Origin of the sequence: Vitreimonas flagellata, from assembly GCF_004634425.1 — a bacterium.
Taxonomy (GTDB): Bacteria; Pseudomonadota; Alphaproteobacteria; order Caulobacterales; family Aquidulcibacteraceae; genus Vitreimonas; species Vitreimonas flagellata.
This window is the reverse complement of sequence record NZ_SBJL01000003.1, coordinates 1-108,297: the sequence shown is the minus strand read 5'-3', so window position 1 is coordinate 108,297 and position 108,297 is coordinate 1. Positions and strand designations below refer to the sequence as shown.

At 63.0% G+C, this 108,297-nt stretch carries 118 protein-coding genes, 1 tRNA gene, 1 other RNA gene and 1 pseudogene (1 of these 121 only partly in view); 66 read left to right on the top strand and 55 right to left on the bottom strand.

The window, feature by feature from the left end:
* Nucleotides 1-344: the beginning of a glycosyltransferase family 9 protein gene (locus EPJ54_RS13330; protein ID WP_135212236.1), read on the bottom strand. It extends 670 nt beyond the left edge of the window; only the first 344 of its 1,014 coding nucleotides appear in the window; the start codon lies at nt 342-344; its stop codon lies off the left edge, out of view.
* 40 nt (nt 345-384) lie between these two features.
* The gene (locus tag EPJ54_RS13325) at nt 385-1,560 is read right to left on the bottom strand and encodes a glycosyltransferase family 4 protein (RefSeq protein WP_239590927.1); all 1,176 of its coding nucleotides are present in this window, start codon (nt 1,558-1,560) and stop codon (nt 385-387) included.
* Nucleotides 1,561-1,689: 129 nt separating this feature from the next.
* On the opposite strand from EPJ54_RS13325, the gene EPJ54_RS13320 reads away from it, so the two are divergent.
* The 3 genes from EPJ54_RS13320 to EPJ54_RS13310 all read left to right on the top strand — a co-directional run bounded on the left by EPJ54_RS13320 (nt 1,690) and on the right by EPJ54_RS13310 (nt 3,707).
* Nucleotides 1,690-2,451, top strand: a complete 762-nt coding sequence (locus tag EPJ54_RS13320) for an alpha/beta hydrolase (RefSeq protein ID WP_135212234.1) — start codon at nt 1,690-1,692, stop codon at nt 2,449-2,451.
* Between the two features lie 95 nt (nt 2,452-2,546).
* A complete protein-coding gene (locus EPJ54_RS13315) occupies nt 2,547-3,233 on the top strand; it encodes a tetratricopeptide repeat protein (RefSeq protein ID WP_135212233.1) in 687 nt (228 codons plus the stop codon).
* Nucleotides 3,234-3,326: 93 nt separating this feature from the next.
* Nucleotides 3,327-3,707 (top strand): DUF2541 family protein, encoded by a 381-nt coding sequence (locus EPJ54_RS13310; protein WP_135212232.1) that lies wholly within the window; start codon nt 3,327-3,329, stop codon nt 3,705-3,707.
* A gap of 3 nt (nt 3,708-3,710) precedes the next feature.
* Here the strand turns inward: EPJ54_RS13310 and EPJ54_RS13305 are convergent, their stop codons facing one another.
* From EPJ54_RS13305 to EPJ54_RS13275, 7 genes are all read right to left on the bottom strand, one after another.
* The gene (locus tag EPJ54_RS13305) at nt 3,711-4,211 is read right to left on the bottom strand and encodes a DUF3828 domain-containing protein (RefSeq protein ID WP_135212231.1); all 501 of its coding nucleotides are present in this window, start codon (nt 4,209-4,211) and stop codon (nt 3,711-3,713) included.
* Between the two features lie 47 nt (nt 4,212-4,258).
* On the bottom strand, nt 4,259-4,771 hold the full coding sequence (locus EPJ54_RS13300; protein WP_135212230.1) for a rhodanese-like domain-containing protein: 513 nt from the start codon (nt 4,769-4,771) through the stop codon (nt 4,259-4,261).
* Nucleotides 4,772-4,829: 58 nt separating this feature from the next.
* Nucleotides 4,830-5,093, bottom strand: coding sequence for a hypothetical protein (locus tag EPJ54_RS13295; protein ID WP_135212229.1), 264 nt, complete (start codon nt 5,091-5,093; stop codon nt 4,830-4,832).
* 107 nt (nt 5,094-5,200) lie between these two features.
* Nucleotides 5,201-5,917 (bottom strand): monofunctional biosynthetic peptidoglycan transglycosylase, encoded by a 717-nt coding sequence (gene mtgA, locus EPJ54_RS13290; protein WP_420823042.1) that lies wholly within the window; start codon nt 5,915-5,917, stop codon nt 5,201-5,203.
* Nucleotides 5,918-6,108: 191 nt separating this feature from the next.
* Complete coding sequence (gene queG, locus EPJ54_RS13285; RefSeq protein ID WP_135212228.1) at nt 6,109-7,227, bottom strand: tRNA epoxyqueuosine(34) reductase QueG; 1,119 nt, start codon at nt 7,225-7,227, stop codon at nt 6,109-6,111.
* A 44-nt stretch (nt 7,228-7,271) separates the two neighbouring features.
* Entirely contained in the window at nt 7,272-11,804 is a 4,533-nt protein-coding gene (gene gltB / locus EPJ54_RS13280) for a glutamate synthase large subunit (RefSeq protein ID WP_135212227.1), read from the bottom strand.
* Nucleotides 11,805-11,808: 4 nt separating this feature from the next.
* Nucleotides 11,809-13,242, bottom strand: a complete 1,434-nt coding sequence (locus EPJ54_RS13275; RefSeq protein ID WP_135212226.1) for an NAD(P)-dependent oxidoreductase — start codon at nt 13,240-13,242, stop codon at nt 11,809-11,811.
* Between the two features lie 168 nt (nt 13,243-13,410).
* Between EPJ54_RS13275 and EPJ54_RS13270 the strand changes: the two genes are divergently transcribed.
* Both EPJ54_RS13270 and EPJ54_RS13265 read left to right on the top strand, forming a co-directional pair.
* Entirely contained in the window at nt 13,411-14,223 is an 813-nt protein-coding gene (locus EPJ54_RS13270; protein ID WP_135212225.1) for an undecaprenyl-diphosphate phosphatase, read from the top strand.
* A 21-nt stretch (nt 14,224-14,244) separates the two neighbouring features.
* Entirely contained in the window at nt 14,245-14,700 is a 456-nt protein-coding gene (locus tag EPJ54_RS13265) for a DUF488 domain-containing protein (RefSeq protein WP_135212224.1), read from the top strand.
* Here the strand turns inward: EPJ54_RS13265 and EPJ54_RS13260 are convergent.
* Both EPJ54_RS13260 and EPJ54_RS13255 read right to left on the bottom strand, forming a co-directional pair.
* Nucleotides 14,663-15,340: a hypothetical protein gene (locus tag EPJ54_RS13260; protein ID WP_135212223.1), complete on the bottom strand. Its 678-nt coding sequence runs from the start codon at nt 15,338-15,340 to the stop codon at nt 14,663-14,665. The genes EPJ54_RS13265 and EPJ54_RS13260 overlap by 38 nt on opposite strands.
* On the bottom strand, nt 15,337-16,311 hold the full coding sequence (locus EPJ54_RS13255) for a complex I NDUFA9 subunit family protein (RefSeq protein ID WP_135212222.1): 975 nt from the start codon (nt 16,309-16,311) through the stop codon (nt 15,337-15,339). Before EPJ54_RS13255 ends, EPJ54_RS13260 begins: the two co-directional genes overlap by 4 nt.
* Before the next feature lie 213 nt (nt 16,312-16,524).
* Between EPJ54_RS13255 and EPJ54_RS20085 the strand changes: the two genes are divergently transcribed.
* Nucleotides 16,525-17,103: a hypothetical protein gene (locus tag EPJ54_RS20085; RefSeq protein ID WP_239590925.1), complete on the top strand. Its 579-nt coding sequence runs from the start codon at nt 16,525-16,527 to the stop codon at nt 17,101-17,103.
* 39 nt (nt 17,104-17,142) lie between these two features.
* Nucleotides 17,143-17,424: a hypothetical protein gene (locus tag EPJ54_RS13245; protein ID WP_135212221.1), complete on the top strand. Its 282-nt coding sequence runs from the start codon at nt 17,143-17,145 to the stop codon at nt 17,422-17,424.
* Nucleotides 17,425-17,427: 3 nt separating this feature from the next.
* On the opposite strand, the gene EPJ54_RS13240 is transcribed toward EPJ54_RS13245, so the two are convergent.
* From EPJ54_RS13240 to EPJ54_RS13220, 5 genes are all read right to left on the bottom strand, one after another.
* Nucleotides 17,428-18,174 carry a YebC/PmpR family DNA-binding transcriptional regulator gene (locus EPJ54_RS13240; RefSeq protein WP_135212220.1) on the bottom strand — a complete coding sequence of 249 codons (747 nt, stop codon included), beginning with the start codon at nt 18,172-18,174 and terminating at the stop codon, nt 17,428-17,430.
* 39 nt (nt 18,175-18,213) lie between these two features.
* Complete coding sequence (locus EPJ54_RS13235; protein ID WP_135212219.1) at nt 18,214-18,822, bottom strand: 5-formyltetrahydrofolate cyclo-ligase; 609 nt, start codon at nt 18,820-18,822, stop codon at nt 18,214-18,216.
* Between the two features lie 57 nt (nt 18,823-18,879).
* Nucleotides 18,880-19,039, bottom strand: a non-coding RNA gene (ssrS, locus tag EPJ54_RS13230) — 6S RNA.
* Between the two features lie 49 nt (nt 19,040-19,088).
* On the bottom strand, nt 19,089-19,700 hold the full coding sequence (locus EPJ54_RS20080; protein ID WP_239590924.1) for a DUF805 domain-containing protein: 612 nt from the start codon (nt 19,698-19,700) through the stop codon (nt 19,089-19,091).
* 70 nt (nt 19,701-19,770) lie between these two features.
* On the bottom strand, nt 19,771-20,097 hold the full coding sequence (locus EPJ54_RS13220; protein WP_135212218.1) for a cell division protein ZapA: 327 nt from the start codon (nt 20,095-20,097) through the stop codon (nt 19,771-19,773).
* Between the two features lie 311 nt (nt 20,098-20,408).
* On the opposite strand from EPJ54_RS13220, the gene gap reads away from it, so the two are divergent.
* The 11 genes from gap (at nt 20,409) to EPJ54_RS13165 (ending at nt 27,379) form a co-directional block, all read left to right on the top strand.
* The gene (gene gap / locus EPJ54_RS13215) at nt 20,409-21,416 is read left to right on the top strand and encodes a type I glyceraldehyde-3-phosphate dehydrogenase (RefSeq protein ID WP_135212217.1); all 1,008 of its coding nucleotides are present in this window, start codon (nt 20,409-20,411) and stop codon (nt 21,414-21,416) included.
* Nucleotides 21,416-21,700, top strand: coding sequence for a hypothetical protein (locus EPJ54_RS13210; RefSeq protein WP_135212216.1), 285 nt, complete (start codon nt 21,416-21,418; stop codon nt 21,698-21,700). The genes gap and EPJ54_RS13210 overlap by 1 nt, the downstream gene beginning before the upstream one ends.
* Nucleotides 21,697-21,978 carry a hypothetical protein gene (locus EPJ54_RS13205; RefSeq protein WP_135212215.1) on the top strand — a complete coding sequence of 94 codons (282 nt, stop codon included), beginning with the start codon at nt 21,697-21,699 and terminating at the stop codon, nt 21,976-21,978. Before EPJ54_RS13210 ends, EPJ54_RS13205 begins: the two co-directional genes overlap by 4 nt.
* A 66-nt stretch (nt 21,979-22,044) precedes the next feature.
* The gene (locus EPJ54_RS13200) at nt 22,045-22,320 is read left to right on the top strand and encodes a hypothetical protein (protein ID WP_135212214.1); all 276 of its coding nucleotides are present in this window, start codon (nt 22,045-22,047) and stop codon (nt 22,318-22,320) included.
* A 15-nt stretch (nt 22,321-22,335) separates the two neighbouring features.
* Nucleotides 22,336-22,842, top strand: a complete 507-nt coding sequence (locus tag EPJ54_RS13195; protein WP_239590923.1) for a DUF1993 domain-containing protein — start codon at nt 22,336-22,338, stop codon at nt 22,840-22,842.
* 5 nt (nt 22,843-22,847) lie between these two features.
* Complete coding sequence (locus tag EPJ54_RS13190) at nt 22,848-23,117, top strand: hypothetical protein (RefSeq protein WP_135212213.1); 270 nt, start codon at nt 22,848-22,850, stop codon at nt 23,115-23,117.
* The gene (locus tag EPJ54_RS13185; RefSeq protein ID WP_135212212.1) at nt 23,114-24,298 is read left to right on the top strand and encodes a phosphoglycerate kinase; all 1,185 of its coding nucleotides are present in this window, start codon (nt 23,114-23,116) and stop codon (nt 24,296-24,298) included. Before EPJ54_RS13190 ends, EPJ54_RS13185 begins: the two co-directional genes overlap by 4 nt.
* A 138-nt stretch (nt 24,299-24,436) precedes the next feature.
* Complete coding sequence (locus tag EPJ54_RS13180) at nt 24,437-25,456, top strand: class I fructose-bisphosphate aldolase (protein WP_135212211.1); 1,020 nt, start codon at nt 24,437-24,439, stop codon at nt 25,454-25,456.
* 86 nt (nt 25,457-25,542) lie between these two features.
* On the top strand, nt 25,543-26,211 hold the full coding sequence (locus EPJ54_RS13175; protein ID WP_239590969.1) for a DUF805 domain-containing protein: 669 nt from the start codon (nt 25,543-25,545) through the stop codon (nt 26,209-26,211).
* A gap of 34 nt (nt 26,212-26,245) precedes the next feature.
* A complete protein-coding gene (thiE, locus tag EPJ54_RS13170; RefSeq protein WP_135212209.1) occupies nt 26,246-26,881 on the top strand; it encodes a thiamine phosphate synthase in 636 nt (211 codons plus the stop codon).
* Between the two features lie 30 nt (nt 26,882-26,911).
* Nucleotides 26,912-27,379, top strand: coding sequence for a DUF1003 domain-containing protein (locus EPJ54_RS13165; RefSeq protein WP_135212208.1), 468 nt, complete (start codon nt 26,912-26,914; stop codon nt 27,377-27,379).
* Here EPJ54_RS13165 and EPJ54_RS13160 read toward each other — a convergent pair.
* Entirely contained in the window at nt 27,376-28,173 is a 798-nt protein-coding gene (locus EPJ54_RS13160) for a toll/interleukin-1 receptor domain-containing protein (RefSeq protein WP_135212207.1), read from the bottom strand. The two genes, EPJ54_RS13165 and EPJ54_RS13160, sit on opposite strands and share 4 nt — an antisense overlap.
* Nucleotides 28,174-28,331: 158 nt before the next feature.
* Here EPJ54_RS13160 and EPJ54_RS13155 point away from each other — a divergent pair, with 158 nt between their 5' ends.
* Together EPJ54_RS13155 and EPJ54_RS13150 are read left to right on the top strand one after the other, a co-directional pair.
* Nucleotides 28,332-28,934, top strand: a complete 603-nt coding sequence (locus EPJ54_RS13155; RefSeq protein ID WP_135212206.1) for an ATP-dependent Clp protease proteolytic subunit — start codon at nt 28,332-28,334, stop codon at nt 28,932-28,934.
* Between the two features lie 172 nt (nt 28,935-29,106).
* On the top strand, nt 29,107-29,982 hold the full coding sequence (locus tag EPJ54_RS13150; RefSeq protein WP_135212205.1) for a carbonic anhydrase: 876 nt from the start codon (nt 29,107-29,109) through the stop codon (nt 29,980-29,982).
* Here the strand turns inward: EPJ54_RS13150 and EPJ54_RS13145 are convergent.
* A complete protein-coding gene (locus EPJ54_RS13145; RefSeq protein ID WP_135212204.1) occupies nt 29,979-31,418 on the bottom strand; it encodes a hypothetical protein in 1,440 nt (479 codons plus the stop codon). The genes EPJ54_RS13150 and EPJ54_RS13145 overlap by 4 nt on opposite strands.
* Before the next feature lie 249 nt (nt 31,419-31,667).
* Between EPJ54_RS13145 and EPJ54_RS13140 the strand changes: the two genes are divergently transcribed.
* Nucleotides 31,668-32,636: a cell wall hydrolase gene (locus tag EPJ54_RS13140; protein ID WP_167755722.1), complete on the top strand. Its 969-nt coding sequence runs from the start codon at nt 31,668-31,670 to the stop codon at nt 32,634-32,636.
* On the opposite strand, the gene EPJ54_RS13135 is transcribed toward EPJ54_RS13140, so the two are convergent.
* The 4 genes and pseudogenes from EPJ54_RS13135 to petA form a co-directional block, all read right to left on the bottom strand.
* The gene (locus EPJ54_RS13135) at nt 32,637-33,131 is read right to left on the bottom strand and encodes a cupin domain-containing protein (protein WP_135212202.1); all 495 of its coding nucleotides are present in this window, start codon (nt 33,129-33,131) and stop codon (nt 32,637-32,639) included.
* An 89-nt stretch (nt 33,132-33,220) separates the two neighbouring features.
* Complete coding sequence (locus EPJ54_RS13130) at nt 33,221-34,063, bottom strand: cytochrome c1 (protein WP_135212201.1); 843 nt, start codon at nt 34,061-34,063, stop codon at nt 33,221-33,223.
* 467 nt (nt 34,064-34,530) lie between these two features.
* A pseudogene (locus tag EPJ54_RS13125) lies at nt 34,531-35,679 on the bottom strand (cytochrome b); the annotation flags it as partial.
* Nucleotides 35,680-35,693: 14 nt separating this feature from the next.
* On the bottom strand, nt 35,694-36,251 hold the full coding sequence (gene petA, locus EPJ54_RS13120) for a ubiquinol-cytochrome c reductase iron-sulfur subunit (protein WP_135212200.1): 558 nt from the start codon (nt 36,249-36,251) through the stop codon (nt 35,694-35,696).
* 133 nt (nt 36,252-36,384) lie between these two features.
* Between petA and EPJ54_RS13115 the strand changes: the two genes are divergently transcribed.
* Both EPJ54_RS13115 and hemF read left to right on the top strand, forming a co-directional pair.
* Nucleotides 36,385-36,846: a tRNA (cytidine(34)-2'-O)-methyltransferase gene (locus tag EPJ54_RS13115; RefSeq protein WP_135212199.1), complete on the top strand. Its 462-nt coding sequence runs from the start codon at nt 36,385-36,387 to the stop codon at nt 36,844-36,846.
* A 2-nt stretch (nt 36,847-36,848) separates the two neighbouring features.
* On the top strand, nt 36,849-37,715 hold the full coding sequence (hemF, locus tag EPJ54_RS13110; RefSeq protein WP_135212198.1) for an oxygen-dependent coproporphyrinogen oxidase: 867 nt from the start codon (nt 36,849-36,851) through the stop codon (nt 37,713-37,715).
* Between the two features lie 3 nt (nt 37,716-37,718).
* Here the strand turns inward: hemF and EPJ54_RS13105 are convergent, their stop codons facing one another.
* Genes EPJ54_RS13105 through EPJ54_RS13095 form a run of 3 tightly spaced genes read right to left on the bottom strand, consistent with a single transcriptional unit; the run spans nt 37,719 to nt 40,160 of the window.
* Nucleotides 37,719-38,957, bottom strand: coding sequence for a CCA tRNA nucleotidyltransferase (locus tag EPJ54_RS13105; RefSeq protein ID WP_135212197.1), 1,239 nt, complete (start codon nt 38,955-38,957; stop codon nt 37,719-37,721).
* Nucleotides 38,954-39,568: an NUDIX hydrolase gene (locus EPJ54_RS13100; RefSeq protein WP_239590922.1), complete on the bottom strand. Its 615-nt coding sequence runs from the start codon at nt 39,566-39,568 to the stop codon at nt 38,954-38,956. The genes EPJ54_RS13105 and EPJ54_RS13100 overlap by 4 nt, the downstream gene beginning before the upstream one ends.
* 19 nt (nt 39,569-39,587) lie before the next feature.
* Nucleotides 39,588-40,160 carry a DUF1285 domain-containing protein gene (locus EPJ54_RS13095; protein WP_135212195.1) on the bottom strand — a complete coding sequence of 191 codons (573 nt, stop codon included), beginning with the start codon at nt 40,158-40,160 and terminating at the stop codon, nt 39,588-39,590.
* A 33-nt stretch (nt 40,161-40,193) separates the two neighbouring features.
* On the opposite strand from EPJ54_RS13095, the gene EPJ54_RS13090 reads away from it, so the two are divergent.
* The 4 genes from EPJ54_RS13090 to EPJ54_RS13075 are packed head-to-tail and all read left to right on the top strand — an operon-like array spanning nt 40,194 to nt 46,709.
* Nucleotides 40,194-41,189: an AAA family ATPase gene (locus EPJ54_RS13090; RefSeq protein WP_135212194.1), complete on the top strand. Its 996-nt coding sequence runs from the start codon at nt 40,194-40,196 to the stop codon at nt 41,187-41,189.
* On the top strand, nt 41,186-42,025 hold the full coding sequence (locus EPJ54_RS13085; protein ID WP_135212193.1) for a DUF58 domain-containing protein: 840 nt from the start codon (nt 41,186-41,188) through the stop codon (nt 42,023-42,025). The genes EPJ54_RS13090 and EPJ54_RS13085 overlap by 4 nt, the downstream gene beginning before the upstream one ends.
* On the top strand, nt 42,022-44,667 hold the full coding sequence (locus tag EPJ54_RS13080) for a DUF4159 domain-containing protein (protein ID WP_135212192.1): 2,646 nt from the start codon (nt 42,022-42,024) through the stop codon (nt 44,665-44,667). Before EPJ54_RS13085 ends, EPJ54_RS13080 begins: the two co-directional genes overlap by 4 nt.
* Complete coding sequence (locus EPJ54_RS13075) at nt 44,664-46,709, top strand: hypothetical protein (protein ID WP_135212191.1); 2,046 nt, start codon at nt 44,664-44,666, stop codon at nt 46,707-46,709. Before EPJ54_RS13080 ends, EPJ54_RS13075 begins: the two co-directional genes overlap by 4 nt.
* Here EPJ54_RS13075 and EPJ54_RS13070 read toward each other — a convergent pair.
* Nucleotides 46,706-47,110 (bottom strand): bacteriohemerythrin, encoded by a 405-nt coding sequence (locus EPJ54_RS13070; protein WP_167755721.1) that lies wholly within the window; start codon nt 47,108-47,110, stop codon nt 46,706-46,708. The genes EPJ54_RS13075 and EPJ54_RS13070 overlap by 4 nt on opposite strands.
* Nucleotides 47,111-47,332: 222 nt before the next feature.
* Between EPJ54_RS13070 and EPJ54_RS13065 the strand changes: the two genes are divergently transcribed.
* The 5 genes from EPJ54_RS13065 to EPJ54_RS13045 all read left to right on the top strand — a co-directional run bounded on the left by EPJ54_RS13065 (nt 47,333) and on the right by EPJ54_RS13045 (nt 51,384).
* A complete protein-coding gene (locus EPJ54_RS13065; protein ID WP_135212189.1) occupies nt 47,333-49,348 on the top strand; it encodes a methyl-accepting chemotaxis protein in 2,016 nt (671 codons plus the stop codon).
* A 128-nt stretch (nt 49,349-49,476) separates the two neighbouring features.
* Nucleotides 49,477-49,983, top strand: a complete 507-nt coding sequence (locus tag EPJ54_RS13060) for a curlin-associated protein (RefSeq protein WP_135212188.1) — start codon at nt 49,477-49,479, stop codon at nt 49,981-49,983.
* A gap of 93 nt (nt 49,984-50,076) precedes the next feature.
* On the top strand, nt 50,077-50,475 hold the full coding sequence (csgH, locus tag EPJ54_RS13055; protein ID WP_135212187.1) for a curli-like amyloid fiber formation chaperone CsgH: 399 nt from the start codon (nt 50,077-50,079) through the stop codon (nt 50,473-50,475).
* A gap of 26 nt (nt 50,476-50,501) precedes the next feature.
* Nucleotides 50,502-50,873 (top strand): curlin repeat-containing protein, encoded by a 372-nt coding sequence (locus EPJ54_RS13050; RefSeq protein ID WP_135212186.1) that lies wholly within the window; start codon nt 50,502-50,504, stop codon nt 50,871-50,873.
* A gap of 94 nt (nt 50,874-50,967) precedes the next feature.
* Nucleotides 50,968-51,384, top strand: a complete 417-nt coding sequence (locus EPJ54_RS13045) for a CBS domain-containing protein (protein ID WP_135212185.1) — start codon at nt 50,968-50,970, stop codon at nt 51,382-51,384.
* On the opposite strand, the gene EPJ54_RS13040 is transcribed toward EPJ54_RS13045, so the two are convergent.
* Nucleotides 51,381-51,875 (bottom strand): GNAT family N-acetyltransferase, encoded by a 495-nt coding sequence (locus EPJ54_RS13040; protein WP_167755720.1) that lies wholly within the window; start codon nt 51,873-51,875, stop codon nt 51,381-51,383. The two genes, EPJ54_RS13045 and EPJ54_RS13040, sit on opposite strands and share 4 nt — an antisense overlap.
* Before the next feature lie 122 nt (nt 51,876-51,997).
* Between EPJ54_RS13040 and EPJ54_RS13035 the strand changes: the two genes are divergently transcribed.
* The 5 genes from EPJ54_RS13035 (at nt 51,998) to EPJ54_RS13015 (ending at nt 55,948) form a co-directional block, all read left to right on the top strand.
* Complete coding sequence (locus tag EPJ54_RS13035) at nt 51,998-53,266, top strand: MFS transporter (protein ID WP_239590920.1); 1,269 nt, start codon at nt 51,998-52,000, stop codon at nt 53,264-53,266.
* 64 nt (nt 53,267-53,330) lie between these two features.
* Nucleotides 53,331-54,008, top strand: coding sequence for a nitroreductase (locus tag EPJ54_RS13030; protein ID WP_135212183.1), 678 nt, complete (start codon nt 53,331-53,333; stop codon nt 54,006-54,008).
* 372 nt (nt 54,009-54,380) lie between these two features.
* A complete protein-coding gene (locus EPJ54_RS20075; RefSeq protein WP_239590919.1) occupies nt 54,381-54,587 on the top strand; it encodes a hypothetical protein in 207 nt (68 codons plus the stop codon).
* Nucleotides 54,588-54,638: 51 nt separating this feature from the next.
* A complete protein-coding gene (locus EPJ54_RS13020; protein WP_135212182.1) occupies nt 54,639-55,556 on the top strand; it encodes an SDR family NAD(P)-dependent oxidoreductase in 918 nt (305 codons plus the stop codon).
* 59 nt (nt 55,557-55,615) lie between these two features.
* Nucleotides 55,616-55,948: an META domain-containing protein gene (locus EPJ54_RS13015; RefSeq protein WP_239590918.1), complete on the top strand. Its 333-nt coding sequence runs from the start codon at nt 55,616-55,618 to the stop codon at nt 55,946-55,948.
* 25 nt (nt 55,949-55,973) lie between these two features.
* Here EPJ54_RS13015 and EPJ54_RS13010 read toward each other — a convergent pair whose 3' ends face one another.
* Nucleotides 55,974-56,468: a hypothetical protein gene (locus EPJ54_RS13010; protein ID WP_135212180.1), complete on the bottom strand. Its 495-nt coding sequence runs from the start codon at nt 56,466-56,468 to the stop codon at nt 55,974-55,976.
* Between the two features lie 119 nt (nt 56,469-56,587).
* Here EPJ54_RS13010 and EPJ54_RS13005 point away from each other — a divergent pair, with 119 nt between their 5' ends.
* The 4 genes from EPJ54_RS13005 to EPJ54_RS12990 all read left to right on the top strand — a co-directional run bounded on the left by EPJ54_RS13005 (nt 56,588) and on the right by EPJ54_RS12990 (nt 58,858).
* The gene (locus tag EPJ54_RS13005; protein ID WP_135212179.1) at nt 56,588-57,298 is read left to right on the top strand and encodes a pirin family protein; all 711 of its coding nucleotides are present in this window, start codon (nt 56,588-56,590) and stop codon (nt 57,296-57,298) included.
* 169 nt (nt 57,299-57,467) lie between these two features.
* Nucleotides 57,468-58,001, top strand: coding sequence for a response regulator (locus EPJ54_RS13000; RefSeq protein WP_135212178.1), 534 nt, complete (start codon nt 57,468-57,470; stop codon nt 57,999-58,001).
* An 83-nt stretch (nt 58,002-58,084) separates the two neighbouring features.
* On the top strand, nt 58,085-58,273 hold the full coding sequence (locus EPJ54_RS12995; protein ID WP_135212177.1) for an NF038104 family lipoprotein: 189 nt from the start codon (nt 58,085-58,087) through the stop codon (nt 58,271-58,273).
* Nucleotides 58,274-58,354: 81 nt separating this feature from the next.
* Nucleotides 58,355-58,858, top strand: a complete 504-nt coding sequence (locus tag EPJ54_RS12990; RefSeq protein ID WP_135212176.1) for a DUF3313 family protein — start codon at nt 58,355-58,357, stop codon at nt 58,856-58,858.
* A 9-nt stretch (nt 58,859-58,867) separates the two neighbouring features.
* Here the strand turns inward: EPJ54_RS12990 and queE are convergent, their stop codons facing one another.
* Entirely contained in the window at nt 58,868-59,497 is a 630-nt protein-coding gene (queE, locus tag EPJ54_RS12985; protein WP_135212175.1) for a 7-carboxy-7-deazaguanine synthase, read from the bottom strand.
* Complete coding sequence (queC, locus tag EPJ54_RS12980; protein WP_135212174.1) at nt 59,494-60,195, bottom strand: 7-cyano-7-deazaguanine synthase QueC; 702 nt, start codon at nt 60,193-60,195, stop codon at nt 59,494-59,496. The genes queE and queC overlap by 4 nt, the downstream gene beginning before the upstream one ends.
* A 384-nt stretch (nt 60,196-60,579) precedes the next feature.
* On the opposite strand from queC, the gene EPJ54_RS12975 reads away from it, so the two are divergent.
* Both EPJ54_RS12975 and EPJ54_RS12970 read left to right on the top strand, forming a co-directional pair.
* Complete coding sequence (locus EPJ54_RS12975) at nt 60,580-63,138, top strand: TonB-dependent receptor (RefSeq protein WP_167755719.1); 2,559 nt, start codon at nt 60,580-60,582, stop codon at nt 63,136-63,138.
* A 98-nt stretch (nt 63,139-63,236) separates the two neighbouring features.
* Nucleotides 63,237-63,635, top strand: coding sequence for a response regulator (locus EPJ54_RS12970; RefSeq protein WP_135212172.1), 399 nt, complete (start codon nt 63,237-63,239; stop codon nt 63,633-63,635).
* Between the two features lie 40 nt (nt 63,636-63,675).
* Here the strand turns inward: EPJ54_RS12970 and mmsB are convergent, their stop codons facing one another.
* The 4 genes from mmsB to EPJ54_RS12950 all read right to left on the bottom strand — a co-directional run bounded on the left by mmsB (nt 63,676) and on the right by EPJ54_RS12950 (nt 67,553).
* Nucleotides 63,676-64,560 (bottom strand): 3-hydroxyisobutyrate dehydrogenase, encoded by an 885-nt coding sequence (gene mmsB / locus EPJ54_RS12965; RefSeq protein ID WP_135212171.1) that lies wholly within the window; start codon nt 64,558-64,560, stop codon nt 63,676-63,678.
* Nucleotides 64,561-64,694: 134 nt separating this feature from the next.
* A complete protein-coding gene (locus EPJ54_RS12960) occupies nt 64,695-65,768 on the bottom strand; it encodes an enoyl-CoA hydratase/isomerase family protein (RefSeq protein WP_135212683.1) in 1,074 nt (357 codons plus the stop codon).
* Between the two features lie 4 nt (nt 65,769-65,772).
* Nucleotides 65,773-66,057 carry a hypothetical protein gene (locus tag EPJ54_RS12955; RefSeq protein WP_135212170.1) on the bottom strand — a complete coding sequence of 95 codons (285 nt, stop codon included), beginning with the start codon at nt 66,055-66,057 and terminating at the stop codon, nt 65,773-65,775.
* Complete coding sequence (locus EPJ54_RS12950) at nt 66,057-67,553, bottom strand: CoA-acylating methylmalonate-semialdehyde dehydrogenase (protein WP_135212169.1); 1,497 nt, start codon at nt 67,551-67,553, stop codon at nt 66,057-66,059. Before EPJ54_RS12950 ends, EPJ54_RS12955 begins: the two co-directional genes overlap by 1 nt.
* A gap of 95 nt (nt 67,554-67,648) precedes the next feature.
* Between EPJ54_RS12950 and EPJ54_RS12945 the strand changes: the two genes are divergently transcribed.
* On the top strand, nt 67,649-68,545 hold the full coding sequence (locus EPJ54_RS12945) for a LysR family transcriptional regulator (RefSeq protein ID WP_135212168.1): 897 nt from the start codon (nt 67,649-67,651) through the stop codon (nt 68,543-68,545).
* Between the two features lie 2 nt (nt 68,546-68,547).
* Here the strand turns inward: EPJ54_RS12945 and EPJ54_RS12940 are convergent, their stop codons facing one another.
* Genes EPJ54_RS12940 through EPJ54_RS12925 form a run of 4 tightly spaced genes read right to left on the bottom strand, consistent with a single transcriptional unit; the run spans nt 68,548 to nt 70,038 of the window.
* Entirely contained in the window at nt 68,548-68,712 is a 165-nt protein-coding gene (locus EPJ54_RS12940; RefSeq protein ID WP_135212167.1) for a DUF1328 domain-containing protein, read from the bottom strand.
* 56 nt (nt 68,713-68,768) lie between these two features.
* On the bottom strand, nt 68,769-69,401 hold the full coding sequence (locus tag EPJ54_RS12935; RefSeq protein ID WP_135212166.1) for a superoxide dismutase: 633 nt from the start codon (nt 69,399-69,401) through the stop codon (nt 68,769-68,771).
* A gap of 15 nt (nt 69,402-69,416) precedes the next feature.
* Complete coding sequence (locus EPJ54_RS12930; RefSeq protein WP_135212165.1) at nt 69,417-69,863, bottom strand: hypothetical protein; 447 nt, start codon at nt 69,861-69,863, stop codon at nt 69,417-69,419.
* 1 nt (nt 69,864) lies between these two features.
* Nucleotides 69,865-70,038 carry a DUF1328 domain-containing protein gene (locus tag EPJ54_RS12925; RefSeq protein ID WP_135212164.1) on the bottom strand — a complete coding sequence of 58 codons (174 nt, stop codon included), beginning with the start codon at nt 70,036-70,038 and terminating at the stop codon, nt 69,865-69,867.
* Nucleotides 70,039-70,192: 154 nt separating this feature from the next.
* Here EPJ54_RS12925 and EPJ54_RS12920 point away from each other — a divergent pair, with 154 nt between their 5' ends.
* The gene (locus EPJ54_RS12920) at nt 70,193-70,525 is read left to right on the top strand and encodes a glycine zipper domain-containing protein (RefSeq protein ID WP_135212163.1); all 333 of its coding nucleotides are present in this window, start codon (nt 70,193-70,195) and stop codon (nt 70,523-70,525) included.
* A gap of 69 nt (nt 70,526-70,594) precedes the next feature.
* On the opposite strand, the gene EPJ54_RS12915 is transcribed toward EPJ54_RS12920, so the two are convergent.
* From EPJ54_RS12915 to EPJ54_RS12905, 3 genes are all read right to left on the bottom strand, one after another.
* Nucleotides 70,595-72,229, bottom strand: coding sequence for a sensor histidine kinase (locus tag EPJ54_RS12915; protein WP_167755718.1), 1,635 nt, complete (start codon nt 72,227-72,229; stop codon nt 70,595-70,597).
* Nucleotides 72,230-72,297: 68 nt separating this feature from the next.
* Nucleotides 72,298-72,846, bottom strand: a complete 549-nt coding sequence (locus EPJ54_RS12910; protein ID WP_135212161.1) for a sigma-70 family RNA polymerase sigma factor — start codon at nt 72,844-72,846, stop codon at nt 72,298-72,300.
* Nucleotides 72,843-73,067: a NepR family anti-sigma factor gene (locus EPJ54_RS12905; RefSeq protein ID WP_167755717.1), complete on the bottom strand. Its 225-nt coding sequence runs from the start codon at nt 73,065-73,067 to the stop codon at nt 72,843-72,845. Before EPJ54_RS12905 ends, EPJ54_RS12910 begins: the two co-directional genes overlap by 4 nt.
* Nucleotides 73,068-73,274: 207 nt before the next feature.
* Here EPJ54_RS12905 and EPJ54_RS12900 point away from each other — a divergent pair, with 207 nt between their 5' ends.
* From EPJ54_RS12900 to EPJ54_RS12890, 3 genes are all read left to right on the top strand, one after another.
* Nucleotides 73,275-74,069: a response regulator gene (locus tag EPJ54_RS12900; RefSeq protein WP_135212159.1), complete on the top strand. Its 795-nt coding sequence runs from the start codon at nt 73,275-73,277 to the stop codon at nt 74,067-74,069.
* Nucleotides 74,070-74,127: 58 nt separating this feature from the next.
* A complete protein-coding gene (locus EPJ54_RS12895) occupies nt 74,128-74,295 on the top strand; it encodes an entericidin A/B family lipoprotein (RefSeq protein ID WP_135212158.1) in 168 nt (55 codons plus the stop codon).
* A 108-nt stretch (nt 74,296-74,403) separates the two neighbouring features.
* Nucleotides 74,404-74,895: a copper chaperone PCu(A)C gene (locus EPJ54_RS12890; RefSeq protein ID WP_167755716.1), complete on the top strand. Its 492-nt coding sequence runs from the start codon at nt 74,404-74,406 to the stop codon at nt 74,893-74,895.
* Here the strand turns inward: EPJ54_RS12890 and EPJ54_RS12885 are convergent.
* Entirely contained in the window at nt 74,892-75,395 is a 504-nt protein-coding gene (locus EPJ54_RS12885) for an Lrp/AsnC family transcriptional regulator (RefSeq protein WP_135212156.1), read from the bottom strand. The two genes, EPJ54_RS12890 and EPJ54_RS12885, sit on opposite strands and share 4 nt — an antisense overlap.
* Before the next feature lie 74 nt (nt 75,396-75,469).
* Here EPJ54_RS12885 and EPJ54_RS12880 point away from each other — a divergent pair, with 74 nt between their 5' ends.
* The 3 genes from EPJ54_RS12880 to EPJ54_RS12870 are packed head-to-tail and all read left to right on the top strand — an operon-like array spanning nt 75,470 to nt 79,944.
* Nucleotides 75,470-77,548: an alpha-ketoacid dehydrogenase subunit alpha/beta gene (locus EPJ54_RS12880; protein WP_135212155.1), complete on the top strand. Its 2,079-nt coding sequence runs from the start codon at nt 75,470-75,472 to the stop codon at nt 77,546-77,548.
* Complete coding sequence (locus EPJ54_RS12875; RefSeq protein WP_135212154.1) at nt 77,548-78,780, top strand: dihydrolipoamide acetyltransferase family protein; 1,233 nt, start codon at nt 77,548-77,550, stop codon at nt 78,778-78,780. Before EPJ54_RS12880 ends, EPJ54_RS12875 begins: the two co-directional genes overlap by 1 nt.
* Nucleotides 78,781-78,783: 3 nt before the next feature.
* Entirely contained in the window at nt 78,784-79,944 is a 1,161-nt protein-coding gene (locus tag EPJ54_RS12870; protein WP_135212153.1) for an amino acid aminotransferase, read from the top strand.
* Here EPJ54_RS12870 and EPJ54_RS12865 read toward each other — a convergent pair.
* The 3 genes from EPJ54_RS12865 to paaG form a co-directional block, all read right to left on the bottom strand.
* Entirely contained in the window at nt 79,941-80,564 is a 624-nt protein-coding gene (locus EPJ54_RS12865) for an alpha/beta fold hydrolase (RefSeq protein ID WP_135212152.1), read from the bottom strand. The two genes, EPJ54_RS12870 and EPJ54_RS12865, sit on opposite strands and share 4 nt — an antisense overlap.
* Nucleotides 80,565-80,692: 128 nt before the next feature.
* Entirely contained in the window at nt 80,693-82,711 is a 2,019-nt protein-coding gene (gene paaZ / locus EPJ54_RS12860) for a phenylacetic acid degradation bifunctional protein PaaZ (RefSeq protein ID WP_135212151.1), read from the bottom strand.
* A gap of 2 nt (nt 82,712-82,713) precedes the next feature.
* Nucleotides 82,714-83,502 (bottom strand): 2-(1,2-epoxy-1,2-dihydrophenyl)acetyl-CoA isomerase PaaG, encoded by a 789-nt coding sequence (gene paaG / locus EPJ54_RS12855; protein WP_135212150.1) that lies wholly within the window; start codon nt 83,500-83,502, stop codon nt 82,714-82,716.
* Between the two features lie 118 nt (nt 83,503-83,620).
* On the opposite strand from paaG, the gene paaA reads away from it, so the two are divergent.
* The 5 genes from paaA to paaE all read left to right on the top strand — a co-directional run bounded on the left by paaA (nt 83,621) and on the right by paaE (nt 87,372).
* Nucleotides 83,621-84,616 (top strand): 1,2-phenylacetyl-CoA epoxidase subunit PaaA, encoded by a 996-nt coding sequence (paaA, locus tag EPJ54_RS12850; protein ID WP_135212149.1) that lies wholly within the window; start codon nt 83,621-83,623, stop codon nt 84,614-84,616.
* Nucleotides 84,617-84,620: 4 nt separating this feature from the next.
* Nucleotides 84,621-84,914, top strand: coding sequence for a 1,2-phenylacetyl-CoA epoxidase subunit PaaB (gene paaB, locus EPJ54_RS12845; RefSeq protein ID WP_135212148.1), 294 nt, complete (start codon nt 84,621-84,623; stop codon nt 84,912-84,914).
* Nucleotides 84,914-85,675, top strand: coding sequence for a 1,2-phenylacetyl-CoA epoxidase subunit PaaC (paaC, locus tag EPJ54_RS12840; protein ID WP_135212147.1), 762 nt, complete (start codon nt 84,914-84,916; stop codon nt 85,673-85,675). The genes paaB and paaC overlap by 1 nt, the downstream gene beginning before the upstream one ends.
* Entirely contained in the window at nt 85,669-86,157 is a 489-nt protein-coding gene (gene paaD, locus EPJ54_RS12835; protein WP_135212146.1) for a 1,2-phenylacetyl-CoA epoxidase subunit PaaD, read from the top strand. Before paaC ends, paaD begins: the two co-directional genes overlap by 7 nt.
* Before the next feature lie 138 nt (nt 86,158-86,295).
* Nucleotides 86,296-87,372 (top strand): 1,2-phenylacetyl-CoA epoxidase subunit PaaE, encoded by a 1,077-nt coding sequence (gene paaE, locus EPJ54_RS12830; protein WP_135212145.1) that lies wholly within the window; start codon nt 86,296-86,298, stop codon nt 87,370-87,372.
* Between the two features lie 5 nt (nt 87,373-87,377).
* On the opposite strand, the gene EPJ54_RS12825 is transcribed toward paaE, so the two are convergent.
* The 3 genes from EPJ54_RS12825 to EPJ54_RS12815 all read right to left on the bottom strand — a co-directional run bounded on the left by EPJ54_RS12825 (nt 87,378) and on the right by EPJ54_RS12815 (nt 89,024).
* Nucleotides 87,378-87,707 carry a hypothetical protein gene (locus EPJ54_RS12825; protein WP_135212144.1) on the bottom strand — a complete coding sequence of 110 codons (330 nt, stop codon included), beginning with the start codon at nt 87,705-87,707 and terminating at the stop codon, nt 87,378-87,380.
* A 67-nt stretch (nt 87,708-87,774) separates the two neighbouring features.
* The gene (locus EPJ54_RS12820) at nt 87,775-88,374 is read right to left on the bottom strand and encodes a TetR/AcrR family transcriptional regulator (RefSeq protein WP_135212143.1); all 600 of its coding nucleotides are present in this window, start codon (nt 88,372-88,374) and stop codon (nt 87,775-87,777) included.
* Complete coding sequence (locus tag EPJ54_RS12815) at nt 88,374-89,024, bottom strand: 2-hydroxychromene-2-carboxylate isomerase (RefSeq protein WP_135212142.1); 651 nt, start codon at nt 89,022-89,024, stop codon at nt 88,374-88,376. Before EPJ54_RS12815 ends, EPJ54_RS12820 begins: the two co-directional genes overlap by 1 nt.
* A 409-nt stretch (nt 89,025-89,433) precedes the next feature.
* Here EPJ54_RS12815 and ilvD point away from each other — a divergent pair, with 409 nt between their 5' ends.
* The 8 genes from ilvD (at nt 89,434) to EPJ54_RS12775 (ending at nt 99,359) form a co-directional block, all read left to right on the top strand.
* Nucleotides 89,434-91,143, top strand: a complete 1,710-nt coding sequence (ilvD, locus tag EPJ54_RS12810) for a dihydroxy-acid dehydratase (RefSeq protein ID WP_135212141.1) — start codon at nt 89,434-89,436, stop codon at nt 91,141-91,143.
* On the top strand, nt 91,144-92,151 hold the full coding sequence (gene ilvC / locus EPJ54_RS12805) for a ketol-acid reductoisomerase (protein ID WP_135212140.1): 1,008 nt from the start codon (nt 91,144-91,146) through the stop codon (nt 92,149-92,151).
* Nucleotides 92,152-92,227: 76 nt separating this feature from the next.
* Complete coding sequence (locus EPJ54_RS12800; protein WP_135212682.1) at nt 92,228-93,970, top strand: acetolactate synthase 3 large subunit; 1,743 nt, start codon at nt 92,228-92,230, stop codon at nt 93,968-93,970.
* Complete coding sequence (gene ilvN, locus EPJ54_RS12795) at nt 93,970-94,524, top strand: acetolactate synthase small subunit (protein ID WP_135212139.1); 555 nt, start codon at nt 93,970-93,972, stop codon at nt 94,522-94,524. The genes EPJ54_RS12800 and ilvN overlap by 1 nt, the downstream gene beginning before the upstream one ends.
* Nucleotides 94,525-94,562: 38 nt before the next feature.
* A complete protein-coding gene (gene leuC / locus EPJ54_RS12790; protein ID WP_135212138.1) occupies nt 94,563-95,999 on the top strand; it encodes a 3-isopropylmalate dehydratase large subunit in 1,437 nt (478 codons plus the stop codon).
* The gene (gene leuD, locus EPJ54_RS12785; protein WP_135212137.1) at nt 95,992-96,573 is read left to right on the top strand and encodes a 3-isopropylmalate dehydratase small subunit; all 582 of its coding nucleotides are present in this window, start codon (nt 95,992-95,994) and stop codon (nt 96,571-96,573) included. The genes leuC and leuD overlap by 8 nt, the downstream gene beginning before the upstream one ends.
* Complete coding sequence (leuB, locus tag EPJ54_RS12780) at nt 96,570-97,613, top strand: 3-isopropylmalate dehydrogenase (RefSeq protein ID WP_135212136.1); 1,044 nt, start codon at nt 96,570-96,572, stop codon at nt 97,611-97,613. Before leuD ends, leuB begins: the two co-directional genes overlap by 4 nt.
* A gap of 54 nt (nt 97,614-97,667) precedes the next feature.
* Entirely contained in the window at nt 97,668-99,359 is a 1,692-nt protein-coding gene (locus EPJ54_RS12775) for a c-type cytochrome (protein ID WP_135212135.1), read from the top strand.
* On the opposite strand, the gene EPJ54_RS12770 is transcribed toward EPJ54_RS12775, so the two are convergent.
* Genes EPJ54_RS12770 through EPJ54_RS12750 form a run of 5 tightly spaced genes read right to left on the bottom strand, consistent with a single transcriptional unit; the run spans nt 99,346 to nt 104,443 of the window.
* Nucleotides 99,346-100,341, bottom strand: a complete 996-nt coding sequence (locus tag EPJ54_RS12770; RefSeq protein ID WP_135212134.1) for a nitroreductase family protein — start codon at nt 100,339-100,341, stop codon at nt 99,346-99,348. The genes EPJ54_RS12775 and EPJ54_RS12770 overlap by 14 nt on opposite strands.
* Nucleotides 100,338-101,447 carry a GNAT family N-acetyltransferase gene (locus tag EPJ54_RS12765; protein ID WP_135212133.1) on the bottom strand — a complete coding sequence of 370 codons (1,110 nt, stop codon included), beginning with the start codon at nt 101,445-101,447 and terminating at the stop codon, nt 100,338-100,340. The genes EPJ54_RS12770 and EPJ54_RS12765 overlap by 4 nt, the downstream gene beginning before the upstream one ends.
* Nucleotides 101,440-102,690, bottom strand: a complete 1,251-nt coding sequence (locus EPJ54_RS12760; RefSeq protein WP_167755715.1) for a hypothetical protein — start codon at nt 102,688-102,690, stop codon at nt 101,440-101,442. Before EPJ54_RS12760 ends, EPJ54_RS12765 begins: the two co-directional genes overlap by 8 nt.
* On the bottom strand, nt 102,624-103,499 hold the full coding sequence (locus EPJ54_RS12755) for a ThiF family adenylyltransferase (RefSeq protein WP_135212131.1): 876 nt from the start codon (nt 103,497-103,499) through the stop codon (nt 102,624-102,626). The genes EPJ54_RS12760 and EPJ54_RS12755 overlap by 67 nt, the downstream gene beginning before the upstream one ends.
* Nucleotides 103,496-104,443 carry a hypothetical protein gene (locus tag EPJ54_RS12750; RefSeq protein WP_135212130.1) on the bottom strand — a complete coding sequence of 316 codons (948 nt, stop codon included), beginning with the start codon at nt 104,441-104,443 and terminating at the stop codon, nt 103,496-103,498. Before EPJ54_RS12750 ends, EPJ54_RS12755 begins: the two co-directional genes overlap by 4 nt.
* Nucleotides 104,444-104,633: 190 nt before the next feature.
* Between EPJ54_RS12750 and EPJ54_RS12745 the strand changes: the two genes are divergently transcribed.
* Both EPJ54_RS12745 and EPJ54_RS12740 read left to right on the top strand, forming a co-directional pair.
* Nucleotides 104,634-104,710, top strand: a tRNA-Met gene (locus EPJ54_RS12745).
* 628 nt (nt 104,711-105,338) lie between these two features.
* Complete coding sequence (locus EPJ54_RS12740) at nt 105,339-106,208, top strand: DMT family transporter (RefSeq protein WP_135212129.1); 870 nt, start codon at nt 105,339-105,341, stop codon at nt 106,206-106,208.
* A 16-nt stretch (nt 106,209-106,224) separates the two neighbouring features.
* Here the strand turns inward: EPJ54_RS12740 and EPJ54_RS12735 are convergent, their stop codons facing one another.
* Entirely contained in the window at nt 106,225-107,520 is a 1,296-nt protein-coding gene (locus tag EPJ54_RS12735; RefSeq protein ID WP_135212128.1) for a type II toxin-antitoxin system HipA family toxin, read from the bottom strand.
* A complete protein-coding gene (locus EPJ54_RS12730; RefSeq protein WP_135212127.1) occupies nt 107,513-107,821 on the bottom strand; it encodes a helix-turn-helix domain-containing protein in 309 nt (102 codons plus the stop codon). Before EPJ54_RS12730 ends, EPJ54_RS12735 begins: the two co-directional genes overlap by 8 nt.
* Nucleotides 107,822-108,297 lie beyond the last annotated feature (476 nt).

Sequence of the window (108,297 nt, the reverse complement as noted above, 5' to 3'; positions counted from 1 at the left end):
CACGGACGCAAACCTTGGAAATAATTGTTGGTGCGGCTCGATCCTTCGAGATCGTAGATCATGTCGTACTTGGCCGCACGGATGCGCGCGATGAGCTTGGTGATCGCTTGTGGCTCAGTCGGCTTGCCGTCGGCCTCGACCGCGTCGAAATACGGCGACTTCTCCGCCAGCTCTTTGGTGGCTTCGGTCGTGAGCAAGGTGAAACGCGCGCCGACGTGGCGCTCACGAATGAGCTTCACCGCAGCGAGCGCTTGCAGAAACGAGGCGACGCCGCCGAGCTGAATCACCAGCACGCGGTTCACGCTGTTCGTTTCGCCTTCGGAAGCTGACTTGCGCCAGATCATTCCCTGTCTCTCCTCGACGCGCCCAATCTGCGCCGCTCTCTTATGTTTTCCGCTCTTTCGCTTCGCGCAAGAGCCGTTCGTAAACCGCTAATGTGGCCGTTTGCAGGGCTTCTTTCGAATAGAGCGCCTGCGCGCGGTCACGTCCCTTCTGTCCCATTTTGACGCGAGTCTCAGGCGCCAGATCGATGAAACGCTCCATCGCTGTTGCAAGCGCCGTGACATTCCCAGCCGGGACAAGAAACCCTGTTTCACCCTCCACCACGGTTTCAGTGAAACCGCCGAGATTGGACGCAATAACCGGCACGCCCATCGCTTGCGCTTCCACAGCGCCTCGACCAAACGCTTCCGGCTCTATTGAAGGGAACACGGCGACGTCGGATGCGGCGAACGCCAGAGGCATCTGCCTCACATGGCCTACGACCGCCACAACATCCTGCAGTTTATTGGCTTCAATGTTCGTAACGATTGCTTCGTGGTAACCGCGCCGCCCTTGCGCATCGCCAGCAATAATCAGCTTCAGCGCGCCGGGGCGTTTGGCTTCAATGTGCTTGATCGCTTCGATCAAAACCAAATGCCCTTTCCAACGTGTAAGGCGCGCTGGAATGATAAAAACAATGCGTTTATCGTTCTCGGCAAGACCCCATTGCGACCGCAATGTGGCTATGTCGTCCGGCTTAATCCGCACGGGATCGAAGTGTTCGAGATCGACGCCGCGCGGAATGGCGATCACGCGCGCGGGATCGATGTTGTACTGTTTGATCACGTGCTGGCGCGTGTATTCCGAGTTGGCGATCACAAGATCGCCGCGCGCCATCACCGAATTGTAGAGGCGCTTCAGCGACGAGCGCGCGTTGTAGATGCCGTGGAACGTCGTCAGGAACGGCGTCCTGGTCATGCGCGCCGCGGCGAGCGCGCTCCACGCTGGCGCCCGCGATCGCGCATGCACGATCTGCACGCCGCGCTCGCGCACGACCTTGGCCATGGCGAATGCGTTCGAAATCGCGGTGATCGGATTTTTTGTGGCGGCGGGGAGTTGGATCAACTCGCCGCCGGCCGCCCTGAGGTCCGGCTCAAGGCGGCCGCCGGCGCTAGCGACCAAAGCGAGCCCCCCGGCGCGGCTGATCGCCTCCGCCATTTCAAGCGTGGTCCGCTCGACCCCGCCAGCACTAAGCTCAGGGGTAACTTGCAGAACTGTCAGGATGTGACCTTCTTGCAATGCTTTGCCGCTCGCCGAATTTCGCCTGTGTCGGCTAAGCCGATGTTTGGTAACGGATTTGATTAATTAGGCGCTTGGATTCGTTAACGAGGCGCTTTCGACGTCGCCAAATCGATCTGGAGTAGAGCGATGCCATTCGGCCAAATCGAGGCCATTGCACACGAAGGCCTGCGCTTGGCGTTCGAACGCCAGGCCGGAGCGCAGCCGACCTTCGTGTGGTGCGGCGGGTTCAAGTCCGACATGACCGGCACAAAGGCGCAGGCCTTGGCCGAATGGGCGAAGCTGCGCGACCAAGGTTTTGTGCGCTTTGATTATTCTGGGCATGGCCAATCCGATGGCGCGTTCACGGACGGCACAATCGGGGCGTGGGCCGGCGATGCGCTGGGGATCATCGATCAGGTCACAGAAGGCCCACTCGTGCTGGTCGGCTCGTCCATGGGCGGCTGGATCAGCCTGTTAGCAAGTCGCGCCCGGCCGCAGCGAATCGCTGGCCTGTTGCTGATCGCGCCAGCGGCGGATTTCACCGAGCGACTCATGTGGGCGTCGTTTCCGCCCGAGGTGCGCCGCGAGATCGAGGAGACGGGTCGCTGGGAGCGGCCGTCGGCTTACGACCCTGAGCCCTACATGATCACGCGCCAGCTGATCGAGGACGGGCGCAAGCATTTGCTCATGGACGGCCCCATCCCCTTCGCCGGCCCTGTCCGCATTCTTCAGGGCGGGCGCGATCCGGACGTGCCGGCCGCGCACGCCGAAGCGCTCTCAAAGCTCATCCAAAGCCCGGACCTGCGCTTCGATCTCATCCCCGACGGCGACCATCGCCTGTCGCGCCCTGAGGACATCGACCGCCTTATCGGCGTCGCAAATGAACTGGCGGATAGGCTCGCGTCCTAAGCGAAGTCTGAGGCAAGTGCTTGGCTTCCGCCCAAGCTTCGGGCATCGCTGAGGCCAGCAGGCTCGGGGACCGCCCGCGGGGAGTATCTGAATTGATGACGAGCATCGCAGCCCTTCTGTTGCCGTTCGCGCTGATGCAAGCCGCGGACACCGCGCCCGCATCAGCTGGCGCAAGCCACGTGCAGCAACGCTTCGCCGCCTGCGTGCAGCAAATCGATGCGGACGCTGAGCGCGCATACGAGGAAGCGATGGCGTGGGCGTCAGAAGCACAATCGGTCTACGCCTTTCGCTGCGCGGCGATGGCTCTGATCGGCCAGAACCGCAACGATGAAGGCGCGCGCCGTTTGGACTCGCTCGCGATGGCGCTCAACCCAATCGACACGGGCCTGCGCGCTGAACTTTTCAGCCAAGCCGGCAATGCGTGGTTGCTCGCGCGCGAGCCGGGCCGCGCCCGCTCCTCCTTCACGCGCGGCATCGCGATTATGGAAACCGACCCAACGCAATTGCCTGACCTGCTCATCGACCGCTCGCGCGCTTATGCGATGGAAGCAGAGTGGCGCTCAGCCGAGGAAGACCTCTCCCGCGCACTCGACATCCGCGCCAACGACCCGTTGGCGCTGCGCCTGCGCGCGGCCGCCCGCTTGCAGCAGCGCGCATGGGATTTGGCCGAGGCTGACGCTCAGGCCGCCGTCACGGCCGAGCCGAGCAACGTGGATAATTATCTGATCCTTGGCCACGTCCGCGAAAGCCGCCGCACCGGCGAACCGGTGATGATGCAATAGGCCCATTTTGGGTTTTCGCTAAAGATCGCGACGGATTACAGGCGCGCGCCCGTTTAGTCTCCTGCGAGGCCGAGTGTCTTGGGAGGCACGAACGTGAATTTGAAAGCTTATATCTTGGGCGCCGTGATGGCGCTGGCCGCCACGGCGGGCCCCGCCTTCGCGTGGGATTTGGTTGGTACGCGCGATGTGCGCGACCGCACCGAACGCGACACCATCGTCGTCGAGGGCCCACGTCAATTCGAGCGCATCCGGCTCTGCGTCTATCGCCAACCGGTGCACCTCATCGACCTTGACGTGCGCTTCGCCAATGGCGGCCACCAAGACGTGAGCGTGCGCCAGCGCATCAATCCGGGCGAATGCACCCGCGCCATCGACTTGAATGGCGACGACCGCAACATCACATCGGTCTCGATGGTGTACGAGGAAACCAGCTTCCGCCGCCGCCACGCAACGGTGCGGTTGTTCGCGGAGTAAGCGCTAGCCCCGGATAATCGTGCGCAAGTCCCATTCGGCGGTGCGCACATTGTCCACCTTCCAGCGATCGTCCTGCCACACGAGGTCGTAGAGCACTTCCTCGTGCTGGCCGGCGTTGGTGAAGCTCGCGCGCACACTCGCGTGGCTGCCTTCGACGATGCCTTCGGTCGCGGTGCGCACATCGCTCAGCTGATAATCCTGCGCGTCGATGATCGGATCGAAATCGAGGATCGGCTCGCCTTGCGCCTGCGAGCGCTGGAACATGGCTTGCAGATCAGCGTTCATCTGCGTCGACCAGGGCGCGGCTTCCATTAGCGGCGGTATCTGTCCGTCGGGTGCGAGATACGGGTCGTAGAAGCGCACCACCACGCTCGCCGGATCGGTGACGGCGCGCGCAACACCTGTATCCGTCGCAGGCGGAGTCTCCACTTTCGCCGGCTCACGTTCGCAGGCTGCAAGTGCGGCAACAGCGGCAAAACCCAACACCAGATTACGTCTGCGCATCTCATCCTCCACGTTCGCGCGAACATGGCGCAATGCGCCCAGCGAAGCTAGCTCGCCACCCAACGCACGGCGGGATCGTTGAAATCCACGACGTCCGAGAGCTCATAAACGTTGCGATAGCCGTAGCCGTAGAGATTGATGAAGGTCTGGATGTTGAGCGCGAGTTCGACGCGCTTGAGGATCACCGGCTCAGCGTTGTTCGAGAAATTGTTGTTGCAATAAATCAGGATGCGCACGTTCGGATCGCGCAACACGCTTGCGAGGCTCGCATCGGTGAAATCGGTGAATGGCAAATTCACAGCGCCATCGATGTGGCCGCGCGCGTATGCGTTGGCGGAACGCGCATCGAGAATGATCGTGTTCGGTTCGCGCGCCATGCGCTCGAATTCGGCGTGCGAGACGAGCCGCTGTTCGCGCACTTGCTCGACGTCGCGCGTCAAACCGCGGAAGCCGCGATAATCGATCTGGGCGTTATTGGTTGGTTGAAGCTTTTCTTGCGCGACGGCCGTCGCCGTCAACGCGATGGCGCCAAACGCTAGTGCGGTCATGAGACGACGCATCGCACACCTCCCGAAGATCGAGAGTTCGCGCCGCGTTTGCGGAGGATTTACGGCTGGATCACGACGCTCCGCCGACGGCGCGCAAAATATAAGGCCCGCCCAGGGCGAAGAAGCCGCCGAGCAGCAAGCCGACTGGCATGCCCATCAAAGCGCCGACATAGGCGTTGCCGAGCCGCTCGCCCCAATCGAGACCGCGGCCGCCCAGGCGCAGCACGAAGCCAAGCCCCGCGCCGATCAGGCCGCCAACGCCGCCATAATCCCAGCCCAGTACGCACAAAGCGACCATGCCCGCGAACGCCACGGTGCTCAGTATCAGCCGCATCCCATCCAAGCAGGTTACTCCGTCCCGCCGCCCCTGCGCGGCTTGTTCCACGCTCCGCCGGCCCCGGCAAGCGGGCGGTGCACCGTGGATAGCTCAATTCTCGACGATCACTGGCCTTCTGGACGATCCATGAGCAGCACGCAGGATGCGGTGCGCTCATTGCGGACAACGCGGGCGCGCTGCACCAGCGTCGCCGCGCGGCGGCGTACGTAAGGGCCCGGATTGTCAGCGCTCCAGCGATTGGGGCTGGGCAGTACGGCGGCGAGACGCGCGGCTTGCAGCGGCGTGAGGTCTGCGGCGGAGACGCCGAAACGCGCCCGCGCCGCGGCCTCGATGCCGAAATTGCCGTCACCCCATTCGGCGGCGTTGAGATACGCTTCCATGATCCGACGCTTCGGCCACATGAATTCGATCAAAGCCGTGAAATACGTTTCGAAGCCTTTGCGCACCCAGGAGCGATCCGGCCAGAGGAAGAGGTTCTTCGCTGTTTGCTGAGAGATGGTGGAGGCGCCGCGCACAGCGCCGCCGCGTTGGTTGGATTCCATCGCGTCTTGGATGGCTTCGACGTCGAAGCCGTGATGCGAGCAGAAATTCGCGTCCTCCGCCGCAATCACCGCGCGCACGATGTGCGGCGACATGCGATTGAGCGGGATCGGATAGTGACGAATGGTTTGGCCTTCCGCCGCGCGCTGCATCATCAGCATGGTCGAAGGCGGATCGAAGAAAAGATACGCGCCGGCCCACGTCACCGGCAGCAACACGAACGCGATAAAGAGCACGCTGATCGTGGTGATCACCAAACCGAAACGCTTGCGGCGTTTGATGCGGCCGAGATCGAGGTCGAGATTGGTGCGTGCGTCGCGCGCGCGCTGGCGATCACCCGGACGCCGCTGCGGCGGCATCGGAATATCGGGTTCACCGAACAGGCTTTCCTCCGCGCGCTGCGGCGGTTCGTATTGGGGTTCGGGCGCGCGCGGCTCTTCCGGCTGGCGGTCCTCGGGATCGTCTTCCGGCCTCATCCCCACTCCTCGGTGACGCTGGCGTCGCTTTCTCGCGTCGCGTGGGCGGATTTGAGGCGCTGGAAGGCCGCCTCGTCAAGCAACCGCGCGAGCGCCCATACCGCCATGCCGCGCACTAAAGGCGATTCATCCCTAAGCCGTGCCTCTGCTGCGCTTGCGAGCGCCGGATCGCCAGAATTGCCCACAGCCACGAGCACGTTGCGGACGAAGCGGTCGCGCCCGGTGCGCTTCACCGGCGTACCGGCATAACGCGCGCGGAAGGCGGCGTCATCGAGCGCGGCCAGCTCCGCGAGCGGCGCCAGGCGAAGATCGTCGCGCAGCGCGATCCGGGTCTCGCGTGCACCTTGCGCGAACTTGTTCCAGGGGCAGACGGCGAGGCAATCGTCGCACCCATAGATGCGATTGCCCATTGGCGCCCGGTATTCGCGTGGGATCTGGCCCTTGTGTTCGATCGAGAGATACGCAAGGCAGCGGCGCGCATCGAGTTGGTACGGCGCGGGGAACGCGGCTGTGGGGCATGCATCGAGACACGCGCGGCACGAGCCGCAATGATCTGCTTGCGCTTCGTCCGGTTCGATTTCCGCAGCGCTGAGGATGGCGCCAAGGAAGAGCCACGAGCCATGCTCGCGCGAGACGAGATTGGTGTGCTTGCCTTGCCAGCCGAGGCCAGCGCGTTGCGCCAGCGGCTTTTCCATCAGCGGCGCGGTGTCGACGAACACTTTGACGTCTTCGCCACTCTCTTTCGCGAGCCATTGCGCGAGTTGCTTCAGCTTGCCTTTGATGACGTCGTGATAATCGCGCCGCGCGGCGTAGGCGGAAACGATGCCGTCGCACTTGCGCTCCAGCAGGGCGATGGCGTCGTCATCAGGCGCGTAGGATTGGCCGACGACAATGGCGCTCTTCGCGTCAGGCCAAAGCGCTTGCGGATGCGCGCGCCGATCCTGGGCCATCCAGGCCATGTCGCCATGCCGACCCTCGCGCAAAAATTCTTCCAGCCACGCCGCCGCCTGCCACGGCGCGCGCGCGTCCGCCACGCCAATGGCGTCGAAGCCGAGGCGCGCGGCGGCGGCCGCGATTTGGGTTTTGTCGACGCCAGGCAGCGCGCGCTCCAACATGAGTTGGCCGCTCTTAGCGCTGGGCTTGGGCTGCCGCCAGCCGATTAGGCGGCGACGGCGGCCTTATCGCTCAGTGCATGGCTCAAACGCGGCAGCATTTCCTTCGGGCAGATTTGCCAGAAGCGGCCGCGTGCGGCTTTCCAATTGGCGAGCATTTCAGCCGCGCGGGGCGAACCGGTGCGCTTCACGTGCTCATCGATCAGCGCCACCAGCGTCTCTTCCCAATGCTTGGATGCGAGGCGCCGCCACACGATCGTATCCGGGTTGGCCATCGCTTCGAAGCGATCTTCGGCATCGTAAACAAACGCCATCCCGCCGGTCATGCCCGCACCGAAATTGTCGCCGAGATTGCCGAGGATCACGACCGTGCCGCCGGTCATGTATTCGCACGCGTTGGCGCCCGCGCCTTCGATAACGGCAGTCGCGCCCGAATTGCGCACCGCGAAGCGTTCACCAGCGAGACCCGCCGCGAAGAGCTTGCCGCTGGTTGCGCCATAAAGGCAGGTGTTGCCGATGATGGCGCCGAGACGATTGGCTTCTTCGGCAGGCGGACGCAGTGAGATGAGACCTCCCGATAGGCCTTTGCCGACATAATCGTTGGAGTCACCGGTCACATCGAGCGCGATGCCTTGCACCAGGAACGCGCCCAAGCTTTGCCCGCATGAGCCGCGCAAATTCACTGTGAGCTGGCCTTCGCGCTGACCATTCATGCCGAACCTGCGCACGACGTGCGCCGAGGCGCGCGCGCCGATGGCGCGCTGCGTGTTGCGCACGGCGAAATCGAGCTGACGCTTCTCGCCGCGTTCGAAGAAGCCAGCCGCATTGTCGAGGATTTGGTGATCCAGCGACGGCGGCGGCTCGTTGCGGCCGAGCTGCGTACAATAGGCCGGGTACGGGCTATCGACGCGCACGAGCAGCGGGTTGAGGTCGAGATCGTCGAGGTGCTCGGCGCCGCGGCTGATTTGTTCGAGCAGATCGGTACGACCGATCACTTCTTCCAAACGGCGGAAGCCGATGTCGGCGAGCAATTCGCGCACTTCTTCGGCGACGAAGCTCATCAGATTGACGACCTTTTCCGGCGTGCCGGTGAACTTGGCGCGCAAGGCCTCATCCTGCGTACAAACGCCCACAGGACATGTGTTGGAATGGCACTGACGCACCATGAGACAGCCCACGGCGACGAGAGAGGCTGTGCCGATGCCGAACTCTTCCGCGCCCAGGATAGCGGCGACGACGATGTCGCGACCGGTGCGCAGACCGCCATCGGTGCGCAAGCGTACGCGGTGACGGAGATTGTTGAGCATCAAGGTTTGATGCGCTTCAGCGAGACCCATTTCCCACGGATTGCCGGCGTACTTGATCGAGGTTTGCGGGCTCGCGCCCGTGCCGCCGACATGGCCGGAAATCAGGATCGTGTCCGCGCCCGCCTTGGCGACGCCGGCGGCAACCGCGCCGATGCCCGATTGCGAGACGAGCTTCACGCATACGCGCGCGACCGGGTTGATCTGCTTCAAATCATAAATCAACTGCGCCAGATCTTCGATCGAGTAGATGTCGTGGTGCGGCGGCGGCGAGATCAGCATCACACCCGGCGTCGAGTGACGCAGGCGGGCGATGAGCTCGGTCACCTTAAAGCCAGGCAGCTGGCCGCCCTCGCCCGGCTTGGCGCCCTGCGCGACTTTGATTTCGATTTCGCGACACTGATTGAGATATTCCGCCGTGACGCCGAAGCGGCCCGAAGCGACTTGTTTGATCGCAGAGTTCGCATCGTCGCCGTTGGGCAGCGGCTTGTAGCGTTCGGGCACTTCGCCACCTTCGCCCGACACCGAGCGTGCGCCGATGCGGTTCATGGCGATGTTCATGGCGCCGTGCGCTTCGGGCGAGAGCGCGCCCAAGCTCATGCCGGGCGTGACGAAACGTTTACGGATTTCGTTGACGCTTTCGACTTCGGCGAGCGGGACGGGCGTGAGGTTCTCACGCACTTCCAACAAATCGCGCAGCTGAATCGGTTCGCGTAGGCGGCGTTCGCGCACTTTGTCGGCGTACTTTTTGTAAGCGACGTAATCACCGGTATCGCACGCCTTCTGCAATTGGTGGATCGAGTCTGCTTCCAACGCGTGGCGTTCGCCGCGTGCGCGGTAGCGATAGAAACTGCCCACCGGAAGCGCCGTCAGCGCCTCATCATAAGCCGTGCGGTGCTTGTCGACTTCCTCGAACGCGATGCCAGCGAGGCCGACGCCGGAGATGCGGCTGGTGAGGCCTGGAAAGAATTCGTCGACCAACGCGCGCGACAAACCGATGGCTTCAAAGTTCAAACCGCCGCGATAGGATGAGATCACGGAGATGCCCATCTTCGAGATGATCTTGAAGAGCCCCGCCTCCAACGCCGCGCGATAATTCGCACACGCTTGTTCGCGCGTCAGGGCGCCGGAAAGGCCGCGGTTGACGCGATCGCCGATCGTGTCGAGCGCGAGATACGGGTTCACAGTGGTTGCGCCGCAACCGATCAGCACCGCGGCGTAATGCGGATCGAGACATTCGGCCGAGCGCACCGAGATCGAGCAGAACGAACGCAAGCCCTTTTGGGCCAGATACGAATGCACGCCGCTGACGATCAGGATCATCGGGCAGCCGATGCGATCCGGCCCCTGCGCTTCATCCGTCAACGCAATGTGCGAACGGCCAGCTTTGATCGCCTTCTCCGCATCGCTGCGGATACGGTTGATTGCAGCGCGGAGCACAACGCCCGCGTCTTCACCGGGCGCGGGCGGTGCAAACGTGCAATCGATGCGCACGACTTCATCACCCAACTCGGTCAGCATGCGCTGATACATGCCGTTGGTGAGGATTGGGCTGGAGAGCACATAGACGTTCGATTGCGTCTCGTCCTGCGCCAACACATTGCCGAGGTTCTTGAAGCGTGTCGCGAGGCTCATCACGCGGCCCTCGCGCAATGGATCGATCGGCGGGTTCGTGACCTGGCTGAAATTCTGCCGGAAATAGTGCGAGAGCGGCCGGTTTTGTTCGGAGAGCACCGCAAGCGGCGCGTCGTCGCCCATCGAACCGATGGCTTCCTTGCCCTCTTCCATCATCGGCTGAAGCAGAAGCTCGAGGTCTTCCATCGTGAAGCCGGCGGCAGCCTGACGGCGCAGCAGTTCAGCGCGATCCTCAAACAGACGCGGCTCGGCGCCTTCGAGCTTCTTGTCGAGATCGATGACGTTTTCGAGCCAATCGCCGTACGGATGCTGCGCAGCGAGCGCATCGATCATCTCGTCGTGGCGATAAAGTTTGCCCTCGTGCGTATCGACGGCGATGAGCTGGCCCGCGCCGATGCGACCGCGCTCTGTGATCTTGCGATCATCGAGCGGGCACATGCCGGTTTCCGAACCGATCGCCAGCAAGCCATCTTCAGTCAGCGCATAGCGCAGCGGGCGCAGGCCGTTGCGGTCCAAGCCCGCGACCGCCCAGCGGCCATCGAACATCGCGAGTGCTGCCGGGCCGTCCCACGGCTCCATCACCGCGTTGCAATAGGCGTAGAGCGCGCGATGGCTCGGCTTCATCGTGTGCGACTTGGCCCACGCTTCCGGCACCAGCAGCGATTTCGCCATCGGCGCGGCGCGGCCAGCGCGCACCAGCACTTCAAACACGTTATCGAGCGCGGCCGAATCCGAGCCGCTCGGCTGGATGATCGGCTTCACATCCGCATCAGCCTCACCAAACGCGTCGGACGCCATGCGCACTTCGTGCGAACGCATCCAGTTCACGTTGCCCTTCAGCGTGTTGATCTCGCCATTGTGCGCCAGCATGCGGAAGGGCTGCGCCAAGCGCCATTGCGGGAACGTGTTGGTGGAATAGCGTTGGTGATAGATCGCCACGCACGAGACGAAGCGATCGTCCTTCAAATCGGGATAGAAGGTGTCGATCTGCTGGGCGAGGAACATGCCCTTGTAGATCAAAGTCTGCGCCGAGAGCGAGCAGACATAGAGTTCGGCAATATTCGAGGCGAGCGCGCGCTTTTCGATGCGACGGCGGCAGATGAAGAGATCGCGATCGACGGTTTCCTCGTCCCGACCTTGCGGATCGTGGAAGAGCACCTGCTCGATTTCCGGGCGCGTGGCGTTGGCCTTTTCGCCGATCTGCGAAATATCGACCGGCACCTGGCGCCACGAATAAATCACGAAGCCGGCGCGGATAATTTCACTCTCGATGATGACGCGCGCGCGCTCCTGGGCGCCCAGATCAAGGCGCGGCAAAAACACTTGGCCGACGAAGATCGGGCCTGGACGCGGCGTATGTCCGGTGCGGACAACAATCTCGCGAAAGAAATCTTGTGGCGCATCGATGAGAATGCCAGCGCCGTCGCCGGTCTTGCCGTCAGCGTCGACGGCGCCACGGTGCCACACCGCTTTCAGCGCCTGGATCGCAAGCGTCACCACGTCACGGCGTGGTTTGCCGTCGAGCGCGACCACGAGGCCAACGCCGCACGCGTCGCGTTCGTCCTCGGCGCGATAGAGGCCGTCGCGTTCCAGTCTGTCGCGCTCGCGGATATAGCGCGCGATTTCAAGTTCGCCGTTCATGGACTTATTCCGCAGCTACGCGCGCCGTTTGGGCGCGGTCTTGAAGATGAGCGTGGATCGCATCGGCGGCCTCGCGGCCTTCCTTGATCGCCCACACGACGAGCGAGGCGCCGCGCACGATGTCGCCGGCGGCGTACACGCCCGGCAAATTCGTCGCGTAGGTCAGCGGATTGGCGCTGATCGTGCCCCAACGTGTCGTCTTGAGATCGAGCGCGTCCCAGGCTTCCGGCAAATCTTCCGCATCGAAGCCGAGGGCCGCGATGATGAGATCGCCGGCCACATCGAACTCGCTGCCCGGCACTTCTTCCGGCGATTGGCGACCGCTCGTGTCAGGTGCGCCAAGACGCATACGGACAGCCGCAACACCTGGCTTTTTGCCGGCGCGCACCGCTTTCGGCGCTGCCAGCCATTCGAACACAACGCCCTCTTCCTCGGCGTTTTTCACTTCGCGTTGCGAGCCCGGCATGTTGGCGCGGTCGCGACGATAGAGGCAGGTCACGCTCTTGGCGCCTTGGCGCACAGCCGTACGCACGCAATCCATCGCCGTGTCGCCGCCGCCGATGACGACGACGCGCTTGCCGGCGGCATTGAGCGCGCCGCTGGTGAAATCCGCCACGTCATCGCCGAGGCCGACGCGGTTGGAGGTGATGAGATAATCGAGCGCCTTCACCACGCTCTGGTCGTTCGGCGCGTTGAGCGGCTTGGCCTTGTAAACGCCCGTCGCGATCAGCACGGACTCATGCTGCGCGCGCAGATCTTCAAACGAGATCGTCTCGCCGACATTGCAATTGAGCACGAACTTCACGCCGCCTTCGATCAGACGCTGCGTGCGGCGCTCGACGATGTCCTTCTCCAGCTTGAAGCCGGGAATGCCATAGATCAGCAAACCGCCGACGCGGTCGTGGCGATCATAGATCGTCACTTGATAGCCGCGCAGGCGCAGGCGTTCGGCCGCGGCGAGGCCAGCGGGGCCTGCGCCAATAATGCCGACGCTCTCCTCACGCTCGCGGCGCGGTTTGATCACAGCGATCCAGCCCTTCTCCCAAGCGGTGTCGGTCAGATATTTTTCCACAGCGCCGATGGTGACGGAGCCATGCGTCGATTGCTCGATCACGCAGCCCGCTTCGCAGAGGCGATCCTGCGGGCAAATCCGGCCGCAGATCTCCGGCATGGAATTGGTCGAGGCCGAAAGCTGGTAGGCTTCCTCCAGACGGCCCTCGGCTGTCATCCTCAGCCAGTCCGGAATGTTGTTCTGCAGTGGGCAATGCGTCTGGCAGAACGGAACACCGCATTGGGCGCAGCGCGACGCCTGCTCATTCGCCTTCTCGGCAATAAACTCCCGATAAATCTCGTGAAAATCGCCCGCGCGGTCAGCCGCCGTGCGCTTCTCGGGCCATTTTTGACCCACAGACACGAATTTTTGCATGCGTTCGGCCACGAACGCCCTCCAAAGGCGCGAGTTTCGGGATAATTTTCCTTTAGACAGAGTTTGGGGCTCTGTTCAAGAAATAAGCTGCCTCGCATGAGGGTTTTGGCCTGATTTTCGCACTTTCGCCGCGGTGCGACGCGCTTCATGGTCGCCTCGGCTCATTTTGGGGGCGCCTGCTTGGATATTCTGAACCTACTCCGCGCCGCTTTCCTCGGCGTGCTGCAGGGCCTGACCGAATTCCTGCCCGTCTCCTCCACGGCCCACCTCCTGATCGGGGCGGAGCTGATCGGGTACGACGATCCGGGCGGCGTTTTCACGGTCATGATCCAGCTGGGCTCGATCCTGGCGGTGATGTGGCTTTACCGGCAGCGCATTGTCGACGTGATCACAGGCCTGCCGACCAAGCCCGAAGCGCGGCGCTTTGCGCTGATGCTTTTCCTCTCATTCCTGCCCGCCGTCGGCATCGGCTTCTTCGCCGCCGATTACGTGAAGACGGTGCTTTATGAGAGCTTCGTCGTCATCGGCTGGGCGCTGGTGATTGGCGGCGCGGCCATGCTGCTGCTGGAGCGCTTTGCGCCGAAGCCAGTCGTCACGGACGCGGCCGAGACGCCGATCTGGCGCGCGGTCGCCGTAGGCTTCATGCAATGTATCGCCATGATCCCCGGCGTCTCGCGCTCGGGCGCGACGATTTATGGCGGCTTGCTGTTGGGCCTCGATCGCCGCGCGGCCGCGGAATTTTCGTTCTTCCTCGCCATGCCGACAATGTTGGCGGCGTTCTTCTACGACTTCATCAAGGTGAAGGATCAGATCGCACCGGAACGCATCGCGGAGATCAGCGTCGGCTTCGTGTTCGCTTTCCTTGCGGCGGCGATCGTAGTGAAGCCCTTCCTCGACTTCGTGACGCGAATTGGCTTCGGGCCCTTTGCTTGGTATCGCATTGGCATCGGCGTGCTTCTGCTCGGCGGCGTTTACATGGGCCAGCTGGGCTAAGCCGCTTCAAAGGCGAAGCTCATGGCGCAATCCAAGCTCTGGACCATCGGCTACGAAAATGTCGGCGTGCCTGACTTCGTGGCGGCGCTGAAGGAAGCCAAGATCAAAACGCTGGTGGATGTGCGCGAGGTCGCAAACTCACGTCGCGCTGGCTATTCGAAGAAATCTCTTGCTGCGAGCCTGGACGAAGCCGGCATCGCTTACGTGCACATGAAGCCGCTCGGCACGCCCAAGGCCGGCCGCGAAGCGGCGCGCAAAGGCGACAGCAAAACCATGCGCCGCATTTTCGAAGCGAAGCTTGCGGAGCCGGAAAGCCAGCTCGCTTTGGCGGAAACGGCCGATTTCGCCAAGAAAGGCCGCGTCTGCATCATGTGCTTGGAGCACGATTGGCGCGCCTGCCACCGCGCCATCGTCGCCGAACATCTCAGCGCATTCGGCCTTAAGCCGGCGCACCTTTCGCCCGGACCGCCGCGATAATCGAAACCACGAGCAGCGTCGTCCAATAGAGCGCGACCGCGCCTGTGAAGGCACGCGGCTCGACCAAGCCCGCATAGGCCGCGACGACGATTGGCAACGTGAGCAAGCCGACGACGCCGAGAACCCAGCGCTTGCGTTCGGCCGTGAAGCACAGCGCGGACACCAGAATTCCATTCAAGCCAATGCCGGCGTATTTGAGCCAATGCATCGGCGCGATGAGCGGCAGATGCGTCGCGGCGTTTTGATAATCGGCAGTGAGTTGGAGCTGCTGATACGTCTCGACAAAGTCGCCGCCCGCGCCAATCAGCGCGGCGAACACGGCGAGCCATTTCAGTATGGCATTGCCGCCCAGCATGAAAACGGCCGCGATCAAGAAGAGCGCGTATAAGGGGATGAAGGCGTAGAGATCGAGCGTGTTGAGCTGATCCATCGCGGCTATGATCGCAGGATCGGCTGGATCGCCGAACACCTGCGCAAGATCGGCCAATGTCGTGCTGCGCTGGAACGCGCTCACATACGTCGCCGCCTCGCCGGGCGCATACACCGCGGCGACATCAGGCAGAAAATTGAACGCAACAAAGACGCCGAGCGTCGCCAATCCGAAAATCGAAGCGGCGATGGCCCAGGCGCGCGATGTCATGCGGGATTCTGCTTTGTCTGAAATTGGCCGTAAGGGCGGAAACGCCAGAGATAGGCTGGCACAATCGCCTCGACCGTTTCAAGCGAGGTGACGCCCAATTCTTGGATCGTGCCCGCCAGTGGGTCGGCGCCGACGATGTTGTCCTTGCGGAGCATGTTCACCTGATCGCCCGTCAGCGGCGGCGCCGCGAACGGGATCAGCTTGAACGCCCAACTAATCAGCAAGCCCAGCGGATACGCGAACACGAACGGCAGCGGAATCAGCGCACGCGGACGCGCGATTTCGGCGGTGATGAATTCGAGCAATTGCTTGAACGTGTACGTGCGCGGACCGCCGAGTTCGTAGATGCGGCCTTGGGCTTGGCTTTTGTCGAGCGCCGCGCACACAGCATCAGCGACATCGCCGACAAACACCGGCTGGAATTTCGTGTTGCCGCCACCAATCAGCGGCAGCGCCAGTGACGTCTGCGCCATGCGCGCGAAGCGATTGAAGAAGCCGTCTTCCGGGCCGAACACGATCGACGGGCGCAGGATCGTCGCCGTGGATACAGCGTCGAGCACAGCACGCTCGCCTTGGTATTTCGATTGGGCGTATTTAGCGCCCGTCTCGGCGGCGCCGATCGCGGAGATATGGACCACGCGCTTGATGCCGCGCTTGGCGGCAGCTTCCGCAACAGCGCGGGCGCCTTCGACATGCAACGCTTCAAAGTTCTGCGTGCCGCTTTCGTGCAGCACCGCAACCAAGTTCACGACAGCGTCGGCGCCTTCGAGTGCGGCGTCGATCGATTCAGGAAAGCGCAAATTGGCTTGCACGAGTTGGATCTGACCGACATCGCCCATCACGCGGAGTTCGGCGCCCAGATGCGGGCGGCGCATGGCGATGCGGACGCGCTTGCCGCGCTTGGCCAGCGCGCGCACGACCTGCTTTCCGATGAAGCCAGAGCCGCCGAACACAACGACCAGTTCCGCCATGAAGCACTCCATCAGGTCCGGTTCAGGCCGGCCAGGCACAATCGGCGCCGGCAACCGGATAAGGGTCGAATTGTGTCGCGGTATGAAGTGTTGCGCGACTTTTGGCAACCAACTGGAACCCGTGTGGGCGCGTCAGCTTGGCTCATGTTCCTGCGGAACGAAGCTGGCGCAACCGCTTTGACTAGCCGAGGGGCGGAAACGCCTGAGGAGCATATGATGAAGAGGTTTTTGGCCATGGCGGTTGCTGCGAGCGCGCTTGCGTTTGCGGCGCCCGCATCCGCCCAGAGCTGGCAGAATATCAACGCCCGCCAGGAGCGCCTGGATGAGCGCATCGACGCTGGCGTGCGTAACGGTTCGCTGACGCGCCGCGAGGCATCGCAATTGCGGGCGGAATTCCAGGAGATCGTTCGCATCGAACGTGCGTACCGTATGTCGAACGGCCTATCCGCACGCGAACGCGATGATCTCGATCGCCGCTTCGATGCGCTGAGCGCGCGTATTCGCTGGGACCGCCACGACAACCAGGATCGCGGCAACGGCGGCTGGCAAAACATCAACCAGCGCCAACGCGCACTTGATGCGCGCATCGACGCTGGCCTGCGCGACGGTTCGCTCTCGCGCACCGAGGCGTATCGCCTGCGCGCCGAATTCCAAGATATCGCGATGCGTGAGCGCGACTATCGTCGGAACGGTTTGTCGCAGGCGGAGCGCCGAGACCTTGATCGCCGCTTCGACCGCCTTAGTTATAGGGTAGAAGCGGAACGCCGCGACCGAGATAACCGCTACGGCTAATCCCCTCCCCCGCTGCCGTAGCGCGTGAAGAAGCCGTCGATGCCCACAAGCATCGGCGGCTTCGCCATTTCTGCGCCAGGTTTTGTGCTAGAGCGGATCGTCATGACTCGGTCGCAAACGACACGATTGCGCGAAGCAGAAGCCGCGCCCATCGATGACACGAAAGTCATCGACGCGCGCTTCAAAGTGATCGGCCGCAAGCGCCGTTTTGCACGCATGCTTTGGCGCGGACTCGTAACGATCTTCTGGGCGGCGTTGATCGGATTTATGATTCCGCCCGCCTGGATCGCGTTCGATTATCTGCGCGATTTTTTCCGCTGAGGCTTAAGCGCTCAGGCGCGCCATTTCCTCGTCGCTGATGTCTTCGTTAGAATAGACGTCCTGCACGTCGTCCAAATCGTCGAGCTGCGTGAGCAGCTTCATCAGCGTCTCCGCCGCTTCACCCTCGATCGGGATGGCGATGTCGGTGCGCCAGACGAACTTTGCTGAAACAGCGTCGCCGAACTTCTTGGCCAAATCCTGCGCCACGCCGCCAAGCGCATTCATCTCGCACGTAATGACGTGGTGTTCGCCTTCAACAACGCAATCATCGGCGCCGGCTTCGATCGCGGCTTCCAGCATCGCGTCTTCGCTGGCGACGGGCAGCGCGTAACGCACTTCGCCAACTTTGCGCCACGAGTTCGAGACCGAATTGCTTTCGCCAAGATTTCCGCCGTGCTTGGAGAAGGCGGAGCGCACTTCGCCCGCGGTGCGGTTTTTGTTGTCGGTGAGGCATTCGACGATCACGCCAATGCCGCCGGGCCCAAAGCCCTCATAGCGGATTTCGTCCAATTGCTCTGTGCCGGCGCCCGAGCCCTTGTCGATAGCGCGCTGGATATTGTCCTTCGGCATGTTGACCGCGCGGCCCGACGCCATCGCCCGGAACAGGCGCGGATTGGCGTTTGGATCGGCGCCGCCGAGCTTCACTGCGGCTTGGATTTCGCGCGCGATCTTGGTGAACATCGACGCGCGCTTCTTATCCTGCGCGCCTTTACGGTGCTGGATGTTCGCGAATTTGGAATGGCCTGCCATGGGGCGAGGCTTCTAGCGGGGGGCCTTCGAAAAAGCCAGTCAGGCCCCGCTCAAACCGCGCAGACCTGTTCCACGCACGCAGCGGATCGCCTCTTTGGGCGTAATGACCCAATCCAGGTGCGCATCATGGGAACCGGTGGGTACGAGGCCCATCTCCTGCTCGGCATAGGCGATACCCACAGCCACCGCCCCGTGGGCGCGGTAGAGCGAGATGATCCGGTCGTAATGGCCGCCGCCCTGGCCCAAGCGATTGCCAGCGCGATCGAAGGCGATCAGCGGGACCAGGATAAGGCGCGGGGTTACTTCCTGGCTGCCCTTCGGCGGCGACGGCACGCCGAACGCATCCGCCGTCAGCGCCTCGGAGCCGCGCCACGCCAGAAAGCGGGCCGGCCCCTGGCGGCTCTCCATACGTGGCAAGGCCACGACATTGCCGACCTTGGCGAGCGCCGCGAGCAAGGGGCGACCATCGATCTCGCTGCCCACAGGCCAATAGCCGGCGACCGGCGACACGCGCGCCAGCTCCAGCGGGAAATTGTCGATAAGCTTCAGCGGCGCGTCACGCGCGTCCACCGCATTGCGCTCGGCCCGCATCAACATGCGCGCATCAGCCTTTTCGGCTTCGAGGTCGGGGCGCGGCGCGGACGTCAAACTACCCCCTTCGCCTCGCTAGGCTCGCCACTTCCCGCGCACGCGGGGGAAGAAGTCGGGCGGACCACATGCGCCGTAAGGCATTGCTCATCCTCTCGAACCCTAGACAACTAGGTGGGCGCCAGGTGCTGCAGACCAGGGTCCGCGACAGAGCCAGCTCCCGAGAGAGATGATACGGTCCCAGGGATGATGCGCCTCTCGCACGCCGCAGTAACCGCCCTGCGCTGAATCTAGGCGCACGCGCTGCTTCGCTCAAGTGACGCCGTTCAGGCCGCCTTCGGATAGGGCCCATACTTATTGGCTCCACGCTCCGAGGCAATGAGCGTGCAAATGAACAAAATGAACCCGCCCAGAGGCACAAATTGCAGCAGCACGAGCCAGCCGGACCAGCCGATGTCGTGCAGGCGGCGCGCCAGGACGGAATAGCTGGCGGGTGTGAAAACGAGCAGCGCCAAAACGATCAGCGGCGTCATGACCATCGAAAAGGATTGGTTGAAGGCCTCGCCAGCGCGAGCTTGGCCGACAGCGCTAATGCCGACGAGCAGCAAAACGCCGCCGATCATCATCAGGAACGAGAAGAGGATGAAGCTCCAATATTCCATGCGCCGCGCACGGCCCGCGCCATTGAACGACATGCGCATGCATTTGGCGAAATAGCCCCAAATATCGAGCTTCTCGGGCGGCGGACCGTCCACGCCTTTGACCACAATCTGCGACGCCCATTCCGCATCGCGCGGCGTGAACTCAACGAACGCGCCAGATATGGGCGATTGCCCCTCGCCCAAATCCGCAAGACGGAAGCGATAATGCGCGCCGTCGGCGCTGCGGATCAGGCCGACATCGGCGCCGGATTCGAAATAGAGAATTTCACCACGCATGCGCTCCCCCCGGAACTTGCGTGATTAATCATGCGCGGCGGAAACCGCGCTTGCAACCTAAAGCTTTGCGTCAGGCGGCGCCGTGCGCCACGAGCACGCCGACGCGGCCACGCTCATCGTTGACGGCCACATTTTGCGCATCCAACCGCGCCTCGACGACCATGTCCGTCAGCCGTTCGATCTCTTCGCGCGCCAAAGCCAAAGCGGCGCTGGTGGCTTGGGCTTGGTCGAGCAGCGAGAGCGCCGTGAGCACCAAACGGCGCATCGCATCCTCATCGCCAGAGAAGCGGGACAAGCGCGCATCGAGCTCTTTGGCCAAATCTTCGAGCCGGCGCTGATCGCAGTCGGCGCACTCGATGGTGAATTGTTGGTTCGCTACGTTCAGGACAGCCTGCATCAGACGTCCTCCTCCCTCACCGCTGCACCGAGCGCACGGACCGGATCGGCCAGCGCCTCAGCTACAACATCAGCGTCAGCACCTGGTTCCAGCGCGTCGAGCCGTGCCTCGATCGTGGTCAAGGCTTGGTTCAGCGCGCTCGCCTGGGCGGCATGCGCCTCGTTTGGGGAATCTCTTCCCATTGCGACGAAATGTTACGGGATTGAGCGATTCGTTGAAAGCCTGCTCTGCGGTTCCGGGCATGGACGCGAGGACGGTACGGGTCTAATCCCACGCCCACAATCACAATTCAAAATCAGGAGCGGATGCCCATGGGCGTGAAGGTTGCGATCAACGGGTTTGGACGTATCGGCCGCAACGTGTTGCGCGCCATCTATGAATCCGGCCGCACCGATATCGAAGTGGTCGCGATCAACGATCTCGGCCCCGTCGAAACCAACGCGCACCTGCTCCGCTATGACAGCGTGCACGGCCGTTTTCCGGGCGAAGTGAAGTCCGGCGAAGATTGGATCGATCTCGGCAAGGGCAAGATCAAGGTCACCGCGATCAAGAACCCGGCCGAACTCCCGCACAAAGCCGAAGGCGTCGACATCGCGCTTGAGTGCACCGGCATCTTCACCGCGCGCGATAAGGCCGCACTTCACCTCGACGGCGGCGCCAAGCGCGTGATTGTTTCAGCGCCGGCGGATGGCGCCGACTACACGGTCGTCTATGGCGTGAACCACCAAGGCCTGACGAAAGATCACGTCGTGATCTCGAACGCCTCGTGCACGACGAATTGCTTGGCGCCAGTCGTTAGCGTTCTGCACGACGCGATCGGCATCGATCACGGCATGATGACGACGATCCATAGCTACACCGGCGACCAGCCGACCTTGGACACGCTGCACAAGGATCTCTACCGCGCCCGCGCCGCGGCTTTGAACATGATCCCGACCTCGACGGGCGCCGCGAAGGCGATCGGCCTCGTGATCCCGGACCTGAAGGGCAAGCTCGACGGCATCTCGATCCGCGTGCCGACGCCGAACGTCTCGGTGGTCGATTTCAAATTCGTGGCCAAGAAGGCGACGACGAAGGACGAGATCAACGCCGCGATCAAGGCCGCTGCAGACGGCCCGCTCAAGGGCATTCTCGGCTACACCAACCATCCGAACGTCTCGATGGATTTCAACCACGATCCGCATTCGTCGATCTTCCACAACGATCAGACCAAAGTGATGGAAGGCAAGTTCTGCTCGATCCTCACCTGGTACGATAACGAATGGGGCTTCTCGAACCGCATGGCGGACACCGCCGTCGCGATGAGCAAGCTGATCTGATGACCGCCCTCCAAGACCAGGGCGAAGGAGAAATCGTCCCTGGTCTTGGCTTCGCCGTCGTTCGCGTGCTTACCGAACGCTGCGCAACATCAACGATCGCCGCTCTGCGTTCGGGTGAGACCGTCTCCATCCAAGGCGCGAGCTTTGGAAGAAACATCGGCGCCGATTGGGAACACATCTATTTTGATGTGGGCGGCCAATCCTTCTTTCTGAGCACGTGCGAGTTCGCCTCCATGACGGATCCGCTCGACGGCGCAATTTTGTATATGAGCGAGGCGCAGTGAAACTCCGCCTCCCTCACCTCACCCCCGTCGCCAAAGCGCAGCTTTGGGGCTTGCTTGTCGGCACGGCGCTGGCGGTGCTGGCGTGTGAGCGATGGGACCTTGGCTATCGCATCATGTTGATCGTCGGCGCGCTGGCCTGGGTCTTAAGCGAGCGCTTTTTGGCGCAGCGCCTCACCGGCTCGGGCTGGCGCACGATCGCGGCGGGCGTGGCCAGCGGCATCGCGTTTCCGTGGATTGGCGTGGCGGCCGCCGTACTGCTGAACGCGTTGCGCCCGTAGAGCGAAACGCGCGCCGATTGGTTGAACGCACAAGCGTTGCTTTGCGCCAACGACCAAAGTGCAAACATGGCCGCACGCCGTTTGCCAGATGTCTATGTCGCCGCCGGCGATCTTGCGTTCGCGATCGCAGCATTCGCGTGCGGGCTATTCAGCGCGCCGCTTGAAATCGCGATCGTCGCTGCGTTCGGCATGATCGCGTTCTGGCTCACCTCACGCCGCCCCATTCTCGACCGGCTCAAGGGCCGCGCGTTTTTTCGGATCAGCGCACTCGCAATCGCGGTCTTGCTTACCATATTGAGCGGCGCGTATTGGCTCGGTTCAGGAATAGCCGACGCGCTTTAGAGGAAACATCCGAATATGAGCAAAGTTTCGATGTACGCGGCCAGCGCGCCGACGTTTACGCGCATGCTGAAAAATCTCGCCGCGATGCTGAACAAAGCCGAAGCGCACGCGAAGGCGAGGAATTTCGACGTCACGACGCTACTGAACGATCGCCTCGCGCCGGATATGTTCACGCTCATGCGCCAAGTGCAGATCGCCACCGATCACGCCAAGGGCGCGATGGCGCGTCTCGCCAATCAAGTGCCGGAAGCGATCGAAGACAAGGAAGTCACGCTCGCCGACCTGCAAGCGCGCATCGCCAAAGTGATTGGCATCGTCGAGAGCTTTAAGCCCGAACAACTCGAAGGCGCCGAGAACCGCGAGGTGTCGATCAAGATCCCAGGTTCGGAACTCAAGTTCGACGGCCAGACCTATTTGCACTCGTGGGCGCTGCCGAACTTCTATTTCCACGTCACGATGGCCTACGCGATCCTGCGCCATAACGGCGTCGACCTCGGCAAAAAAGACTTCTTGATGAGCTGAATCGGATGATGCGCAAGCCCAACATCCGCTCGGCGCTTACCGATGTCGTGTTCGTGGCGCTCGCGTTTATCGCGGGCGTCGCGAACGCGCCTTGGCAATACGCGGTCGGGATCGCGCTTGCCTCCATGGTCGCCTGGGCCTGGACACGCCGGGCGGCGCTGGCCTTCATGCCTTTTGTGCGCCTCGCGACAAATACCGCGCTGGCGCTGGCCATGATTGGCGCGGTAGTTAGCGTCTTCTATTGGATCGGCCGCGCGACTGGAGGGCATTTATGAGCTTTCGCCGCATTGAAGACGCACCCGCCAACAAAACAGCGCTGGTCCGCGTGGACTTCAACGTGCCGATGGCCGATGGCGTAGTGAGCGACGATACGCGCCTGCGCGCGGCGTTGCCGACGATCCAGGCTCTCACTGCGAAAGGCTGCAAGGTCGCCCTGCTCGCGCACTTCGATCGCCCGAAGGGCAAGCGCGTACCGGAAATGTCGCTGAAGCCAGTGGCGGCGCCACTCGCGGCATTGCTCGGCGCGCCGGTCGTGTTCGCAGACGATTGCGTTGGCGCCGATGCGAAAGTCGCGATCGATGCGCTGCCGGCGGGCGGCGTGATCCTGCTTGAGAACACGCGCTATCACGCCGGCGAAGAGAAGAACGACCCGGAGCTGGCCAAGCAGATCGCGGCGCTCGGCGATTTCTACGTGAACGACGCCTTCTCCGCCGCACACCGTGCGCATGCGAGTACGGAAGGCTTGGCGCACGTGCTGCCCGCCTATGCCGGCAAACAAATGGAGCGCGAGCTTGATGCGCTTGAGGCTGCGCTCGGCACGCCGAAGCGCCCGGTGCTCGGCATTGTCGGCGGCGCGAAGGTTTCGACCAAGCTCGATCTCTTGCAGAACCTGATCAACAAGCTCGACAAGCTCGCCATTGGCGGCGGCATGGCCAACACCTTCCTCTACGCACAAGGCGTCGAGATCGGCGGCTCGCTCGCCGAGAAGGACATGGCCGACACCGCGCGCGCCATCATGGAAGCGGCCAAAGGCAAGTGCGAAATCCTGCTGCCGGTCGATGTGGTCGTGGCGAAAGAAGTAAAGCCGCATACCGAGGCGCGCATGACCGGCCTCGATGACATCGGCGCCGACGAAAAAATTCTCGACGCTGGCGAAAAGACCGTGCGCAAGCTGCGTGAAGCGATGAAGCATTCGCACACTTTGATCTGGAATGGCCCGCTCGGCGTGTTCGAGGCGCCGCCGTTCGACCAGGCCACAGTGATCGCAGCCCAAGAAGCTGCGGAACTCGCCAAGGCCGGCAAGCTGATCGCCGTCGCCGGCGGCGGCGATACGGTCGCGGCGCTTCACCATGCAGGCGTGGCCGACGACATGACGTTCGTCTCCACAGCCGGCGGCGCCTTCCTAGAATGGATGGAAGGCAAGCCTCTGCCGGGCGTCGAGGCGCTGAAGCGCTAGCCGCCCCTGCGGCAACCCAGCACAGGCAAAATTGCCCCCATTTCCACACCCGGCTTGGCGTTTTGCGCGGAGCCGGGCTAAACCCGCGCCATCCATTCAAACGCGGGGCCTGACCCCGCCAAAACGGGGCGCGGACACGTGAATCTCGACGCATTGAACAAAGTCGCCGAAGCCATGGTCGCGCCGAGCCGCGGCATCCTGGCGGCCGACGAATCCACCGGCACGATGAAAAAGCGCATGGACGCGATCGGTGTCGACAACACCGAGGACAATCGACGCGATTATCGCGAGCTGATGTTCCGCTCCAAGGAAGCGATGGAATTCATCTCGGGCGTCATCCTCTATGACGAAACCATCTGGCAAAACGCCAAGGACGGCACGCCGCTCGTAAAGCTGATCGAGCAAGCCGGCTCCATTCCGGGCATCAAGGTCGATGAAGGCACGCGCCAACTCGCGGGCGCGAAGCAAGGCGAGCTCATCACCAAGGGCCTCGACGGCCTCGATAAGCGCCTGCCGAAATATTACGAGCAAGGCGCACGCTTCGCCAAGTGGCGCGCGGTGATCGACCCGACCAACATCTCGTACGCGGGCCTGCTCGCCAATGCGCACGCGCTCGCGCGTTATGCGAACCTCTGCCAAGAATTTAACATCGTGCCGATCGTCGAGCCGGAAGTGCTCATGGACGCCGACAACGACATCGACGCGACATATGCGGTGACGGAATGGGTGCTGAAGGAAGTCTTCCAACAGCTCTATTATCTGAACGTGCCGCTCGAAGGCATCGTGCTGAAGCCGAACATGATCGTGCCGGGCAAGAAGGCCGCCAAGCAAGCGAGCGTTGATGAGGTCGCGGAAAAGACGATCCGCGTGCTGAAGGCGTGCGTGCCGAGCGCGGTGCCGGGCATCGCTTATCTCTCCGGTGGCCAATCGGACGAACTCGCAACCGCGCATCTCTCGCGCATGAATGAGATCGGCGGCTTCCCGTGGAAGATGACATTCTCCTACGGCCGCGCGCTGCAAGCCGCGCCGCAAAAGGCCTGGGGCGGCAAGAGCGAGAACGTCGGCGCAGCGCAAGCCGCCTTCCACCACCGCGCCCGCATGAACGGCCTCGCCAGCCTAGGCAAGTGGAACGCGAGCCTCGAAAAGCAGGCGGCGTAAACCGAAAATTGTCCGTGCCACTTAGCCGGCGATTAGCGCTGACACGGTAGGATTCTCGCGAGTTTCTCGCGGGGTCCACCGTGACTATGGTTTCCTTCCTGTTCAGCTTTCGCGGTCGCATCAACCGCAAACACTATTGGCTGGGCAATACCGGCGTCACGTTCGGCATTTTCATGCTGGCGTTCATCGCCTCGCTGATCCTTGCACCGTTTGGCGCCAAGGGCGCGCCCGGCGGATTGCTCATGCTCGTGCTCGGCCTGATCATGTGCGCCGGCGGCTGGGCGGGTCTCGCGCTGCAAGTGAAGCGCTTCCACGATCGCGGACGTAGCGGCTGGTTTGCGCTCGTGCCGTTTCTGCCCGCGCTTATGATCGCCACCGCCGTTATGGGCGGCGTCGCGACTGACGCGCCGGCGGAAGCTGTCGTGCCGAACATTTTGCCATGGATCGGGATCGGCATGCTGATCAATCTCTGGCTCTTCGTCGATCTCGGCTGCTTGGCCGGCACGGACGGTCCCAACAAATTCGACGACAATTCGCCCCCGCCCGCCGCGCGCGACAACAAGAGCGGCGGGGGCGCAAGTGTCGCGGCGATGCTGGGCGGCGCGCAAAGCGCTATGGACCGCGCCATCGAAGCGCAAAGCAAGCCGGTCGCAGCGGCGCCCGCGCCACGCCCGGCGCCGAGCATGCGCCCCGCGCTGGCCACCGGCCCGATGCCCGCGCCCAGCGGCGCCTTCGGCAAGCGCGCAGCGCGCTGATTGCGTTCGCGCGACCGCGCGCTAGGACAACGCCATGAGCCATCGCTGCCGCCTTTATCTGATCACGCCGCCCAAATTTGAATTGGACGCGTTTGCAGCAGCGCTGGGCGACGCCCTCGCCGGTGGCGACGTCGCCTGCGTGCAGCTACGTTTGAAAGATGCGGCGGACGACGAGGTGCTGCGCATCGGCCGCGCGTTGCTGCCGATCGTGCAAGCGGCGGATGCAGCGTTCATCCTGAACGATCGCCCCGACCTGGCGGCGAAGCTCAACGCCGACGGCGTGCATGTCGGCCAAGACGATGCAAGCTACACCGAAGCACGCGCCTTGCTCGGCAAGGATCGCATCGTCGGCGTGACCTGCCACGACTCGCGCCACCTCGCGATGGAAGCGGCGGAAGCTGGTGCGGACTACATCGCATTCGGCGCGTTCTATCCCACCGGCACCAAAGAGCCGAAGCATTGGGCCGAACCCGAAATCCTAGAAATCTGGGCCGAGACGGCCGAAACGCCCTGCGTCGCCATCGGCGGCATCACGGTCGAAAACGCTGAGCCGCTCGTGCGCGCGGGTGCGGATTTTCTGGCGGTGTCGGCAGGCGTTTGGGCGCATCCCGAGGGACCGCGGGCGGCGGTCGCCGCGTTCAACGCTGTGTTTGAGCGCGCGGCAGGCTAAGCTCCGCGCAACGTTTGCGCCGGAGCCGCCATGACCAACGCGTTCGATGACCTGCTGTCCCAATTGCGCCAACGCGCCAAGACGCGACCAGCGCCAGATGCGGCTATCGCGCCGCGCACATTTGCCGACAAAGCCGCCGACAAAATCGCCGAAATCGTCGGCTCCTGGCGCTTCATCATCATTCAGAGCGGGCTGCTCTTCGCCTGGATCGTGTTCAACGCTGTCAGCGGTGCGCGCGTCGATCCCTACCCCTTCATCCTGCTCAACCTGTTGCTCTCATTCCAGGCCGCCTACACCGCGCCCATCATCATGATGAGCCAGAACCGCCAAGCCGACATCGATCGCCAACGCGCGATCGAGGATTACGACATCAATTGCAAAGCCGAACTCGAAATCGAGACGCTGCATCAGAAGATCGATCTGCTGCGCGAGCAAGAGATCGCGTCACTCACGGCAGCCGTGGATCGGCTGACCAAGATGCTGGAAGCGAAGAATTAAACGTCCTGACTCCAACTCGACGCGCGCACGCGCGCCAAGTGTCGCTCGAACAGAGCTTGTTCCAGCGCATCACCATTGCCTTCGAGGAAGGCGTGCTTTTGCCAGTAGCCGCGACCTGGGCGGCCCGTGTCTTTGCTGACGACGAGCACGTCGAGCGGCGGTTCGCGACGGCGACGATTTTGTTCGGAGATGGCGTCCAGAGCGCCCCAGAGCGAGTGCTGATCGAATTCACCGATGCGAACATCTTCGGCTTCAGCGGCTTCGCGCAGCGCGTTCTCGGCTTCCTTGTAGGTGAACGGCCGCGCGCCTGAGCGCGCGCGCTCAACGAGCAGCGCGCGCAGCACGGCAACCATTTCTTCTTTCTGGCCACCCGCTCGCAGCCGCGCGTTGCGCGCCAGGTTTCGTTTGCCGAGCAAGCTCTCCAGCTTGCCGAGCACCTTTTGAATTTCAGGATGATCCGGCGCGCCTTCCCAGTGCGTGAGATCGGCGGCTTGCACGGCGCCGAAGGGCGGCACCAACGCGCATGGCGCGAGCATCACCGGCACGAGGATGTTGCGCTCCAGGCCGATTTTCGCTTCGCGTGTCACCCAATGCGAAGACACGGCGGCAAACGTCCAGCACACGATCATGGCTTGAGCGGCGGCGATCTGCTCCTCGATGCGCTGCTCCCATTCGGCGCCCACCTCGATGCCGGCGTCGAACCAAACTGGCACGTCGAGGTCCAAGAGCAGCGCATAGAGCGTCTCGACGCGGGCTTTGTCCTCGCGCTTGTAGGAGATGAAGACGTCGCTCAAAAGTTAAGGCTCCGGCGTAAGGGCTTGGAATCGCCCCGCTTCCCCCGCGCCCACGCTAAGCTGCGCCGGAACGCCCCGCCAGTAACCGTACGGGGCTAGGAAATCGCTCCGAACCCGCCTACCTGAAGGGCTCAGATTTCTGGTCCGCTGGAGCTTCTATGAACTTTATCCCCACCCGCCTCGACGACGAAAAGGCGAGCCCCGAGGCCCGCAACGCGCCGGACGTGATCGAGAAAGCGCTGTTCAGCGCCCGCGTGGTCATGCTCACCGGCGAAGTGAACGATCTGCAGGCGCGCCGTGTCACCGAGCGCCTGTTTGCGCTGGCGGCCGAGAACGCCGAGCCGATCACGTTCGTGATCTCCTCGCCCGGCGGTCACGTGGAAAGCGGCGACATGATCCATGACGTGATCAAATTCATCAACGCACCGGTGCGCATGCTGGGCACGGGCTGGGTCGCCTCCGCCGGCGCGCTCATCTACGCCGCCGCCGAGCGCGAGAACCGCTATTGCCTGCCGAACACGCGCTTCCTGCTGCACGAACCGCGCGGCGGCGTCGGCGGCATGGCCTCGGACGTTGAAATTCAGGCGCGCGAAATCCTGCGCATGCGCGAGCGTCTGAACAAGATTTTCGCCGACGCCACCGGCCAACCGCTCGATAAGATCAAGCGCGACGTCGACCGCGATTATTGGATGCAGGCCGAAGAAGCGAAAGCCTACGGCCTCGTCGGCAAGATCGTCCGGAGCCAAGCCGAAATTCGGTAAGGCGCTCAAATACGGTTTGTGATCGCTTAACGCCGGCCTTCGGGCCGGCGTTTTCGTTGCAGCGTCCGTAACCCGGCTTTAAGCGCCGTTACCGTATGCTCCATTCTTGTCCGCAAAGACCCGATGAACCCGATGAAACGGGCGGGCTTTTGGGTGGTGGAGACTTGTCCTAATGCGCATCAAAGGTGCGGCGGCGTCAGCGTTCGCCTTAATTTTGGCTGCCTGCGGCGGCGGTTCGGCTGAGCACGGCGAAACTGCCGAGCATGGCGGCGAGCACGCTGAAGCTGGCCACGGCGAAGGCCACGGCCCGTCGCTTGGCCCGGCTGAAGCGCATGGCGCTGAGCACGCCCCTGCCGCCCCGCATGGCGCGGCGCCTGGCGGCGAGGCGACCCATTGGGATTACATGCATCAAGCCGCGTGGGCGCAAGTCGCCGGCACGTGCGGCCAAGGCCAAGAGCAATCCCCGGTCAATCTTTCGAGCGCGGCCCCGATGGTCGAGATGCCCGACCTTGCGACGCACTACCTCGCGGCAAACGGCAATTTCGTGAACAACGGCCACACGCTGCAATTCAATCCGGCGCAGAGCGCAGCGACCTTGATGATTGGTCAGCAAGCCTACGGCTTCGCCCAATTCCATTTCCATTCACCGGCCGAGCACACGCTTGATCGCCGCGCTTATCCAGCCGAATTGCATTTCGTGCATCGCAACAGCCAAGGCCAACTCGCCGTCGTCGGCGTGTTCATCGAGGAAGGCTTGGAGAACCAAGCTTTGGGCGCGTTGCTCGCGTCGATCCCAAACGGCCAAGGTGAAGAACTCGCCACGCACATCAGTGCTGATCTCGCTGCGTTGCTGCCGCCGGATCGTGCGTACTTTGCCTATGCCGGCTCGTTGACGACGCCGCCGTGCAGCGAAGGCGTGCGCTGGAACGTGCTGCGTACGCCGATCCAAGCCTCCGCCGCGCAGATCGCTGCGCTGCGCGAAGCTCTGGGTTCGAGCTCGCGCCACGTGCAGCCGTTGAACCAACGCACCGTGGTGTTGGGCTCCTAAGCGACTTTCTTCGGGCGCTTCACCGGCTCACCCTTCACGCCGAAGAGCGCCTGCAGCGCTGTGTTGAGTGCGGCAGTGTAGCTATCTACGCTGAGGTGTTCGGCCGTCAGAAGCCGCCATTCGCCGCCTAGCTCGTAGGCGGCGATCACATGCTGCTTGGCGTCGATATTCGGCATGTTTGGCACGAGGCGCTGGAAGAGCGTGCGCGTCGCTTCGCGATCGAGTTCAGGGCTTGCCAGGAAGATCACCTGCAACCGCCCGCCCGCCTGCGCAATGAGATCCAGCTCCCATTTCACGCCCGCGCCGTGATTGGGGCACATGATCACGACTTTCGATGCGCCCGCAAGACCGCGCACAACGCCTTGCCATTCGTCACCTTCGCCCTGCACAAACACCCGCGCCGCACCCAAAGGCGGCGTCGGATCACGCGGATCGCCGATGGCGATGACAGGGCCGTAAGGCGAGCCGTGCTCAAGCAAAATTTCATCGAGTGTGCGCGGTCGTCCCACACCTGCGGGCCAACGTGCGAATGGGTCGCCGCTGATAGCTTTCAGCCGATCGTCGTCCTGATTGAACGAGCGCAGGAACACGATCGGCGCGCGCGCATCCCATTCGCGGACGTTTTGATAAAGCCGCGTCGCGCGGGTGTCGGCCAAGCGCGACAGCAGGGCGCCAGCGCCAAGCAGATTCAGCACCAGCAAGATCGCCGAGCCGATGATTACATTGGCGGGATCGAAATCAGCGGTGCGCTCGGTCGGTGAACTCAAGAACACCGGCAACAAGAGGAGCAAGGCGATGCCGACGTTTAGCACCGCGACTCCGAAATAGAGTAAGCTCACGACTATTCGCTTCTTGCCGACATGAGCAATGAAGCTTGGCAAGCCGAGATGTCGACGAAAGGCCGTCAAGAAGCGCCATGGCGGCGGGCGCCATCCGCGCGCAGCCTTGTAGTCTACAGCGCGCGTTGTCGTTTGCCACCATGCGTGACGCAGCAATTCATAGCTGATCAACGTGCCGAACAGGCCGAACGCCGCCATCGCAATTGGATTGATCTCGGGGTCGTCGGTAACCTCGAAGCCAAAGAAACTCGCAACAAAGGCGACGAACGCCATGCCAAGAAACACGCACAGGAAAAGCGACACGACCAGCAAGAACAAGCCAACAACTCGGCGGTGCAGTCCATCAATGATCGCCGTGATGGCGCCGATGACGAACGCCATTGGGACGAAGAAGAGAAAGAACGCGAGCACCGCGCCGAGCGGCAAGCCCACGATCTGCGCCCACTCTCCAGAGCCCACCGCTTGGACCATCGCGCCAGCGACAAGCCCCACCAATCCAAACACCATCAGCACTACAAACGACGCATTTAGCGCGCGGACGAAGCGATGCCGGATGTAGCCGCGCGCTGCGGCGTCGATGGACCGGGTTTGGGTCATGCCTACCCCCTTAGGGCTAGGAACTTGGCGGAACTTCGCGCGACAGACTATGCCCGCCGTCTAGTCTGACAAAAAAGCAAGGAAATCCAGACCTTCTGCACTGCAGTTCGCCTCCTGCGCGTCGCATTTTCGCCCTGTGGGAAAGTAGAAACGCGCCTCGTGTCCGCGCACGCTGCGGTGTGGATGCGACCACTTTTGTTTAGCCATGACGCCCGGCGCGCATCGCGCCCGCGAAGTAGAGAGACCAAAATGGCCGCTCGCTGGATCGGACTTTCGCGTCCCAACAAAGAAAAATTTGCGAAGCGCGGTGAACGCACTTCGATCAAACATTGCATGCACGCTGCGAGTCTTGCGAGCGTGCTGGTTGTCGCCGCGGCGATGAATTTCGCGCTCTATCCGGATGCGCTGGCCGCTGTGGTCAGTGGCGAACGTCAGATCGTCGGCTTCGTTCCAGATGAACCTTCGTCGAGCGCAGTGTCATCGATGACGCCTCTCGTGGTCGCTGAAGAGGAAGTGCGTTTGCTTGCCGCCACCGCGTGGGGCGAAGCGCGCAGCGAAGGTGAGCACGGCATGCGCGCGGTGGCGCACGTGATGGTGAACCGTATCGGCGAGCGCTTCGGCGAAGACCTCGCCACGGTGATCCTTTCGCCGAAGCAATTCTCCGTCTGGAATCGTGGCGATCCCAATCGCCGCACAGTGATGAATTTGGCGCGCGATCCCTCGAGCGTCGCGACCGATCCTGAGTGGATCCTCGCCGACCGCGTGGCGCGCGAAGTGCTAAGCGGCCAATCCGTCGATCCCACTGGCGGCGCGTTGTTCTATCATACGCGCGCGGTGCGCCCGCGCTGGGCACGCGTCGGCGTGGGCCGGCAAGTGATTGGCCAGCACATCTTCTATGCCGATGTGCCCGACCCAGGCGTTCGCGAAACACCTCGTCCGATCGATGTCGCGCAATATCTCGGCCAAGCGATCTCGGGTCGTGAGCCACGCGCGCAGCACGCGTCTGTGGATGCGTCAGCACGCGGCCCGCGCGCTGGACGCGTCAATGGTGTGATCCAATACGCGCCGACCGAAGCGGCAGGCCAAACGCTGCCGAGCCAAAGCGCTGCCTTTGACGTGAACGCCGCAGCGGCGCCGACGATGAATGGCGTCGCAGTCAGCGCCGCAGCGCCAACGAGCATCGCCGCGCCACAGACGGCGATCGCGACCGCGCCATGATCAGAGCGGCTCGTCCGCTTTCTCATCCTTCCAGTAGTCGAGACTCTCGCCTTCCGGGAGGATGAGGCGGCCAAGATTGTAGATCATGATCTTGCCGCTGTCGGGATAGACGCAAGTCTCGTTCGCGGCGCGATCGCCGACGATCATGAATTTGAAGGGCGCGCCGCTTTCGTTGACGATGCAATGGCCGGCGCGCTGGCCCGCCGGGAAGCAAACATAATCGCCCGCCTTGATCGTGTGGCGCTCATCGCCCAAGCGCAGCGTGGCTACGCCTTCGAGCGCGATAATGTGCTCCTCTTCCACCATGTGATAGTGGTGCGGGCAGCTCTGCTTGCCGGGCCCAATGACTTCGATGGCGATGCCGATCTTGCGGCCGCCCGCGCGCGTGTTGGAGAGCACTTGCGTGCGCCCGCCATAGCGCACGCCTTCGCTCCAGTCTTCGCCGGGAATGGACTCGATCGCGATCGGACCTTGCGGTTTGTCTTGTTGGCTCATGGGCCCGAGCAAACGCCCGCGCGCGGTGAAGCGCAAACAAAAAGCGCGGACCTTTCGGCCCGCGCTTTGGAACTCAGAGTTTCAAGAGCCTAGTGGCTCTCGTTGCGCCAAACTTGCTTGTACGCGAGGTACATCAAGCCCGCGAGCACCAGCAGGAACGTCAGCACGACGATGCCCGTGCGCTTGCGCTGCTCCATGTGCGGGTCAGCCGCCCATTGCAGGAAGTGCGTCACGTCAGCAGCGTATTGCTCGACCGTGGTCGGCGAGCCGTCCTCATAGGGCACCACACCTTCAGCCAGCGGCGGCGGCATGGCGATATAATGGCCAGGGAAGTATGGATTCTCATACAGCGCACCGCGTGACTCGCCCGTGTAACCGGTCAGCAGCGCGTAAATGTAATCGGCGCCGCCATGACGGGCGGAGGTAATCACCGAGAGGTCCACAGGATAGGCGCCGCCATTCGAGGCGCGCGCCGCGATCTCGTTCGGAAATGGACGACGGAAACGATCCGAAATACGGCCGGGACGATCCGTGAGTTGGCCGGTGTTCGGATCGACGGCGTTGATCGTGACGCCGGCGGCGATGGCGCGCACGTATTGGTTCTCGGTCACATCGACGAACGTGCCGCCATGCGCGGGCGCGCCCACATGCGGCTCAAGTTCTCCCGTCTCATGGTTGCGCACCATGTAGAGCGCGAAGGGGCCATTGCGTTCGCCGAGGTGACGATACGAGAGGTGGTCCATCGAGTGGCAGCTCGCGCAGACTTGCTGATAGACCTGATAACCACGCTGCACCGCGCCCATATCGTACGAGCCGACGGGGCTGTCGAAGCTGAAAGCGTGATCATGCGGGTGCTCGGCGTCGCTGGCGGCGAGGGCAGCGCCCACGGAAGCAACCGTGAGGGCCGCAGCGAGTGTCAGTGCGCGCAGCATTAGGCGGCTCCCTGCGCTTGCTTGGTGACAGGCTTGGCGATCGTGTCCGGAACGCGGCCGGGCGTTTCACGCAGGCCAAGCACGGGCAGGAGCACCAGGAAGAAGAAGAAGTAATAAAAGGTCGCGATCTGCGAGAGCGTCGTCACCGTGAACGTGAACGGCGTGTTGCGCGTCACGTTGAAGAACGGCGCGGCTTGGCCGACCTCCGCCTTCGCTTCGGTGATTGCGGTTTCCAGCTCATCGACCGTGTGTGCGGTGACGGTGCGGGTTTGCACAGCGCCGCCATTGATCGCGCGGATCGCGCCTTCGGTCGCCGAGGTGCGGGTGACCGCCGTCATCGAGGCGCCCTGCTCGGCTTGCTGCGCTTGCGCGGCGGCGGCCGTGTCAGCCCAAGCGGACTCGCCCGTCGCGCGGATCGGCGCTTCAGTCACTGAGCCGCCCTCAACCCACTCAAGCGTGGCCGAGAACGTGGCCGGCACCAAAATCTTGCCCGGGTTCTGACCGCCGCACCAACCGAGGATGACGCAAACGACCACGAAGATCAGGAAGAACTGACGCGCGATCGGGCGATAACGCATCGAACGCACGCGCGAGGTGTCCAGCCAGGGCAGCACGAACAGCACGCCGATCGCCGCGAACATCGCCAACACGCCGCCGAGTTTTGAATCAATCGGGCCGATGTTGAAATCGATGGCGCGCAGGATCGCGTAGAACGGCAGCAGATACCATTCCGGCACGATTTCCGGCGGAGTCTGCAGCGGGTTGGCCGGGATGAAGTTGTCGGCGTGGCCAAGCGCGTCCGGCATGAAGAACACGAAGGTCGCAAACAGGATCACAAACAGAACCGCGGCGAAGAGGTCCTTCATCGTCGCGTGCGGCGTGAACGGCACGGTGTCGCCCGGCTCGCCCGCTGGAATGTCGGCCGCCTTGCGGACGTCAACGCCTGTCGGGTTGTTCTGCCCCGCCTCGTGCAGCGCCCACACGTGCAGCGCCACAACGCCCGCGATCACGAAGGGCAGCAGATAATGCAGCGAGAAGAAGCGGTTGATGGTCGGCTGGTCGATCGAGAAGCCGCCCGAGAGCCAATTCTTGATGCTCTCGCCGACGATCGGCAGCGCGCCCAAGAGATTGGTGATGACGGTGGCGCCCCAGAATGACATCTGGCCCCAGGGCAGCGTGTAGCCAAGGAACGCGGTGGCGACCATCAGCAGATAGATCACGCAGCCGAGAATCCAAAGCAGCTCGCGCGGGGCCTTGTAAGACCCGTAATAGAGGCCGCGGAACATATGGATGTAAACGGCGATGAAGAACATCGAGGCGCCGACGGCGTGGATGTTCTGGATCAGCCATCCATACGGGACGTCGCGCTCAAGGCGCTGCACCGAAGCGAACGCCATGTCGATGTGCGGCACGTAATGCATCGCCAGCACGACGCCGGTGACGATTTGCACGATGAGGCACATCGACAGCATCGCGCCGAAGGTCCACCAATAGTTCAAATTCCGGGGCGTCGGGTAGGCGACGAAGCTGTCATAGCCCAGCCGGATGATCGGCAGGCGCTTATCGAGCCAACGGGTAAAGCCTGATTTCGGCTCGTAGGTCGAAGGTCCGCTCACTTGGGTTCCTCGCTTTAGCCGATACGGATGGCGGTTGGGCCGGTGAAGAGATACGGCGCAACGTCAAGATTTCGCGGCGCGGGGCCACGGCGAATACGGCCGGACGTATCGTAGTCCGAGCCGTGGCACGGGCAGAACCAGCCGCCATATTGCGAGCCTTCAACGAAGGTCGGCACGCAGCCCAAGTGCGTGCAGCTGGCTTGCAGAACGAGCCATTCCGGACGACCGGCCTGGCCGTCTTCCTGGATCAGGCGGTCTGCGTCACTCTGCGGATCTTTCAGATTGGCGAAATCGTCGCGTTGCGCAGCGGCGATCTCTTCGGCGGTGCGATGGCGCACGAACACCGGCTTGCCCTGCCACATCACTTTGATCTGCTGGCCAAGTTCGACTGCAGTGAGATCGACTTCCGTGGTCGATAACGCGCGCGTATCGGCAGCCGGGTTCATTTGATCAATGAACGGCCAAACCGTAGCGCCAACGCCAACGGCCGCGACCGATCCAGCCGCGATGAAAATGAAATCGCGACGGGTACTATCGTCCCCGTGCGCCTCGATGGGCTTTGCGTCAGCCACCCGCGTCTCTCCCGCGATCTTGGTACAGCGATGAAGCTAGGCTAATCCGGGTACGCAAAGCGCGCGGCGTGGCGCCGCATGCCTTACCGATTCCCCGATTTCGCCCCGATTCTCCGGCGGCTGAGGCTCTAACGTGCGACTGGCCCTCTATCAACCTGACATACCGCAGAATCTCGGCGCGGCACTTCGCCTCTGCGCTTGTCTGGGCGTGGCCTTGGACGTGATCGAGCCCTGCGGATTCCCGCTGACGGACACAGCGATGAAGCGAGCGGCATTGGATTACGGCGACAAGGCCAAAGTCGCCCGCCACGCCAGCTTTGCGGCATTCCGTGCGACTCCGGAACGACAATCCGGGCGGCTGATCCTGATCGAGACGGACGGCGCATTGAGCTTCATGGATTTTGCGTTTTCCACAGGCGACACCTTAGTCCTGGGTCGCGAAAGCGCTGGTTCGCCCGGCGAACTCTACGAAGCAGCCCAGGCCAGCGTGCGCATCCCGATGGTCCGGGGCTTGCGGTCGCTCAACGTGATCAACGCCGGGGCGATAGTATTGACCGAGGCGTTGCGGCAAACCGGGGCGTGGGAGAAATTCTGAGCATGGACGAGCGCAAGGCCCAGGCGAAGGCATGGTTCGAGGAGCTGCGCGACCTGATTTGCGCCGAGTTCGAGCGCCTGGAGGACGAGGCGCCGGCCGAGCTTTATCCGGGCGAACCCGGCCGGTTTGAGCGAAAGCCCTGGCGACGCGGCGATGGATCGTCGGACCAGGGCGGCGGCGTGGCTGGGCTAATGCGCGGGCGCTTCTTCGAAAAGGTCGGCGTGCATGTGAGCACAGTCCAGGGCGAATTCAGCCCGGAATTTGCCAAGCAGGTCAAAGGCGCGGCCGACGATCCGCGTTTCTGGGCGTCGGGCATTTCGCTGATCGCGCACCTGCGCAACCCCCATTGCCCGCCCGCGCACATGAACACACGCCACATCACCACAACCGAATGGTGGTTTGGCGGCGGCGGCGACCTCAATCCAACGCAAGCCTATCAGCGTGACGAGACGTATGAAGACGCTGTCGCGTTTCACGCCGCGTATCGCGACGCCTGCGCACCACACGGCGCGGAGCTTTATCCGCGCTACAAAAAATGGGCCGACGAATATTTCTGGCTGCCGCACCGCCAAGAACCGCGCGGCGTGGGCGGGATTTTCTACGACCACCACAATTCCGGCGATTGGGAGAAGGATTTCGCCTTCACCCAAGATGTCGGCCGTACGTTTCTGAAAACGTACCCGGCGCTGCTGCGCAAGCACATGCACGAGGCGTGGAGCGAAGCCGAACGCGACGAGCAATTGATCCAACGCGGTCGCTACGTGGAATACAATCTGCTCTACGATCGCGGCACGACGTTTGGTCTGAAGACGGGCGGGAACATCGAGAGCATTCTTTCGAGCATGCCGCCGTTGGTGAAGTGGCCTTGAACCTCAAGCGAGCCCTTGCGCGACAGCCTTCAGCCGCTCGATCACGCTGAGCTTGTCATCCGGGAAATCGGCGTCGATCCACCATTCTTCGACTTCGCGCAGGATGATGCCGACCTTTGGCCCAGCGGGCACGCCGGCGGTCATCACTTCATCGCCGGTCAGCGGCAGTTTCGGCGCATGCCACATCTGACCGTGCGCGACGAGCGCGCGCCATTGCTGCGCCTTCTCACCGCCCGCGCCGGCCCAGGCCAGCATCACGCGATCGCGGAACGCCTCGTTGCCAATGCGATAGATTGCGCGCCGCATTTCGCGCAGCGACATATAGGACGTGAGCTTCACCTCATCACCGAGGGCGGCGACCAAACGGTCGCGCTCTTCATTGGAAAGCTTCAAGCGCCGCGCCAAAGCTTTCGCGCTTTCCTGATCCGTCAACGCCGCCGCGACCCGCGTCATCGGATCGACGGGCAACATCAAATCTGCTTCCAAGGTGCAGAGCGCATCCAACCGCGTTTCGTTCGACAATTCCGGCAGCGCCCGCGCGCGCACTTCGATCGCTTTCATCCCTTCCCACGCGGCGCGCGGATCAGGAGCGGCGAGCATCTTCTTCACTTCCTTCCAGACGCGCTCGACCGAGAGCGTATCGAGGCCGGCGACCAGATCAGCGCAGGCTTGCAAGCCGTGCGGATCGATCGGCCCACGCGCGTACCAGGCGTTGAAGCGGAAGAAGCGCAGGATACGGAGATAATCTTCCTTCAAGCGCTGATACGCGTCGCCGATGAAAATCACACGTCCCTTGCGCGCGTCTTCGAGGCCGCCGCCGGTGGGATCGTGGATCGTCCCGCTTGCGTCCGCGTAGAGTGCGTTCAGGCGGAAATCGCGGCGTTGTGAATCCTCTTCCCAGCTCCCGGTGAACGCGACCGTCGCGCGCCGGCCATCGGTGGAGACATCGCGGCGCAATGTGGTCACTTCGAACGGCTTGTGCTTCACCACCACCGTCACGGTGCCGTGCTCAATGCCTGTCGGGTGCGCGGCAAAACCAGCCTGCTCCGCGACGGCGACAACTTCATCTGGCGTGAGTTGCGTCGCGATGTCGATGTCATCGACCTCGCGCCCCATCAACGTGTTGCGCACGCAGCCGCCAACAAACCGCGACCCGCCCGCGCGCGCCGTCTCAAGTGCGGCCAGCAGCGCCTGCGTCTCCGGCGCCTTGAGCCAGGATGCGTGGGGAATGGCGGTGGTCATCGTTCGTGGAGTCTCTCATACAGCGCCCGGATCATGCCTGCGGTTGCGCCCCAGATGAAGTGGGGGCCGTAATCCATTGCGTAATAGGCGCGCTTTTGGCCCTGCCACATGGCTTCACGGCGTTCGAGATTGGCGGGGTCGAACAGAAACGAGAGCGGCGCTTCAAACACGCCCGCCACTTCGCGCGGGTCGAGCGTCAGTTCAAAACCCGGTTCGACGAGGCCAACGATCGGCGTGATGCGATAGCCGGTGCCGGTTTCGTATTGATCCCACGCGCCGAGCGGCTCGATCCATTCGCGACTGAGGCCGACTTCCTCGAACGTCTCGCGCAGCGCCGTCTCCACCGCGTTCGCATCGCTCGCCTGCACACGACCGCCGGGAAACGAGGTCTGCCCCGGATGCGCCGGCGTCTCCACCGAGCGCTGCGTAAACAGCATCGTCCACCCTTCCGGGCGCTTGATGATCGGCGCGAGTACGGCGGCAGGCCGCAACTCCGTTTCAGGCCGCACCCAATCCGGATTGAGATCGCGATCGCTGCGCGCCCGCGCCGCCACATGATCCACACGATCAAGCCGCGCGCGCAGCAGAGTTTCGATGTTGGCGAAGTTCATGTCGCGCTCATATGGGGCCTCACGACGCCACCCCCAACTCAAACCACACGCCCCCGCTCCAAACACCGAGCTTCCCGTCCCGCGTCTCGGCCCAATCGACCAGTTCATAGAACGGCGCGCGTAGGACGCGTGCTTCTAGACGGCCGCGCACGTGCACGTAGGGTCGTGGTTCGTCTTCGCCGCGCGTCGCCACGCGTAGCGGATGTTCGAGGCCGGCTTGGACGATGTCGCCGACATTGGTGGTGAACACGATGTTCTGCTCGCGGCCCTCGCCCACGCGATCAGCGCGGATGGCGACGAAGGGCGCGTCCGCCACTTTAACCACGATCTTCTCGACCGGCGTCACGAGATAGGTTTGGCCGTCCTCGTCCTTGCGCAAGATCGAGGCGAAAAGCTTGACGAGCGCCGCGCGCGTGATGCGCGTTCCCTCGTGCTTCCACATACCGTCGGCCATGATCTCCATGCCGATGTCCCCGCAATGGGCGGGGTTCCATTTGTCGACTGGAGGAAGGCCTTTGTCGCCGGAGCCCGCTTGGCGCTTGAGGCTCGCGAGTAATTGCTCCAGGGACTGGCTAGTTTCCGGGGTCGTCATAATTCGGCCAGCATACAAGCGAGCTTCGCGCCCATGAGCAATCTCGATAATCCACAGGCTTTGGTCGCCGAGGCGGAAGCCGCGGGCGAAGCCCTAGCACAAGTTCGGGCCGAGATCGGCAAGGCCGTGTTCGGCCAGGAGCGCGTCATCGAATTGACGCTGGCGGCAGTATTGGCGGGCGGCCACGTGCTGCTGGTCGGCGCGCCAGGCTTGGCCAAGACGCGGCTGGTGGAAGCGACGGCGCGCGTGCTGGGGCTCGATTGGGGCCGCGTGCAATTCACGCCGGACCTGATGCCGGCCGATATTCTGGGCTCCGAAGTGTTGGATCAGGACGAAGCTGGCCGGCGCCATTTCCGCTTCGTCAAAGGCCCGATCTTCACGCAGCTTCTGATGGCCGACGAAATCAACCGCGCCAGCCCACGCACACAATCGGCGTTGCTGCAGGCGATGCAGGAGCATCATGTGACGGTGGCGGGCGTTGCACACGACGTGCCGCGTCCCTTCCATGTGCTGGCGACGCAAAACCCGATCGAGCACGAAGGCGCCTACCCGCTGCCGGAAGCACAGCTCGATCGCTTCTTGCTGCAAGTCGACGTGCCGTATCCGGATGCCGAGATTGAGCGCAGGATTTTGATCGAGACGACGGGTCTTGAAGATGTGCAGCCGCAAACGATCCTCAATGCGGACTCGCTGATGCGTTTGCAGCGCTTGGTGCGCTCAATGCCGGTGGGCGAAAAGGTGCTCGCCGCGATCCTCGAATTGGTGCGTTCGGCGCGGCCGGGTTCGAGCCACGATCCGCGCGTGAACCAGCATGTCGCCTGGGGCCCCGGCCCGCGCGCGGGGCAAGCGTTGATGTTGGCGGTGCGTGCGCGGGCGTTGCTGCGCGGGCGTTTGGCGCCGGCGGTGGATGATGTGGCCGCACTGGCGCGTCCGGCTTTGGTGCATCGCATGCAGCTCAGCTTCGGTGCACGCGCGGAAGGCTTGGACATCGACAGCCTCGTTGACGATTTGGCTGAGCGCGCCGCTTGAACGATCGCGCGCGCCTCGACGCGCTGGCGCTGGCTGGCGACTTGCCGGGCGTGTTGCTCGACGCGAAACGGCTCGCGGCGAGCGCGCCGGGCGTGCATGGGCGCCGGCGCGCGGGCCAAGGCGAAGCGTTCTGGCAATATCGCGACCACCGCGCTGAAGATGGCGCGCGCTTGGTCGATTGGCGCCGCTCCGCGCGCGGCGATCGCTTCTTCGTGCGCGAACAAGAACGCGAAGCTGCGCAAACGGCGTGGTTCTGGATCGATCCGGACGCGGGTTTCAATTGGGCAAGCGATAGCGCGCGGCCAACGAAGTTGCACCGCGCCCGCGCGCTTGCGTTGGCGCTCGGCATTTTGCTCTCACGCGGCGGGGAACGCATCGGTGCGTTAGGACATGCGCCCCGCTCCGGCGCGCGTGCTGTGGATCGGCTGGCGCATGACTTTCTGGCGCCTACGCATGATGTCGACGCGCCGAGCAATTCGTGCGTGATCTTCTTGAGCGATTTCTATGCGCCGGTTGAAACGTGGCGCGGGCGATTGAAGGCGTGTGCGGCGGCGGGCGCGAGCGGCGCATTGGTGATGATCGCCGATCCGGCGGAAGAGGATTTCCCCTTCCGTGGCCGCACGCTCTTTCAAGCGCCAGGCAGCCGCACCGAAATGCTGATCGGCCGCGCGGAAGCTGCGCGTGACACTTATACGGAGCGTCTTGAGACGCACCGTCGCGCCATCCGCGCCTTGGGCTCTGAATTTCATTTCCCGGCGCTGCTGCATCGCACCGACCATAACGCTTCGCTGGCGCTCGCCATGCTGATCGCGCTCGTCTCGGAGCGCTTCGCGTGACCCTGGGGCCTTTCCTGTTTGGCGCGCCAGCAGCGCTACTCGCTTTGCTCGCGCTGCCGGCTTTGTGGTGGCTGATGCGCGCGACGCCGCCGCCGCCGCAACGCGCCGCGTTTCCGCCGGCGCGGTTGCTGCAAGGCTTGCGCACGGACGATCAGAGCAAAGAGCGCGCGCCGTGGTGGCTGGTGCTGTTCCGCATCTTGGCGGCCGCACTCCTAATCTTAGCGTTCGCGCGGCCAAGCTTGGCGCCCATTGCTGCCGAAAGCGCGCAAGGCGGGCGCACTTTAATCGTCATCGATGACGGCTGGCCCTCGGCGCCGTTTTGGAGCGACACGCGCGCCGCCGCAATCGCCGCCGTGAACCAAGCCGAACGCGCCAACGCGCCAGTGTTCCTGCTGCTCACCGCGCCCAACGTCCCCGCGCGCGATCCGGGCGAGGCGATGACGGCGGCGGATGCGAAGTCACGTATCGGGCGCTTAGAGCCGCGCGGCTGGCGGCCAAACCGCGCTGACGCCGCCGAGCGCCTCGCGCGCACACAGGGCAATTTCGATCGTATCATCTGGATCAGCGACGGCCTGAACGATGATGGCGCAGCCGCGCTCACGGCAGAATTGCAGCGGCGCGGGCCGCTGACTGTGCGCCTGCCCACGCAAACGGCGCGCGCGATTGTGGCCGGTTCGGTAACGCCGCAAGGCGTCACCGCCGATCTGCGTCGTGCGCCGAATGGCTCTGCGGTTGCCGCGATTGCAGCGGAGACGGCGGAAGGCCGCTCGCTCGGCGCGGCTGAGGTGAATTTCCAAGGCGATGCGCTCACAGCTTCAGGTCGCATCGATCTGCCCCCGGAGATCGCCGCGCGCGCGGCGCGTGTGCGCATCGTTGGTGAGCAAAGCGCGGGCGCGGTGCATTTGTTACCGGCGGGCGCCGGACGGCCGTTTGTCGGCTTGGTCGATCCGGGCGGGGCGGGGCAGCCGCTGCTTTCGGAACTGTTCTACGTCGAGCGCGCATTGCAGCCGTTCGCGAGCTTGCAGCGCGGCACCGTGGGCCAACTCATCAATGCCCGCGCACAAGCCTTGATCCTGCCCGACGCTAGCCCGGTCGCGCCGACCGATAGCGCAGCACTTGAGAATTGGCTGGAGAATGGCGGCTTGCTGGTGCGCTTTGCAGGACCGCGTTTGGCGGATCAGGCCGATGACCTTGTGCCGGTGCGCCTTCGCCCCGGCTCGCGCACATTGGGCAGCGCGTTGGCGTGGGAAACACCGCTTGGCATTGGGGCCTTCCCCGCGGACTCGCCCTTCGCCGGCATCAATCCGCCTGCGGACGTGAGCGTACGCCGACAAGTGCTTGCGCAGCCGGCTTCACTCGAAGAGGCGCGCGTGTGGGCAACGCTCTCGGACAATTCACCGCTCGTCACCGCGCAGCCGCGCGGGCGAGGGCTCATCGTGCTCTTTCACGTGAGCGCTGGGCCGGAATGGTCCGACCTGCCGCTGTCTGGTCTCTTCGTCGAGTTGCTCCGCCGCACGCTCGCCTTCTCAGCGCGCGCGGAAGGCGCGGGCGAACGCGAAATCACCGGCGGCCCGTTCGTGGCGCAACGTGTGCTCGACGGCTTCGGCTCGCTCTCGCCGGCGTCGCCCGATCTGCAACCGATCGCGCCAGAAGCATTTCCGCTCGCACAGCCGTCGCCCATCACGCCGCCCGGCCTCTACGAGCGTGCGGGCTTGAGCGCAGCGATTGACGCGGCGCGACCGGATGAAGCGCTCCGGCCATTGGAATTGCCGAGCGACGTCGAACGCGCCGGTCTGGGCAACGTCGTTGATCGCCCGCTCGCGGGTTGGCTGTTCGGCGGAGCTGCGGCGTTGCTGGCGATCGATCTGATGATCGCGCTCTTTCTGCTCGGGCGTTTGCCACGCTTCGGGCGCGGCGCGACGGCGGCGCTTGTGGCGTTCTTTGCGCTGGGTGGCGCGGATGCGCACGCGCAGAGCGATCCCACGCAGACGCTGCGACTCGCTTACGTCCGCACCGGCGATGCGCGCATTGATCGGACCTCCGAGCAAGGCTTGCAGGCGCTCTCGGATATTCTTACTGAGCGCACCTCCGTCGAACCTGGCGCACCCATCGGCGTAAACCTCGCAACCGACGATCTCTCCGCTTATTCGTTCCTCTATTGGCCCGCACCGAATGCGCCACAACGCATGAGCGACGCGGCGATCTCGAACATTGATCGTTACCTCGCCATCGGCGGCTTGCTTCTCGTCGACACGCGCAACGCCAGCGGCGGCGGAAACACGAGGCCAGCGCAGGCGATGCTCGCCGGCGTCGATGTGCCGCCGCTAGAGCAAGTCACCACCCAGCATGTGCTGGCGCGCGCGTTTTATCTGATGCGCTCCTTCCCTGGCCGTTCGCAAGCGACGCAGCTTTGGGCGGAGAGCTCTTCGGCAGCCTCCTCGCGCGACGGTGTCGCGGCGATATTCATTGGCGACGGCGACTGGGCGTCGGCTTGGGCCGGGCAAGTGAGCAATGCGCGCCAACGTGAGCTTGCGCTGCGCTTTGGCGTGAACCTCGTCATGGTTTCGCTCACCGGTAATTATAAAGCCGACCAAGTGCATGTGCCGGCGCTGCTCGAACGCATGGACAATGAGCGGCGATGATAGCGGGCGCGCGCATCGGTTTCGATCCGGCTCTGCCGACGTCAGCGCTCATCGCGTTGGGCGTCCTCGCGACTCTTTCGCTTGCTATTTACGTGTGGCGACAGGGCGGCGCGCCGATCTTGCGCGCAGCAGGCTTGGCCTTCGTGTTCATCGGCATCACGCAGCCACAATGGGTGCGTGAGACGCGCGAACCCGCGAATGATGTTGCGCTGATTGTGGTCGACCAAAGCGAGAGCTTGGCGCTTGCTGGCCGACGCGACGCAGCGCGCGCTGCCGGTGATGCGATGGCGGAACGGCTGTCGCGCGAAACGGGCGTCGATGTGCGCGTGCGTGAAGCGCGCGGCGGCCCGGACGGCACCATGATCACTTCGGTGATCTCGGACGCTCTGAGCGACGTCGCGCCCGAGCGCATCGGCGGCGTGATCGTGGTGACCGACGGCCAAGCCGCCGATCCACCGGCCGAGCCACGCCGCCTGGCCGATCTTGGGCCCGCACACATCCTCATCGTCGGCGATCCCGATCGCGGCGATCGGCGACTTGAACTCGTGCAAGCGCCGACGTTCGGCATTGTGGGCGAGCCGATGCGCGTGACCGGGCGCGTGATCGATAACACCGGCAACGCGCAAGTGCGCGTACGCGTCACCATCGACGGGCGACGCGTGACTGAAACTATCGCGCGCGCAAATCAGGACTTCAGCATCGACGTGCGCTTGCCGCATCGTGGGCGAAACATGGTGATGCTCGAAGCGGATGCTGGCCCGCAGGAGATCACGCTTGCCAACAATCGCCAGGCGTTCGCGGCGAACGGCGTGCGTGATCGGTTGCGTGTGCTACTCGTGACTGGCACGCCGCATCCGGGCGCGCGCGTGTGGCGCAATCTGCTGAAATCTGATCCTGCAGTGGATCTGGTGCATTTCTCGATCCTGCGACCGCCGGACAAGCAGGATTACACGCCATTGAATGAACTCGCGCTGATCCCTTTCCCGACGGAAGAGCTGTTCGAGCGTCGTTTGGGCGAATTCGATCTGATCATCTTCGATCGCGCGCCGCAGCGCGGCATTCTGCAGGCGTATTATTTCGCGAGCATCGCGCGGCGTGTGGAGCAAGGCGGCGCGTTGTTGATCACGGCAGGCGAAAGCGAAGCGGGCCTTGATGGGCTCTATCGCACGGCGCTCGCGGGCATCTTGCCGTCGCAACCGACGGGGCAAGTGATTGATCGTGCGTATCGGCCTGCGCCAACCACACTTGGCTTGCGTCACCCCGTCGTGCGAGGCTTGCCTGCGCCGGAGCGTTGGGGACGCTGGACGCAACAAGTCGGCGCGCGTGCGACGAGTGGGCAAACGGTGCTGTCCGGCGCGGATGGTCAGCCTTTGCTCGTTCTCGACCGCGCAGGCGACGGGCGCGTAGCGCAGCTTTGGTCCGACCAACCGTGGCTGTGGGCGCGCGGCTATGACGGCGGTGGGCCGCACGGCGAGTTGTTGCGCCGTTTGGCGCACTGGCTGATGCAAGAGCCAGAATTGGAAGACGAGCGCTTGTCGCTCGATCCCAACACGCGGGGACTCGAAATCGAACGCTCCACGCTGGGCGCAGCGCCTGGTCCGATCGAGCTCATCGCGCCATCGGGCGCGCGCACTGAAGTCGCGATCGGCGAGAGCGCACCGGGCTTATGGCGTGGTGAAGCGCCAGCGACGGAGCAAGGTTTGTACGAAGCGCGCAGCGGCAATTTGCGTGCGTTCGCCGCAGTCGGCCCGCTCAATCCACGCGAAGCGGCGGCACTCGCGGCTGATCCTGAAATCTTGCGCCCCTTCGCCAACGCCACCGGCGGCAGCGTCACCCTCACGGGCGAAGACGGCCGCAACCTACCCGGCATCCGCCGCATCGATCGCGGCGCCAATTCCGGCGGCGGCGATTGGATCGGCATCGAGCGCAACCGCGCCTACGTCGTCCGCGCCGCAACCGCCTCGCCCCTCGGACCAGGCTGGCTCTGGGCGCTCATCGGCACAGCGCTGCTGATGCTCGGCTGGCGCCGGGAATCCTTCTAGCGCCCCACACTCGTCGCGTGGGCGGCGTATTTGGTGTCGATGCCTTTGATGTGCGAGCTCAACCAGAATTTCAGAAACTGGAAGAAGTCATCGCTGGCGATTCCGCCGGCGGCGCGGATGCGCGCGGCGAAATCGCCGTAACGGGTGAGCAAGCTGGTGTGCAACGCCTTGTGATTGGTAAAGCCCGGATAACCGATGCGCTGCATGTAGGCTTCTTCATGCGCGAAATGCTCGGTGCAGGCTTCGCCGAGTTTGGCGACGAGAGCGTTGATCGTAGCGCCCTGCTTGCCGGCGGCGTGCGCATCGTAGATTTGATTCATGATGTCGAGCAGGCCGTGATGCTCGTCGTTCATGGCCTTCACGCCGATGTCGAGTGATTTGTCCCAATTCATGATTGGCATGCCGATCTCCCGCTTTGACGAGAGATTTGGCGCCGAGGTGTAGCGCGATGGTAAATTCAGCTGCAGCGCGCCCAGCGCCTCCGTATTCATCCGTAAGCCAAGCGAGATAGCCCGCCCGTTGGGTGACCCAAAACGGGTACGGCACTACCCATTCTTAAGCGCAACCGGTGTCTTCCTCATCCGCGTGCCCGCTTCAACACTTGCAGGCTCTGGGAGATCGAAATGCTGCACTGGATCCATCAGCGCATGAGTGTCGGCGCGCGTTTGGGGCTCATCGCCGGGCTCCTGATGATCCCTGTTTTGATGTTCGCGGGCTTGTTCGTCGCGCAAGCGATGAAGGAAATCCGCTTCGCCGAGCGCGAAATGGCGGGCGCGGATTATATCCAGGCTGTCTGGACGCAATTCGAAGAGCCCAATCCTGAAACCGCCGCGCAGGCGCAAGCCGCGCGCGCCCAGTTCGATCCCATGTTTGGGACGTCGGATGAAGGGGACGCATTCTTTTCCGAGAACGACGGCGTTGCGCGACGCGCGGCGGCGCGTCAGTTCTTTGTCGCGGTGGCCGACGCGTCACATCTGACCTTGGACCCCGATCTCGATTCCTATTACGTCATGGACCTGGTGGTGGTGCGCCTGCCAGCGCTCCATGATGCAATCAGCCAACTCGCAATCGCGGCGCCTGATGACGTCGCCGCGCGCGCCGTCGCGCTGGACCGTGTTCAATCTGCTCAAGCCGCAACCGAAAGCTCCGCCGCCGCAGCGATCGCCGGCAACCTGGACGGCGGCACGCGCACAGCTCTTGAGCGCCGTGTTGCGTCTTTGAGCGCCGCGACGCGTGATTTCATCGCTCGCACCCAAGCCGGTGAGGTTTTGGACGAAGCCGCATTCGATCAAGCGGCCGATGAAGTTTGGAGCGCGGCCGCGTTGGAGCTTGATCGCTTGCTTGCGGCGCGCATCAGCCGCTTGCAGACGAACCTCTACACTTGGCTGGGCGGCTCGCTGGCTGTGCTCGCTTTGGCTGGCCTGTTGATGCTGCTGATCAGCCAAGCCATGGCGACGCGCATCCGCAATCTTGTCTCCAGCATGAACGATCTTGCAGCGGACAAGGCGGAGACGGACATTCCGTGCCAAGAGGATCGCAACGAGACCGGTCAGATCGCGCAAGCCTTGCTAATCTTCAAAGCGAGCCTGGCCGAGCGTCTGCGTCTGCAGGCGGAATCGGCGGTGATGCATGAGCAGACGGCCGAAAAGCTCCGCGAGATGGAGCGCAAGCACGCCTCAGCGACCCAGGAACTTGCCTTCGTGGTCTCGTATGTGAAGGAAGGCCTGACCAAACTCTACGAAGGCGACCTCACCTATCGCCTGAAGGAACTCTTTCCCGTCGACTACAAATCCATCCGCATGGATTTCAACCAAACCGCCGCGCGGTTGGAAGAGACCATGCAGAACATTCTTGGCGCCGCGGAATCCATGCGTTCAACCGCGGTAGATATCTCGTCGGCGGCGGATGCGCTCTCTAACCGCACCGAGCAACAGGCCGCGGGCCTCGAGGAGACTGCAGCGGCGTTGGAGCAGATCACCTCCACCGTGAAAAACAATGCGGGTCACGCCCAGCGTGTCCGCGAAGTCGCAACCGCCGCCGGCCAAGATGCGGCCTCCAGCAGCGTCGTGTTGACGGACACGCGCGAAGCCATGGCGAAGATCGAGCGCTCGTCGAGCGAAGTTGGGCGCATTCTCGGCGTCATGGACGAGATCGCGTTCCAAACCAATCTGCTTGCGCTGAACGCCGGCGTTGAAGCCGCGCGCGCAGGTGAAGCTGGCCGCGGTTTCGCCGTGGTTGCAACGGAGGTGCGCGCCTTGGCGCAACGCTCGTCGGAAGCGGCTAAAGAGATCAAGGCGCTGATCAATTCGAGTTCGGTCGATGTCGAAACCGGCGTGTCGCTGGTGGGGCAAACCGCCGAAGCACTGGAGCGCATCGCCACGCGCGTTGCGGAAATCAATTCGCTCGTCGCCACCGTGGCGGCGTCCGCCGAAGAAGAATCGCGCGGCATTGCCGAAGTGAATGTCGCCGTGACGCAAATGGACCAGATCACGCAACAAAACGCAGCCATGGTCGAAGAAAGCACGGCCGCGAGCCACGCGCTGGCCGCCGACGCCAAAGGGCTGGCCGAGATGGTCCAGAAATTCAAGGTCACCAAGGCCGGCGGCGCCAATGTGAGCACGCTCCGTCGCGTCAGCTAAGTGGCGCTGTAGCTGACACCTACCTGACGCAGCCCTTCCGAAGGCGATCAGGTTGGCTTCGCTAGGGTTGTTCTTGTCAGACGGGCCGATGGCCTCGCGAGACGAACAACCCTTGCGGAGCAAAGAACATGAAAAACAAGTTTCTCACGGCCGCTGCGGCCCTGGCGATCCTGACCAGCATGGCGGCGACCCCGGCCATGGCGCAAAACCGGACCGTTATCAGCCAAGTTGGCCGCGACAATGGCGTCGCTGCGTCACAACAAGGCCGCGGCAACCGCGTGGCGGTCGATCAAGCCGGACGCGTGAATTACGCGCGCGGCGTGCAGACCGGCAACCGCAACTTCCTGCGCATGAACCAAGGCGGCACGCGCAACGAAGCGATCACTGACCAGCTAGGCGACGACAACCTTGCCGTCACTGGTCAGGAAGGCCGCAATCTGCGCGCCGGCATCGTGCAGACGGGCCGCGGCAACGTCTCGGGCATCGCCCAAATCGGCAACGGCTCCATCGCCACCACCGAGCAAACGGGCGTGAACAACACGACGGGCGTCATCCAAGTTGGCAACAACCAAGACGCGCACGTCACCCAACGCGGCAACGGCAATATCAGCGTCGTGATCCAAGGCGGCCAATAACCGTCAGCGACGCAAGGGAGCGGAGGAGCGCTTTCCCCCCGAGCGCTCCTCCCACCCTCTTCGCCCTTCACCTCCTTCATTGGAGATTTGGAAATGTGGAAGTCAGTTCTCACCGCCACCGCTTTGATCGCCGCGAGCGCGTGCGCCGCGAGTGCGCATCCAGAGCCTTCGCCGGTTCGTGCAACGCCGATCGCTTACGAGAATGATGCCGTGGAATGCATGGTGCGGCGCACGCCAACCCTGCACGGCGTGCGGCTGGAAGCCTTGGCGCGCGGTGATCGCAACGCTTACGGCGATTACGAATTCGTCGTCACCAAGGATGGCGCGGGCGGTTCGTCCGACATCGTCCAGGAAGGCGCATTCGATCTGAGCGCCGGCGAGCAATTGCTCGGCGAAGCGGAATTCAGCATGGGCCGGCGCGACTATTACCGCGCGCGTCTGGTGTTGCGCGACGGCGGCGGCGTGGTTTGCCGTGACGATGTGCGCTCGTAACTGATATAGATTTGGGAGCTCGTACGATGATCAAGCAAACTCTTTTGGCGGCCGCTGTGTTGATGAGCGCGATCGCGCCGACGACGGCATCGGCCCAAGCTTGGGTGCGCGGCAACCAAGTGACGGTCAGCCAAGTCGGCAACAACAACGGCGCGGGCGTGGCGCAGAACGGGTCGAACAACAATGCCGGCGTGTCGCAACGCGGCAACGGTTCGACAGCAGTCGTCGTGCAGAACGGCAACAACAACAATGGCTGCATCTATCAGATCGGCAACAATCTGGACACGCGTCTTGAACAAAACGGCGGCGAGCGCACGACGGTAGTGGAAACCCGTCGCGGTCGCCAAGAAGGCCGCACCGTGATCCGCGGCAAGCGCATCTATTGGTGCCCGCGTTAATCGGGTCTAGAATGCGCGCTAGCGCCTAGCGCGCACTCGCCTCGGCGCTTGTTCCAACCAGACGCGGAAACATCCGCGCATAAGGGAGCACGCCATGAGAGTGAAAGACGCCATGCATGTTGGGGTGAAGTGGGCCGAGCCGGATACGTCGGTGGCCGAGCTCGCCCACATGATGCGGCGCCACGATGTCGGCGCCATACCGATAGGGCAAAACGATCGGCTCATCGGCATCGTCACGGATCGCGACATCATCTGTCGCGGCGTGGCGGACCGCAAAGATATTTCGGCGCTGAAGGCGCGGGATATCATGACGCCGAAAGTCGTGTGGTGCTCCGAAGACGAAGAGCTGCTGACGGCTGTGCGGCGCATGGAAGAACGGCGCGTGCGGCGGATGCCGGTGATCAATGCGGACAAGCGCATGGTCGGCATTCTGGCGCTCGGCGATATTTCGTCAGCGGCGTCGAAGGCGCTCTCCGGCGAGGTGTTGGGCGCCGTGAGCGCGCACCACTAACGCGGCGCGCGCAGTTCGCCTTCGATCTTATCGAGCCCGCCCGGACGAAGCGCTTGCCAGAGCAATCGCGCCGGATCGGTCGGGCCCGGCAGGCTGACGCGACCATCGGGCACGCGCGTGAAGCCGGCCGGCGCGAAGAATTTCTCTGCGCCCACGAGCACGATGGCGCCGCCGCCGACGGCGCGACACGCGGCCACGCACGCCTGCACCAAAGCCAAACCCAAGCCGCCCGATTGGGCGTCGGGATCGACCGCGAGCGGCCCAAGGAAATAGACAGGCTGACCCGCCTCCGCACGCCAGATGCGGCACACGCCAATCACCTCGCCCGCCGCGTTCAGCGCCACGCGCGATAAGCCGGGCTCGAACACAGCGCCGCGCTCGCGCACGCGCTCGCTCGTCTTGGCGAAGCGCCCCGGACCGAACGCGCGTTCGAGCACGTGCTCAACGCCTTCGGCATGCTCCGGCTTTTCGGCGATCAGCGTCTGGGCCAATGCTCTTCCTTCGATCAAGAGGCGCCGCGCATAGGGCCGGCTGACGGGCGCGTCAATCGCGGGTCTGTCATGCGGGGCGCGCTGTTGCGACTCGCACCGCCCAAGCGCATGGTCCGGCCCGCTTGGCTTCCCTTCGCATCCCTTCCCTCGATATCTTCCGCCACCGGCTGTTCGCTCAGTTTTGGGCCGCGCGCTGGTTCGCGACGTTCGCGATCCAGGTCCAGGCGACCGCGATGGGCTGGCAGGTTTACGATTCCGCGCGCGCGCACGGCCAGAGCATCGCCGAAGCGGCGTTCGTGTTGGGCCTTGTCGGCCTTGCGCAATTCTTGCCGCTCCTGGTGCTCTCGCTGTTCGGCGGACAAGCGGCGGATCGCTACAATCGCCGGCTCATTCTGATCGCTTGCATGAGCGCCAAAGCGCTGATCTTGCTTTGGCTCGTGTTCGCGTCGGGTATGGGTCCGGATGTCGTGATCCCGGCGGTGTTTGCGGCGGCGATCAGCGCCGGCGTGATCAATGCGTTCATGCCGCCGGCGGCGAGCGCGATCATGCCGATGCTGTTGCCGCGCGACGAACTCCCACAAGGCATCGCTTGGTCGTCGCTGGCGTTTCAATCGTCGCTAATCATAGGGCCAGCTGCGGGCGGCTTACTTTACGGACTCGGCGTAGCCGTGCCGTATGCGACAGCGTTCGTGCTGCTTGTCGTATCGGCCTTGCTGCTCGTTTTCTTGAAGGCGCCAAAACAAGAGCCGGTCACCGACGCGCGCACCTTGGGCATGATTGCCGAGGGCCTGCGCTTTGTTTGGAAGAACAAGATTGTGCTTGGCGCGATCTCCCTCGATCTCGTTGTCGTGCTGCTCGCGGGTGCTGTGGCGCTGTTGCCGGTGTTCGCACGCGACATTTTGCATGCGGGCCCGAGTGAGCTGGGCATTTTGCGTTCGGCGATGGGCGTCGGCGCGGCCAGCGTCGCACTTTGGCTTGCGGTGAAGCCGCTCCGCGCGCGCGTCGGCTTCTGGATGTTCGGCGCGACGATTGCGTTTGGCCTGGCGACAATCGTCTTCGGGCTCTCGGAATATTTGTGGCTGACGGCGCTGGCGCTCGCGGTCGCCGGCGGCGTCGACATGATCTCCGTCTATGTGCGCCAAACCCTGATCCAATTGAACACGCCGGACGCGATGCGCGGCCGCGTGGCGGCGGTAAGCTTCGTGTTCATCTCCGCCTCAAACGAGCTGGGCGATTTCGAGGCCGGCTTGATGGCGCGGATTTTCGGGCCGGTGATGGCGGTGACGATCGGCGGCGTCGCGGCGGTGTTTGCGTCCCTCGGCTGGATGCGGCTGTTCCCAGAACTCGCGAAGGCGGACGGGTTCGAGCCGATGGACGAACGGGCGTCGTAACCGCTGCCCTATGGGCATCTAGCGTGCCCCCTTCCGGCTGCTAGAATCCGCCGCGGAGGATGCGATGCAATATGACGACGTGGTGCTTGGGCGGCGCTCTATTCGCGGGTTCAAGCGCGAGCCGGTGCCGAAGGACGTCATTCGCGACGTGATGGCGCTGGCGATGCGGGCGCCCTCATCGCTCAACACGCAGCCGTGGAATTTCTACGTCGTCACCGGTGAACCGCTCGATCGCATTCGCGCCGGCAACACCGAGCGCAATCTCGCCGGCGTGCCGGAATCGCGCGAGTCGCGGGGGCATGGCGCTTATGAAGGCGTGCATCGCGAGCGCCAGATCGAGATCGCCAAACAATTGTTCGCCGTGATGGGCATCGATCGTCATGATGTCGAGAAGCGCAAGGATTGGGTGTTGCGCGGCTTTCGCCAATTCGATGCGCCTGTTTCGATCGTCGTCACCTATGATCGCTCCATTCATGGCGGCGATATCGGCCCGTTCGATTGCGGCGGCGTGACCAACGCGCTGGTGAACGCCGCCTGGTCGCGCGGGCTCGGCTGCGTGATCAACAGCCAAGGCATCATGCAATCGCCCGTCGTGCGCGAGCATGCGGGCATAACCGATGACCAAGTGATCATGATCTGCGTCGCGATGGGCTATCCGGACAATGATTTTCCCGCGAACGCGGTGGTGTCACGGCGCAAGAGCGTGGACGAGGCGGTGGTGTTTGTGGGGTTTGAGGATTGAGCGCGCGATCCGGCGCGGCTTTGCATAAGTGCGCTTAACCCTCTTTCGCGTTGGCGCTTAAGTCATTTTTGTTGGTGACCCGACTAGCATCGGCTCTATGGCGGACCAGACATATCCTGGCGAGTTGGCGACGCCGCAACAAATCCGCGCGCTGGCCGACGAGTATCGGAAGGCGGCGCATCTGCTATTGGAGAAATCCAGCAGAGTCGCAAAGCCGCTCACGCGCGCGCCATTTCGACTCGCCGCCATTCACGCGATTGAGCTTATCTCAGCGCGCTGTTGCTGCATCGCGGGTTCGCGGCGTCAAAGATCCGCGCCCTGGGACATAACCTCGCCGCGCGCGCAACGCATGCTATCGACGGCGGTTTAGTGTTGCGCAAGCTCACGGCCGCACATCTGCAAACCTTGAGCGCAAACCGCGAATATCTCATCACCCGCTACGGGCCAGAACTCGCCGCAAGCGCCTCGCAGATCAACCGGCTGACGGCGACGCTCGATGAAGTCGCAAAGAAAGTCACAGTCTCGCTAACCTCCGCGCCCGCGCCGAACCCCAAGTCCTTAATCGTCTCCCCTAGGTGAGCTTGCACGCGCTCTGCGCGGCGCCTTACATGCGCGCGCATGGAGGAACGCATGGGCGTGTTGAGCGGCAAGGTCGTGGTCGTGACGGGCGGCGGCAATGGGATTGGGCGCGAGTGCGCGTTGCTGGCGGGGCGCGAGGGTGCGGCCGTGCTGGTCAACGATCTGGGCGGCACGCTGAAGGGCGATGACGCGGGCTCAGCGGGGCCGGCCGAAACTGTGGCGCAGGAAATTCGCGCCGCGGGCGGTACGGCGATTTCGAACTCGGACAGCGTCACCGATTACGACGCGGTCGCCTCGATGTTTGAGCAGGCCAAGAAGGAATTCGGCGGGCTGCACGCGGTGATCAATCCAGCCGGGATTTTGCGCGACGGCATGTTCCACAAGATGGCGGTGGAGGATTGGAAGGCCGTCATCGACGTGCATTTGAACGGCGCGTTCAACGTGACGCGCGCCTCGATCGAACATTTCCGCGCGCAGGAAGACGGCGCCTATGTGCTGTTCACCTCCACCACCGGCCTCATCGGCAATATCGGCCAAGCCAATTATGGCGCGGCGAAATTGGGCGTCATGTCGCTCTCGCACATTATTGCGATGGAGAACGCGGCCAAGAATGTGCGCTCGAATGTGCTCGCGCCATTTGCGTGGACACGGATGATCGCCTCGATCCCGGTGAAGGATGAAGCGAGTGCCGCGCGCGTCGAGCGGATCAAGAAGAACATGCGCGCCGATCAAGTGGCGCAGATCGCAGTGGCTTTGTGCGCGGACGGCGCGAAGGACACGACCGGCCAGGTATTCGCGGTGCGCGGCAACGAATTGTTCCTGTTCAACCAGCCGCGCCCGGTGCGTGGCATGGCGCGCGTTGAGGGGTGGTCGCCCGAGAGCATCATCGATCACGCTTTGCCGGCGCTGAAAGCGAACTATACTGACCTGGGGGCCTCAGCGAGTGTGTTCTCATGGGATCCAGTTTGATACGCGCAGCGATTGCTTCTTTGGCGTTGGCCGCATGCGCTACAGCGCCGGAGACGCCAATGGATAATCCGCTCGACGGCTCAAGCTGGCGCGAAGCCAGCGGCGGCGAACATGCGCCGACAATTGAATTCGCGGATGGCCGCGCGTCCGGCCACGCCGGGTGCAATCGTTGGTTCGCTGGCGTCACGCATGGCGAAGGTGTGGCGATGAGCTTCGGCGATGCTGGGCTGACCAGGATGATGTGCGAGCCGGCGCGGATGGAAGTGGAGCAACGCTTCCTGGCGGCGATCCGCGATACGCAAATCGCCGTCATCGAAGGCGATACATTGATCCTGCGCGATATCGCGGGCGCGGATGTGGCGCGGTTCACGCGTGTGGGAAGCGCGCCCTAAGGCGCGCTCCCTTCTACGGTGTTGTTTACGGCGTTGCAGCCGGCGCGGGCGTCGGCATGGCGTCCACCGTCGGCAGCGTGCGACCGGCGCAGAGATCGCGTGTGCCGTCGGCGCAATTCAGCACCGCCGCTTCCGTGGCGCCCGGTGCGAATATCACCAGCCAATGTTCAGCCGGATCAGATCGCACCTGCGTGAGCTGCGGACCACACTGAATGGCGAACACGAGCGAGCCCGCGTGGCCCGCATAAATGCTCGCCGGATCGATGTTCGGCGGGACAATGCCGCGCGCTTCAGCGGCGCGGATCGAGGTGCACGGCGGCTGCGCTTCGGGGTGTGCGCCTTGGTAGGCAGTGAGTTGTTGCCAGGCGAAGACGGGCTGCTGGTCCGGCGCCATGGCTTGGATTTGCTCCATCAGCGATTCCGGCGCGGCGGGCGCCGCCTCTTCCGTCGGCGCTTCGGCGGGTTGGCCGCATGCTGCGAGCGCGAACGACGCCGCGGCCGCGAGAATGAATTTTTTCATGTACTCCTCCCTCGTCCTGCCTAAGCACGACGGCTGAGCGCACACGTCAAGCCAGTATTCAATCTGTGCCTTGAGAGCGCGCAAATCGGCGCCAACATGGGGCGTCGAAAGGTGATCCCATGATTGAGAAACGCAGCTTCGACAGCCTGGGCAAGTTCGACGCGGACTGGCTTGCGGCGCGCTACCATTTTTCCTTCTCCGGCTATCACGATCCGGAGCGCGTGCATTGGGGTGCGCTGCGCGTCTGGAACGACGACACAATCGAGCCGAAGACGGGCTTCCCGCCGCATCCGCACAGCGACATGGAAATCATTACCTACGTGCGTTCCGGCGCGATCACGCACCAGGATTCGCTGGGCAATCGCGGCCGCACCGAAGCGGGGGACGTGCAGGTGATGAGCGCGGGCTCCGGCGTGACGCACGCCGAATACAATCTCGAAGACGAGAAAACGACGATCTATCAGATCTGGATTCTGCCGAAGGAGCGCGGCGGCAAACCCTATTGGGGGTCGGCCAAGTTTCCGAAGGCGGACCGCGCCGGGTCGTTGGTGACGCTGGCGTCTGGCTATGCGGACGATCAAAGCGCAGGCGCGCTGCCGATCCGGCAGGATGCGCGCGTGTTGGCGGCGACCTTGAACAAGGGGCAAGACGTCTCCTACCCGCTCGGCCAAGGCCGCCATGCTTATGTGGCGCTGGCCAAGGGGGCGGCGAAGGTCAACGGGATCGAACTCGGGCCGCGCGATGGGGCGGCCATCAGCGCCGAGGACGCCATCCGGATCGAAGCCTCGGACGATGCTGAGATCGTGCTGGTCGACGCGCCGCAAATCTGAGCGCGCTCAAAGACTGGCGTCATTTTAGGCGGCAACCGGCAACCACCGGCCCGTCCGCGCGACAAAGTAGCGGGCGGGCCGGTTTTTCGACCCAGAACCGGTCAATATTTACCACCTGTTTGCCGTTCGGGCGTTTCTCTCAGGTCATTCTGAAGGAGCGTGAACGAGCATGACGTCGCTGAGCGACATCCATGTGCTGATGGTGGACGACAGCCCCCAGATGCGCTTCGTGATCCGCTGCCTGCTGCGCGCCAGCGGCATTTATCAGATGTCGGAAGCCGAAACGGCGGCTGAGGCGCTTGAGCTGATGCGCACGACACCGATCGATCTGGTGCTGCTGGACTGGAAGATGGAGCCGATCGACGGCCTCGCCTTCGCCCGCATGCTGCGCCAATCGGGCGAGAGCCCCAATCCATACGTGCCGATCCTGATGCTGACGGCGCACACCGAAATTTCTCGTGTGGCCGCAGCGCGCGACGCGGGCGTCACCGGCTTTGTCAAAAAGCCGATCAGCGCGCGGCTGTTGTTTGAACGCGTCTCCTTCGCGCTCACAGACACGCGGCTTTACGTGCGCAGTGGCGATTTCTTCGGGCCGGATCGCCGCAAGGGCCAAAACCCGAATTATGCGGGGCCCTTCCGTCGCCGCACGGATCAGGGCGTCGATGACACGTTCGACATCGACGACATGCGCTGCAGTGCGTGATGCTGCACACCGCGCTTGCCTAGAGCTGGGCGCGGCGCAAGGCTGATGCGCGTTAGAGCGCGGGGACGGACGCGGGGACGGATATGCTCAGATTTGCACTTGTCGCGGCCATGCTGATGTCGCTGAGCGGCTGTTTGGCGGGCGCGGTTGTTGGCGCGGCGGTTGACGTGACCGGCGCCGTAGTCAGCACCGGCGTGAAGACCACGGGCGCGGTCATCGGCGCGGCGATCCCGGACGGTGATGACGACGAAGACGAAGATGACGACGATTGACTTCGTTGTTACGCGAACGTGAATGGCGCAATCGCCGAAGCGGTCCCATATTTCCTTCGACCTAGATGAAGGAGCCGCTTCATGCGCTTGACGATTGCATTCGCCAGCCTCGCCGCACTCGCCTTCGCAAGCGCAGCGTCGGCTCAGACGGCGACCATCTCCCCGATTTCATTCTCTCCCGAATTTCAGGAAGAGCTGACCGACAATTACGGCGAGCGCGAAGGCGAATATCTCGGCGAGTATGCGCAACGCATGGTGAGCGAAGCTCTGGCGCGTCGGGGTGCATCTGCCGGAGTCACCGTCGATATCTCCATCATCGACGCGCAACCCAACCGGCCGACGTTCGAGCAATTGTCGAACCGGCCTGGCCTTGATCCGATCCGCTCGATCTCGGTGGGCGGCGCTGAATTGCACGGCGTCATTCGTGGCGCCGATGGCGCGGTGATCACCGAGGTCTCACACGAGCGATATAATCATTCGCTCTCGGACCTGACGGGCGCGGAGAGCACCTGGTCGGAAGCGCGTCGCGCCATCCGCCAATTCGCCAACAAGGTTGGCGACGCCTACGTGGCGAGCGCGCGCTAACAGCGCACATCAACGAATGCCGAGCGCTTTGTGCGTCTGGACGCTCAGGCGCCATTGCGGATGCGCGAGGCAATAGGCAATCGCGGCTTGCGTATTGGCGTCGCGCGCGGGGCTATCCATCGGCTGTAGATAGAAGTGCTTGAAGGCGAGGCTCGTATATTGCGCGGGATCGCCGCCTTCTTGCGGATAGACGAGCTTTAGCTCGTCGCCGCTTTGTTGCACGAAGTCGGCATTGGCTTTGGGGCTGACGCACACCCAATCGACGCCGGCGGGCGCGGCGATCGTGCCGTTGGTTTCCACCGCGATCTCGAAGTCGCGCGCGTGTAACGCCTCGATCAGCGGCGCATCGAGCTGCAAGAGCGGCTCGCCGCCGGTGCAGACGACATAAGGTGCGCCGCCGCCGGGCCAGAGTTTCGCGGCGGCGTCCGCGAGCGCTGCGGCGGTTTCAAATTTGCCGCCGCCGTCGCCATCAACACCGACGAATTGCGTATCGCAGAATTGGCAGATCGCGGCGGCGCGATCTTGCTCGCGGCCGGTCCAGAGATTGCAGCCTGCGAAACGCACGAAGACGGACGGCCGCCCCGCCCGCGCGCCCTCGCCCTGCAGCGTGTAGAACATTTCTTTGACGCTGTAGGTCATCTTGGACCGCCGGCGGTCCAAGAATCCCAGCCCTTCGCGCGCAAATCGCAGGCGGGGCATGTGGCGCAGCCATAGCCCCAGGCGTGGCGATGCGTGCGGTCGCCTTCGTAGCAGGTGTGGGTGTGTTCAACGATGAGATCGACGAGCGCGGCGCCGCCGAGATCGTGCGCGAGGCCCCAGGTGGCGCCCTTGGTGAGATGCATCAACGGCGTTTCGATTTTCATCGGCCGTTCTAGGCCGAGCGCGAGCGCGTGTTCTTGCGCGTCGATCGTGTCGCGCCGGCAATCGGGGTAGCCAGAAAAATCGGTCTCGCACATACCGGCGACGAGGATGTCGATCCCGCGTCGATAGGCTTGCGCGGCGGCCACGGTGAGAAACACCAGATTGCGGCCGGGCACGAACGTCGTCGGCAAACCGCTCTCGGCCATTTCGATCGCGCGATCCGCCGTCAAGGCGCTTTCGGCGAGCGCGCCATAGCCCGAAATGTCCACGACAATGTCGGGACCGAGGCGCGCAGCCCAGTCCGGGTCGAGCGCCGTCATGCGCTGGCGCACGGTTTCGCGCTGTTCCAATTCGATGGCGTGGCGCTGGCCGTAGAAGAAGCCGATCGTCTCGACACGCGCATAGCGCTCCAGCGCCCAGGCGAGGCAGGTCGCGGAATCCTGTCCGGCGGAGAAGAGAACGAGCGCGGCATCCATCGCCGCGGCTTATACGCGGCTGTCCACAGGGCCGCTACGCGGGCGCTTCACTCAATGCGCGGCGCGCCCGTCTCGCGCAGCAATCCACAGTTCCATCATTGCTGCATCGCAACATAAACTGCGGACTTTGCTACATTTTCGGGCGCCAGCCCCTCGGCGCCCCGACGGCAGTGTTGCCGGCCCGCCTCAAGCAAAAATTCAAGTGACGGACCCGTCAATTTGCCCAGCACCCCAGGTTGACACGCGCCTGTTGCATGAGCGCTATAGCGTACGGACAGGACGGGTGAGCGGGGGCCTCTAAGAGTCTCACATAACCCTAATTTGTCGATGGTTCGCCGCCGCGCTCAAAGTGAGAAAGCGCCAGGCGGCTCTGGGAGGACGGCGATGAGCAAGAAATCAAATTGGGGTCGGATTCTGCTGACGGGCGCTTCGCTCGCGGCGATGGGCGCGATCACGCCCGCGTTCGCGCAGGACGAAGACGTGTCGGAAGAGATCGTCGTGACGGCCACGGGCCGCGCGGCCGCGATCCAGGATGTTCCGATCGCGGTGACCGCGGTCAGTGGCGAAGCGCTGCAAAACTCTGGCGCGCAAGATCTACGCGACGTGACGCAAGTCGCTCCGTCGCTCGAAATGGGCACGGGCCAATCGAATTCGTCGGGCACCACCGCCCGCATCCGCGGCATCGGCACCGGTTCGGACAACCCGGGCTTTGAAGCCGCTGTCGGCATCTTCATCGACGGCGTCTATCGCGCCCGCGCCGGCGCGGCCCTCGCCGATCTGCCAGAGCTTGAGCGCGTCGAAGTGCTGCGCGGTCCGCAAGGCACACTCTACGGCCGCAACACCTCGGCTGGCGCCATCTCGGTGATCACGGCTGGTCCGGATTTCAGCCCAGGCATGTGGCTGGAAGGCACGTTTGGCTTCGATGACCTCGAAGAAAGCGGCGCTCGCGCCGGCGTAAACGTCCCGCTGACGGACTCGTTGGCCGTGCGCCTCGACGGCTCGATCCGCGCGCGCGACGGCTACATCACCGATCTGATTTCGGGCGACGACATCAACACTCGCGATCGCTCGACGCTGCGTGCGCAAGCGGTCTGGGATATCTCGCCGGACGCCACGCTGCGCGTGATCGTCGATGGCGCGCAATCAGATGAAGTCTGCTGCGGCATCACCCCGCTGCTCTATGGTTCGACCAATACCGCCGTCGGCCTGATCACTGGCGGCGCAGGCAGCCCGCCGATCGACCTCGACGCGCGCGCCATGACGGTGACGCCGGGCCGTTCGTACGGTGAAGAGACCGAAGAATGGGGCATTTCCGGTCAACTCGATTGGGATCTGGGCTTCGCCAATTTCACCTCGATCACGGCCTATCGCGATTGGGATGCGGTCCGCGACCAGGACGTCGATTTCAACGTCATCGACATCGCCTATCGGGACGGTCTGGAAGTCGGCTTCGAAAACTTCACCCAGGAATTCCGCCTGCAAGGTGAAACGGGCCGCGTGAATTGGCTCGTCGGCGCTTTCTACGCTGACGAAACGCTGGACACGACGGACACGATCCGCATCGGCGCGAACTCGAACCTCTTCGCCAACCTCGTCACCCGTGGCGCGTCGACGACGCTCGCCACACCGAACGGCTGCGAATTGTATGATTCCACCGGCGCTGACACGGACGGCGTGACCGACCCGATCCCGTCGTTCTTCCTGTGCGCCACAGGCAACCCGGCTTTTGCCAATGTCTATCTGACCGGAAACACGACAGGCCAGGGCCAGCAGAGCGATCACTGGATCGTCGATACGCAGAGCATCGCGCTCTTCACGCACAACGAAATCAGCTTGAGCGACGCGCTCACGCTGACCGTTGGCCTGCGCTACAGCTCGGAAACGAAGGACCTTACGGGCGATCTGCTCTCGACCTCGAATTCCTGCTTGTCGCTGCAGGGCGTTGAAGCCTTCACCGACGGCCTCGTCCCGGGACCGGGCGGCATCGTCACGGTGCTGCAAGGGAGTGCGGCGTCGGCGCTGATGAACATCGCCTGCAACCCCGCCGTGAACCCGATCGCCAATGGCGACTGGGAAGGCGACAGCGAGGAAGAAGAACTCAGCGGCACAATCTCGCTGGCCTATAACCTCAACGATGATGTGATGGTCTATGGCGGCTATTCGCGCGGCTACAAGGCGGGCGGCTTCAACGTCGACCGCTCAGGCTTTGCGATCACGCCGGCTCTGATCGATCCGAGCCTGCTCAGCGTCGATCAACTGGCGTTCGCGCCGGAATTCACCGACGCGTACGAAATCGGCATCAAGTCGACGATCCTAGGCGGCACGACGACGGTGAACCTCACCGGCTTCTACCAAGAGATCCACGACTATCAGCTGAACGCCTTCAACGGCTTCAACTTCATCACGCGCAACATTCCGGAAGCCATCAGCCAAGGCGCTGAGCTCGAAGTTTCGGCTCGTCCGACCGACAACCTGACGCTCACCGGCGGCGTGGTGTACACGGACGCCTTCTACGACAGCGAAGTGCGCTTCAACCCGCTCACCGCCGCCCTCGGCGACGCGGACCCGAACGCCGTGTTCTCAGGCCAGCCCTTCGCGTTCGCGCCGGAACTGACCGTGACCGCTGCGGCCACGTACGTTCAGCCGATTGGCGATAATCTGCAGGCGCTGTTCTACATCGACACTCGCTGGAACGACGGCTACCGCACGCAGACGCTGAGCCGCGAGCCGAATGGCGCGACGGACAATGGCGAGTTCGCGATCTTCAATGGCCGCGTCGGCATTGGTTCGCAGGACGAGCGCTGGTCGGTCGAACTGTGGGGCCGCAATTTGTTCGACGAGAGCTACTTCGTCGGCGCCTTCTCGCCGCCGCTGCAAAACGACTACGTAGTCTATCCGAACGAGCCAGCCACCTACGGCTTGACGATCCGCGCGCGCTACTAAGCGCTAGCGAAACAACGACTACAGCGATGGCCGGGGCGAAAGCTCCGGCCATTTGCTTTTGTGTTGGAGGCGCGCGCGACGCGGCTTAAGGCTGGCGCATGGGCGGCGACCTCGACGTTCTGATCGTGGATGACCACGAGGCGATGCGCGTGATGCTGGCGCGCGTGATGGCGTCGGCGGGCGTGAAGCGCGTGCGCGAGGCGTCGCGCGGCGAGTTGGGGCTGGAGATGCAGGCGGAAGCGCCGGCGCATCTGATTCTAGTCGATAGCGGCATGCCGGGCATGGATGGCGTGAGCTTCATCAACGCCGTACGCGCGGACGAACGCTATGGCGCGCCGTGCATCGTCATGATCACCGGGCATGATCACGCAGAGCTGCGTGACGCCGCGCATGCGGCCGGCGCGAACGCGGTGATGGTGAAGCCGGTCAGTCCGCGCGAATTGATCGCAAAGGTGCAGGATTTGTTGGAGCGCGGGTCTTCAGACCCCCGTGCCTGACGCCAGCGCAGAAGTCGCGGGTCTGAAGCCCCGCGCTCCGTTAGCCGCGCCCGCGCAACATTTGCAGCACGTAGGAGAAATCCTTGTTGGCATGACCGGCGGCGACGAGGTCGTCATAGATCGCGGTCGCCGCGCCGCCGAGCGGCGTAGGCGCGCCGACGCCGTCCGCGGCTTCCTGCGCCAGCTTCAGATCCTTCAGCATCATCGCTGAGGCAAAGCCGCCTTCGTAGTTTCGATTGGAGGGCGCTGTCGGCACCGGGCCAGGCCACGGGCAGTACGAGGTGAGCGACCAGCATTGGCCGGAAGCTTTGGACGCGATGTCGTAGAATTTCTGCGCGTCGAGACCGAGCGATTCCGCGAGCGTGAACGCTTCACTGACGCCGATCATCGAAATGCCGAGCAGCATGTTGTTGCAGATCTTCGCCGCCTGCCCCGCGCCGCTATCGCCGGCATGGATGATGGCTTTGGCCATCGGCTTCAAAGCCTCTTCGATCTCGGCGAAATCCTGTTCGCGACAGCCAACCATGAAGGTGAGCGTGCCGCCGCTTGCCGCCGCCGTACCGCCGGAGACGGGCGCGTCGGCGCTACGGAAGCCCTGCATGGATGCATCGCGCGCGACGGTGCGCGCGGAATCGACGTCGATGGTGGAGCAATCGATCAACAGCGCATCGCGCGGCGCATTGGGCAGGATCGCGCTCAGGTAAACATCGCGCACGTGCTGACCGGCGGGTAGCATGGTGATGACGATGTCTGCGTCCTTCACGGCTTCGGCCGCGCCAGCGGCGGGTTTGACGCCGTGCTCTTTGGCGCGCTCCAGCGCCTCGGCGGAGAGATCGAACGCGATCACCTCGCGCCCGGCCTTGGCCTGATTGGCCGCCATGCCCGAGCCCATATTGCCGAGGCCGATAAATGCAACGCGGGTCATGCTTCACTCTCCAACATTTTTAGTTCGTCATTCCGGACGCGCGGAGCGCGATGGGGAACCCAGGGCCGCCAGCGCGTCGGTGTTCCGGGTTCGCTCTCACTTCGTGAGATCGCCCCAGAATGACGACGTTAAAATCACAACGGCTTCCATTCCTGATCCGCCGGCAGGGGCGCGAAAATTTCGTCCAGCATCGCATCAGTGACGCCGGCGAGCGTGGCTGGGTTCCATCGGGGTTTGTTGTCTTTGTCGACGATCAGCGCGCGCACGCCTTCGATGAAATCGTGACGCTGCACGACGCGCGCGCCGATCGCGTATTCTTGGGCCATCTCGTCGGCGAAGCTCTGCATCGCCGCGCCATCGCGCAGTTGGCGGAACGCGACTTTCAAAGTTTGCGGCGATTTGCTCGCGAGCGTGGAGATTTGGGCTTTGGCCCAGTCCGAACCGTCGGCTTCGAGGGCTGCGACGATGGCTTCGACGCTTTCAGCTGCGAAGATGCGGTTGATGCGCTCGACGTTCTCCGGCGTGAGTTCTTTGGGGCGGCCCGCGCCTTCGCTCAACGCTTCCAAGCCGCTATCGAGCGCGCGTTCGGGTTCGTGCGTTTGTGCAGCGCCGGCGATTTGCGCGCGCGCGGCAGCGAGGATTTCGGTCGGCATGTAATGCGTGGCGATGCCGGCGATGAGACAATCGGCGGCTTTCAGGCGCGCGCCGGTGAGCGCGAGCCACATGCCGATGGCGCCCGGCTTGCGCGGCAGATACCAGCCGCCGCCAACATCGGGAAACAAGCCAATGCCGGTTTCGGGCATGGCGTAGGTGGTGTTTTCGGTGGCGATGCGGAAGCGCGCGGGCATCGAGATGCCGACGCCGCCGCCCATCGTCACGCCGTCGATCAAAGCGACGATCGGCTTTGGGTAGGTGAACAACAGATGGTTGAGCTGATACTCGGTGTAGAAGAATTCGCGCGCCTCGGCGCCGTCGCCCTTCCCGCTTTCGGCCAACATGCGGATATCGCCGCCCGCGCAAAAGCCGCGCGTACCTTCGGCGTGATCGATCATGACGACGCGCGCGCGCTCATCGTCACGCCAGCTTTGCAGTGCGGCGATCATGTCGCGGCACATTTGCGTGTTGAGCGCGTGGAGTGCTGCGGGGCGGTTCAGCGTGATGCGGGCTAAGCCAGCGTTGGTGGAGGTGAGGATTTCAGTCAAAGGCAGTCTTTCAACCTGAATTCTTTCTGGCTTCAATTTGCGCACGCGACCAGATTGCGAATGACGCGGCCACGGAGGCGATTCCAAGCAGCCAAAGTGCAATGAGGGATGCAATGCTCAGGTTGCCGGGATAGAACAGCTCAAACGCCAAGCCAATGACCACATTGGCGGCGACGACGAGAAGCGCCGCTGCAAAGCGCCGCCTCCACACCAGATGAATGATCATCAGCGGGACACCGATCATCATTAGCCCGAGCGGGATCCAAACGCCGAAGAATAGAATTAATTCTAACATCACCGCATCGTTGGAATAACGAAGCTCTGATCACCGACGTCGCCTTCCGGCCAACGCGCCGTGACCGTTTTCACTTTCGTGTAGAACTTCACGCCTTCCATGCCGTGCTGGTTGGTGTCGCCGAAGGCGCTGCGCTTCCAACCGCCGAAGGTGTGATACGCGACCGGCACTGGGATCGGCACGTTGATGCCGACCATGCCGACATTCACACGCTGCGCAAATTCGCGCGCGGCGCGGCCGTTGCGGGTGAAGATGGCGACGCCGTTGCCGTATTGGTGTTGGCTGGGCAGCGCGAGCGCTTCCTCGAAATTCTCAGCGCGCATGATTTGCAGCACTGGGCCGAAGATTTCTTCCTTGTAGGTGCGCATTTCGGTGCTGACCTTGTCGAAGAGCGTCGGGCCGACGAAGAAGCCCTCTTCATAGCCTTGCAGCTTGAAGCCGCGGCCGTCGCGCACGAGCTCGGCGCCCTCTTTCGCGCCAAGGCCGATATAATCTTCGACCTTGCGCTTGTGCGCGAGGCTGACGACTGGGCCGTATTGCGCATCCGCATCGGTGGAGATGCCGACCTTCAGCTTCTCGATTTCCGGGATCAGGCGCTCACGCAAATCGTCAGCGGTCTTCTTGCCGACCGGCACGACGACCGGCAGCGCCATGCAGCGTTCGCCGGCGGAGCCGTAGGCCGCGCCCACGAGATCCTTCACGACTTGATCGAGATCAGCATCGGGCAGAACGATGCCGTGGTTCTTGGCGCCGCCCATTGCTTGCACGCGCTTACCGTTTGCGGTGCCGTGGCTATAGATATAGTGCGCGATGTCGGACGAGCCGACGAAGCTGATCGCTTTGATTTCCGGATGCGCGATGATGGCGTCGACGGCTTCCTTGTCGCCATGGGCGACATTGAGTACGCCTTCCGGCGCGCCCGCTTCCATCATCAATTCGGCGAGACGCACCGGGACGGACGGGTCTTTCTCGCTCGGCTTCAGCACGAACGTGTTGCCCGTCGCGATCGCGACGCCGAACATCCACATCGGGATCATGGCGGGAAAATTGAACGGCGTGATGCCCGCGACCACGCCGAGCGGTTGGCGCATCGAATAGACGTCAATGCCGGGACCCGCCCCTTCCGTATATTCGCCCTTCAGTGCATGCGGGATGCCGCAGGCGAACTCGATCACTTCAAGGCCGCGTTGGATGTCGCCCTTCGAGTCCGCGATCACCTTGCCGTGCTCGGACGAGAGCAAGTGCGCGAGTTCGTCCATGTTTTTTTCGACGAGCTGCTTGAAGGCGAACATGACGCGCGCGCGGCGCTGCGGGTTGGTGGCGGCCCAGCCCGGAAACGCTTTCGCAGCCGATTGCACGGCGGCGTCGATCTCGCGCGCATTGGCGAGGGCGACCTGGGCCTGCACCGCGCCGGTGTTGGGATTGTAGACGTCGCCGTGGCGGCCGGAGGCGCCGATCAGGGCCTTGCCGGAGACGTAGTGTTCGATGGCGCGCATGGGGCGTTTCCTCGCTTTGAGCTTGTCGGCTTCCCATACGCCTAATCGTGCAATACTGGTAATGCGTTTTTGCAGGATGATGGTGCGCGGGCGCTATGTACGATTGGGACGATCTCAGGCTTTTCCTGGCCGCGACCCGGGCCGGCACGCTGGCAGGTGCGGCGCAGCGGCTTGGGATCGACGCGGCGACAGTCGGTCGACGGCTGGCGCGGCTGGAGACGGCGCTGAAATCGACTTTGTTCGTGCGCTCGCCGAGCGGGATTCAGCTGACGGCCGCCGGGGCGCGCTTGTTGGCGGCGGCGACAGAAGCCGAGGCGGCGATGGAGGCGGTGTCGCACGCCGCGGAATCCAATGTCGTCGGCGGCACGGTGCGGATCAGCGCGTCGGAGGGGTTCGGCACGGCCATCCTGGCGCCAGCGCTACCCGCTTTGCATGCGGCGTACCCAACGCTGCGGATTGAGTTGGCCGCGCAACCGAGTTTTCTTTCGCCAACCAAGCGCGAGGTCGATGTCGTCGTGGCTTTGGCGGAGCCGAAGGGCGCGCGCTTGGTGGTGGAGCCGCTGACCGATTATCATTTGGGGCTCTATGCATCGGCCGCGTATCTGAAACGACGCGGCACGCCCGAGAGCGCGCAGGAGCTGCAAGAGCACGACATTGTCGGCTACATGGACGATCTCTTGTATGCGGAAGAGCTGCGCTATCTCGAAGCGATCGCACCAAACTTGCAACCGAAGCTTTCGAGCTCATCGATCCGCGCGCAACACGAAATTATCGCCAATGCGGGGGGCATTGGCGTGCTGCCGTGTTTTCTTGTTGGATCGAGCTTGAAGCGTGTGCTGCCGTCTGTGCGGCTAACGCGGCGGTGGTGGCTCGGCACCCACCGAGACGTCGTCGAAAATGCGCGGACCAAAGCTGTGCATCGCTGGTTGCGCGAGACCGTGGCGGCGCGGCGGGCGGAGCTTATGCCGCCCAAACCGCGCGCCGGTCGTTAGCGTCACCCTCGACGCGCCATGCCCATGATGAGCGACACGACGAACAGAACAAGGAAGAGGAAGAACAGAATTTGCGCGATGCCGGCCGACGCGGACGCGATGCCGCCAAAGCCGAAGACCGCTGCGATAATCGCAACAACGAAGAAAATAAGCGCCCAGCTGAGCATGTGGTCGTCCTCCAGATTGAGATGCTGAACAAACGCTGAGGCTGGGCGCCGGTTCCCTAGGTCGGAAATTGCCAACCGTCTTCGCCTTTGCGCGCGGCGTCGTATTGCGCTTCGGCGAAGCGCCAATTGGCGAGCTTCTCGATGAAGGCCGTCACGAATTTCGGGCGCTCGTTGCGATAATCGATGTAATAGGCGTGCTCCCACACGTCGCAGACGAGAAGCGGCGTTGTGCCGATTTCGGTGATCGGCGTATCAGCGTCGTGCAGGTCGACGAGCTTCACCGCGCCCGATTTGTCGCTGACAAGCCAGACCCAGCCCGACGCGAAGTGGCCGACGCCTTGGGCGACGAATTGCTCACGGAAAGCGGTGAGCGAGCCGAACGCTTTCTCGATCGCAAGCTTCAGATCGCCTTGTGGATCGCCCTGCGGCGTGGGCGTCATGCTTTGCCAGAAGAAGCCATGATTCCAGGTTTGCGCGGCGTTGTTGAAGAGCTTCTTGTTACCCTCGCGCACGGCGAGTTGAACCACACCTTCCACCGTCTTCGGCGCATCGGCGCGCTCGGCGAGCGCTGCGTTCATGTTCTTGATGTAAGCGGCGTGGTGTTTGCCGTGGTGAAACGCGAGCGTCTCTTTCGACATATGGGGTTCGAGCGCCGTTGGTTCATACGGCAACGGGGGGAGGTTAAACATCGGCCATGCACTCCTTCAAATGCGTTCGTACTTCTCCCGCGCTTTAGCGCGCGGCACCGGCCATAATTCGCCGGCCACGCCCTCCATCACCCAATCGCCGCGCTTGGCGTGTTGCTCGCCTTCGAGTGTTTCAACGACAGCGTCGCGATCCAACACGAAGTAATTGAGCACGATGTCCGTGCGCTTCTTGAACACGCCGCCGCCTATGGATGTGTAGGTGCGCTGGAAGATATCGTCGCGCACCACGGCACGCGCGCCATCCTCGTATTGGACGATGTAGTCCGCACCACCACGCGCCACAAGCACACCGCCTTCGGTTTCGACGCGCGTGTCGCCTTCTGCGCGCCAAGCCCTTACTGGGTTTGTGGGCTTCGGCCGCGCTTGGCGCCATTTCACATTCTGCGGCGGCTCGTCGATGTGCCAAAGCGGCCGCGCGCCGATGACGAATTCAACGAGGTTCATGTCACGTCACCGATTGGCCGCGCAGCGCTCGAATGACGAAACCAACCACAAGCACAATAAGGAAAACCCAGAACAAGATCTGCGCGATGCTCGCGGCCATACCGGCGAGACCGGCGAAGCCGAGGTAGCCGGCGACCAAAGCGAGAATGAAAAAGATCAGCGCCCAACTCAGCATGTTGTCTCTCCGTCGATGCATGAGGCTCTGACAGGAACGTGCGCCATTTGCCGCGTGTTCCACGCATTTGCGTCGGGAACTTCGCACTGCAACACGTGTTTAAACACAGCTGCGGCAGCATAGGCCGCGCTCATGCAACACGAAGGAGACGAACATGGCACAAGCGTTCGAGACCGTCGCTCGCAGCAAGCGCAATGGCGCCGCGCGCGACGCCGTCCGCGCCCGCGCGAACGACGTAATGGAAGATTTCTCGGAACTGCGTAAGGACGTGGGTCGCCTGGCTGACGCCGCCAGCAAAGCGGCGCGCGACGAGGTCAAGCACACCGGCGCGCGCTTGCAGAAGATGCGCGGTTCTTTGAAGGCCCGCGCCAGCGAAAGCGCAGCTTACGTCGGCGACAAGGTGCGCGAGCATCCGGGCGCCTCTGTAGGCATTGCTGTTGGCGCCGGCCTTCTGCTTGGTTTGGTGCTGTCAGCCCGCCGCCACTAACGCGCGCTGAAATTGTGGGACGCACGCTCGGGGTCGCTCACGCGGCCCCGAGTTTTTGTGCGTTGTATCCTAGACGGACGGGCCTGGCGGGACACAGACCCAGTGCATGAAGGGTCGCTCGGCGTCACGACCGACAATCGCGCCAAGCTGCCGTGCGAACGCATCGATCAGGCGCGCGCCCGGGCCAGGCGCGCCGGCGCGTTCGGCGTCGATATCGGAATCGATCGCAAAGCGCGTTGCGCCGTCTGCATCCTGATGCACGAACAGGCGCAGCTCCACTGGTCCGGCGTCAGCCAAGGCGTCGAGCGCCATCGAAACACCCTCCCCGATCAGGAAGGTGAGCGGCACGGCGCGATCAACGTCAGCGCGTGCTTCATCGAGATGCATGACCAGATTAATGTCCTTGGCCGCATTGCCGCGCGATTGCAGCAGCTGGCGCGCAATTTCCGCCGCGAGTTCGTCCAAGCGGAGCTCACGCACTTCGCCGGAGGAATAGATCTTCTGGTGCACCAACGCGAGCAGCTGAACACGGTCATGCGCGCGCGCCAAACCCCATGCTTCGCTGTCGTCGCGAGCGCTGCGCGCTTGGATATTGAGCAAGCTCGCGACCATTTGCAGGTTGTTCTTCACGCGATGATGCACTTCGCGCAGCAGCGCGCGCTCTTCAGCGAGCGCTTCCACGAGCCTCTGTTCACGGCCGCGCAAGGTTTTGGCCATCGCCGCGAGCGTGCGCCGCAGAGAGCGAATCTCCTCCGGGGCGCTGCGCAATGCGGGCGAATCGACCACATCCTCGCCACGCGCAAAGCCACGGGCGGCGGTTTCAAGCGTGGACAACGGCCGCGCCACGAACACTTCGATCGCGAACCAACCGGCCGCGACCGCCAGCGCCCAGATCACGATCGGCGCGATCAGAGTGAGTGCGAGCGCCAGCCAACGCTGCCAAGTCGGCCGCTCTGGCGCCCATGACATCACCGCGTACAAATCCGGCGCATGCAGCGGCACGATGACGGCGGAGCCATTCTCCACCTCGACAAACACGGGATCGGGTCCGAGCAGATTGCGGATTTGCTCAGTGGTTGGGAAACCGACGGCTTCCGTCTCGCGCGGCGACGATTGCGCGATCACCCTGCCGTCGCCATCGACAATCGCGGAGCGGGCGCTGTCCAGCTGCCGGCTGCGATCCAGCAGCGTGCGCAATTGTTCGACGCGGATCGAGGCGCCGATGAAGCCGATACGTGTTTGGCCGTCGCGCACGGGCTCGAACGCCGCAAGGATCGGCCCGCCGCCGCTAAGTGGGCCGCTCTGAATATAGCCAATCGTGAACGCGTCGCGCACCTGAGCGCGCTGGCGCAGCGGTGTTTCCGGCGATTGGTAGCCGACTTGCACGGCTGGCACGCTGCACAGGACGCGCCGTTCATTGTCAGACATTACGATTGAGGCGACGTAAGGGTACCGATCCGCCACATCGCCAAGCCAACGCCGGCAATCGCCGGTCTCTATTTCTTGCAGCGACGGCGTGGTGGCGAGCACGCGCAACAGCTCGCGCACCTCGTCTATTGCGCCGCGTTCAACGTTGATCGATTGCAGCGCGCGCCGCCCAAGCGTTTCTTCGTATGCCGCTTCGCGCGCGTTAACGGCGTTCAGACCGACCTGCATGGCGATCGCGCCAGCCGGCAGCATGGCGAGGCCAAGCAGCAACGCCATGCGCCCGCGCATTGACTTGAGAGACAATGCGCGGGGCCAGAAGCTAAATCGTCGTTCTTCGGGCGTTTTCACACGCGCGCTGTATCCTGAATCAACCGTCCTTCACTAGGGATCGGTTGGCCCTCGTCGTCCAGGCCAAGCATGTCGGCGAGCTTTTTGCGCGCGCGGTTCACGCGGCTCTTGATCGTGCCCACGGCGCAGCCGCAGATTTGCGCGGCCTCTTCGTAAGAGCAGCCCGAGGCGCCGACGAGCGTCAACACTTCGCGGTGATCAGGCGCCAATTGCGCGAACGCGACCTTGAAGTCTTCGAGATCGACCGAGCCATCCTGTTCGGGACGAACCGCGATACGGCCGGCGAACTTGCCGTCAGCATCTTCGACTTCGCGCTTCAGCTTGCGTAGCTGCGAATAATAATGGTTGCGCAGAATGGTGAAGAGCCAAGCGCGCAGGTTTGTGCCTGGCTCGAAGCGTTCAACATTCGCCAGCGCCTTGACCAGCGTGTCTTGCACGAGATCGTCGGCTTGGGCGGGGTTATGCGTCAGCGAACGCGCAAACGCGCGCAGGCTGGGCAGAAGCTCGATGAGCTCCGCTTTGAAAGCTTGCGGCGCCGCACTCACGATTTCTTCTCCTCGCCACTGTCGATGGCGTTCAGGAGATCGAGAAAGCGTTGCGGCGTCGGCTCAGCCGCGACTTCGCCATAAGCCAGCTTCAGATTTCGAGTGATGAGCGCCTTGGTGGCCGCCGATGATTTGGAGGGTGATTTACCCTGATCAGGCGTACCGGGCGCGTGAGGTTTGTTGTTCACCTGTGCGTCCATTTCGTCTTCTTTCCGCGCCATCTTGTGACCAAGCCCCCGCAGAACCAATTCAACGCCACCCCTATTTGGGGCTGACTGTGGCGAACAACGCCACATGTAAAAATGAGTTCCGGGCGCGCGGAACTTTTTTTCAGCCCCGACGTTTTCACCATCTCAACGGGATGGGAGAAGTCCATGCGTACAGAGCCTGCAGAGCGCAATTTCTCCAATCAAAACAAGGGGTCATATATGTCGCTAGCCCGAGAAATCGCGCCTCACCTGCCGCTTCTGCGCCGCTATGCTCGTGCGCTGACGGGTGCGCAGGACAGCGGAGACGCGTTCGTGGCGGCTTCTTTGGAAGCAATTGTCGCGCGGCCCGAGGAATTCCCGCGCCATTTGGAGCCGCGCGCCGGCCTCTACAAGGTTTTCCATCGCATATGGGAAAGCGCGAACGTGGAGCTCAATGGCGGGTCAGAAGAGATGTCGTTTGGCGCACGCAAGGCGCAAGAGCGTTTGAAGGCCTTGGCGCCGCTCAGTCGCCAAGCGCTGCTGTTGACGACACTGGAAAATTTCACACCGCAAGAGACGAGTGAAATTCTTGGTCGGTCGTCCGATGAAGTCGCTGCTTTGTTGGACGATGCGTATGACGCTCTCGATCGCCAAACCAAGGCGCGGATTCTGATCATCGAAGATGAAGCCGTGATCGCGATGGACTTGAGCGACCTCGTGACGGCGGCAGGCCACAATGTGTGCGGCGTTGAATCGACGGCGTCAGGCGCTGTCGCCACCGCGAAGCGCGAACGTCCGGATCTGGTGCTGGCCGACATTCAATTGGCCGATGGTTCGTCGGGCATCGACGCGGTGAAGGATATTCTTGCGTCGTTCGAAGTGCCGGTGATTTTCATCACCGCATTCCCCGATCGCCTGCTCACCGGCGAGCGCCCGGAGCCGACGTTCTTGATCACCAAGCCGTACTCGCCGGACATGGTGCGCGCGGCGGTCAGCCAAGCTCTCTTTTTCGAGAGCACCGGAAACCTGAACTGAGGGTGCGCGTTCCCTTTGCGCGCGCCGCTTTGGGCGGCGCGGCGCAAAGGAGAGACCTATGTCAAATATTAAAGCCCCGCTTATTGCTCTCGCCGCTCTGATGGCCGCTGGTTCGCTGGCCGCCTGCAACACCGTCGAAGGCGCGGGCCGCGACATCCAAACTGCCGGCGATGCGATCGAAGAAACCGCGCAAGAAACCAACGACGGCAACCCGAACACTCCGTAAAAGGCGACCTTTCGCGGCCCTGTGCGCAAAACGCGCATGGGGCGCGCGCCTGGGTGCTGCGGCAATACGGGCCGTGACTTTTCAGAATTTCCGCGCAATCTCGCGCTCATGAAAAAGCTTCTCAGCGTCTGCGCTATCGCTCTCCTCGCCGCTTGCGGCCAGCAGCAGAGCGCGCCGGAAACGCCACCCGTCGCAGAGACACAAGCGCCAACCATCGCGATCGAAATTGTTGAGCCATGGGCCGGGCAAACACCAGGCGGCGTTGATGTGTCCGCCGGCTATCTCACCATCCGCAACACGACGGGCGCCGACGATCAGTTGGTCGCGGTGTCGAGTCCGCGCGCATCGCGCTCAGAAATCCACGAAATGACGATGGACGCGAATAACGTGATGCGGATGCGGCCGGTCACGACGTTAACTATTCCCGCTGGTGGCGAAGCTTTGCTGCAGCCGGGCGGCCAGCATCTGATGTTCTTCGGCGTGACGCAGCCCTTCACGGTCGGCGAAGAAATCCCGGTGCAGCTCACGTTTGCGAACGCCGGCGTGATCGATGCGAATTTGCAGGTGCGCGCCGGGGCCATGCATGGCGGCGATCATTAATCGATCGGCAGCACCGTCGTATCCTTGAGGTGTTCCAACACGATAGAGCTTTCGAGGTGCGCAATCGCGGCGCAGCGCAGAAACTTGCCTTGGATGATCTCCTGAAAATGCGGCAGGTCGCGTGCGATCACCTTCACAAGATAGTCCGCCTCCCCCGTTAGCGCTACGCAGAGCGTGACCTCGTTCATGCGCTTGATCAGATCGTGAAACATCTTCACGTTGGCGGCGGAGTGATCGCGCAAACGAATGCGAATGATCGCCGAGCACGTGAGCCCAGCGCTGACCGGATCGATCAGCCCCACCACGGCCCGTAGCACACCAGCTTCCTTGAGCCGACTTAGCCGGCGGGAAACCAGGCTGGGCGAAACGCCGGCGGCCTCGGCGAGCTCGGCCTGCGAGAGCGAAGCGTCGCGCTGCATCGCCCGCAGCAGGCGGCGGTCGGAGTCGTCGAGGTCGATGGCTTCATGTTTCATGCGTTGATCGGCCAATATTTGCATCATTTGTGCGCCATGGGGCGAATACGTGCGCCGAATGTCGCAGAATATGCGCCCGAACGCCAGTATTCTCGCATTCCATGAGTGCAAAACTGAAATCTTCGCCCCAGACGGCGCCCGCCACCGATTGGAAGCGCGTCGTCGAACTCGTCCAAATTTCACGCGCGATGGACGCGATCGAGGAAACGACGCTCGTTCCCGGCAAGAAGATTTTCTACCAATTCAGCGCGCGCGGCCACGACATGGCGCAAGTGCTGCTGGGCCTGCACCTCACGCATCCGAAAGACGCGATCTGCGGCTATTATCGCTCGCGCCCCATCCTGCTCTCGCTTGGCGTCGCACTCGAAGACGCGCTGGGCTCCGCGATGGGCCGCGCGGGCGGCTACTCGGATGGCCGCGATATCGGCGTAGTGTTCAACTATCCGAACGCGCACGGCGCATCAGCGTTGCCAATGTGCGGCGGCGTCGGCGCGCAATACACGCCAACAGCCGGCTATGCGCAGGCGATCGAGTATCACAAGAGCGTACTCGGCGATCGTTCCTATGACGGCGCGATCGGCGTTGTGCTGGGCGGTGATGCGTCGGTCGCGACCAACGGCTTCTGGTCTGCGCTGACGATGGCGACGACGCTGAAGCTGCCAATGCTCTTCTATGTCGAGGACAATGGCTATGGCATCTCGACGCCAAGCTGGCTGCAAACACCGGGCTGCAACATCGCGCAGAATCTCGCGAGCTTTAATGGGCTCAAGATTTATGACGGCGACGGCACGGATCCGGAAGAAGCGGCGTATCTGATCCGGGAAGCGGTTTCGCATACGCGCGCGGGCCGAGGGCCGGTGCTGCTGCATCTCAATGTGCCGCGCCTGCAGGGGCATTCGTTTCAAGACACGCAAGCCTACAAAAGCAAAGATGTGGTCGAATCCGAATGGGCGCGCGATCCATTGCCGAAGCTGAAGGCGCATGTGGTGCCCTCGCTTGTGAGCGAGGCCGATTGGGCGGCGTTTGAAGCGGGCGCGCAGGAACGGGTCGCGCGTGCGGCGCAGATCGCGGACCAACGACCCGTGAGCGAAGCCTCGCAAGTGACGCGCTTCGTGTTCAGCGAAGACGGCGCGCTGCAGGACGAAGGCGGGCTCTGGAATAGCGGCTATGAAGCACCACGCGCGAGCAATACGCCAAAGCCTGAAGGCGCGCGCATCAATATGATCACCGCTATCCGACGTACCTTGGATCATGAGCTTGCGGTGAACCCGCGCGTGCTGGTTTTCGGCGAAGATGTCGGCCCCAAGGGCGGCGTGCACGGCGTGACGCTCGGACTGCAAGATAAGTATGGCGATGGTCGGGTGTTTGATACGTCGCTTTCGGAAGAAGGCATTATCGGCCGCGCCGTCGGCATGGCGATCGCCGGCCTGATGCCGGTGCCGGAAATTCAGTTCCGCAAATACGCGGACCCCGCGTGCGAGCAGATCAATGATTGCGGCACGATGCGCTGGCGCACGGCCAACCGCTTCGCCGCGCCAATGGTGGTGCGCATGCCTGTTGGCTTCTTCAAGTGCGGCGATCCTTGGCACAGCCAAACCAACGAAGTGCAGTTCGTGCATTCGCCGGGCTGGCGGGTTGCGTGCCCGTCAAATGCGGAAGACGCCGTTGGCCTGCTGCGCACGGCGCTGCGCGGCAACGATCCGGTGATGTTCCTAGAGCATCGCAACATGCTCGATGCCGCGAGCGCGCGCCGGCCCTATCCGGGCGATGATTTCGCGTTGCCGTTCGGCGTCGCCAAGCGCGTCCGCGAAGGCGATGCGATCACGCTCGTCGCGTGGGGCGCGATGGTGGAGCGGTGCGAAGCAGCGGCGGAAAAAGCTAGCGTGCAAGCGGATATTCTTGATCTGCGAACATTGGCGCCGTGGGATAGCGAAGCTGTGCTCGCGTCTGTGAAGCGCACGCATCGTTGCTTGATCGTGCATGAGGACATTGGCACGGGCGGCTTCGGCGCGGAGATCGCGGCGGTGGTCGCAGATCACGCGTTCCTCGATCTCGATGCACCCGTCGCACGTTTGACGATGCCGGACATTCCCTCCCCGCACCATCCCGAACTGATGGAATGGGCTTTGCCGTCGGTCGAGAAGATCGCGGCGAAGATCGAAGAGCTGGTGGGCTTCTGATGGCGGACCCAATGAACATCGTCATGCCGCTGGAGCAGGAAGGCTCGAAATCGGTCGTACGCGCGTGGCTGAAGCAAATCGGCGACGCGGTAAAGCAAGACGAGCCGATTGTTGAGCTGGAGACCGATAAGGTCGCGGTTGAGGTGCCGGCGCCGGCGGATGGCGTGTTGGCGGCGATTGCATTAGGCGAAGGCGACGAAGCTGCGCCCGGTGCAGTGCTTGGCGTGCTGACGCTCGGTGTTGAAGCATCGGAACGTCAGCTTCCAGCCGGCAACGTTCAGCCTGCCAATGCTCAATCCGATGAAACAAAGATGCCGGCTGGAAGCCGGCGGTCCGCTGATGGGCGCGAGATGCGCCTGTCGCCTTTGGTGAAGCGATTGGTGTCCGAGCATCGGCTCGATGTTGATGCAATCACGGGCACAGGCCGCAATGGTCGGGTGACGCACCTGGATGTTGAGCACCACATCGCGCGCGGCTCCGCGAAGGCTAGCGCGAAACCGGCGCCAGCGTCGGCCATCGTGGGGGGCCGCATTCCCCATGACGCGATGCGGCGCGCGATTGCGGAGCATATGTCACGCTCGGTGGCGGTCGCGCCGCATGTCACGGCCGTGTTCGAGGCCGATTTCTCAGCGATCATGGCGCATCGCGCCAAGCACAAGGACGCATACGCCAAGAGCGGCGCGCAGCTTACGTTCTCGGCCTACATCGTGCGCGCGGCGGCTGAGGCGATGAAAGTGGCGCCCGCGGTGAACGCGCGCTGGCACGACGATTTCCTCGAAGTCTTCGAGGATGCGAACATCGGCATGGGCGTGGCGTTGGGCGACAAGGGTTTGATAGTTCCGGTCGTGCGCCGGGCGCAGGCGCTGACCCTGAAAGAAACGGCGGCGGCGCTGACCGACCTCACCGAGCGCGCGCGCAAGAACGCGCTGAAGCCGGCGGACGTGCAAGGCGGCACGTTCACGATTTCCAATCATGGCGTCTCGGGCTCGCTCGTCGCGACACCGATCATCATCAACCAACCGCAATCGGCAATCCTGGGCGTCGGCAAATTGGAGAAGCGCGTTGTCGTACGCACCGTGAATGGCGCCGACGCGATGCTGATTAAGCCGATGGCGTACGTATCGCTCACCATCGATCACCGTGTGCTCGACGGGCATCAAACCAATTCCTGGCTGACGCGCTTTGTTGAAATCCTCGAAACCTGGCCCCAACAAGACCAAGTGGAAGATTAGTCCATGCTCGAAACGCTCGCGCCGAAGGCGCCTGACTCTCTTTTGAAGATCATCAAGATGTTTCGCGAAGACTTGCGGCGCGAGAAGATCGATCTCGGCGTCGGCGTCTATAAGGACGCCACCGGCAACACGCCGGTGATGCGCGCGGTCAAGGACGCCGAAACGCGCCTACTCACAAACCAAAAGACCAAGACTTATGTCGGCCAACAGGGCGACGTGGAATTTCTGCGCCTCGTCGGCGAACTTGTGTTTGGTGACGCTGGCGCGGACATGGTCTCGATCCAGGCCGTGGGCGGCACGGGCGCGCTGCGTTTGGGCTGCGATCTGCTGCGCGAAAGCGGCGCCAAGCGTGTGGTGTTGCCCGCGCCATGTTGGCCGAACCATCCGTCGATCGTGCGCGCTGCGGGCATGGCGCCGATCGATGCCCCTTTCTTCAACATCGGTGAACAACGCATCGATATGGACGCATTGCTCGGTGCGTTTGCGCAGCTGGAGCGCGGTGATGCCGTGATCCTACAGGCGGTGTGCCACAACCCGCTCGGTGCGGATTTCTCGCTGGAGCAATGGGCGAACCTGGCCGATGCGTTGAACGCGCACGGAATCACGCCGTTCCTCGATCTCGCCTATCAGGGGTTCGGCGACGGCATTGACGAGGACGTCGTGGGCCTGCGCGCCTTCCTGGCGCGCGTGCCGGAGGCCGTGATCGCGGTGTCTGAGGCCAAGACGTTTGGCATTTATCGCGAACGCGTCGGCGCGCTCTACGTGAAGACGGCTGAAAAAGCGCGCGCGGTTGTGATGAGCAATCTCGCGGCGATTGCGCGCGCGAATTATTCGATGCCGCCGGATCATGGCGCGGCGATCGTGCGCGAAGTGCTTGGGGATGCGGTGTTGCGTCAGTCCTGGCGCGATGAGCTCGACGACATTCGCGCACATATCAAGCGTACGCGCACGGCGCTCGCGGCGGCGCGGGTAAACTCGCTGCCGATGCATCTGATCGCGGCGCAGAAAGGCATGTTCTCCACACTGCCGCTGAGCGAAGCGCAGGTCGTGGTGCTAAGAGAGCAGCACGCAATCTACATGACGGATACGGCGCGCATTAACGTGGCTGGGTTGCGCGAAGCGGACATTCCTCGCTTTGTGGAAGCGTTGAAGGCGGTCGCCTAAACACGATTCTTCGCCCAGTCCCACACACGTTCTGGCGCTTCGATCATGGCGTTGTGGGCGGCGCCCGCGATGGTGACAGCGTGCGGATCGTGCAGCCGAATATCGGCGAGCGCGCACATGGGGTCGCTCTCACCAGCGGCGAGATGCACCGGGCAGCGCGCCGCAGCGATGAGATCGTCCATCGGCGGCGGGCCTATAAGCCCCGTCGCTGGATCGGCCGCGAGTTGGAGGCCATCGGCGGCGAGGCCGGCGCGCGCGATGGCGCTGTTCTCGCTAACGAGACCACGTAGGCCTGCGACTTTGAGATAGAAGGCAGCCGCTTCGGCGGAGGTCGCAAATGTCTTCGCGGGCGCTCGTGCGCGCACAGCGAGGCCTTCGGTTTCGGCGTCAGTCCAGACGATCTTGATGCCGAGCCCTAATGCCGCTTTTGGCGTAAAGCCATAGCAGCCCGACGCCAGCGCTAACGCGATCACACCGCCCATCGAATGGCCAAGCACCGAAACTGCGCGCGCGTCCGGTGCGTGATGCACCACGGTTTGCGCTACATCTTCGGCATGCGCCTCCAGCGCATACGATTCACTGCGCGGCGAGCGACCGTGACCACGCAGATCCGGCGCGATCCAGCGGCCAGACTATTCGCGTTCGAGCACGTCAATAAACGGGCGCCACACTTCGCGTGTCGTGCCCATGCCGTTGAGCAGCACGAGCACGTCATCGCCCTGCCCGCCGCGATCCGCTTCGAGCAGCATCAGGCCGCGTTCATCGTCAGCAGATCGTACGCGGCGACGACTTCGCCTGCGCGATTGGTGACGACGACGTCCCAGCGCACTTCGCCTTGATCCGGCTTACGCAGCGTTTTGTCTTTCACCGTGAGCGCGACTTGGATGGAATCGCCGGGCTTCACGGGCTTTACGAAGCGCAGCGTATCGAGGCCGTAATTCGCGAGCACCGGACCCGGATTGGGATCGACGAAAAGACCTGCGGCGAACGACAGAATGAGATAGCCGTGCGCGACGCGGCCGCCAAAGAGCGGATTGGCGCGTGCGGCTGCTTCATCCATGTGCGCGTAGAAATTATCGCCGGTGAAGGTGGCGAAGTGCTCGATGTCGTCGAGCGTGATCTCACGCGCTTTGGTTTTGAGCTGATAGCCAAGCGGCAGATCGTGGAATTTGCGGCGGAACGGGTGTTGCTGCGCCTCCTGCGTCGGCATGCCGGCGATGTAGCGACTGACGATCGCGGAAAGCGTGCGCGGATGGCTCTGGAGCGCGGTACGCTGCATGTAATGCGTGACGCCGCGAATGCCGCCCATCTCTTCGCCACCGCCGGCGCGACCGGGACCGCCGTGGATAAGATGCGGCATCGGCGAGCCGTGGCCGGTGCTTTCCTTGGCGCTATCGCGATCGATGAAGGCGAGACGACCGTGGAAAGCGCCGCTGCCGAGCACGATTTCGCGCGCGAACGCGGTGTCGTAGGTGAAGACGCTGGCGACGAGCGAGCCTTTGCCGCGATTGGCGAGGGCGATGGCGTCGGCGGCGTCCTTGTACGGCATCAGCGTGCACACTGGACCGAATGCTTCAACATCATGTACGGCGCGCGCGGCCCACGGATTTTCACAACGCAGCAACACGGGCGACATGAAGGCGCCCTTCGCGTGGACGGGCGCGGTGTTCGGATCGCCGAAGACGACGGCCGCGTCCCCGCTCAATTCCTTGATCTTCGCGCGCACGTCGTCGCGTTGGGCGACGCTGACGAGCGCGCCGAGCTTTGTGGTGTCTTCGCGCGGATCGGCAGGCGATACTTTGCTGAGCCGTTCGATCAGCGCCGCTTGCGCCACATCCAGCAACGCGGCCGGGACCATCGCGCGGCGGATGGCGGTGCACTTCTGGCCCGCCTTCGTCGTCATCTCCTTAGCGACCTCTTTAATGAAGAGATCGAACTCGGGGCTTTCGGGCGTCGCGTCGGGACCAAGGAGCGAGGCGTTCAGCGAGTCTTGTTCGGCGACGAAACGCACGCCTTCATTGGCGATCGCTGGATGGGTTTTAAGTTTGGATGCAGTGTGCGCCGAGCCGGTGAACGAGACGACGTCGCCCACGCTCAGATGATCGAGCAGATCGCCAGCGGAGCCGACGACCAATTGCAGCGCGCCCTTCGGCAGCACATTCGCGTCGAGCATGATGCGCACGGCGGCTTCGGTGAGATACGCGGTCGCGCTGGCGGGCTTCACGATCGCAGGCATGCCAGCCAGGAAGGTGGGCGCGAGCTTTTCGAGCATGCCCCAGACGGGGAAGTTGAAGGCGTTGATGTGCACGGCGACGCCTTGCAGCGACGTATAGACGTGCAAACCTTGGAACGTGCCATTGCGCGAGAGCGCTTCGACGGCGCCGTCGATCAAGATGCGATCGTTCGGCAATTCGCGGCGGCCTTTGCCTTGATAAACCGAGAACGTGCCGATGCCGCCTTCGATGTCGATCCAGCTATCGGCTTTGGTCGCGCCGGTATTGGCGCTGAGTGCGTAAAGTTCATCCATGCGCGCCGTAAGCGCTTCGGCGAGCGCTTTCAACATGCCGGCGCGTTGATGGAAGGTGAGCGCGCGCAGCGCAGGCCCACCCTGCTCACGCGCAAACCGCGCCATGGCGCCGAAATCGAGCCCTTGCGAGGAGGTGAGCGCGACGATCTCGCCGTCGATGGCGGAACGCAATTCAGCAAGACCGCCCGAGCCGGCGACCCAATTGCCTTCGGCGTAATTCTGCAGCGTAATCGGCTTCATATTCAGTGTCCGGTGAAGTTGGGCTGGCGCTTCTCTAAGAACGCCGCGACGCCTTCTCGATAATCGTGCGTGTGGCCGAGGCGGCGTTGCGTGTCGCGCTCGATCAGCAATTGTTGATCGAAGGCGTGCAACGCACTTTCGCGGATCAATTTCTTGGTGCAGGCGAGGCCCTTGGTTGGCGCCGAGGCGAATTTCGTGGCGAGTGCATTGGTTTCGTCGGCGAGTTTATCGTCGTCGACGCATTTCCAGATCATGCCCCAGTTTTCGGCGCGTTCGGCTGTCACCGGCTCGCCGGTCAACGCCATGCCAAGTGCGCGCGTGAGACCGACCGTGCGCGGCAGCGTCCACGTGCCGCCGGAATCCGGGATCAATCCGATATTGGCGAAGCTCTGAATGAACTTGGCGCTGCGCGCAGCGAGCACGATATCGCAAGCGAGCGCGATATTGGCGCCCGCACCCGCGGCGACGCCGTTCACGGCGCAGATCACAGGCACTTCGAGATGGGCGATGCGTTTGACCAGCGGATTGTACCGCACCTCGAGCGACTCACCGAGATCGACGCCGTCTTCCGTCGGCGCCACCGCGCGATCGGATAGATCCTGCCCCGCGCAGAAACCGCGCCCAGCGCCCGTCAGCACAACGACACGCGCGTGCGCTTTCGTGATCTCGTTGAAGGCGTGCCGCACTTCGTCGTGCATCTGCACGGTGAAAGAATTGAGCCGATCCGGGCGGTTGAGCGTGAGCCGCGCGATGTTGTCGGAAATGTCGAGAAGAATTGTCTCGTAGGGCATCGCGCGCTTCCTCCAAAGCTCGTCGTTCCCCCTGGCGTAAAACAGAAGTTTTGGGCGGTCAAGATTGATTGACCGATTGGTCAGTTATTGCTAGAGTGCTCGGATTGGAGACTGGCCGATGTACACGACCGATCTGAGCGGCAAGAAAAGCAAGCCCGAAACCGCTGTTACGGAAGAGCCAACCAAGCTCGCGGCGTTCGAAGCGCGCGTGGCCGCCGATGAATTCATCGAGCCCAAGGATTGGATGCCGGAGGCGTATCGCAAGACGCTGATCCGTCAGATTTCGCAGCACGCGCATTCCGAGATTGTCGGCATGCTGCCCGAAGGCAATTGGATCACGCGCGCACCGAATTTGCGCCGCAAGGCGATTCTGCTCGCGAAGGTGCAGGATGAAGCCGGCCACGGGCTCTATCTCTATTGCGCTGCGGAGACTTTGGGCGTCTCGCGCGACGAGATGACGGAAGCGCTGCTCAGCGGCAAAGCCAAGTACTCCACCATCTTCAATTATCCGACACTGACCTGGGCCGACATTGGCGCGATTGGTTGGCTGGTCGATGGCGCGGCGATCATGAACCAAGTGCCGTTGCAGCGGACATCGTACGGCCCGTACGCGCGCGCGATGGTGCGTATCTGCAAAGAAGAGAGCTTCCACCAGCGCCAAGGCTATGAGTGCATGATGCAGCTGGCGGCTGGCACGCCCGAGCAAAAGCGGATGGCGCAAGATGCGCTGAATCGTTGGTGGTGGCCGTCGCTGATGATGTTCGGCCCGCCGGACGATAAGAGTCCGAACACCGAGCAAAGCATGCGCTGGCGCATCAAGCGCGATACGAATGATGAGCTTCGCCAGAAGTTCGTGGACATCACTGTGCCGCAGGCCGAAGCGATCGGTCTGCGCGTACCTGATCCGGCGCTCAAATGGAACGAAGCGCGCGGCGCCTATGATTTCGGCGACGTCGACTGGGAAGAATTCTACGCCGTCGTGCGCGGTGAAGGCCCAGTTGCCAAAGAACGAAATCAAGCGCGCGTGAAAGCTTGGGAAGATGGCGCCTGGGTGCGCGAAGCGGCGCGCGCGCATGCGGAAAAGCGTGCGATCGCGAAAATTGCGGCGGAGTGAGACGATGAGCGATCCGAGCAAGGAATGGCCGCTGTGGGAAGTGTTCGTGCGCGGCAAGGGTGGCTTGAGCCATCGCCATGTCGGCAGCGTACACGCGGCGGACGGCAAGATGGCGCTTGAGCATGCGCGTGATACGTACACGCGGCGCATGGAGGGCGTGAGCTTGTGGGTGTTGCCGTCGGCGCAGATCGTCGCTTCCGATCCGGGCGATGCGGCGGCTTTGTTCGCGCCGGCGGAAGACAAAGTCTATCGCCACCCGACCTTCTATAAAATCCCTGACGGCATCACGCACATCTGATGGAGAACGCGCTCCCTCCTCTCGCGGCCTATGCGGCGCGGCTTGGCGATGATTCATTGATCCTCGGCCAACGCTTGGGCGAATGGTGCGGCCATGCGCCGGCGCTTGAAGTTGATCTCTCGCTCTCGAACGTGGCGCTCGATTTGATTGGGCAGGCAACGCATTTCTTGGGCCTTGCCGGCGCCATCGAGGGCGCTGGGCGCGAAGCGGATAAGCTCGCCTTTCATCGCGACGTGATGGATTTTTCCAATTGCCTGCTGGTCGAACAGCCGAATGGCGATTTCGCGCAGACGATCGCGCGGCAATTTCTGTTTTCGCACTATCAGGCGCTGCTGTTCGAGCAGATGGCGCAAGTAGAGGACGAGCGCTTTGCCGCCATCGCGGCGAAGGCGCTGAAGGAAGTGAAGTATCACGCAACTTTGGCGAGCGATTGGGTCGTGCGTCTAGGCGACGGCACGGACGAGAGCAAGGCGCGCATGACCACCGGCCTCGATTGGATGTGGCGCTTCGCGGACGAGCTGTTCGTGATGGACGACGTCGATGCGGCCGCGATCGCGGCTGGCGCTGGCGTAGATAAGGCGGCGCTGCGCGCGGATTGGGATACGCGCGTTGATGCAATTCTGGCTGACGCAACTTTAGCGCGGCCGGCGGCGCGGCGGCCCGTGCTTGGCGGGCGCGTCGGGCGGCATTCGGAGCATCTGGGGCATTTGCTGAGCGAGATGCAGTTTCTGCAACGCGCTTATCCAGGGGCGACGTGGTGAGCGCCGTGCGCGCCATCACCCATACCGATCGCATCCGCGCGGTTCTGGCAGATGTGCCGGACCCGGAAATTCCGGCTATCTCAATTGTTGAGCTTGGAATCGTGCGGGATGTACGCGCGGATCGCGTGGTGATTACGCCGACTTATACCGGCTGCCCGGCGACGCATGCGATTGAGCAGAGCATTCGCGCGGCGCTCGATGCGCAGGGATTTGGCGATGTGGCGATCGAGACGACGCTTTCGCCGCCGTGGTCCACCGATTGGATTTCCGATGTGGGCCGTGACAAATTGCGCGCTTATGGCATTGCGCCGCCGCCGAAGGGCGCTGGCGCATCCGCATTGAAAAATGCGCAGGCGGCGGAATGTCCGCGCTGCGGTTCGATGCAGACGGAAGAAGTTTCGCGATTTGGCTCAACGCCGTGCAAAGCGCTTTGGCGCTGCAAGGCGTGCGCGGAGCCGTTTGATCGATTCAAATGTCACTGAGTGTTTTCCATGCTCCCCCGTTTACGGGGGAGCTGTCAGCGAAGCTGACTGAGGGGGCCAGTGCGCGCGGCTGCCGGACTTACCCCCTCCGGCTCGCTTTGCTCGCCACCTCCCCCGTGAACGGGGGAGGATAAGGTTATGAGTCACGAATTTCATCGCTTGCGCGTTGCTGAGGTGAAGCGCGAGACGCCGGATGCGGTTTCGGTTCGGTTTGAGCTAAGCGATGCGCTGCGTGAGACGTTTGCGTTTCGCGCGGGGCAGCATCTGACGTTTCGGCGCGAGATTGGCGGCGAAGAGGTGCGGCGGAATTATTCCGTCTGCGTTTCGCCCTTAGAAGGGGTGCTGAAGATCGGCGTGAAGAAGATCGCGGGCGGCGTGTTTTCGTCTTGGGTGAATGACGAGCTGAAGGCCGGCGACGAGCTCGACGTGATGGCGCCGCATGGCTCGTTCTGCTGGAGCTTCGATGCGGACGCGCGGCGTGAATATGTGGGCTTTGCCGGCGGCTCGGGGATTACGCCGGTTCTGTCGCTGATGAAGACAGCTTTGGCGACGGAGCCGCATTCGCGCTTCACCCTCTTCTACGGCAATCGCAATTCGATCGGCGTGATGTTTCTGGAGGAGATTGCCGACCTGAAGGATCGCTATCTCGACCGGCTTTCGGTGTTTCATTTCCTCGAAGACGAGGAAGAAGAGATCGACTTGTTCAACGGCCGGCTCGATCGCGCCAAGGTCGATGAGCTGCTGGCGACTTTAGTGAAGCCCGCGCATGTGGATGCGTTTTTCATCTGCGGGCCTGGGCCCATGATGGACGCGGTTGAAGAGGCTTTGGTCGCGCAGAAGATCGAGAAGACGCGCATTCTGATCGAGCGCTTCACCACCGGGCCGATGTCGGAGGCGCAAGCGGCGGCGGCGCGGGCGCTGGAGCAGCAGGCGGCGGGCCTGAAAATGAGCGTGACGCTCAATGGCCGGCGCGTGAACGTGAGCTTCGATCCGGCGCAGCATTCGATTCTGGACAATGTGCGCGCCGCTGGTTTGCCGGCGCCGTTTGCTTGCAAAGGCGGCGTCTGCGCCACGTGCCGCGCGAAAGTGACGGCTGGCGAAGTCAGTATGAAAGTGAATTACGGGCTCTCAGAGCAAGAGATCGCCGACGGCTACGTGCTGACGTGCCAAGCAACGCCGGTGAGCGAAGGTGTCGTGCTGACGTACGACGTTTAGCGCGCCTAGCCGATCGGATAGCGCAGACTGAGCCAAAGATCATTCTGCTCGTCGGTGTAGCCCAGCACCGAGCCCTCCTCCCCCTCCTTTTCGCGCGCCCAAGGACCAGGACGAGCCATGAGATCGATCATGGCTTGGATGCGCCATCCTTCGTCGGGCAACGCAAAGTAGATGTAATGGATAGGCCCGCGCGGGCTTTGGATGATTTCATCGCGACGCACAAACCGACCAGCGGCGACGTGCCGATCGAACATCCTGATGTAACAAAGCACCAGTTCGGGGAAGCGTCCCTCGCCACCGACAAACTTGGCGAGCGGCTTCTGTCCGTTCAGCATCAAACCGAGCTCTCGGTTGGTATGGACAAGAAAAGGCAACGATCGAAGGTGATCGGGGAGCAACGCGCTAACCCGCAGCCTTCGCCAAACCGCCCAAAGTTAAATCCACCGCCATTTCCGCCATCGTGTCCGCGGTGACCGCACCTTCGGGGTTGAACCAGGTGTGGGTCCAATTGATGGCGCCGAAATAGAGCATGGCGGCGGCGAAGGCTGCGCCCGGTTTTTTTGAAAGCGCGGGTTCGATCTCCAACAGCATTTGGCGCACGGTTTCGATTAGGCCGCGTTGCACTGAGACGATCTCGGCGCGCTTCGATTTAGGCACATTGTCCAAATCGTTGAGCAGCACTTTGTGACGATCGGCGGCGCCGACATAGAGCGCCATGAAGCGATGCGTGAGATCGCGGAGCTTGGTCTCCGCCGAGGTTTCGTCGCTGGCGATTTCCTCGGCGGCGGCTTCGAGCTCGCGCACGTGGCTGATCATCACGTCGTAGAGGATGTCTTCTTTCGAGGTGTAGTAGTGATAGATCAGCGACTTTGAGATTTTGCCGCGCTTGGCGATGTCGGCGACGGAGGCGCCGTTGAAGCCATCGCGCGCGAAGAGTGCGGCGGCCGTCTCCACGATCGCGAGTTTGCGTTCGTCATATTCGGGGGCTTGCGTGCGAGCCATTAGCGTTCAGTCAGTCCGTTTTGCTGCATGCGCCAGATCAGATGATCGAGGCGGTCTTGGCCGAAGAAGGGTTCGTCGTTGAACACGAAGAGCGGCACGCCCCAATGGCCGGCGCTGCGCTGATCGGCTTCGTTCTGCGCGATCTCGGCATCGAGTGAATCCATTTCTTCGACGAGCGCGCGTTCGGAATCGGCGGGATCGAGGCCAGCTTTGCTAAGCGCGTTGGCGAGGTGATCGCCCTCGTGCCAATTGTCGATCTCGCCGGACCAGATCGCGTGCGACGCAGCGCGCGCGAAGGCGAGCCCCGCGCCTTTGCGCTGAGCGTACGCGCCGAGGCGACTGACGCGATAAATGTAGGGCTGATCGGGCGCGACCTCGCGCGTGCCCATGTCCATGACGATCGGGTCTGGGCGCGGCCAGCGGTACGGGATGTTGTGCATCTGAGAGATGCGGAACGTGTCGCGCAGCAGATAAGGCGGCCAGAGCGGGTTCACTTGTTTGAAGAAGCCTGGAATGCGCACCGCGATCGGCAGAACGATGCGCATACGCGGCGCCACGTCATATTTGCGTGCAATTTCCTCGACTTGCGGCGCGGCCAGGTAGGAATACGGGCTGCGGAACGAGAAATAATAGTCAAACGCGAGCGTCAAAGCGCTGCCTCCCCTGATTTTGGCTCAAACTCGCGCAACCTTAGGCGTTCGTCCACGGCCCGCGCCTATATTACCTTACGTCATGCGACGAAAGCACGTATATGCCTCAAACGAGCACCAGACGCCTTGTCCGCGCCCTACCTTTGAGGTAAACAAGCTCCTGAGGAGCAAAAAATTGCGAGCGGCAGATCCCAATCAGGGGCGTTCCAAGTCGGCGACAGCCGTCATGGACCAGCACGCAATCGTAGCCCTCAGCTCGCTTATTCTGCTTAGCGTCGTACTTGTCGTACGGGCCGGAGCGATGTTGCTGAACTTGACCTGAAAGAACCCCCTCAGGCCTTCCAGCAACACCCGCTCCGGATGGAAGCGGGTTTTTTGTTGCCGGCGCGCCTGGGTCTAAACGGACCAGATGACCGACACATCTCCCCCCTCTCCAGGCTCAGCCAACCGCCGCAGCGCGGTCGTGACCCAAGGCGGCAATCGCGCGGCCGCGCGATCCTATCTGCGCGCGGCCGGCATGGGCGACGCCGATTTCAAAAAGCCGATGATCGCCATCGTGAACACGTGGTCGTCGGTGACGCCGTGCAACATGCATTTGCAGGGCGTGGCCGATCACGTGCGCAATGGCGTGCGCGAGGCTGGCGGCGCGCCAATCGATTTCAACACGATCATGGTGACGGACGGCATCTCGATGGGGACGCCGGGCATGAAGGCGTCTTTGATCTCGCGCGAGATCGTGGCGGATTCGATTGAGCTAGCGGTGGAAGGCCACCAGCTCGATGGCGTCGTCTGCATCGTTGGGTGTGATAAGACCATTCCTGCGGCGGCGATGGCGCTGGCGCGTATGGATATCCCTGGGCTCGTGCTCTACGGCGGCACGATCATGCCGGGTGTCGTCGCCGGCAAAGAAATTTCGATTCAAGAAGTGTTCGAAGCGATCGGCGCGCATGGCGCCGGCACGCTTGACGATGAAGGCTTGAAAGCGGTTGAGAGCGCGGCTTGCCCAGGCGCCGGCGCGTGTGGCGGCCAATTCACCGCGAACACGATGGCGATGGCGCTTTCGGTGATGGGCATCTCGCCGATGGGCGCGAATGACGTGCCGGCGGTGCATCCGAGCAAGAAAGACGAAGCTGAACGCTGCGGGCGTTTGGCGGTCGAGCTGACGATCAAAGGCTTGAACGCGCGCCAATTCATTACGCGCGAGTCGTTAATCAATGCGGCAGTCGCCGTCTCGGCCAGCGGTGGTTCGACCAATGCGGTGATGCATTTGACGGCGATCGCGGCGGAAGCCGGCGTGGATTTCGGCATCGAGGATTGCCACGCCGCTTGCGCACGTACGCCGGTGATCTGTGATCTGAAGCCGGGCGGGCGTTTCCTCGCGTCGCATTTGTTCTTCGCCGGCGGCACGCGCTTGGTGACGAAGCGTTTGGCGGAAGCTGGCAAGATCGTGGACGCGCCGACGGTCTCGGGCCGTGCGCTGTTTGAAGAAGCGAACGAAGCGGTTGAACCGAAGGGCCAGGAAGTCATCACCGACTTCACGCGCCCGGCGATGGCGCGCGGCTCATATGCGGTGCTTTACGGCAATCTCGCGCCCGAGGGTGCGGTGATCAAATTGGCCGGCCACGAGATCGAGAGCTTCGAAGGCCCTGCCCGCGTGTTCGACAGCGAAGAAGCCGCGTTCGACGCCGTCCAGAACGGCAAGATCAACGAAGGCGACGTCCTGATCATTCGCTACGAAGGCCCCAAGGGCGGGCCGGGCATGCGCGAAATGCTGCAAGTGACCGCGGCGCTGAAGGGCCGTGGTTACAAAGATGTTGCTCTGATCACGGATGGCCGCTTCTCCGGAGCCTCATACGGCTTCGTTGCAGGTCACGTTTCGCCAGAGGCTGCCGTTGGCGGGCCAGTCGCGCTGGTGCGCGAGGGCGACACGATCCGCATCGACGTGCCGGGCCGCACGATCGACGTGAAAACCGATCTCTCGGGCCGCAAGTTCGAACCACCGGCGCGTCCGGCGTCGCATGGCGTGTTCGCCAAATACGCCGCTCTCGTTTCATCCGCGTCGCAAGGCGCGGTGACTATTCCCAATCCACCGCCAGCCCAAGTTCGTGAGGCCAAGTAAATGTCAGCGACTGTCTATACCACCAATGATGTGAACGCGGAGGCGCTTCGCGGCAAACGCATTGCGATTATCGGCTATGGCAGCCAAGGCCGCGCGCACGCGCAAAACCTGCGCGACGACGGTTTCGACGTCGTCGCCGGCGTGCGCAAGGGCGGCAAGGGCTGGTCACACGCGACCGAAGACAAGATCGCGACGGCGGAAGTTGTCGATGCTGTGAAAGGTGCTGACCTGATCGCGATCCTGACGCCGGACATGGTTCAAGACCAAGTCTGGAAGAATGAGATCGAGCCGAACGCCAAGGAAGGCGCGACGATCCTCTTCGCGCACGGCTTCTCAATCGTGTATGGCCGCGTGACGCCGCGCAAGGATTTGGACGTGGTGTTGGTTGCGCCGAAGGGCCCCGGCGATCTGGTGCGTCGTGAATATGCACGCGGCCGCGGCGTGCCTGCGCTGTTTGCCGTCTATCAAGACGCGACGGGCAAAGCGCGCGATCGTGCAATGGCTTATGCGAAAGGCATCGGCGGCGCGACGGGCGGCCTGATCGAAACCACGTTCCGCGAAGAAACCGAAACCGATCTGTTCGGCGAACAAGCCGTGCTCTGTGGCGGCGCGAAGGAATTGGTGAAGGCCGGCTATCAAACGCTGGTGGACGCCGGCTACCAGCCGGAAGTCGCCTATTTCGAGTGCCTGCACGAACTTAAGCTGATCGTGGACCTCTTCTACGAAGGCGGCATCAGCAAGATGCACGACTTCATCTCCGAGACCGCGAAGTACGGGGCCGTCGTTTCCGGCCCGCGCGTCGTCACGGAAGAAACCAAAGCGCGCATGCGCGATGTGCTGAAGGATATCCAGTCCGGCTCGTTCGCGCGCGAATGGATCCTTGAGAACCAAGCCGGCAAGCCGCGCTACAACGCGCTGCTCAACGAAGACCGCGACGACCCGATCGAAAAGACCGGCGCTGCGTTGCGGTCACGCATGGCGTGGCTGAAATCACCGACGAATTCGTGAGCATGACATGACCACCACGAGCAACATCGCCCAGATCCACCCCGCTTCTGGGCCGACGGCCCTCGTCGGCATTCCGATGACGGGCGCGGAAATGGTCGTACGCGCCTTGAAGGATCATGGCGTGGACACGCTGTTCGGCTATCCGGGCGGCGCGGTGTTGCCGATCTATGACGCACTCTTCAGCGATGAAGACGTGCGTCATATTCTGGTGCGTCACGAACAAGGCGCGGGCCATGCCGCTGAAGGGTACGCGCGCTCAACCGGCAAAGTCGGTTGCGCGCTCGTGACCTCGGGCCCCGGCGCCACCAATATGGTGACGCCGTTGGCTGATGCGTTGCTGGATTCTGTGCCGATGGTGGTCATCACCGGCCAAGTCGCGACGCATCTCATTGGCACCGATGCGTTCCAGGAGTGCGATACGGTCGGCATCACGCGCTCTTGCACCAAGCACAATTGGCTGGTGAGCAGCGTGGATGAGCTGGCGAGCATTCTGCACGAGGCGTTCTACGTCGCGCGCAGCGGTCGCCCTGGGCCGGTCGTGGTCGACATTCCGAAGGACGTGCAATTCGCGACGGGCGCCTATCTGCCGCCGGAGCGTTCGCCGAAGCGTTCGAAGCGCACGGTGCGCCACGTGGATGCCGCGCGCATCGCGGAAGCCGCCGAACTTTTGGCGACAGCGCAACGGCCTGTGTTCTACACCGGCGGCGGCGTTATCAATGCCGGCCCGCGCGCGAGTGAGGCGTTACGCGCGCTGGTGCGTGAGACGGGTTTCCCGATCACGTCCACGCTGATGGGCCTGGGCGCATATCCTGCGCCGGACAAGCAATGGCTCGGCATGTTGGGCATGCATGGCTCGTGGGAATCCAACCACGCGATGCATGATTGCGACCTGATGATCTGCGTCGGCGCGCGCTTTGATGACCGCGTGACCGGGCGCTTGGATGCATTTAGCCCGCACTCGAAGAAAATCCACATCGATGTTGACCCCTCCTCGATCAACAAGAACGTGCGCGTCGATGTGCCGATCATCGCCGACGCGGCGGAAGCGCTGGAGCAATTGCTGGTCGCTTGGCGCAATCGCGTGAAGACGGCGAAGCCGCCATCCACGAAAGCGTGGTGGGATCAGATTGAAGGCTGGCGCGCGCGCAAGGGCTTCGCGTATCGGGCCAGCAACGACGTGATCAAGCCGCAATATGCGATTGAGCGCTTGTACGCGCTGACGCGCGGCAAGGACGTCTATATCACCACCGAAGTCGGCCAGCATCAGATGTGGGCGGCGCAATATTTCCATTTCGATAAGCCGAACCATTGGATGACCTCCGGCGGCTTGGGAACGATGGGCTATGGCCTGCCCGCAGCGCTCGGCGTGCAAGCCGCACATCCCGGCGCGCTGGTGATCGACATTGCCGGTGAAGCCAGCGTGCAAATGACGATGCAGGAGATGAGCACGGCCGTGCAGCATCGCCTGCCGATCAAGATTTTCATCTTGAACAACGAATGGATGGGCATGGTGCGCCAATGGCAGCAATTGCTGCATGGCGAGCGCTATTCGCACTCCTATTCCGACGCGCTGCCGGATTTTGTAAAAATGGCGGAGGCGTTCGGCGCAGTCGGCATTCGCGCTGAAAAGCCCGATGAACTCGACGCGAAGATCATGCAGATGATCAACGAACCCGGCCCCGTGCTGTTCGATTGTCGCGTGGCGAAGACTGAGAATTGCTTCCCGATGATCCCATCGGGCAAGCCGCACAACGAAATGATCCTCGCCGACACGTTCGTGGGCGATGAGATCGATGACGACGGAAAGAAGCTGGTCTAATGCCGCCGCACGCAGGAGAGCCCGCCGAGAGCCGCACGCTCGCGATCATGGTTGATAACGAGCCGGGCGTACTGGCGCGCGTTGTTGGGCTCTTCTCGGCGCGTGGCTACAACATCGAGAGCTTGACGGTCGCTGAGACGGATAAATCCGCACACATGTCGCGGATCACGGTGGTGACGCGCGGCGAACCGAACATCATCGATCAGATCAAATCGCAGCTCGACCGCATCGTCTCCGTGCGCAACGTCATCGACGTCACCCGAGATCCGAACGGCGTGCAACGCGAATTAGCCTTGGTGAAAGTGCGCTCGACCGGTGCGGAGCGGATTGAAGCACTCCGCGTGTCGGAAATCTTCCGCGCCAAAGTGATCGACACCACGCTGGAGAGCTTCATTTTCGAAATGACGGGCGCGAGCGACAAGATCGACGCGTTCATCGACCTTATGCGCCCGATTGGTTTGGTGGAAGTGTCACGCACCGGCGTGCTGTCCATCCATCGTGGGCCAGAATTGGATCGCGTTGTCACGGCTGAGGCCGCGGCGTCAGCAAAATGATTGAGTAGAGTCCGGCGTTCGCGTCGGCGGAGGCAAGAATGTCGTCGTTCAACGGGCCGAAAACCCTCTTCGAAAAAGTCTGGGAAAGGCACGTCGTCCAGCCAGAAACCGGCGAGACGCCCGCGATCCTCTATGTCGATCTGCATCTCGTCCACGAGGTGACGAGTCCGCAGGCGTTCAGAGAGCTTGATGCGCGCGGGCTTAAGGTACGACGCCCCGATCGCACTTACGCCACGCTCGATCACTCAACGCCTACCGCGCCGCCTAGCGCTGATGGCAAGCGGCCTTACGTCACGAAGGAAGCCGAAGATCAGGTCACGACGCTGGAGCGCAATTGCGCCAAGCACGGCATCGCGCTCGCAGGTTGGGATAGCGACGATCGCGGCGTCGTGCACGTGATGGCGCCGGAGCTTGGCTTGACGCAGCCCGGCATGGTCGTCGTCTGCGGCGATAGCCACACAGCGACGCATGGCGCATTCGGCGCCCTCGCCTTCGGCATCGGCACGTCCGAAGTCGGTCACGTGCTGGCGACGCAATGCTTGTTGCAACGCAAACCCAAGCGCATGCGGGTGACTGTGGATGGCGAGCTGCAGCCGGGTGTCTCCGCGAAGGATATGACGCTCGCGGTGATTGCCGAAATCGGCTTTGGCGGCGGTTCGGGTTACGTCATCGAGTATGCAGGCTCTGCGATCCGCGCGCTCGACATGGAAGGGCGCATGACGCTTTGCAATATGTCGATCGAAGCGGGCGCGCGCGCCGGCATGATCGCGCCTGACGAGAAGACGATCGAATTTCTGCGCGGCCGTCGCCATGTGGCGAAGGGCGATCGGTTCGAGGAGATCGCGCGCGAATGGCTGTCGCTGGCGACAGACGATGGCGCGACGTTTGACAAAGAAGTGCGCATCGATGGCGCCGCGATCACGCCGATGGCGACGTGGGGCACGACGCCGGACGCGGCATTGCCGATCGGCGCAGTGGCGCCTACGCCGGCGAACGATTCCGAAGCCAAGGCGCTGGCCTATATGGGTTTCGAACCGGGGCACGCGACGACGGAATATCCGGTCGATGTCGTGTTCGTCGGCTCATGCACCAATGGCCGCCTCTCCGATCTGCGCGCGGCGGCGGAAGTCCTGCGCGGCAACAAGGTGAAGAGCGGCGTGCGCATGCTCGTGGTGCCCGGCTCGGAGGCCGTGAAGCAGCAAGCAGAAGACGAAGGTTTGCATCAGGTGTTCAAGGACGCCGGTGCGGAATGGCGCGAGCCGGGCTGCTCGATGTGCATCGCCATGAATGGCGATTTCGTGGCGCCCGGTAAGCTCGCGGTATCGACATCGAACCGCAATTTCGAGGGCCGCCAAGGCAAAGGCGCGCGCACGATTCTCGCCAGCCCGGCCACGGCCGCCGCCAGCGCCATCGCCGGCGTGCTCACCGATCCGCGAATCTTCACGCAACAAACGCCGGAGGCCAAGCGTGCCTGAACCATTCAAGCAGCTCGTCTCACGCACGTTCGTGATCAAGCAAGAAGCGGTCGATACCGATCAGATCATCCCGGCGCGCTTTTTGACGACAACGACGCGCGAAGGGCTTGGCAAAACCGCGTTTTATGATTGGCGGTATGATGCCGACGGCAAGCCGAAGCCCGATGAACCGCTGAACACGATCGACGCGAGCGAGCATCGCGTACTAGTCGCCGGCGACAATTTCGGCTGTGGCTCGTCGCGCGAGCACGCGCCGTGGGCGTTGACCGATTATGGCTTCCGCGCCGTAATCTCGACCACGATCGCCGACATCTTCACCTCGAACGCGCTGAAGAATGGCTTGCTGCCGATCACCGTCGATAAGGACACGCATGCGCGTCTCATGGAAGAACCCGGCGGGCGCGTGAGCATCGATCTTGAGAAGAGCGAACTCACCATCGGCAACAATCCGCCGATCAAGTTTCACATCGAGCCGTTCGCGCGCCGCTGCTTGATCGAGGGGGTCGATCCGATGGGTTGGCTCGTCGATCGCGTGCCGACGATTGAGACGTATGAGCGGGAGCGCGCGGTATGAGTGCTTTCAACATCGTCCTGCTACCGGGCGATGGCGTCGGCCCAGAGGTGACGGCGCAAGCGCGCGCCGCGCTGGAGGCCGTCGGCAAACGCTTTGGCCATACGTTCGCGTTCGCCTCGCACCACATTGGCGGCGTCGCCATCGATGAAACCGGCGAACCGTTGCCGGCGGAAACACTTGAGGCGTGCCAAGCCGCAGACGCTGTGTTCTTGGGCGCCGTTGGCGGGCCGAAATGGGATTTGGCGCCGAAGCGGCCAGAGCAAGGTTTGCTCGGCATTCGCAAAGCGCTCGGCCTCTACGCGAACATTCGCCCAACCTTGATGCACAAGCCCCTCCTCGATCACTCACCGCTGAAGCGCGAGATCGTTGAGGGCGTGGATATGCTGGTGTTCCGCGAACTCACGGGGGGGTCGTATTTCGGTGAGAAGAAGCAGAGCGCGACGGAGGCGAGCGATCTTTGCCTATACACCGTCGGCGAAATCGAACGCATCGCCCGCAAAGCGTTTGCAGCGGCGCGGGCGCGGCGCAACAAAGTCAGTTCAGTCGATAAGGCCAATGTGATGGCCACGAGCCGCTTGTGGCGCGAGACAGTGATCCGCGTGCACAAGGCCGAGTTCAGCGATGTCGAACTCGAGCACGTGCTCATCGATTCGATGACGATGCACGTGCTGCGCAATCCGCGTGCGTACGATGTGATCGTCACCGAGAATATGTTCGGCGACATTCTGACGGACGAGCTTTCCGCGCTTGGCGGTTCGCTGGGCCTGGGCGCTTCCGCGTCGCTTGGCGATGCCGGACCCGGCATTTTTGAGCCAGTACATGGCTCGGCGCCCGACATTGCCGGGCGCGATCTCGCAAATCCGATTGGCGCGGTACTTTCAGCGGCGATGTTGCTGCGGCACGGCCTGAAGCTCAATGCCGAGGCGGACGCGCTCGACGAAGCGGTGGCCAATGCGTTGGAGAGCGGCGCGCGCACGCGCGATCTGGGCGGCGAACTCGGTTGCACACAAATGGGTGCGGCGATCCTCGCGCACATTTAGCGAACAGATAGGCGAACGCGGCCAGATGTGCTTTCTGTCGGTCAGGAGGCCGACATGCACTCGCGCACGCCTTGGGCCGCGTTCGCCCTGATCGGATTGATCTTCGCGCTGGGCGCCTGCTCGACGGCCATGCGCGACTTCTTCCGAGGTTACGCCGAAGGTCACGCCAGCGCGCTCGATGCCTACGACATGACGTCGCTGACACCCGCACAACGCGGCGCGGTGATTTTCGCGGTGAGCGATTTCGGCGCGCTGAACACGGACACGCTCGAAACGCACGCCGTGCCGTGGCGCCTCGCGGCGACGGCCTTGGTGATGCGTGATGTCGAGTTGAATGGCGGCGAACTTTCAGCCGCGCGCATTCGACCGATCATGACGCGGTTTGGATTCCTCTATCCCGAAACGATCGGCAATTGGCCGGAAGGCGTGGCGCAGCCGACGCATGCGCTTGAGACGCCGCACGGCCTTTCCCTCGGTGTTGTCGGCCGCGATGTGCCGCGCGTTGAGCTCACGGCGGCGAACCTTTCCTGCTCGTCGTGCCATGCGGGACATACGTTTGATGCGAACGGCGCACCGCGTACGGACGTCGCGTGGCTCGGCGCACCGAACACATCGCTCGATCTCGAACTCTATGTGCGCGAGATCTATACGGCGTTCAAAGCGGTGCGAGGCGATGAAGAGCGCTTGATCGCAAACATGCGCACGCTGTTTCCCGACACGACCGAGGCGGAGATCAGCACGATCCGTAGCTTCGTGATGCCGCGCCTACAGGCGCGGATGGATGCGCTGGAAGCCAGCGGCGATCGTGCGTTGCCGTTCGTGAATGGCGCACCGGGGCTGACGAATGGCGTCGCCGCCTTACGGATGCAATTGGGCTTGCTGGGCGACGACGCGCACGAAAACGCGCGCGGCTTCACCTCCATACCCGATCTCGGCGCGCGCGGCTTTCGTTCATCGCTATTGTACGATGGGGCCTACGCCCCGCGCACAGGCGCGTCGGACCGGGTGATACGTGCCGAAGACATCAGCACGGTGCATCTCGATGAACTCGCGACGGTGACCGCGTTCTTCACTGTGCCAAGCATGGGCGTGCACCCCGATCGCGCGGCGGCTTATCTTGATGAGGCGCGCGAAGTGTTCACGTTTCTGCGCGACTACCAGGCGCCGCGTTTTCCGGGACGCATCGATACCCGGCTCGCCGCGCAGGGTCGCGGCGTTTACGCGGCAAGCTGCGCCTCGTGCCACGGGACGTATGACGAGAGCTTGGAGAATCCCGCGCTCGTGTCGTTTCCGAATTGGATTGGCCCTTACGATACCGATCCAGGACGCTGGCAAGTGTTCGATGCGTCTGCGGCAGAGGCCGTAACGCAATCGGCCTATGGCGATCGCATCATCGCACGCGCGACTGGGCAGTACGCGGCGCCGCTGCTTGAAGGCTTGTGGCTCAGCGCGCCCTATCTGCACAATGGCTCGGTGCCGACGCTTTGGCATTTGATGCATCCAGGCGATCGGCCGGCGAGGTTTCAGGTTGGCGGACATCGATTGGACTATTCGCGCATGGGCATTGCCGGTGAGCGCGATGCGAATGGCGATTATCTCTATCCGCGCGGGTATCAACCTTGGTCTACGCCAAGCTTGATCGACACGCGCGCGCGCGGGCTTTCGAACCAAGGACACGCGTCGGAGTTCGAGGCGCTGAGCGTGGCGCAGCGGCGCGCGCTGCTGGAATATCTCAAGCTGCTCTGACAATCAGCTCGGAGACGGGCAAACGCGTACGCGGCGGCTGTTTCCAGGTGGACGGACGGCGGCCGATGCGGAACGCCGTGACGAGCTTGCGGTCAGAGCCGATACCATTCTCGCGCATCAGGCGCTGCGCGACGTGCGGCACATCCGCGAGCACGGACATGGGGCAGAGCGCGAGCCCCGCCCGCTCGATCTCCAACCATACGCGATAGAAACGGCGGCCCGTTTCAAACTCTGGTTCGTCGGTGGGGCGATGGAAGAGCGCGACGCCCGCTGCGCTACCCACCTTGCCGCTTTCGGAGATCAGCGGTTCGGCGAGGCCGATGGAGTCGAGCGCGGGGAACGCTTTCGGGCCAAGCACCAAGCCGGCGCCGAATGCCTCGATGGGCGATAGCGCCATATGCGCGGCGTTGAGGCCGTCGCGCTCGTAGTCTGGATGCTTCGGCGAAAGTCGCATCCAGGAAAGCAGCTCGGCGCGATAGGCTGGCGCGCGGAGCACCTCCATGCTCGCATCGTCGAAGACGCGCCCGACGTGCTGGAGCGCGTCAGCGCCTTGGAGGATGTGCAAGTCCGGGCAAGTTTCGGCAATTTGAGCGAGTGCGCTGCGATCGGCTTCCGTGGGCGGAGCGAAGGCGCCGCGGTAGCTGGCGCGCGTATGCGTGAGGGGTTCGAGCGCATCCGCGACGCCGCCAGTGGCGATGCGGATGCGCGCGGTTTCGCGCAGAGCGCCAGCGCCGCTGAGTTTTTCGATGTCGGCGCCGAAGCCATGCGCGGCGAGCGCGAGCATTAGACCTTCGAATGCGGCGCCCAGACTCTTCTGGTTGTCCTTGCCTTCAGGATCGCCGACGAATAGTCGACGGCTTGTGTCTTCGAGTAAAGTAATGGTGCGCTCGTCATCGATGCGGAAACGCGTCGGCTGAATATTGTGCACCGAGGGCGCGCGATTGGCGGCTTCGATCAGTGCGGTGATATCGGCGGCGTTCATGTGAGCGCCTTGCGGAAGAGATGCAGGCGGTGCAAGCGCTTGCCGCCTAGCTTTTCGACCTGCCGCAAACTCGCGGCGTTTACGTCTGCGACCCAGGTGATGCCGAGTTTTTCATATCCCGCGGCGCGGAGATTGGTGAGCACGCGATAGAGCATCGCACTGTTGAGGCCGCGACCTTGGTGCGCCTTGGCCGTCGAATAATAGATGATGACGGCGCGCTTTCGGTTGAGGCGCTGCTTGATAAACTCGATCGGTGCGTTCCAGCCATACTCGCCGCGCACGGCTTTCATGAACGGATTGAGATCAGGGATACAGACGACAACTCCCGCCGCCTGCCCGTTCGCGCGGACGCAGCACGAGACGCGTGGATCGAGAATCCACATCATCTCCTTGGCATGGAACTCATACTCCTCGCGCGTGAGCGGCACGAACATCGGGTTCTTGTCGAAGCCGTCATTCAGCGCATGGCGCGCATCCTCAAGGCGCGCGGCGAAGTTGCGACGATCAATGCTCGTCCATTCGTAGGCCGGGTCGTTGAGCGCGGCGCGCGCCTTCTCATTGAGTAGGGCCTCCGGATTGGCGCGTGTGAGGTCGATCTCCCAGGTACCGACAGGGAAAGTCGGTTCGTATTCATTGTGCTTCAAGAGTTCCGCCACATGCGGCGGCGCATAGATCATGTCGGTGTAGGGCTGTGCGGCGAAGCCTTCGGTGGTCACACCGAGCTGCTGCATGGCGGTGAGATTGAAATTGCCGGCGATCTCGTTGGCGCCCTGCTCGCGAGCAAAGCGTTCAGCGGCGCCTAGAAGCGCCGTGGCCGCCTCGACATCGTCGGCGACGTCGAAGTAACCGAAATAGGCGCGGTTCGTGTTGTGGCGCGTGTTGGACGCCTCGTGCATATGCGCACTGATGCGGCCGATGGCGCGGCCGTCGCGATGCGTCGTGAAAATGCGGAACGGATTCCCGGCCTTGAAGAGCGGGTTCTTCGTGGCGTCGAAATAGCGATCGATGTCGCTCCACATCGGCGTGACGTAAGGCGACCCCGCACCGTACGCGTTGAAGGGCGCCTCAAAGAACGCGCGCTTGTCGCCTTCGCGCAGCTCAAGCATGGGCGGCCTGCCCGGCAAGCTTGGCCAAGAGTTGGAGTTGCAGATCGACATCGGGACCGGCGCCGACGCGCGGGAGATTGACGAACAGAAGCCGCAGCGGCTCGCGCGTCACGAGGATCACGTGCGTGGCCTCCTGTTCGTCGAACAGCACGCCCAATTGTTCGAGCGCGCCGGCGCCCCAAGCGCGGGCCTCGGCGATGCTGAGCACCGGCCCTTGATCGAAGCCGCGCAAGAGCGCGGCATGGTCGTAGCCGGCCAGTGCTGCGCCTTCGAGCAGATGCGCGCGTTGGAGTTCGGGTGCGTCGAGCATGCGATCGAGGAAAGCTTCGAGATCATTCGTCGGCGCTTCCGCGAATGCGCGCCAGAACGACGAGCGCGAGCGCGCTTCGCGAAGCTCACGCACGTATTGCACGATGCGGAACACAAGCACGAGCGCTGCGATGAGCGCGAACCAGGTGAGCGCAGCGAGCAAAGGCGGCGCGCCGAACACGAACGCGAACACCGCAAAGCCGAGCGCCGCGGCGAGTGCGGCCCAGAACACCTCCTCCACCACGCTCAAGCCGCCACCGCCATGCGCGGTGACGCGGGCAACGGCGAGGATGAACACAAGCAAACCAAGACCGCCCGCACGAATGGGCGAGACCCCGGCGCCGGCTAGGAAGTCCGTGGCGCCGAGCGGCACGGCGATGATAAGGCCAACGAACAGCGCGCCGATCGCGCCATTTTCGCCGGCCGAGAGTGACGCGCGATCTCGCGCGGCGAGGAAGATCGCGAGGCTGATAAGCGAGAGCGAAACAAAGGCGCCGAGTGCGTAAGCGAAGAGTGGCGCTATGCTGACCGGACGAAGGATGGCGGCGACGATGAACACACCGACGCCAATCGCGATCGCCTTCTTCAGCCATCCTGGCGCATGACGGCGCAGTAAGCCCTCAGCAAGGAAGAGCGCAAACAGCGGCAGCAGCGCGGCAATCGCCTCTTCAAGCCGGCGCAACGCTTCAACCTCAAGCCACCAACGCAGCGCACGCACACCCACGAGCGCCATGAGCACTGTGAAGAGCGCGCCCAAACGCTGATCCACCGGCGATGCGCCGCGCGCATTGGTTTGCCCGAGCACGTAAGCGCCGGCGCCGATGAAGGCGAGCAGGTTGAGCGCGATGCTGGCGGCGGTAATTTCCATCAAGACGCCGTCATCTTCGCCATGAATTGGCGCACCAGCGCGCCTTTCAGCGTCGAGAGCGGCCACGGCAACGGCTTTTCCACCCGCGCGGCGTGTGGGTTGAAGAAATAGCCACGATAATCCGCGCCGCCTTCGTGACCGAGGATCAAGCGGATCGCTTCATAGGCCATGAGGTTGCCGGTCGTGATCACCATCGGCGCGAACGAGAACCGCTTGCGTTTGCCGGCGGCGAGTTCAGCGGCGATGCCGAGATCGACGTATTTGTGCGTGCTCGAATGCGTCAGCGCCCATTCGAGTTCTTTCATCAGGCAAGCTTGGCGATCGTCATCGGTGATCGCCCGCCAGTCCTTACCAACCGTCGGATAATTCATGCGCTCTTCGGGGCGCGGATCGTCGGGGCGCACCACATACACAGACGGCAGCGTCGCAGCGTAGGCGTCGATCACGGTCACGCGCTTTTCGCGCGCGACACGATACATGCGCACCCCGGCCTGCGCGTCGTCCGTGCCGTTGACGATAACGGGGTGGGCTGACGCGAGCGCTTCGATCTGATCGAGCCATTCGGCGCCGAGCACTTTGAGCTTGGCTTCGGGATTGATGCGCGCGGCTGCTTCTGCTGCGACTTCGGCTTTGGAACAGCCGTCAGTATCGGTGAACGCGAAGACCTGGCGATTGAGATTGGAAATCTCGAACGTGTCGATGTCGGCGATAGTGAAATTGCCGACGCCCGCGCGCAGCAGCGTAAGAAAGCACGCGCCGCCCATGCCGCCGACGCCCGGAATGAACACGTGCGCGGCGCGGAGCTTCTCCTGCTCCTCCGGCGTGACGAAGCCCATATTGCGCGTCGTCATTTCTGCGTAGGTGAAAGCGCTCATGGGCGTACCTTGGCGGGGCGCAGCGAGCCCCAGGCTGTCTCTGAATCAAACCAGTGCAGGATCGGTAGCACCAGCGATTGCAGCGCCAAGAATGCGCCGCTGAGGATCACGCCTGGCAGCGATTCACGCGGCACGACGTCCCAGACATAGGCTTGTGCGGCCGCCATGTTGACTTGGCCGAGTTGAAGGAAATCATCGCCGCGCTTGTAATCAAGTTCGCGGGCGCAGGTTTCGTTGAAGGCGTCCTTGCGATGCTTCGGCGCGTCTTCGAAGGTTTTCTTCAAATCGTCCGAGCCGCCAGTGTAGGCGTTGGTGATGACGAAGCGGCTTTCATCGAAGCCCGCATCGGGCCCGACGCCGAAGGCGTGGCGATGCGAGGCCATGATCTGGCGCGCCAGCAGCACGTGCTCGAAGCTCGGCTTATCGCCGTTCGGACTTGGATAGACTGACGCAAAACTCTCCGTGACCATGCCGAATACGGCCGGCACTTGCGTCACGTTCGACACCCAGACCGGCCGCGCGCCGTGGCGCAGAAAAAGAATGAAACATGTGAAGCCATAGAGCAGCCACGACATGCCGCGATTGCGCGCCGCTGGGTCGACCATGACCAGGCCGAGATGCAGCACGTCCACGGGGCGGCCGCGTAACGCCACCGGCAGCCAAGCGAGCGCGTTGAAGGCGATCGGTGCGCCGCTGTTGCGGTCGTAGAGCACGGTGATCACTGAGGCCGCCAAACGCGCGGGATCGCCGCCGAGCACGCCGTAGGTCAAATCCCCTTCGGGCAGTGTCGCGCGTGCGATGGTGCGCACGTCGGTCAGTAGCGCGCCGAGCCGTTCGGGGTTCATCCAGAGCCCTGGGCGATCCACGATCCGCGCACGGATGTCCGGTGAAGCGTTGAGCGCAAGATCGAGGTGCTCCTGGCCCAACGCCCGCAGCCACAACATCGCTCGCCCTCCGCTTGCGCGCGGACCATCGCCGAAGCCGCGACTCGCGACAAGCAAAACGGCCCGCTTCTGCGGCCACATAATACCACAATGGGCTAGCGGTTGGACGGCATTTTGTCCGCGCGGAACGCTTGCGGCGACGCCCCCTGGGCTTTATGTCTCCGCCCCTTCATGCGGCGCGCGCGCCTGCGGTGGGGTAGCTCAGCTGGTTAGAGCGCGGGATTCATAACCCCGAGGTCGGGAGTTCAATTCTCCCCCCCACCACCATTCTTTCAATGACTTAGCGTCGGCATTCGGCTGCTCGTAAGGTGTGAGATGTCTTTTGACACCTCATTGACACCTGGCGGGAGGAAATGGGCAAGCCGCCTGGTGCGCAGCGCCGGGCTCTTATCCACAGACGCGATGGCGGCCGCGGCTGAATTTGCGCCCCCTCGACGTGCGCGCGCGGGGCAATCTCGGGTCGCTTTTGGCGGCGTTTCGTCGGCCTATTTGGAGCCCCAGCCAGCCCGCAGATCGCGCGCGCGGCCGCTCGCGCGTGCGCGGCGTTGTCATCGATTTTCCACGGCAAGCCCAGTCAGGTAGCCAAATTCCACCACCGTCATCGATTTTGAACGCCAATACCGAGTGATGAGGCGAATTCCGATCAGAGCACGCGGGATGCTTTCGCCCGATGTCGAAAATCGCGCGCGCCGCATCAAAACGCGGTTTCCCACCACATTCGCGCTCGCAGTCGGCTTAAGTGAAACCGCCTAAGTGGTGCTGGCCAGCAAGATTACGCATCCTGCGCCGAAAACTGACTGCAATAGTGCGGGCGCGCGCACCCTTGTCCAAAGGGCTTGCTTGCGTCGTGTGGCGCCGCTTTGCATGAGCTTTCGAGTATGACAACCAACTTGGCGTGACGCTGCGCCATTTCCTCATCTTCGTTCTGATCTGCGTGGTCTGGGGCTTCAGCAATGTCCTCAGCAAGATCGTCATCGATCATTGGAGCATCCCGCCGCTATTCTTCGCGGCGTTGCGGTTCTCGCTCGTGGCGCTCGTCACCTTGCCCTGGCTGTTGCCGATGCCGCGCCCGTATGTGCGCGTGGCGACCATCGGCTTGTTGTTGGGCGCGGGCAATTTTGCACTGCTGTTCATGGGCCTGCAGAGCGCCTCGCCATCATCCGTCGCAATCGTCATCCAGATCGGCGTGCCATTCACCACGCTTCTGTCGATCCTCATTTTGGGCGAACGCATTCGTTGGCGGCGCGCTCTCGGCATTGTGCTGACACTTCTGGGCGTCCTCATCGTTCTGTGGTCGCCACAGGGCCTGGAGCTCAGCGCGGGACTTTGGTTTGTGGTGGGCGCCGCACTCTCAGGGTCGCTGGGGGCTGTGCTCATGAAGCAGACCGAGAACGTCGCTCCGCTCAGATTTCAGGCTTGGGTTGGCTTGGTGTCTTTCCTACCCCTCGCCGGCGCAAGCATCTTGTTCGAGCACGAGCAATGGGCGCTGGCGGCGGATGCTGGATGGCGCTTTGCGGCGGCGTTGCTCTTCTCCGCGATTGTCGTCTCGGTGGTGGCGCACTCTGCCTATTTCTGGATGATCGGCCATTATGAGGCGAACTTGGTGGCGCCCCTTACGCTGTTGACGCCGCTCTCGACGATCGGTTTCGGCGTGCTGATCACGGGCGATCACATCGACATAAGGATGGTCGCCGGCGCTCTGCTCGCATTCATAGGCGTTTTGATTGTGGCGCTGCGGACCAAGAAACCGGAGCCGATCCCTTGATCGGGCGCGCCGTTCGTCAATTATAATCTGGCGCCAGCGCCTTGCAGCGCAGATCCAATTGCTCCACGAGGCGAACCAGCGCTGGAGTCTCAAGGCCAGCGCTGCGGCATTGCTTCAACACTTGACGCGCAGCAGCTGGCGCGCGCGCCACGATATCGCGCACATGCGCCAATGCGTCCGCAGGTGGATAGCCGCACAAGCGCGCCGCCTTTTCCCAATGCGTCGGCCCGATGCTGCGCCAGCGCCCCTCGCCGCCGACCGTCATCGCAAGCTTGCGCGTCTTCTCCAGATCGTAAGGCAACATGGAATTGATGTCGTAGAGCGGCGCTAAACGATAGCGCCCGCCAACGTCGACCAGCACGCTGAAATTCTTGCCGTGCGCGTCGGGTCCAACGATCACGAAATTGAACGCGCACGCACGCATGAAACGCGAGCGATCTGTCGCTGGGTCTCCCGAACCCGCCAACAATTCCATGATCTTCTGCATGCCCGGCCCGCCCTCTGCCTGATACTTTTTGGCAGGATCGATACCCATGGCTTGGCACATGTCTTCTTGATGTACGCGCACCACGCGACCGCCTGACTGGGTCAGAGGCGCTCGCTTATTCTTCAGGATGCGCAAGCGGTCATAGCGCGTGGCGACAATGTTGGGTTTGCCGGCGATTTGCTCGACCGAAGTTTCGCAGGTCCGTAAGCCGAGAGCGCTTGCAAGGCGCAAACAGAAATGTTCGTTCTCGACTTGGCCTTCAAGCCCCGGCATCGGCGGCTTGATGATGTGCGTCGATGGCGTGCGACCGCGCGGCTCGTACCATTTGCCGTTGACCCAATACACCGCCTTCTTCGCTTGCACGCCGGCCAGACTGAAGAAACCCGCATCCTCGTTGATGTTGAGCTTGCCGTGGTCGGCGACCAAATCGTCGAGAAATTTCGCAAGGCGGTTCTCCGATACTTGGACGATCCCCTCGCGTGTCTTGAGTTTGTCGACGCGGTTCGGCGGCACGATCTGAACAGCCCCCGCCAGATCTTCGCCAACAGCTGATATAAGCGCGAAAGCGCTACGCACTGAGACTTTGTATTCCGCAGCGATCGCCGCCAATGACGAAGCGCGATCCGGCAACAAACCCCAAAGATAGTTGACGATCTCCGTGTGGGAATGCTCGGCCGCACCCAGCGGCATCGACAACGATAGCGGAAACGCATCAACGCTCTGGCGCCATGCGTCATCGTAGACAAAGCGCAATCGTCCGTTGGCGGCCTGATGGACCGATCCCAATTCTCGATCGTTGACGAGGACGCAAAGCTCTTTAGTCATCGACGATGCTGTCTATGTCGGTGAGCCGCTTGCTTGGCGCTGACTGCGCAAGGACAGCGCTTTTGGCTTCAGCGCCTGCCCCACGCGTAGCGCCGGCAAAGAGATCGATGCCCAATTCGTTGAGCACGCGCAGCACCAGTCCGAGCTGGAGCGTAGGCTTGCCGTTTTCGACATGTGACACCCAGCGTTGCGAAACGCCGAGCTTCTTGGCCAAGTCCACTTGCGACATGCGATGGTCGTCGCGCCAGGCGCGCAAAACCGCGCCAATATCGCTCGGCCTGGTGATGCGGATGCTTATCATGACCCCAATTTATGATCGATCGATCTTAATATCAAGTTATGATCGTTCGATTATAATGGCGAACTATAACCCATCGATTATAGAACGGACGCCGAGAACTTTGCGTGCTCTGCTGGCGCTTGTGCCGCCGCCAGCTTGGCAATACCGACCTGTGTGTAGGTTTGCGTGGTGTCGAGGCTCCCGCGTCCGAGCATCGCCTGAAGGACATTTGGCGCTTAGCGGCGGACAAAGTCTGGCGCACGATAAGGTCGCAATTGAATGTCCCGCGTCACCAGCACGCGCACCGGCGCGCCGGCGCGCACGCTCCATTCGAGCCATTGGGTGCATTCATCGCGAGCGGCACGCCATCGCCAATTTTGTTGAAAAAGTCGATGCGCATTTCAGCGAACGCTGATTCCCTTGCGTTGTGAGCAAGGGAGGCGGCGATGATGGGAGAGAAATCGGGCGCGCAGGGCCAGCTGTTCTATCAGTTCAAC

Bases quoted from the DNA above. Each gene is read 5' to 3' on its own strand.
- EPJ54_RS12875 (WP_135212154.1), top strand. From the start codon at position 77,548: ATGGCGGACCCAATGAACATCGTCATGCCGCTGGAGCAGGAAGGCTCG.
- queG (WP_135212228.1), bottom strand. From the start codon at position 7,227: ATGTTGGAGCGCGCGCTGCCTGGCGTCGACAAAACCCAAATCGCGGCC.
- EPJ54_RS13015 (WP_239590918.1), top strand. From the start codon at position 55,616: ATGGATAATCCGCTCGACGGCTCAAGCTGGCGCGAAGCCAGCGGCGGC.
- EPJ54_RS13095 (WP_135212195.1), bottom strand. From the start codon at position 40,160: ATGACGACCCCGGAAACTAGCCAGTCCCTGGAGCAATTACTCGCGAGC.
- EPJ54_RS13320 (WP_135212234.1), top strand. From the start codon at position 1,690: ATGCCATTCGGCCAAATCGAGGCCATTGCACACGAAGGCCTGCGCTTG.
- EPJ54_RS13145 (WP_135212204.1), bottom strand. From the start codon at position 31,418: ATGACCCAAACCCGGTCCATCGACGCCGCAGCGCGCGGCTACATCCGG.
- EPJ54_RS12975 (WP_167755719.1), top strand. From the start codon at position 60,580: ATGAGCAAGAAATCAAATTGGGGTCGGATTCTGCTGACGGGCGCTTCG.
- EPJ54_RS12950 (WP_135212169.1), bottom strand. From the start codon at position 67,553: ATGCGCGCCATCGAACACTACGTCTCCGGCAAGGCCCTGATCGGCGCC.
- hemF (WP_135212198.1), top strand. From the start codon at position 36,849: ATGGACGAGCGCAAGGCCCAGGCGAAGGCATGGTTCGAGGAGCTGCGC.
- EPJ54_RS13000 (WP_135212178.1), top strand. From the start codon at position 57,468: ATGACGTCGCTGAGCGACATCCATGTGCTGATGGTGGACGACAGCCCC.
- EPJ54_RS12890 (WP_167755716.1), top strand. From the start codon at position 74,404: ATGAAAAAGCTTCTCAGCGTCTGCGCTATCGCTCTCCTCGCCGCTTGC.
- EPJ54_RS12920 (WP_135212163.1), top strand. From the start codon at position 70,193: ATGGCACAAGCGTTCGAGACCGTCGCTCGCAGCAAGCGCAATGGCGCC.
- leuB (WP_135212136.1), top strand. From the start codon at position 96,570: ATGAGTGCTTTCAACATCGTCCTGCTACCGGGCGATGGCGTCGGCCCA.
- EPJ54_RS13100 (WP_239590922.1), bottom strand. From the start codon at position 39,568: ATGAACTTCGCCAACATCGAAACTCTGCTGCGCGCGCGGCTTGATCGT.
- EPJ54_RS13300 (WP_135212230.1), bottom strand. From the start codon at position 4,771: ATGCGTCGTCTCATGACCGCACTAGCGTTTGGCGCCATCGCGTTGACG.
- EPJ54_RS13165 (WP_135212208.1), top strand. From the start codon at position 26,912: ATGACCAACGCGTTCGATGACCTGCTGTCCCAATTGCGCCAACGCGCC.
- EPJ54_RS13010 (WP_135212180.1), bottom strand. From the start codon at position 56,468: ATGAAAAAATTCATTCTCGCGGCCGCGGCGTCGTTCGCGCTCGCAGCA.
- EPJ54_RS12870 (WP_135212153.1), top strand. From the start codon at position 78,784: ATGCTCGAAACGCTCGCGCCGAAGGCGCCTGACTCTCTTTTGAAGATC.
- EPJ54_RS12995 (WP_135212177.1), top strand. From the start codon at position 58,085: ATGCTCAGATTTGCACTTGTCGCGGCCATGCTGATGTCGCTGAGCGGC.
- EPJ54_RS13220 (WP_135212218.1), bottom strand. From the start codon at position 20,097: ATGCAGGCTGTCCTGAACGTAGCGAACCAACAATTCACCATCGAGTGC.
- EPJ54_RS13305 (WP_135212231.1), bottom strand. From the start codon at position 4,211: ATGCGCAGACGTAATCTGGTGTTGGGTTTTGCCGCTGTTGCCGCACTT.
- EPJ54_RS13255 (WP_135212222.1), bottom strand. From the start codon at position 16,311: ATGGCGGAACTGGTCGTTGTGTTCGGCGGCTCTGGCTTCATCGGAAAG.
- EPJ54_RS12970 (WP_135212172.1), top strand. From the start codon at position 63,237: ATGGGCGGCGACCTCGACGTTCTGATCGTGGATGACCACGAGGCGATG.
- EPJ54_RS12900 (WP_135212159.1), top strand. From the start codon at position 73,275: ATGTCGCTAGCCCGAGAAATCGCGCCTCACCTGCCGCTTCTGCGCCGC.
- EPJ54_RS12930 (WP_135212165.1), bottom strand. From the start codon at position 69,863: ATGAACCTCGTTGAATTCGTCATCGGCGCGCGGCCGCTTTGGCACATC.
- paaA (WP_135212149.1), top strand. From the start codon at position 83,621: ATGTACACGACCGATCTGAGCGGCAAGAAAAGCAAGCCCGAAACCGCT.
- EPJ54_RS13075 (WP_135212191.1), top strand. From the start codon at position 44,664: ATGATAGCGGGCGCGCGCATCGGTTTCGATCCGGCTCTGCCGACGTCA.
- EPJ54_RS13200 (WP_135212214.1), top strand. From the start codon at position 22,045: ATGGCCGCACGCCGTTTGCCAGATGTCTATGTCGCCGCCGGCGATCTT.
- EPJ54_RS12885 (WP_135212156.1), bottom strand. From the start codon at position 75,395: ATGATGCAAATATTGGCCGATCAACGCATGAAACATGAAGCCATCGAC.
- EPJ54_RS12820 (WP_135212143.1), bottom strand. From the start codon at position 88,374: ATGGCTCGCACGCAAGCCCCCGAATATGACGAACGCAAACTCGCGATC.
- EPJ54_RS13005 (WP_135212179.1), top strand. From the start codon at position 56,588: ATGATTGAGAAACGCAGCTTCGACAGCCTGGGCAAGTTCGACGCGGAC.
- EPJ54_RS12955 (WP_135212170.1), bottom strand. From the start codon at position 66,057: ATGTTAGAATTAATTCTATTCTTCGGCGTTTGGATCCCGCTCGGGCTA.
- queE (WP_135212175.1), bottom strand. From the start codon at position 59,497: ATGACCTACAGCGTCAAAGAAATGTTCTACACGCTGCAGGGCGAGGGC.
- EPJ54_RS12915 (WP_167755718.1), bottom strand. From the start codon at position 72,229: ATGGCGTTGCTGCTTGGCCTCGCCATGCTGCCGGCTGGCGCGATCGCC.
- EPJ54_RS13295 (WP_135212229.1), bottom strand. From the start codon at position 5,093: ATGCGGCTGATACTGAGCACCGTGGCGTTCGCGGGCATGGTCGCTTTG.
- EPJ54_RS13060 (WP_135212188.1), top strand. From the start codon at position 49,477: ATGAAAAACAAGTTTCTCACGGCCGCTGCGGCCCTGGCGATCCTGACC.
- EPJ54_RS12895 (WP_135212158.1), top strand. From the start codon at position 74,128: ATGTCAAATATTAAAGCCCCGCTTATTGCTCTCGCCGCTCTGATGGCC.
- paaG (WP_135212150.1), bottom strand. From the start codon at position 83,502: ATGCCCTACGAGACAATTCTTCTCGACATTTCCGACAACATCGCGCGG.
- EPJ54_RS13245 (WP_135212221.1), top strand. From the start codon at position 17,143: ATGCCCACAAGCATCGGCGGCTTCGCCATTTCTGCGCCAGGTTTTGTG.
- EPJ54_RS12940 (WP_135212167.1), bottom strand. From the start codon at position 68,712: ATGCTCAGCTGGGCGCTTATTTTCTTCGTTGTTGCGATTATCGCAGCG.
- EPJ54_RS13045 (WP_135212185.1), top strand. From the start codon at position 50,968: ATGAGAGTGAAAGACGCCATGCATGTTGGGGTGAAGTGGGCCGAGCCG.
- EPJ54_RS13260 (WP_135212223.1), bottom strand. From the start codon at position 15,340: ATGACATCGCGCGCCTGGGCCATCGCCGCTTCGATTTTCGGATTGGCG.
- EPJ54_RS13065 (WP_135212189.1), top strand. From the start codon at position 47,333: ATGCTGCACTGGATCCATCAGCGCATGAGTGTCGGCGCGCGTTTGGGG.
- EPJ54_RS13265 (WP_135212224.1), top strand. From the start codon at position 14,245: ATGGCGCAATCCAAGCTCTGGACCATCGGCTACGAAAATGTCGGCGTG.
- EPJ54_RS13185 (WP_135212212.1), top strand. From the start codon at position 23,114: ATGAGCTTTCGCCGCATTGAAGACGCACCCGCCAACAAAACAGCGCTG.
- csgH (WP_135212187.1), top strand. From the start codon at position 50,077: ATGTGGAAGTCAGTTCTCACCGCCACCGCTTTGATCGCCGCGAGCGCG.
- EPJ54_RS13135 (WP_135212202.1), bottom strand. From the start codon at position 33,131: ATGAGCCAACAAGACAAACCGCAAGGTCCGATCGCGATCGAGTCCATT.
- EPJ54_RS13240 (WP_135212220.1), bottom strand. From the start codon at position 18,174: ATGGCAGGCCATTCCAAATTCGCGAACATCCAGCACCGTAAAGGCGCG.
- EPJ54_RS13190 (WP_135212213.1), top strand. From the start codon at position 22,848: ATGATGCGCAAGCCCAACATCCGCTCGGCGCTTACCGATGTCGTGTTC.
- EPJ54_RS13155 (WP_135212206.1), top strand. From the start codon at position 28,332: ATGAACTTTATCCCCACCCGCCTCGACGACGAAAAGGCGAGCCCCGAG.
- EPJ54_RS13105 (WP_135212197.1), bottom strand. From the start codon at position 38,957: ATGACCACCGCCATTCCCCACGCATCCTGGCTCAAGGCGCCGGAGACG.
- mmsB (WP_135212171.1), bottom strand. From the start codon at position 64,560: ATGACCCGCGTTGCATTTATCGGCCTCGGCAATATGGGCTCGGGCATG.
- EPJ54_RS13020 (WP_135212182.1), top strand. From the start codon at position 54,639: ATGGGCGTGTTGAGCGGCAAGGTCGTGGTCGTGACGGGCGGCGGCAAT.
- EPJ54_RS12925 (WP_135212164.1), bottom strand. From the start codon at position 70,038: ATGCTGAGTTGGGCGCTGATCTTTTTCATTCTCGCTTTGGTCGCCGGC.
- leuC (WP_135212138.1), top strand. From the start codon at position 94,563: ATGTCGTCGTTCAACGGGCCGAAAACCCTCTTCGAAAAAGTCTGGGAA.
- ilvC (WP_135212140.1), top strand. From the start codon at position 91,144: ATGTCAGCGACTGTCTATACCACCAATGATGTGAACGCGGAGGCGCTT.
- EPJ54_RS12750 (WP_135212130.1), bottom strand. From the start codon at position 104,443: ATGTTGTGGCTGCGGGCGTTGGGCCAGGAGCACCTCGATCTTGCGCTC.
- ilvN (WP_135212139.1), top strand. From the start codon at position 93,970: ATGCCGCCGCACGCAGGAGAGCCCGCCGAGAGCCGCACGCTCGCGATC.
- paaC (WP_135212147.1), top strand. From the start codon at position 84,914: ATGGAGAACGCGCTCCCTCCTCTCGCGGCCTATGCGGCGCGGCTTGGC.
- EPJ54_RS13090 (WP_135212194.1), top strand. From the start codon at position 40,194: ATGAGCAATCTCGATAATCCACAGGCTTTGGTCGCCGAGGCGGAAGCC.
- EPJ54_RS12990 (WP_135212176.1), top strand. From the start codon at position 58,355: ATGCGCTTGACGATTGCATTCGCCAGCCTCGCCGCACTCGCCTTCGCA.
- EPJ54_RS13130 (WP_135212201.1), bottom strand. From the start codon at position 34,063: ATGCTGCGCGCACTGACACTCGCTGCGGCCCTCACGGTTGCTTCCGTG.
- EPJ54_RS13195 (WP_239590923.1), top strand. From the start codon at position 22,336: ATGAGCAAAGTTTCGATGTACGCGGCCAGCGCGCCGACGTTTACGCGC.
- thiE (WP_135212209.1), top strand. From the start codon at position 26,246: ATGAGCCATCGCTGCCGCCTTTATCTGATCACGCCGCCCAAATTTGAA.
- EPJ54_RS12825 (WP_135212144.1), bottom strand. From the start codon at position 87,707: ATGCTGAACGGACAGAAGCCGCTCGCCAAGTTTGTCGGTGGCGAGGGA.
- EPJ54_RS20085 (WP_239590925.1), top strand. From the start codon at position 16,525: ATGATGAAGAGGTTTTTGGCCATGGCGGTTGCTGCGAGCGCGCTTGCG.
- paaE (WP_135212145.1), top strand. From the start codon at position 86,296: ATGAGTCACGAATTTCATCGCTTGCGCGTTGCTGAGGTGAAGCGCGAG.
- gltB (WP_135212227.1), bottom strand. From the start codon at position 11,804: ATGAACGGCGAACTTGAAATCGCGCGCTATATCCGCGAGCGCGACAGA.
- EPJ54_RS12755 (WP_135212131.1), bottom strand. From the start codon at position 103,499: ATGAGCGCTTTCACCTACGCAGAAATGACGACGCGCAATATGGGCTTC.
- EPJ54_RS12775 (WP_135212135.1), top strand. From the start codon at position 97,668: ATGCACTCGCGCACGCCTTGGGCCGCGTTCGCCCTGATCGGATTGATC.
- EPJ54_RS13150 (WP_135212205.1), top strand. From the start codon at position 29,107: ATGCGCATCAAAGGTGCGGCGGCGTCAGCGTTCGCCTTAATTTTGGCT.
- EPJ54_RS12905 (WP_167755717.1), bottom strand. From the start codon at position 73,067: ATGGCGCGGAAAGAAGACGAAATGGACGCACAGGTGAACAACAAACCT.
- EPJ54_RS12735 (WP_135212128.1), bottom strand. From the start codon at position 107,520: ATGACTAAAGAGCTTTGCGTCCTCGTCAACGATCGAGAATTGGGATCG.
- EPJ54_RS12730 (WP_135212127.1), bottom strand. From the start codon at position 107,821: ATGATAAGCATCCGCATCACCAGGCCGAGCGATATTGGCGCGGTTTTG.
- paaZ (WP_135212151.1), bottom strand. From the start codon at position 82,711: ATGAAGCCGATTACGCTGCAGAATTACGCCGAAGGCAATTGGGTCGCC.
- gap (WP_135212217.1), top strand. From the start codon at position 20,409: ATGGGCGTGAAGGTTGCGATCAACGGGTTTGGACGTATCGGCCGCAAC.
- EPJ54_RS12945 (WP_135212168.1), top strand. From the start codon at position 67,649: ATGTACGATTGGGACGATCTCAGGCTTTTCCTGGCCGCGACCCGGGCC.
- EPJ54_RS13175 (WP_239590969.1), top strand. From the start codon at position 25,543: ATGGTTTCCTTCCTGTTCAGCTTTCGCGGTCGCATCAACCGCAAACAC.
- EPJ54_RS12770 (WP_135212134.1), bottom strand. From the start codon at position 100,341: ATGAACGCCGCCGATATCACCGCACTGATCGAAGCCGCCAATCGCGCG.
- EPJ54_RS12800 (WP_135212682.1), top strand. From the start codon at position 92,228: ATGACGGGCGCGGAAATGGTCGTACGCGCCTTGAAGGATCATGGCGTG.
- EPJ54_RS12935 (WP_135212166.1), bottom strand. From the start codon at position 69,401: ATGTTTAACCTCCCCCCGTTGCCGTATGAACCAACGGCGCTCGAACCC.
- EPJ54_RS13210 (WP_135212216.1), top strand. From the start codon at position 21,416: ATGACCGCCCTCCAAGACCAGGGCGAAGGAGAAATCGTCCCTGGTCTT.
- EPJ54_RS13315 (WP_135212233.1), top strand. From the start codon at position 2,547: ATGACGAGCATCGCAGCCCTTCTGTTGCCGTTCGCGCTGATGCAAGCC.
- EPJ54_RS13050 (WP_135212186.1), top strand. From the start codon at position 50,502: ATGATCAAGCAAACTCTTTTGGCGGCCGCTGTGTTGATGAGCGCGATC.
- queC (WP_135212174.1), bottom strand. From the start codon at position 60,195: ATGGATGCCGCGCTCGTTCTCTTCTCCGCCGGACAGGATTCCGCGACC.
- ilvD (WP_135212141.1), top strand. From the start codon at position 89,434: ATGACCGACACATCTCCCCCCTCTCCAGGCTCAGCCAACCGCCGCAGC.
- EPJ54_RS12880 (WP_135212155.1), top strand. From the start codon at position 75,470: ATGAGTGCAAAACTGAAATCTTCGCCCCAGACGGCGCCCGCCACCGAT.
- EPJ54_RS13070 (WP_167755721.1), bottom strand. From the start codon at position 47,110: ATGCCAATCATGAATTGGGACAAATCACTCGACATCGGCGTGAAGGCC.
- EPJ54_RS13030 (WP_135212183.1), top strand. From the start codon at position 53,331: ATGCAATATGACGACGTGGTGCTTGGGCGGCGCTCTATTCGCGGGTTC.
- paaB (WP_135212148.1), top strand. From the start codon at position 84,621: ATGAGCGATCCGAGCAAGGAATGGCCGCTGTGGGAAGTGTTCGTGCGC.
- EPJ54_RS20080 (WP_239590924.1), bottom strand. From the start codon at position 19,700: ATGCGTGGTGAAATTCTCTATTTCGAATCCGGCGCCGATGTCGGCCTG.
- EPJ54_RS12765 (WP_135212133.1), bottom strand. From the start codon at position 101,447: ATGCTTGAGCTGCGCGAAGGCGACAAGCGCGCGTTCTTTGAGGCGCCC.
- EPJ54_RS13140 (WP_167755722.1), top strand. From the start codon at position 31,668: ATGGCCGCTCGCTGGATCGGACTTTCGCGTCCCAACAAAGAAAAATTT.